At 58.9% G+C, this 115343-nt stretch carries 82 protein-coding genes, 1 tRNA gene, 2 rRNA genes, 1 other RNA gene and 4 pseudogenes (1 of these 90 running past the window's edge); 40 read left to right on the top strand and 50 right to left on the bottom strand.

From position 1 onward, the window contains the following. The 7 genes from AD659_RS03200 to AD659_RS03175 all read left to right on the top strand — a co-directional run. Positions 1–90 carry the 3' portion of a (Fe-S)-binding protein gene (locus AD659_RS03200; protein ID WP_053118324.1) on the top strand. 735 nt of this gene lie to the left of the window's left edge, so 90 of the gene's 825 nt are visible here — the last part of the coding sequence; the start codon falls outside the window, past its left edge; its stop codon occupies positions 88–90. Beyond that, positions 87–1544 carry a LutB/LldF family L-lactate oxidation iron-sulfur protein gene (locus AD659_RS03195; protein ID WP_053118321.1) on the top strand — a complete coding sequence of 486 codons (1458 nt, stop codon included), beginning with the start codon at positions 87–89 and terminating at the stop codon, positions 1542–1544. Before AD659_RS03200 ends, AD659_RS03195 begins: the two co-directional genes overlap by 4 nt. Continuing rightward, complete coding sequence (locus AD659_RS03190) at positions 1541–2212, top strand: LutC/YkgG family protein (protein WP_053118319.1); 672 nt, start codon at positions 1541–1543, stop codon at positions 2210–2212. Before AD659_RS03195 ends, AD659_RS03190 begins: the two co-directional genes overlap by 4 nt. Continuing rightward, positions 2209–5076, top strand: a complete 2868-nt coding sequence (locus AD659_RS03185) for an FAD-binding and (Fe-S)-binding domain-containing protein (protein ID WP_053118318.1) — start codon at positions 2209–2211, stop codon at positions 5074–5076. Before AD659_RS03190 ends, AD659_RS03185 begins: the two co-directional genes overlap by 4 nt. Before the next feature lie 99 nt (positions 5077–5175). Further along, positions 5176–5463: a hypothetical protein gene (locus AD659_RS03180; RefSeq protein ID WP_053118315.1), complete on the top strand. Its 288-nt coding sequence runs from the start codon at positions 5176–5178 to the stop codon at positions 5461–5463. A gap of 96 nt (positions 5464–5559) precedes the next feature. After that, positions 5560–5956: a transfer-messenger RNA gene (gene ssrA, locus AD659_RS28980) on the top strand. A 187-nt stretch (positions 5957–6143) separates the two neighbouring features. Beyond that, positions 6144–7400: an integrase domain-containing protein gene (locus AD659_RS03175; protein ID WP_053118313.1), complete on the top strand. Its 1257-nt coding sequence runs from the start codon at positions 6144–6146 to the stop codon at positions 7398–7400. A gap of 155 nt (positions 7401–7555) precedes the next feature. Here AD659_RS03175 and AD659_RS03170 read toward each other — a convergent pair whose 3' ends face one another. The 4 genes from AD659_RS03170 to AD659_RS03160 form a co-directional block, all read right to left on the bottom strand. Continuing rightward, positions 7556–11032 carry a DEAD/DEAH box helicase family protein gene (locus AD659_RS03170; RefSeq protein WP_053118311.1) on the bottom strand — a complete coding sequence of 1159 codons (3477 nt, stop codon included), beginning with the start codon at positions 11030–11032 and terminating at the stop codon, positions 7556–7558. Between the two features lies 1 nt (position 11033). Next, the gene (locus AD659_RS03165; RefSeq protein ID WP_053118310.1) at positions 11034–11666 is read right to left on the bottom strand and encodes a 3'-5' exonuclease; all 633 of its coding nucleotides are present in this window, start codon (positions 11664–11666) and stop codon (positions 11034–11036) included. Positions 11667–11806: 140 nt separating this feature from the next. Further along, positions 11807–13000: a restriction endonuclease subunit S gene (locus tag AD659_RS28975; protein WP_082343508.1), complete on the bottom strand. Its 1194-nt coding sequence runs from the start codon at positions 12998–13000 to the stop codon at positions 11807–11809. After that, positions 12993–14480: a type I restriction-modification system subunit M gene (locus AD659_RS03160; protein ID WP_053118308.1), complete on the bottom strand. Its 1488-nt coding sequence runs from the start codon at positions 14478–14480 to the stop codon at positions 12993–12995. Before AD659_RS03160 ends, AD659_RS28975 begins: the two co-directional genes overlap by 8 nt. A gap of 132 nt (positions 14481–14612) precedes the next feature. On the opposite strand from AD659_RS03160, the pseudogene AD659_RS30120 reads away from it, so the two are divergent. From AD659_RS30120 to AD659_RS03130, 7 genes and pseudogenes are all read left to right on the top strand, one after another. Continuing rightward, positions 14613–14753 (top strand): annotated as a pseudogene (locus tag AD659_RS30120) (integrase); the annotation flags it as partial. 984 nt (positions 14754–15737) lie between these two features. Then, positions 15738–17138: a YfjI family protein gene (locus AD659_RS03150; protein ID WP_053118306.1), complete on the top strand. Its 1401-nt coding sequence runs from the start codon at positions 15738–15740 to the stop codon at positions 17136–17138. Next, positions 17122–17481, top strand: a complete 360-nt coding sequence (locus tag AD659_RS03145; protein ID WP_053118304.1) for a hypothetical protein — start codon at positions 17122–17124, stop codon at positions 17479–17481. The genes AD659_RS03150 and AD659_RS03145 overlap by 17 nt, the downstream gene beginning before the upstream one ends. Next, positions 17459–18439, top strand: a complete 981-nt coding sequence (locus tag AD659_RS03140) for an integrase domain-containing protein (protein WP_053118758.1) — start codon at positions 17459–17461, stop codon at positions 18437–18439. Before AD659_RS03145 ends, AD659_RS03140 begins: the two co-directional genes overlap by 23 nt. After that, entirely contained in the window at positions 18436–18711 is a 276-nt protein-coding gene (locus tag AD659_RS03135; RefSeq protein ID WP_053118302.1) for a hypothetical protein, read from the top strand. The genes AD659_RS03140 and AD659_RS03135 overlap by 4 nt, the downstream gene beginning before the upstream one ends. Before the next feature lie 382 nt (positions 18712–19093). After that, positions 19094–20206 carry a hypothetical protein gene (locus AD659_RS29715; protein ID WP_153043938.1) on the top strand — a complete coding sequence of 371 codons (1113 nt, stop codon included), beginning with the start codon at positions 19094–19096 and terminating at the stop codon, positions 20204–20206. Positions 20207–20281: 75 nt separating this feature from the next. After that, positions 20282–21403, top strand: a complete 1122-nt coding sequence (locus tag AD659_RS03130) for a hypothetical protein (RefSeq protein WP_053118296.1) — start codon at positions 20282–20284, stop codon at positions 21401–21403. Between the two features lie 172 nt (positions 21404–21575). Here the strand turns inward: AD659_RS03130 and AD659_RS29710 are convergent. The 6 genes from AD659_RS29710 to AD659_RS03115 form a co-directional block, all read right to left on the bottom strand. Next, positions 21576–21679, bottom strand: a tRNA-OTHER gene (locus AD659_RS29710). Further along, positions 21658–22455 (bottom strand): hypothetical protein, encoded by a 798-nt coding sequence (locus AD659_RS29705; protein WP_153043937.1) that lies wholly within the window; start codon positions 22453–22455, stop codon positions 21658–21660. The genes AD659_RS29710 and AD659_RS29705 overlap by 22 nt, the downstream gene beginning before the upstream one ends. Before the next feature lie 34 nt (positions 22456–22489). Next, positions 22490–22702 carry a hypothetical protein gene (locus tag AD659_RS03125; RefSeq protein ID WP_153043936.1) on the bottom strand — a complete coding sequence of 71 codons (213 nt, stop codon included), beginning with the start codon at positions 22700–22702 and terminating at the stop codon, positions 22490–22492. Positions 22703–23288: 586 nt separating this feature from the next. Further along, positions 23289–24461, bottom strand: a complete 1173-nt coding sequence (locus AD659_RS28970; protein ID WP_082343507.1) for a reverse transcriptase family protein — start codon at positions 24459–24461, stop codon at positions 23289–23291. A 187-nt stretch (positions 24462–24648) separates the two neighbouring features. Then, entirely contained in the window at positions 24649–25953 is a 1305-nt protein-coding gene (locus AD659_RS28965; protein ID WP_082343506.1) for a phosphoribosyltransferase-like protein, read from the bottom strand. Further along, positions 25950–26531, bottom strand: a complete 582-nt coding sequence (locus AD659_RS03115) for a hypothetical protein (RefSeq protein ID WP_053118293.1) — start codon at positions 26529–26531, stop codon at positions 25950–25952. The genes AD659_RS28965 and AD659_RS03115 overlap by 4 nt, the downstream gene beginning before the upstream one ends. A 166-nt stretch (positions 26532–26697) precedes the next feature. Here AD659_RS03115 and AD659_RS03110 point away from each other — a divergent pair, with 166 nt between their 5' ends. Continuing rightward, positions 26698–27882 (top strand): DUF5710 domain-containing protein, encoded by a 1185-nt coding sequence (locus tag AD659_RS03110; protein WP_053118292.1) that lies wholly within the window; start codon positions 26698–26700, stop codon positions 27880–27882. A gap of 423 nt (positions 27883–28305) precedes the next feature. Here AD659_RS03110 and AD659_RS03105 read toward each other — a convergent pair whose 3' ends face one another. The 7 genes from AD659_RS03105 to AD659_RS03075 all read right to left on the bottom strand — a co-directional run bounded on the left by AD659_RS03105 (position 28306) and on the right by AD659_RS03075 (position 34437). Further along, positions 28306–28674, bottom strand: coding sequence for a RidA family protein (locus AD659_RS03105; RefSeq protein WP_053118291.1), 369 nt, complete (start codon positions 28672–28674; stop codon positions 28306–28308). Positions 28675–28700: 26 nt separating this feature from the next. Further along, a complete protein-coding gene (locus tag AD659_RS03100; protein WP_053118290.1) occupies positions 28701–29933 on the bottom strand; it encodes a D-amino acid dehydrogenase in 1233 nt (410 codons plus the stop codon). Further along, positions 29933–31360, bottom strand: a complete 1428-nt coding sequence (locus tag AD659_RS03095) for an amidase (RefSeq protein WP_053118289.1) — start codon at positions 31358–31360, stop codon at positions 29933–29935. The genes AD659_RS03100 and AD659_RS03095 overlap by 1 nt, the downstream gene beginning before the upstream one ends. Positions 31361–31364: 4 nt before the next feature. Continuing rightward, complete coding sequence (locus AD659_RS03090; protein ID WP_053118287.1) at positions 31365–32048, bottom strand: amino acid ABC transporter permease; 684 nt, start codon at positions 32046–32048, stop codon at positions 31365–31367. Continuing rightward, on the bottom strand, positions 32045–32701 hold the full coding sequence (locus AD659_RS03085) for an amino acid ABC transporter permease (RefSeq protein WP_053118285.1): 657 nt from the start codon (positions 32699–32701) through the stop codon (positions 32045–32047). Before AD659_RS03085 ends, AD659_RS03090 begins: the two co-directional genes overlap by 4 nt. After that, positions 32701–33489 (bottom strand): amino acid ABC transporter ATP-binding protein, encoded by a 789-nt coding sequence (locus AD659_RS03080; RefSeq protein ID WP_053118283.1) that lies wholly within the window; start codon positions 33487–33489, stop codon positions 32701–32703. Before AD659_RS03080 ends, AD659_RS03085 begins: the two co-directional genes overlap by 1 nt. Before the next feature lie 78 nt (positions 33490–33567). After that, positions 33568–34437, bottom strand: a complete 870-nt coding sequence (locus AD659_RS03075) for a substrate-binding periplasmic protein (protein WP_053118282.1) — start codon at positions 34435–34437, stop codon at positions 33568–33570. Positions 34438–34595: 158 nt separating this feature from the next. Between AD659_RS03075 and AD659_RS03070 the strand changes: the two genes are divergently transcribed. Beyond that, positions 34596–35624, top strand: coding sequence for a GlxA family transcriptional regulator (locus tag AD659_RS03070; protein ID WP_231987627.1), 1029 nt, complete (start codon positions 34596–34598; stop codon positions 35622–35624). A 209-nt stretch (positions 35625–35833) separates the two neighbouring features. Here AD659_RS03070 and dctA read toward each other — a convergent pair whose 3' ends face one another. Both dctA and AD659_RS03060 read right to left on the bottom strand, forming a co-directional pair. Further along, positions 35834–37141: a C4-dicarboxylate transporter DctA gene (gene dctA / locus AD659_RS03065; RefSeq protein WP_053118280.1), complete on the bottom strand. Its 1308-nt coding sequence runs from the start codon at positions 37139–37141 to the stop codon at positions 35834–35836. 103 nt (positions 37142–37244) lie between these two features. After that, complete coding sequence (locus AD659_RS03060; protein ID WP_053118278.1) at positions 37245–38414, bottom strand: mandelate racemase/muconate lactonizing enzyme family protein; 1170 nt, start codon at positions 38412–38414, stop codon at positions 37245–37247. Between the two features lie 99 nt (positions 38415–38513). On the opposite strand from AD659_RS03060, the gene AD659_RS03055 reads away from it, so the two are divergent. The 3 genes and pseudogenes from AD659_RS03055 to AD659_RS03050 all read left to right on the top strand — a co-directional run bounded on the left by AD659_RS03055 (position 38514) and on the right by AD659_RS03050 (position 39861). Further along, entirely contained in the window at positions 38514–39392 is an 879-nt protein-coding gene (locus AD659_RS03055) for a LysR family transcriptional regulator (protein WP_053118276.1), read from the top strand. 17 nt (positions 39393–39409) lie between these two features. Next, a pseudogene (locus AD659_RS28960) lies at positions 39410–39547 on the top strand (type II toxin-antitoxin system RelE/ParE family toxin); the annotation flags it as partial. Between the two features lie 8 nt (positions 39548–39555). After that, entirely contained in the window at positions 39556–39861 is a 306-nt protein-coding gene (locus AD659_RS03050) for a HigA family addiction module antitoxin (protein WP_053118274.1), read from the top strand. A 64-nt stretch (positions 39862–39925) separates the two neighbouring features. On the opposite strand, the gene AD659_RS03045 is transcribed toward AD659_RS03050, so the two are convergent. From AD659_RS03045 to AD659_RS03030, 4 genes are all read right to left on the bottom strand, one after another. Continuing rightward, the gene (locus tag AD659_RS03045; protein WP_053118272.1) at positions 39926–40855 is read right to left on the bottom strand and encodes an AraC family transcriptional regulator; all 930 of its coding nucleotides are present in this window, start codon (positions 40853–40855) and stop codon (positions 39926–39928) included. A gap of 23 nt (positions 40856–40878) precedes the next feature. Continuing rightward, on the bottom strand, positions 40879–41712 hold the full coding sequence (locus tag AD659_RS03040) for an oxidoreductase (RefSeq protein WP_053118269.1): 834 nt from the start codon (positions 41710–41712) through the stop codon (positions 40879–40881). A gap of 99 nt (positions 41713–41811) precedes the next feature. After that, positions 41812–43293, bottom strand: a complete 1482-nt coding sequence (locus tag AD659_RS03035) for a hypothetical protein (RefSeq protein WP_053118268.1) — start codon at positions 43291–43293, stop codon at positions 41812–41814. Positions 43294–43343: 50 nt separating this feature from the next. Beyond that, entirely contained in the window at positions 43344–44207 is an 864-nt protein-coding gene (locus AD659_RS03030; RefSeq protein WP_003197615.1) for an NYN domain-containing protein, read from the bottom strand. Between the two features lie 298 nt (positions 44208–44505). On the opposite strand from AD659_RS03030, the gene AD659_RS03025 reads away from it, so the two are divergent. Both AD659_RS03025 and AD659_RS03020 read left to right on the top strand, forming a co-directional pair. Further along, positions 44506–44778, top strand: a complete 273-nt coding sequence (locus tag AD659_RS03025) for a hypothetical protein (RefSeq protein ID WP_053118267.1) — start codon at positions 44506–44508, stop codon at positions 44776–44778. A 183-nt stretch (positions 44779–44961) separates the two neighbouring features. Then, positions 44962–46323 carry a Fic family protein gene (locus tag AD659_RS03020; protein WP_053118266.1) on the top strand — a complete coding sequence of 454 codons (1362 nt, stop codon included), beginning with the start codon at positions 44962–44964 and terminating at the stop codon, positions 46321–46323. Positions 46324–46501: 178 nt separating this feature from the next. Here AD659_RS03020 and AD659_RS03015 read toward each other — a convergent pair whose 3' ends face one another. The 7 genes from AD659_RS03015 to AD659_RS02985 all read right to left on the bottom strand — a co-directional run bounded on the left by AD659_RS03015 (position 46502) and on the right by AD659_RS02985 (position 59663). Then, positions 46502–46945 (bottom strand): hypothetical protein, encoded by a 444-nt coding sequence (locus tag AD659_RS03015; protein ID WP_053118265.1) that lies wholly within the window; start codon positions 46943–46945, stop codon positions 46502–46504. 189 nt (positions 46946–47134) lie between these two features. After that, positions 47135–47770, bottom strand: coding sequence for a hypothetical protein (locus AD659_RS03010; protein WP_053118262.1), 636 nt, complete (start codon positions 47768–47770; stop codon positions 47135–47137). Between the two features lie 160 nt (positions 47771–47930). Beyond that, on the bottom strand, positions 47931–48446 hold the full coding sequence (locus AD659_RS03005; protein ID WP_053118260.1) for a hypothetical protein: 516 nt from the start codon (positions 48444–48446) through the stop codon (positions 47931–47933). A 3-nt stretch (positions 48447–48449) separates the two neighbouring features. Continuing rightward, on the bottom strand, positions 48450–55994 hold the full coding sequence (locus AD659_RS03000) for a two-partner secretion domain-containing protein (RefSeq protein ID WP_053118253.1): 7545 nt from the start codon (positions 55992–55994) through the stop codon (positions 48450–48452). Between the two features lie 24 nt (positions 55995–56018). Beyond that, entirely contained in the window at positions 56019–57725 is a 1707-nt protein-coding gene (locus AD659_RS02995; protein ID WP_053118251.1) for a ShlB/FhaC/HecB family hemolysin secretion/activation protein, read from the bottom strand. 187 nt (positions 57726–57912) lie between these two features. After that, positions 57913–58812, bottom strand: coding sequence for a proline iminopeptidase-family hydrolase (locus AD659_RS02990; protein WP_053118249.1), 900 nt, complete (start codon positions 58810–58812; stop codon positions 57913–57915). Between the two features lie 89 nt (positions 58813–58901). Then, positions 58902–59663 (bottom strand): LuxR family transcriptional regulator, encoded by a 762-nt coding sequence (locus AD659_RS02985; RefSeq protein ID WP_003197595.1) that lies wholly within the window; start codon positions 59661–59663, stop codon positions 58902–58904. A 164-nt stretch (positions 59664–59827) separates the two neighbouring features. Here AD659_RS02985 and AD659_RS02980 point away from each other — a divergent pair, with 164 nt between their 5' ends. The 7 genes from AD659_RS02980 (at position 59828) to katG (ending at position 68673) form a co-directional block, all read left to right on the top strand. Continuing rightward, positions 59828–60715: a proline iminopeptidase-family hydrolase gene (locus AD659_RS02980; RefSeq protein ID WP_053118247.1), complete on the top strand. Its 888-nt coding sequence runs from the start codon at positions 59828–59830 to the stop codon at positions 60713–60715. A 3-nt stretch (positions 60716–60718) separates the two neighbouring features. Next, complete coding sequence (locus AD659_RS02975; protein ID WP_053118245.1) at positions 60719–61666, top strand: ABC transporter permease; 948 nt, start codon at positions 60719–60721, stop codon at positions 61664–61666. Further along, the gene (locus tag AD659_RS02970) at positions 61663–62520 is read left to right on the top strand and encodes an ABC transporter permease (protein ID WP_053118244.1); all 858 of its coding nucleotides are present in this window, start codon (positions 61663–61665) and stop codon (positions 62518–62520) included. The genes AD659_RS02975 and AD659_RS02970 overlap by 4 nt, the downstream gene beginning before the upstream one ends. Beyond that, complete coding sequence (locus tag AD659_RS02965) at positions 62517–63503, top strand: ABC transporter ATP-binding protein (RefSeq protein WP_053118243.1); 987 nt, start codon at positions 62517–62519, stop codon at positions 63501–63503. The genes AD659_RS02970 and AD659_RS02965 overlap by 4 nt, the downstream gene beginning before the upstream one ends. After that, positions 63500–64471, top strand: a complete 972-nt coding sequence (locus tag AD659_RS02960; protein WP_053118241.1) for an ABC transporter ATP-binding protein — start codon at positions 63500–63502, stop codon at positions 64469–64471. Before AD659_RS02965 ends, AD659_RS02960 begins: the two co-directional genes overlap by 4 nt. A 28-nt stretch (positions 64472–64499) precedes the next feature. Beyond that, on the top strand, positions 64500–66014 hold the full coding sequence (locus AD659_RS02955; protein ID WP_053118239.1) for an ABC transporter substrate-binding protein: 1515 nt from the start codon (positions 64500–64502) through the stop codon (positions 66012–66014). A 394-nt stretch (positions 66015–66408) separates the two neighbouring features. Further along, positions 66409–68673, top strand: a complete 2265-nt coding sequence (gene katG, locus AD659_RS02950) for a catalase/peroxidase HPI (RefSeq protein ID WP_053118237.1) — start codon at positions 66409–66411, stop codon at positions 68671–68673. A 276-nt stretch (positions 68674–68949) separates the two neighbouring features. Here katG and AD659_RS02945 read toward each other — a convergent pair whose 3' ends face one another. Then, the gene (locus AD659_RS02945; RefSeq protein ID WP_053118235.1) at positions 68950–69810 is read right to left on the bottom strand and encodes a phosphatase PAP2 family protein; all 861 of its coding nucleotides are present in this window, start codon (positions 69808–69810) and stop codon (positions 68950–68952) included. 24 nt (positions 69811–69834) lie between these two features. Then, complete coding sequence (gene pmrG, locus AD659_RS02940) at positions 69835–70506, bottom strand: lipopolysaccharide core heptose(II)-phosphate phosphatase PmrG (protein WP_153043935.1); 672 nt, start codon at positions 70504–70506, stop codon at positions 69835–69837. 212 nt (positions 70507–70718) lie between these two features. Here pmrG and AD659_RS30440 point away from each other — a divergent pair. From AD659_RS30440 to AD659_RS02915, 6 genes and pseudogenes are all read left to right on the top strand, one after another. Next, positions 70719–71732, top strand: a pseudogene (locus AD659_RS30440) (methyl-accepting chemotaxis protein); the annotation flags it as partial. Between the two features lie 42 nt (positions 71733–71774). Beyond that, the gene (locus AD659_RS30435) at positions 71775–72638 is read left to right on the top strand and encodes a methyl-accepting chemotaxis protein (RefSeq protein WP_413795590.1); all 864 of its coding nucleotides are present in this window, start codon (positions 71775–71777) and stop codon (positions 72636–72638) included. 387 nt (positions 72639–73025) lie between these two features. Next, entirely contained in the window at positions 73026–75560 is a 2535-nt protein-coding gene (locus AD659_RS02930; protein ID WP_053118229.1) for a Tc toxin subunit A, read from the top strand. 33 nt (positions 75561–75593) lie between these two features. After that, complete coding sequence (locus AD659_RS02925) at positions 75594–80132, top strand: Tc toxin subunit A-related protein (RefSeq protein WP_053118227.1); 4539 nt, start codon at positions 75594–75596, stop codon at positions 80130–80132. Beyond that, positions 80129–84616 (top strand): SpvB/TcaC N-terminal domain-containing protein, encoded by a 4488-nt coding sequence (locus tag AD659_RS02920; protein WP_053118226.1) that lies wholly within the window; start codon positions 80129–80131, stop codon positions 84614–84616. The genes AD659_RS02925 and AD659_RS02920 overlap by 4 nt, the downstream gene beginning before the upstream one ends. Next, complete coding sequence (locus AD659_RS02915) at positions 84613–87420, top strand: RHS repeat-associated core domain-containing protein (protein ID WP_053118224.1); 2808 nt, start codon at positions 84613–84615, stop codon at positions 87418–87420. The genes AD659_RS02920 and AD659_RS02915 overlap by 4 nt, the downstream gene beginning before the upstream one ends. Positions 87421–87464: 44 nt before the next feature. Here AD659_RS02915 and AD659_RS02910 read toward each other — a convergent pair whose 3' ends face one another. From AD659_RS02910 to AD659_RS02895, 4 genes are all read right to left on the bottom strand, one after another. After that, positions 87465–87833 (bottom strand): glyoxalase superfamily protein, encoded by a 369-nt coding sequence (locus tag AD659_RS02910; RefSeq protein WP_053118222.1) that lies wholly within the window; start codon positions 87831–87833, stop codon positions 87465–87467. A gap of 124 nt (positions 87834–87957) precedes the next feature. Continuing rightward, complete coding sequence (locus AD659_RS02905; protein WP_053118220.1) at positions 87958–89430, bottom strand: N-acyl-D-amino-acid deacylase family protein; 1473 nt, start codon at positions 89428–89430, stop codon at positions 87958–87960. Between the two features lies 1 nt (position 89431). Next, positions 89432–90292, bottom strand: coding sequence for a MurR/RpiR family transcriptional regulator (locus AD659_RS02900; RefSeq protein ID WP_053118218.1), 861 nt, complete (start codon positions 90290–90292; stop codon positions 89432–89434). 21 nt (positions 90293–90313) lie between these two features. Next, on the bottom strand, positions 90314–91663 hold the full coding sequence (locus AD659_RS02895) for a GntT/GntP/DsdX family permease (protein ID WP_053118215.1): 1350 nt from the start codon (positions 91661–91663) through the stop codon (positions 90314–90316). On the opposite strand from AD659_RS02895, the gene AD659_RS29700 reads away from it, so the two are divergent. Then, the gene (locus AD659_RS29700; protein WP_153043934.1) at positions 91662–92003 is read left to right on the top strand and encodes a hypothetical protein; all 342 of its coding nucleotides are present in this window, start codon (positions 91662–91664) and stop codon (positions 92001–92003) included. The genes AD659_RS02895 and AD659_RS29700 overlap by 2 nt on opposite strands. Further along, positions 92000–93445 carry a SulP family inorganic anion transporter gene (locus AD659_RS02890; protein WP_053118213.1) on the top strand — a complete coding sequence of 482 codons (1446 nt, stop codon included), beginning with the start codon at positions 92000–92002 and terminating at the stop codon, positions 93443–93445. The genes AD659_RS29700 and AD659_RS02890 overlap by 4 nt, the downstream gene beginning before the upstream one ends. Before the next feature lie 141 nt (positions 93446–93586). Here the strand turns inward: AD659_RS02890 and AD659_RS02885 are convergent. The 3 genes and pseudogenes from AD659_RS02885 to mdaB form a co-directional block, all read right to left on the bottom strand. Continuing rightward, positions 93587–94033: pseudogene (locus AD659_RS02885) on the bottom strand (Rossmann-fold NAD(P)-binding domain-containing protein); the annotation flags it as partial. 95 nt (positions 94034–94128) lie between these two features. Then, the gene (locus AD659_RS02880; RefSeq protein WP_053118211.1) at positions 94129–95040 is read right to left on the bottom strand and encodes a LysR family transcriptional regulator; all 912 of its coding nucleotides are present in this window, start codon (positions 95038–95040) and stop codon (positions 94129–94131) included. A gap of 197 nt (positions 95041–95237) precedes the next feature. After that, entirely contained in the window at positions 95238–95828 is a 591-nt protein-coding gene (gene mdaB, locus AD659_RS02875; RefSeq protein WP_053118209.1) for an NADPH:quinone oxidoreductase MdaB, read from the bottom strand. A 201-nt stretch (positions 95829–96029) separates the two neighbouring features. On the opposite strand from mdaB, the gene AD659_RS02870 reads away from it, so the two are divergent. Beyond that, positions 96030–96344: a putative quinol monooxygenase gene (locus tag AD659_RS02870; protein ID WP_053118207.1), complete on the top strand. Its 315-nt coding sequence runs from the start codon at positions 96030–96032 to the stop codon at positions 96342–96344. Here the strand turns inward: AD659_RS02870 and AD659_RS02865 are convergent. Continuing rightward, positions 96334–97098, bottom strand: coding sequence for a sulfite exporter TauE/SafE family protein (locus tag AD659_RS02865; RefSeq protein ID WP_053118205.1), 765 nt, complete (start codon positions 97096–97098; stop codon positions 96334–96336). The genes AD659_RS02870 and AD659_RS02865 overlap by 11 nt on opposite strands. A gap of 213 nt (positions 97099–97311) precedes the next feature. Here AD659_RS02865 and AD659_RS02860 point away from each other — a divergent pair, with 213 nt between their 5' ends. Together AD659_RS02860 and AD659_RS02855 are read left to right on the top strand one after the other, a co-directional pair. Further along, positions 97312–98193 (top strand): LysR family transcriptional regulator, encoded by an 882-nt coding sequence (locus AD659_RS02860; RefSeq protein ID WP_053118203.1) that lies wholly within the window; start codon positions 97312–97314, stop codon positions 98191–98193. Positions 98194–98290: 97 nt separating this feature from the next. Beyond that, entirely contained in the window at positions 98291–98635 is a 345-nt protein-coding gene (locus AD659_RS02855) for a cupin domain-containing protein (RefSeq protein ID WP_024781087.1), read from the top strand. Between the two features lie 76 nt (positions 98636–98711). On the opposite strand, the gene mmsB is transcribed toward AD659_RS02855, so the two are convergent. Next, the gene (gene mmsB / locus AD659_RS02850; RefSeq protein WP_053118202.1) at positions 98712–99599 is read right to left on the bottom strand and encodes a 3-hydroxyisobutyrate dehydrogenase; all 888 of its coding nucleotides are present in this window, start codon (positions 99597–99599) and stop codon (positions 98712–98714) included. 10 nt (positions 99600–99609) lie between these two features. Further along, positions 99610–101136 carry a CoA-acylating methylmalonate-semialdehyde dehydrogenase gene (locus AD659_RS02845; protein ID WP_053118200.1) on the bottom strand — a complete coding sequence of 509 codons (1527 nt, stop codon included), beginning with the start codon at positions 101134–101136 and terminating at the stop codon, positions 99610–99612. Positions 101137–101275: 139 nt separating this feature from the next. On the opposite strand from AD659_RS02845, the gene AD659_RS02840 reads away from it, so the two are divergent. Then, the gene (locus AD659_RS02840) at positions 101276–102223 is read left to right on the top strand and encodes a LysR family transcriptional regulator (RefSeq protein ID WP_053118198.1); all 948 of its coding nucleotides are present in this window, start codon (positions 101276–101278) and stop codon (positions 102221–102223) included. Here the strand turns inward: AD659_RS02840 and yfiB are convergent. From yfiB to AD659_RS02800, 8 genes are all read right to left on the bottom strand, one after another. Next, on the bottom strand, positions 102220–102723 hold the full coding sequence (gene yfiB, locus AD659_RS02835) for an outer membrane lipoprotein YfiB (protein ID WP_053118197.1): 504 nt from the start codon (positions 102721–102723) through the stop codon (positions 102220–102222). The genes AD659_RS02840 and yfiB overlap by 4 nt on opposite strands. Before the next feature lie 3 nt (positions 102724–102726). Beyond that, positions 102727–103995: a diguanylate cyclase DgcN/YfiN gene (gene dgcN, locus AD659_RS02830; protein WP_053118195.1), complete on the bottom strand. Its 1269-nt coding sequence runs from the start codon at positions 103993–103995 to the stop codon at positions 102727–102729. Further along, positions 103992–104567 (bottom strand): regulatory sequestration protein YfiR, encoded by a 576-nt coding sequence (gene yfiR, locus AD659_RS02825; RefSeq protein WP_053118193.1) that lies wholly within the window; start codon positions 104565–104567, stop codon positions 103992–103994. Before yfiR ends, dgcN begins: the two co-directional genes overlap by 4 nt. A 149-nt stretch (positions 104568–104716) precedes the next feature. Further along, positions 104717–106804 carry an exodeoxyribonuclease V subunit alpha gene (recD, locus tag AD659_RS02820; protein WP_053118191.1) on the bottom strand — a complete coding sequence of 696 codons (2088 nt, stop codon included), beginning with the start codon at positions 106802–106804 and terminating at the stop codon, positions 104717–104719. After that, positions 106801–110490 carry an exodeoxyribonuclease V subunit beta gene (gene recB / locus AD659_RS02815; protein WP_053118189.1) on the bottom strand — a complete coding sequence of 1230 codons (3690 nt, stop codon included), beginning with the start codon at positions 110488–110490 and terminating at the stop codon, positions 106801–106803. The genes recD and recB overlap by 4 nt, the downstream gene beginning before the upstream one ends. Further along, positions 110487–113939 carry an exodeoxyribonuclease V subunit gamma gene (gene recC, locus AD659_RS02810; protein ID WP_053118187.1) on the bottom strand — a complete coding sequence of 1151 codons (3453 nt, stop codon included), beginning with the start codon at positions 113937–113939 and terminating at the stop codon, positions 110487–110489. Before recC ends, recB begins: the two co-directional genes overlap by 4 nt. A 154-nt stretch (positions 113940–114093) precedes the next feature. Beyond that, a 5S ribosomal RNA gene (gene rrf / locus AD659_RS02805) occupies positions 114094–114209 on the bottom strand. 153 nt (positions 114210–114362) lie between these two features. Continuing rightward, positions 114363–115343, bottom strand: a 23S ribosomal RNA gene (locus AD659_RS02800); the annotation flags it as partial.

The raw sequence follows: 115343 nt of genomic DNA, 5'->3' as shown, positions 1-115343 counted from the left end.
ATCAACGGCGCGCTGGAGAAGCAGCAAGAGGCGTTACGCGGCCAGCATCTGGCGAGTTTCCTCCGGCATCGCATCGGAGGTGTCGCATGAGCACGCCGACACTGATTCCGACCGTTGAGGTGCAGGAAGATTTTCGCGCCCGAGCCCACAAGGCCCTGGACGACACGCAACTGCGAAACAACTTTCGCAGCGCGATGGATTCACTGATGACCAAGCGGGCAACGTCCTTCAGCGATGCCCACGAAAGAGAACACCTGCGGGTGCTGGGCAATGCTGTCCGCGCCCGTGCGTTATCCAAGCTGCCCGACCTGCTCGAGCAACTTGAAACCAACCTGACCCGCAACGGTGTGAACGTGCACTGGGCGGAAACGGTGGACGAAGCCAATGGCATCGTCCTCTCGATCATCCGCGCTCACGAGGCGCGGCAAGTGATCAAGGGCAAATCGATGGTCAGCGAAGAGATGGAGATGAACCATTTCCTCGAGGCTCGGGACATTGAATGTCTTGAGTCCGACATGGGGGAATACATTGTCCAACTCGACCACGAGAAGCCTTCACACATCATTATGCCGGCGATCCACAAGAATGCCGGTCAGGTCGCGTCCTTGTTCCACGACAAACTCGGCGTGGAATACACCAAGGACGTTGACCAACTCATTCAGATCGGTCGCCGGGTCTTGCGACAGAAATTCTTCGAGGCCGATGTAGGCGTCTCCGGCGTCAACTTCGCCGTCGCCGAAACCGGCACGCTGCTCCTGGTGGAAAACGAAGGCAATGGACGGATGTCCACCACCGTGCCACCGGTGCACATTGCCGTGACCGGCATCGAAAAAGTCGTCGAGAACCTGCGCGACGTCGTGCCGCTGCTGTCGCTGCTGACCCGTTCGGCCCTCGGCCAACCCATCACTACCTATGTCAACATGATCTCCGGGCCACGCAAGGCCGATGAACGGGACGGTCCCCAGGAAGTCCATCTGGTCCTGCTCGACAATGGTCGCAGCCAGGCGTTTGCCGACAGTGAATTGCGCCAGACCCTGAACTGCATCCGCTGCGGCGCCTGTATGAATCATTGCCCGGTCTATACCCGAATCGGCGGCCATGCCTACGGCGAGGTTTATCCGGGGCCTATCGGAAAAATCATCACGCCGCACATGGTCGGCCTGGCCAAGGTGCCGGACCACCCGAGCGCCTCTTCCCTGTGCGGCGCCTGCGGTGAAGTCTGCCCGGTGAAGATTCCGATCCCGGCGTTGCTGCGGCGGCTACGGGAAGAAAACGTCAAGGCACCGGACAGCCCTAACCAAGTGATGCGCGGCCAGGGCAGCAAATATTCGTCCAAGGAACGGTTCATCTGGAATGCCTGGGCCTGGCTCAACAGTTCGCCGCGGCTGTACCGGCTGTTCGGTTTCCTCGCCACGCGCCTGCGTGCCCTGACGCCAAAAAATGTCGGCCCATGGACCCAGAACCACAGCGCCCCCAAACCCGCCGCCCGCTCATTGCATGACCTGGCCCGCGAACACCTGAACCAGCGGGGAGACCGCCGATGAGCGCCAAGGACAATATCCTCGCCAAGCTGCGTAAAAGCCTGACGGGCACCACGCCGGTTGCCGACAACTTCGACGTCGAGCTGGTGACGCAAACCTATCGCTATGCACCCGAGGAACGTATCGCGCAATTGCGCAAGCTGATGGAAGCGGTGCACACCGAAATCCACCTGACCTCCGAAGAAGGCTGGCCGGCCCTCCTCGCGCAGTTGCTGCGCGACCGTCAACTGCCGAGCCTGCTCATCGCCCCGACCACCACGCACGGGGAAAAAATCACACAGTTCTGGGCGAACCATCCGGACCTACCAACCCTCAAGGCCTACGACCGCCCGATAGAAGACTGGAAAGCCGAGCTGTTCAACGACACCCCGGCCAGCCTCACCGGAACCCTCGGCGCCATCGCCGCCACCGGCAGCCTGATTCTCTGGCCGACACGGGAAGAACCGCGGCTGATGAGCCTGGTCCCCCCGGTGCATTTCGCCCTGCTCAAGGCCAGCGAGATCCGCGACAATTTCTATGAGGTGCAACAGGAATTCGAGTGGGCCCAAGGCATGCCCACCAACGCCCTGCTGGTATCCGGCCCGTCGAAAACCGCCGACATCGAACAAGTCCTGGCCTATGGCGCCCATGGTCCTAAGGATCTGGTGGTCTTGATTCTGGAGGACCAATGACCCTTCCGGCCCCTTTCCTGCACGATGTCCAACAACTGATCCCGAAGCAGCGACGTTTCGACGATCCCTTGTCGACCCTGGCCTTCGGCACCGACGCCAGTTTCTATCGGCTGATTCCGAAACTGGTGGTACGCGTCGAATCCGAAGATGAAGTGATTGCCCTGCTGAAACTGGCCCAACGTGACCAGGTCCCGGTCACGTTCCGCGCCGCCGGCACCAGTCTGTCCGGCCAAGCCATCAGCGACTCGGTGCTGATTGTACTTGGAGATAACTGGAACGGGCGCGAGATTCGCGACCAAGGCAAGCAGATCCGTTTGCAGCCCGGCGTGATCGGCGCCCAGGCCAACGCCTGGCTGGTCCCGTTCGGACGCAAGATCGGCCCTGACCCGGCCTCGATCAACGCCTGCAAGATCGGCGGCATTGTCGCCAACAACGCCAGCGGCATGTGCTGCGGCACCGCGCAGAACACCTATCACACCCTGGCCGGCATCCGCTTGGTCCTGGCCGATGGCACGCACCTGGATACAGAAGACGACAGCAGCGTGGCGGCTTTTCGTACAAGCCATGGCGAACTGCTGGAGCGCCTGGCCACCCTGGGGCGCGAGGCCCGTGCTGACACCGAACTGGCTGCGCGAATCCGACATAAATACCGTCTGAAAAATACCACCGGCCTGTCGCTCAATGCCCTGGTGGATTTCGACGAGCCTGTGGATATCTTGAGCCACCTGTTGGTCGGCTCCGAAGGCACCCTCGGCTTCATCAGTGCGGTGACCTACAACACCGTCATCGACCATCCGAACAAGGCTTCGGCCCTGATCGTCTTCCCGGATGTGGAAACCTGCTGCAACGCCGTCACCGTGTTGAAAAACCAACCCGTCTCAGCCGTGGAGCTGCTGGACCGCCGCAGCCTGCGCTCGGTGCAGGACAAACCGGGCATGCCGGATTTCGTACAGCACCTGTCGATCAATGCCTGCGCCTTGCTGATCGAGTCCCGCGCCGCTTCTTCGTCTTTACTGCAAGAGCAGTTGGGTCGGATCATGGCCTCCCTGGCCGGTTTCCCGGTGGAAAAACAGGTCGACTTTACCGAAGACCCACGGGAAAACGCCCGGCTCTGGGCGATCCGCAAAGACACCTTCCCCGCCGTGGGCGCGGTGCGCAAGACCGGGACCACGGTGATCATTGAAGACGTGACCTTTCCGGTGGAGCAACTGGCCATCGGCGTGAATCGCCTGATCGAGTTGTTCGACAAACATCACTACGACGAAGCGATCCTTTTCGGACACGCGCTGGAAGGCAATCTGCACTTCGTCTTCACCCAAGGCTTCAACAGCGCCGAAGAAGTCGCCCGCTACCAGGCGTTCATGGATGACGTGGCGCAATTGGTGGCGGTGGAATTCGGCGGCTCGCTGAAAGCCGAACACGGCACCGGGCGCAACATGGCGCCGTTCGTCGAGCTGGAATGGGGCAGCGATGCCTACCAATTGATGTGGCAGCTCAAACGCCTGCTCGACCCCAACGGCATCCTCAACCCCGACGTGGTGCTCAGTGAAGATCCGCAAATCCACCTCAAGCACCTGAAACCGCTGCCGGCCGCTGATGAAATCGTGGACAAGTGCATCGAATGCGGGTTTTGCGAGCCGGTGTGTCCCTCCAAGGACCTGACCTTGAGCCCGCGCCAGCGCATCGTGATCTGGCGCGATATTCAAGCCAAGAAACGCGCCGGCACCGACACCACCGAACTGGAACGTGCCTACCAATACCAGGGCATCGATACCTGCGCCGCCACGGGGCTGTGTGCACAACGGTGCCCGGTAGGCATCAATACCGGCGAGCTGGTGAAAAAACTGCGCAGCCGCGACGCGACGAAGACGAAAACCGCCAACTGGATTGAAGGAAATTTCGCCACCACCCTGCAAGGCGCACGCTTCGCCCTGCACGTCGCCAACGGTGCGCGCATGTTGCTGGGCGCCCCCCGCCTGGCGAAACTGTCGGCCTCGTTGACACGCCTATCCAAGGGCCAGGTGCCGCAGTGGACCAACGCCATGCCTCAGCCGGAAAAGGCCATACGCTTCAGCCCCACCGTGCCGGACGAACGTCCGAGGGTGGTGTACCTGGCGGCGTGTGTATCGCGGGTCATGGGCCCGGCGGCGGGCGACGACGAGCAGATGTCACTGTACGAAAAGACCCGCTCCCTGCTGGAAAAGGCCGGTTATCAGGTGGTCTTTCCCGACAATGTGAACAAACTCTGCTGCGGCCAGCCCTTTGCTTCCAAAGGCTACACCGAGCAGGCCGAACACAAGCGCCAGGAACTGATCGGCGCCTTGCTGCACGCCAGTCGCGGCGGGCTTGACCCCATCTACTGCGACACCAGCCCCTGCACGCTGCGGCTGGTCCAGGACCTTGGCGAGGTGCGCCTGGATCTGTATGACCCGGTGCGTTTCATCCGTACCCATCTGATGGATCGCCTCGACTTCATTCCCCAGGAGGCGCCCATCGCCGTGCACGTCACGTGCAGCACGCAGCACCTCGGCGAAAGCCAGGCGCTGATCGACCTGGCGCGCAAGTGCAGTAAGCAGGTGGTGATTCCGGAAGGTATCCATTGCTGTGGTTTTGCCGGCGACAAGGGCTTCACCGCCCCCGAACTCAACGCCCATTCACTGCGAAGCCTCAAGGACGCGGTTCAATATTGCACCGAGGGCATTTCCACCAGCCGCACGTGTGAGATCGGTCTGACGCACCATGGGGAAATCGACTACCACGGATTGGTGTATCTGGTGGACCGCGTCACCCGGCCCAAACCCGACAAGGGCGAGGGCGTCGCGACGGGCCCCGAAGAAAAATCGAATTCCTGCGCTTCGCTGTAGTCACTTGAATAGGCCCGGCTCCGCTGGGTCCTCCCTTATGCTCGGCCCTGTCTGTGACCCTACGGCCAGCACCGAGACCAGACGTTAAAGGAGATTCACATGAAGCACACCGCACTTGCTGGCTTGTTCATTTCCGCTGCGATGTTGGCCTCTCCGGTGTTTGCAGGAAGCCAGGATGACCTTTGCAAAATCAACCTGCAAAAGATCAGCGACGCCAAAGTCAGCACCGAGCAAATGAGCGAAGGTCTAAAGACCGACATCGACGCCACCGTCGGACAAGCCAAGGCTGAGCACGCCAAAGGCACCAAAGAAGGCACCGAAAATTGCATCTCGTTGACCAATCAGGCCATCCAGAAGCTGCAGAACAACGCCAAAGGCGACCAGTAGCATTACCGCAGGCCAACCTTCGGGTTGGCCTCGGACATGGATTGGCGTACACTGCACATGCCTGCCGCTCCAACAGACTCACGGAGCGACAGGTTCGGGGCCGTTTAGGATTCGACGCCGGTTGCGAAACTCTAGGTGCATGCCGAGTTGGTAACAGAACTCGTAAATCCACTGTTGCAACTTCTATAGTTGCCAATGACGAAAACTACGGCCAGGAATTCGCTATCGCTGCGTAAGCAGCCTTAGATCCTGAGCTTCTGGTACCTTCGGGTCCAGCAATCATGAGGGGATGTCCGTAAACCCAAAGTGATTGTCATATAGAACGGAATCGCCGTGCAGTACGTTGTGGACGAATCGGCTAAAACTTACACAACTCGCCCAAAGCACCCTGCCCGTCGGGTCGCTGAGGGTTAACTTAATAGACACGGCTACGCATGTAGTACCGACAGCGGAGTACTGGCGGACGGGGGTTCAAATCCCCCCGGCTCCACCACTTCATCATCTAAAGACGTCCACGGACGTCTTTTTTTGTGCCTGAAATCCAGTGAATACGGGGGTTTCAGGACTACCGGAGGCTTTCCAGGTTTTTTGAGTTCCAGGCGGTTTGGTATTCCCAATGGTATTCCCGGCTATCCGGCGCTAATCTTGGGAATACCAAAAGGTGTCATGGAGTACTTCTCATGTGCGCTCAAACCACCCGCCTCTCCGACCGCCAGCTCAAGGCGGTCAAACCGAAAGACAAGGATTACGTCCTCACCGATGGCGACGGGCTCCAGCTGCGAGTCAGGGTCAATCGCTCGATGCAATGGAATTTCAACTACCGACATCCCGTCACCAAAAATCGAATCAACATGGCGCTCGGCTCTTATCCCGAGGTTTCTCTTGCACAAGCCAGAAAGAAAACCGTTGAGGCCAGAGAGCTGCTTGCACAGGGCATCGACCCAAAAGCTCAGCGCAATGAGCTTCAGGAAGCCAAACGAGCGGAAACGGAACACACCTTCGAGAACGTCGCCACCGCCTGGTTCGAGCTGAAGAAGGACTCGGTCACGCCGGCGTATGCTGAAGACATCTGGCGCTCACTCACACTGCACGTTTTTCCGAGCATGAAATCGACACCAATCTCGGAAGTCAGCGCCCCGATGGTGATCAAGCTCCTTCGCCCAATCGAAGCCAAAGGTAGTCTGGAAACAGTGAAACGGCTGAGCCAACGGCTCAACGAGATCATGACCTACGGGGTCAACTCAGGAATGATCTTCGCGAATCCCCTCAGCGGTATCCGGGCGGTTTTCAAGAAGCCGAAGAAAGAGAACATGGCTGCGCTTGCACCTGATGAGCTTCCGGAGCTCATGCTGGAAATCGCGAATGCCAGCATCAAGCGGATCACTCGCTGTCTGATCGAATGGCAACTGCACACGATGACCCGTCCTGCCGAAGCGGCTACCACTCGATGGGCAGACATCGACTTTGACAAACGCATCTGGACCATCCCGCCGGAGCGCATGAAAAAGCGTCGCCCCCACACCATCCCGCTGACCGAACAGGCACTCGCGTTACTGGAGGCGCTTCAGCCCCTCAGCGGCCACAGGGAATACGTGTTCCCAGCTGATAGAAATCCGCGCACCCACGCCAACAGCCAGACCGCCAACATGGCGTTGAAACGCATGGGCTTCCAGGACCGCTTGGTCAGCCACGGCATGCGCTCCATGGCCAGCACTATCCTGAACGAGCATGGGTGGGATCCGGAGCTCATCGAAGTCGCGCTGGCGCATGTCGACAAGGACGAAGTACGAAGCGCTTATAACCGAGCGGACTACATCGAACGCCGGCGTCCGATGATGGCTTGGTGGAGTGAGCACATCCAGAAGGCGGCCACCGGCAACCTGTCGGCATCTGCGATCAATCAAACCAGGGAGCACAACGTCGTGCCGATACGGTGAGTGCTCACCTGTTGGCGACAGCGGCGACAACCTGCGTGATCCGTGGCGTGCAGCATGGCGACAGAAATGGCGACTGTCGCCACTCGCTTAGTCAAATGCTACAGGCCCCGACGCCAGTGCAAACCAGGCAGTGCCCATTATTGAGTCAGTCGCCATCAAGCGGCCGCACTGCGTTTGATTGCGGTGATCACCGAAATGATCGCGTTGGCATCAGCGTCGCCAAACGCACCGTCTAATCCCTCATGATGCAGTGCGGTAAACGGCGGCTCGTAGAGTTGGCCCGGCTCCATTACGCCCTGCCGAGTGAGACGCTCAATAATCATTTCAACAAAACGAATCTGCTGACTGCTGTAGCGGTTCTCGTCGAGGAATTGACCGAAAGCCTCTTTTGCGGCGTTACGGTCCAAGCCTACCAATGAGCGGATCAACAGAGTCAGCGGCTGGTCAGCGCCATAGCACTGTTCGAATTGCTCGCGACTCTGAACCGGTTCCGACTCGTAGACAAAATGCTCCAGCTCGCTCAGGTCGCTCGGTGTCAGCGGCCGGTTGAATTTGAGCTTGGCGATTGCCACGTGATTCTCGTTGCCACGGATATAGGCTTCGACCTTTTTCTTGTACTGCTCCAGATTGATGCCAGTGTTGAAATCCTTCAGGTTGACCACCGTCGCTTCGCCAATTTCGTCGCTCAGCACGCTATAAACGGGGTTGCTCGGGCGGCGTTCGATAAACTTGATCAGCTCGCGCATCTTGCGCCGCAGTTGCTCAAGCATCGGCAAGCGGATGTCCTGCCAGTACTCGTCGGTTTGCACGTCCTGAAGCAACGCCAGCTCAGCATGCACTGCCGGAATGCTGTCCATCACTTCTAGCTGGCTGGCCAGCTCGACCACCTTATCGCGATACGTCACGAAGTCGCTGGTCGAGCGCACTAACGCCAGCTGTAAATTCAGGCACAGGAGATCGAACAACTTGGCGGTGATGTGCTCAGGAGCGCGCTCACTCGGCAAGCCGGCGACGTGACTGCGCAGATCACCCAGCGCCGCATCATCCAGCGTATTCCAAACTTCACGCTCGGCAAAGCGGGTTACGTGCTCAAGTTCGGTACGCACGATGAAGTTGTCCTTATTCATCGCCGCGACTTCGTCGTGCAGCTCGTCGGTCAACTCCGTGCGCAGCTCGACAAAGGCATCGTACCGGCCTCTGGTTTCCGCCAGATCACCAGGCTCGCGAACGTCCTTCGGCGCTAACAACGACAGCAGATCCAGCCGCGCTTTGAACAACCGCTTGCCTAGCGGTTCGGCCGTACCGCCCAAAGCGCCTTTAGGATTTTCGTTGAAGTATTCGAAGTTGGCGCAGAAATCGAAGATGGCGAACTCGCGCTTGTGCACACCCGGCGCAAACAGGTCCGGGCATAGGCGCGTGCCGCGGCCGATCATCTGCAAGAACTTCACCTTTGAGCGAACGGCCTTGAAGAACACTAAATTCAGCACCTGTGGCACGTCGATGCCGGTATCGAGCATATCCACGGAAATGGCGATCTGCGGCTGCTTGTTCAGCTTGCTGCTGAAGTCATCGATCAGAGTCTGCGCATAACTCACCGCATGGGTGATAACCCGGGCAAACTCACCCTTAAAGTGCGGGTAATGATGATTGAAGCGCCGGGCGATAAAATCGGCGTGCTTTTGATTCACTGCAAAAATAATGGTCTTGCCAAGCTTGTCCCCACCCTCCACTGTCAGGCCATTTTGCATCAAGTGCTTTAGCATCAGGTCAACGGTTGGCTCGTTGAATAACTGCTTGTTGATCTCAGACGCTAGCACCTCGGTAGGTGCATCACCTTCGGCACTGTAATCGCCCCAATCCAGCGACTCCCAGTGCTCTTTCTCATCATCGCTGAGCTGGTCGTAACGGATGCCTTCGCGAACAAACTTGATCGGCACCGAATAAGCCTTGGGCGGCACCAGATAACCATCATCCACCGCTTCATTCAGGCCGTAGGCATCGGTCGGCACACCGGTCTCCAGACCGAACAGGTGATAGGTATCGCGATCCACTTCGTCACGCGGGGTAGCGGTCAGGCCCACTAAATAACTGTCGAAGTAACGGAAAATCGCGCCGTACTTCTGGTAAACACTCCGGTGCGCCTCGTCGATCACGATCAGGTCGAAATGGCCTACGCCGTACTTGCGACGGTCGCCCTCCATCTGGTCGATCAGACCCATCATGGTCGGATAGGTGCACAGATACACCCGACCTTGGCCATTTTTGTCGGTGACCAGATTGACTGGACTGGAGTTCGGCAGGAACTCCTTGAAGGCACTGGCGGCTTGATTGACCAAGGCCACCCGGTCCGCCAGAAACAGCACGCGTTTGACCCAGTTGCCACGCATCAGTAGTTCGATCAGGGCAATCGACATCCGCGTCTTGCCGGTGCCGGTGGCCATGGTTAGCAAACCGGCGCGCCGGCCCTGACTGAGTGACTCAGTCATCGCCCGAATCGCCCGGTGTTGATAAGTCCGCTCGACAATCTCGCTATTGATCGGCAGCTCGCTCAGCTTGTTTTGCAGGCTGCGCCGCTGAATCGCCAGTTCCAGCTCATCGCGGGTATAAAACCCCTGTACCTCACGTGGCGGCGCACGGCGGTCATCCCACAGCCAGGTGTGGTTGCCGTTGCTGTAGAAAATCAGCGGCCGCTGGCCTTTCTCGGCCTCCAGGCAATCGGCATACAGCTTGGCTTGTTGCTGGCCCACGTCCGGGTCTTTCAGGCTGCGTTTGGCTTCCACCACCGCCAGCGGTTTGCCGTTCGCACCCCACAGCACGTAATCGACAACCCCCTCGCTCTGCGCGTTAGGCATGCCGCTGACTGGTACTTCGGCGTCGGCGTTTTTGCCCAATTCCCAACCGGCCTCGCGCAACAGCACGTCGATAAACAACCGGCGGGTATCGGCCTCGTCGTAATCGTGGCTATCGGGTACAGCAATATTGTTGGCCTTGGCCTGGGCCAGTGCCGCACGGGTGGCGACCAGTTCGGCATCCAGCTTCGCCAGCAAGGCTTCGCGTTCGCTCAGGCTTGCAGCCTGTTCGGCAATCGCTGCCTCGCGGGCTTCCAGAGTGCCGTGCTGGGCAGCGATCTGTTGCTGGAACTTGGCTTCCTGCTTCTTCAATTCATCGCGGGTAAAGGCCGCCGCATCGCTAACACTGACCAACTGCGGCACGCGCTTTTCGTCGAACGCCGCATCGATGCTCTTTGGGTCGCTTTTTCGGGTATAAGTCCGAGCCAGCCAGAACAGCAGATGAAACAGCTCTCGCACCAGCTTCATCGCATCGCTGTAGCTAATCGGCTGATTGGCGTGCACCGCCTGATTGCCGAACTTCTGAATCAGCCGCGCCTTTTGATGAATTTGCGGCGGCAGCAGTCGCACAAATTCGACCTGAGTCAGCAGCAGGTTAAGGCCATTGTCGTAAGGCATGCGCAGGTCGCGGTCATGCTCGTACAGCCAATGCACAGCCTGTTCCAAGGCATGGCGGGTGCGCATGCAGCAGGCACGCGGGTCGGAATACACCAGCTGTTCCGCGCCCCTGGCCGGCTCAAACAGTGTTTTAAATTCGGGGATGAGAAATTCAAAGTTGCTCATATCAGCCAGCTGCCTTCTGTGAGTCAATTTCGCATAGGTGATGGCGCAAGCTACCGGTTAAATTATGAATCCTGCGGATAAAATTAGACGGCTCGCGATAGGTCATTACCAGCCGATTAATCGCGCGTGTCATGGCCACGTAGAGCAGGCGCGTCTCGTCGGCTTGGTCTTCACCTTTTTTCGGTATTTTCCCCAAGTTAGGGATCAGCACCGGGCAGAACTCCGGGCCCTTGCTCGAATGCATGCTGACGACCTTGACCGCATCCTCGCAGCCATACAACGTGCCGTGGCACTTGCCGCTGGCCTCGCTCAAGGTCCGCTCAATGCGTTGGGCCTCAGCGGTGCTGCGATCGATCACCGCAATATCATCCAACGCGCGGCCTTGGCCTTGCTCGTTGCGAATGCGCTCCAAGGTGCAGTTTTGTTCCTGCCGTTCGGACTCACAACCCAGCAGCTCCAGCACGCCGCTCGGCGGATGCATCAGCACAGAATTCGGCCGCAAAGCTTTAGGCCCCTCCGGAACATTGAACCAGCACAGATAATCGTCTTCGAGCTTCTTCAAACGCTCGTCCAGCCGGCGCTCGACAGGGGTGTCGAAGCGGCAAGTGGTACGTGCGGGGAACAATTGATTCATTTGGGTTGCCTGTTCCTTGGCGTGCCGGGGCACTGTACTGGTGCCGGTAAAGCCTGCGGGATGGGTTGAGCAACGCGATACGCATTCGATTGGACTATGTTAGTTGATGGGTATCGCTACGCTCACCCCATCCAAACGGGCTAGAGTTGCGAGCTAAATCCCGCTTGCTGCAACGAACTAAATAAGCGGTCTGCTGCGGATACCTGCTGTTCTGCTACATCCTTTTGTTGCCAAACCAGCCTCATCAACTCCCCAAATTTCGCCTGCTCTGAAAGAGGCGGAAGATATACATGGAACCGCTTTGCTACGGGGAAGTAGATCGTTTTGTGCGTTGAGCCTGTGCTTTTAGCGACCAAATATTGCTTTGACGCTCTAAATGCTGCAAGCAAGTAAAGTGGGTTAATTCTTTCGCCACATACCCAGTTTACAAAGTCTTGTGATGTAGCCATCTGCCGTCCCAAAATCGTTGCAAAACCTACAGATGCGGTTCTTGAGAAACACACTGTGTCTTTTGGCAAGATAACGGCGGAAGAATTAGATATCCCTTTAGCGGTTGCTTGCTGTTCCGTATTCAATGCTATTTTCCCATCTAGGCGCCTGATGTCCGAAAGACTGATCCACGGAATGTCACCGTCCCAATACTCAGCGATACCCCGACTTGGTGTATGGCCTGTGGCGAGACGTGCAACACTCACAAGAGGAACGTATTGGCCAGCATCCGGTTGAGATGGTTGGTCGATGGAAACCGGTGGGCCATAAGGTGAGCCGCAAAACTCTCGGAATCCTGAGTCGATCAACTGATCGAGCTTGGCGATGGCTTCGCGGCGCTTGGCGCGCAGCGCTTCGGCCTTATCCAAAATCGCCGCGATACGGCGTTGTTCGGGGAGTGATGGGAGCGGGATCATTGCCGCACGAACAATTTTGTCGCTGACGGCTGGATAGCTTGCCCCTGTAGCAAGGCGCACCATTTCTCCAACGAACTTAGGGTGCTTTACCCAGTGAAAAAGATACGAACCATCGACCCTATCCGAGCGCGGCCGTAAAACGGTGTAGCCAGTCGACGCAGTGGCACCATCAAGCTCAATTGGCACAGCAGCCACACCGTTTAGATTAGGCCGTACAGTGGAGACAAGGATGTCTCCAGCCTTAACAATTTGTCGCGCACGAGATGGTGCAGCCGAGCAAGCAATAGGGCTAATACCTTCGATGCGCTTTGTATCTTTATCGACTGATGACAAATCAATGTAGTCAAACTCACCATCGGGATCGTCTGCTGCCGGATTCCAAGTCAGACATCGATCAGTGCACTCGCCTAGCGCAACCAGATTACTCACCGATCATCCCCTCCAACTCATCCATCCCCCGCATAATCTCCGCCTCCAGCACCTTTAACTCAGCCAGAATTTTCTGAGGCGACTCGTGCTGCACCTCCTCGTAAACCACTTGCTTGTAGCGGTTGATCGACAGGTCGTAGTCGTTGCCGACGATTTCTGCCTTGGGCACCAAAAAGCTCTGTTCGGTACGTGCACGGTCAGCGTCACCGGCGCGGTTATGCCAGCGGGTGATGATGTCGGGCAGGTTGTTGCTGTCGTGTTTGTCGCTGGCCAGTTCGTTGCGTTTGTCGTCCAGCGAATAGCCATCGGCTTGCATGTTGTAGAACCAGACGTTATCAGTACCGCCAGAGTTGGTTTTGGTAAACAGCAAAATGGCAGTGGACACCCCAGCATAGGGGCGGAACACACCCGACGGCATTGAAACAATGCCGTCCAGTTTGTGCTCTTCCACCAGCATCTGACGCAGCGCCTTGTGCGCGTTGCTGGATCCGAATAAAACGCCGTCCGGGACGATCACCGCCGCGCGGCCGCCGGCCTTCATCAGGCGCAGAAATAGGGCGAGAAACAGCAGCTCGGTCTTTTTTGTTTTGACGATTTGTTGCAGGTCTTTAGCGCAGCTTTCGTAATCCAGGCTGCCGGCAAACGGCGGGTTGGCCAGAATCAAACTGAACTGCCCTTCAACGCCGGCATGGCCTTCGCTGAGCGAGTCACGGTTTTCAATCGCCGGGTTTTCCACGCCGTGCAGCAGCATGTTCATCGAGCCAACGCGCAGCATGGTGCTGTCGAAATCGAAGCCGTGGAAGGTGTCGTGGTTAAAGCGCTTGGCGCTGGCAGCATCCTGGTACAGCTCGTGGCTGTGGTGGGTGTTGAGGTATTCGGCAGCCGCCACCAGAAAACCTGCGGTGCCGCAGGCCGGGTCGCAAATGGTGTCCGATGGTTTTGGCGCCATCATCTCGACCATCAGTTTGATGATGTGCCGAGGTGTGCGGAACTGACCATTCTGCCCAGCGCTGGCGATTTTGCCGAGCATGTATTCGTAGAGGTCGCCCTTGGTGTCGCGGTCTTCCATGGGGATGGCGTCGAGCATATCCACCACCCTGGCCAGCAACGCCGGGCTGGGAATGGTGAAACGCGCATCCTTCATATGCCCGGCGTAAGTGGACTCTCCATCCTCACCGCCCAGCGACTTGATAAAAGGGAATACCTTGTCGGCAATCAACGCGTACAAACTGGAAGGATCACCCAGCGCCTTGAACGCCGCCCAACGCAAATGCGCCTGGTAGGGACTGAAAATCGGATTATCAATCGGCTGCCCGGTGCGCGCAGCCTTGCGCTCTTTAACCGTCTGCAACTCGTCGAGGCGTTTGATAAAGAGCAGGTAGGTCATCTGCTCGATGACTTCCATGGGGTTGGAAATACCGCCGCTCCAGAACGCATTCCAGATCTGGTCAACTTGGGATTTGATGGCGCCTGTGATCACTACTGATAACTACCTGGATTGACTGATGGGTTTACTGCCCAGCGCAGCAACACTGCGAGCAATAAGTCAAACCGGGAACGCCGGCCTGATGGGGTGCGCGCAGTGTAACGATTAGCGGGTGAGGCTGTCAGGTACAACCGCGCGGACTACATTGAACGACGGCGTCCAATCATGGGTTGGGGGAGTGAGCATATCCATAAGGCGGCTCCGAGCAACCTGTCGGCATCTGCGATCAATCAAACCAGGGACCGAAACGTCGTGCCTATGCGCTGAGCGTTCAGGTGTTGGCGACAGCGGCGACACCGGCGACAACCCGCGTAATACCTGGCCTGCAGCACGGCGACAGAGGTGGCGACTGTCGCCATTGCAAGTCTAGCTCTTTGGGCCTTTCCGGCTAAGCCCATTCGGGCGAGAAGGCTCCGCATTCTCACCCGCATGGGCTCACATTTAAAACCGACCAACGACCACTAGGCCATGGAAAGCCACCGACCTCCAAGGTCTTCCAGCGCTACCGATTGGCGCAAGAATCTCCCCAAAAATGCTATTGACCGCGAGCAAAATGAGCGCTAAACCAGAACCGTACCAGCGCTGTCCTCGACAGCACCCAGGTAGCCAGAACCTTTGAGGCTACGCCACACCGTGGTGGTTCTCCCCCAAATGCGATTAGCGTCCGGCGGCTCGCACGGTCACTACCCATGTGATGGATGCCTACTTCTTCCAGAGCGCCCACTGCGGCAACTCATACTCCGTCCTGGCGGCCCTGCAGCAACTTATCCGCTTGGCCAGTTCTTGCGCCAACCTGTTGCCCGTCTCTTTCCCCCCGAAAGAGACGGGCGCCTCTCACACTGCTGCAGCCCAACTCGCATGGGGCTTTGCGGCTTTCCCCCTCGTGACAATCGGCGTGACAAATACCGAATGCTCACTCGCCACAGCGATGCCGATGATGGTGCCGCAGCCCTCGGAATGGACTGCACCTGACTGACAGTCAGGCATGCCCCGGTCATCGCTTCACTGCCTTCACCCGACTCAGGATCTCGCGGCGCCGGTCTCGTCAGCCAGTGCAGCCTCCACCCGCCCACTTTTGCGGAAGTGTTCAGGAGGCCAGATCATGAGATGCCCAAGCTCCCGGCCGTAAGGAGCCGTCAGTCCCGCGTAGTGGACAAACCTCACAGGTCGCAGGGGCCTTGATCCCTGATAACACTCAACAACCGTGGCGGGATGAGTGAGGACGAAGTCGACAATTTCAGGAGAATAGCGATGCAACTGTGCGAAGCGTTCGAGCCACCACAACCCTTGCTGGAGTACCAGCAGGCGCCACTGCCCTACCCGGTCGAAGCACTCGGGGATTTGTTGGGCCCTGCGGTCGAACGACTGGCCGAGGTGATCGGCGTACCCTGCGCCATGGCTGCACAATCGGTGCTGGCTACCACGGCCTTGGTGAGCCAGGGCCATGCCAATGCCCAACTCGACGGCCGAACTTATCCGCTGTCCCTTTACCTACTGACGGTGGCGTCCTCGGGTGATCGCAAAAGCGCGGTGGATCACCTGGCACTGAAGGCGGCGCGCGACTGGGAACGACAGCAGTGGACCCTCTATGCGGAAAAGCTAAAAACCTATCGCGCCGCTACCAACATCATGGCCAAACCCAAAACCTCAAATAAACACGCGGAGGCGGAAGGCGGTGAGCTATCCGAGCCGGTACCGCCGAGACTGATCATTGCCGAACCCACCATTGAGGCTCTGGTCAAAAGCCTGTGCCATGGTTTGCCCAGCATGGGCTTGTTCAATGATGAAGGTGGCCAGTTCTTGGGCAGCAGCACCATGAGCAAAGAGAACCTGCTCAAGGCGATCACCACCTTGTCGACACTGTGGGATGGTAGCCCGATCGACCGGGCGCGTTCCATGGCCGGAGAAAGCCTGCGCGCCTATGACCGCCGCCTCAGTCTGCATCTGATGCTGCAGCCCTACCTGGCCAACCAACTGTTCAAAGACCCGGTGATCAATGGCCAAGGCATCCTCGGCCGTTGCCTGATCAGTTGGCCCGAGCGCCTGGCTGGCCAGCGACTCTACAAGGCAATCGACCTGACCCGAGATGCCAAAGTCCAGGACTACCAACAGCGGATCACCGCCCTGCTACAAAAGCCCTGGTCGCTTCACAAGGATGGCTCACTCAATCCCGCCACGCTCGAACTGACCGCCCGTGCCCGTCGTGCCTGGATTGATATTCACGACACCATCGAGTGCCAGTCTGGTGAGTTCGGCGAGCTGGCCGCCGTCCAGTCTGTCGCGGGTAAGGCGGCGGCGAATGTACTGCGTATCGCGGGCGTGCTGGCCATGGTTGAAGAGGCCAGTGCATTGGAGGAAGCACACATCCAGCGCGCCTCCACGCTGATGGATTACTACTTGGCCGAGATTCAGCGCCTGACCGAACAGGAGCCGGTCAATAGCCGATGCGAAGAGGCTGATCGGCTGCTGCGTTGGTTGATGCAGAAAGGCTGGACCCACTTCACCATCCGCGACGTCAATCGCAACGGCCCTCGTTTTGCCCGCAAGAGCGCTGACCATACCGCCTCTTTATTGGTCGTGCTGATCACTCATCGCTGGCTGAGCAGCCGCGACGGAAAAACCTTCGAGGTCCGCCATGTTTCGCCTCAATGACGCGGTGCGTCGCTACCAGGCGCAACAACAACCACAACCCGAAGCGCGGCGTGTCGCCGCTGTTGTCGCCACCCTGTCGCCACGCGCCAGGCCAGAAGCGACGCGGGTTGTCGCCGCTGTCGCCGCTGTCGCCACACCACACCTGGAGCCTGCCCACCTCGCCCTGCTGATCGAGCAACTGCGTGAGGAAGGGGCACTGCTGCAACACCACGAGAACGCCCTCCTGATCCGCCCGACACACTGGCAGCAGGTGGACAGGCTCAGCCCTCACTGGAAAGCCCTGCTGCTCTTTCTGCAAACAAACGAACACGGTGATGACGATGGCTCTGGTCGGTCGGCGTGATGGGCGCAACTTTGGCTATGGCCGCCAGCTGAGCTACGCCGGCCCGCAAGCGCTCAAGGATTTGTTTGCCGGTGGCCACTTCGCCACGGTTAAAGCGCATAGCGATCGCTGGCAAGCGTTCGTGCGTTGGTGTCGGTCAGAGGACGGCCCCGGCTACAACGATGCGCACCAGATCGATCGATTAACGCTGCAGGACTACGCAGCTTACCTGCGCCAGCAGATCCAGCAAGGCGAACTCTGCATCGCCACCGCGCAGAACCGCCTGAGCAGCGTCAACCGCACCCTCGCTGCGCTGCGCGGTGATCAGGACGTGAGGATCGCCAGCCCGAGCCAGGCGTTAGGACTGCAGCGCTCGAGCGTACGCACCCGCGCGCCGGATGGCCAAGACCACCAACAGATGCGGCGAGTACTCGAGGCGCTAGGCAAACAGCAACACGAACGGGTGGCGGCGATTGTCCTGTTGGCCCGAACAACCGGTATGCGCCTGCGCGAAGCGATCCTGGCTGACCTGCCACGACTGCACCGCGAAGCCGAACACTTAGGCCGCATCAACATCCAGGACGGCACCAAAGGCGGCCGCTCAGGGGCTTCAGCGCCGCGATGGATTGCAGTTAATGCAGAGGTGAAAGCGGCGCTGCAGCTCGCCCGAAATGCGTCGCCAACCGGCAGCCGCAACTTGCTGACCCGAGACGAAAGCTACGCCGCGTTCCTGCAACAGACCGTGCTCCCCGCCCGCGAAACGCTGCATGCACACGGGTTGAAAGGCTTTCATGAACTGCGAGCAGCCTACGCCTGCGAACGTTACGAACAACTCACGGGCCACGCGGCACCAGTCAATGGTGGCCACTGCTATCGCATTGACCGCGACCTTGATCAACAGGCGCGGCAACAGATCAGCCTTGAGCTCGGGCATAACCGGATCGATGTGGTTTCGGCCTACATTGGAGGGAGAGCGTGAGCAAGCCCTTCGATATGGCACTGTTCCTGAGCGGCGTACTGACCGGCTCGAAGGTCACGCAGCAACGCCACCTACGCCAAGCCCGAATCATGCAAGCAGCCATTCAACAGCGATGGCAACGCGATAATCCCTGGACCTGGCAGCTCAAGCATGTGCGCTGGTTTTTGACACAGCACCTGAAAGACCATTCCGACGTCACCCGGGATTACTATCGCCTCACTACCCTATTGATCTGGAAACGATTAGGGAATGAGCGAGAAATGCTGATTTAATTCTCGAATCGTGAATAGGCAACCCTCCAGACTCACTTACCATCCTTCATCTCTCAGCGTGGATATCTCTTGCGAATAAACCTACTCGAAAAACACCGCCGCAATGGCAAAACCCACAGCGGCCAGTCGTGCGTCTACGAATACAAGGGCGATTCAGTTGCGCAGGTGCGGCACGTCGCGAGCATCGTCGCGGCTGGAGGTGTTGGCCATCCTTGCTCAGAGTTCATAAAACACAATCCATTGATACTTCTGGCGGATAAGTTCTGACTTATGAGCGTGCCTACGGCTTCTGACTAGTGAAACAATGTCCATTAGAAGGTTGACGATATCTCGAACACCGCTTGAGGGCGTAGCGGAGGAGATCTATAGTGCCTTGTGAAGCATGAGCCCTAATAGTGTCATCGCCTGGTTTGTCGACCTCATTGATTTTGGTAGTACTACTAATATGGAAAAAATAGCGTTATCGGGAATTTCGCTCGGCATCCTTGAAGCAGATGATTTATGGCAAGGAGTACTTTCAGAATTCTCAAAGGATTCGCGATCCAGCTCGGTTTATGAGTGTTATGCAAAGCACCCCAAATTGGCTGAATACACTTTAACGGCTCTGAAGCGTTCATTTGGCATTGCTGCGGACGCCGGGAAAGTTACTTTGATGTACCTAAATCATGATGAGGCCGAATTCCCCTGTTACCACAAGAGATACTTAACTTGTCCTGTTTCATTCTCTTCATTTGAGGTCTGGGCGCTAATTCAAGTTGCGCAAGAGGCGGAACTGGAATTCCTAGAGACATGTTCGCGCCCTAACAATGAAGTTCAACTTACTGGACACCTGATTCAATTATTGAGTTCAAAATCAAAACTTGTACAAGGTCGATACAGTCAATATCTATCAAAGTTGGGAGCTCAGCTCAACGTAAAAAAGCTAGAGCTTCAAGTCCAAAAAAGGGAAAAAATTACCGGCGGCGATTTTGCTTTGCTTTTCGAGTGGAAAGATAGCGATGGAAAACTGAAAGTCTGTCCAGTGGTATTTCAAGCTAAAAGATCGGTGGGCATAGATGTTGACATCAGCCAGAGAAACCACAGTTCGGGGCTGCAGTTGACTGTGCTATCAAAGTCGAAATGCAATCCGTCATATATTTTTTACAATTGTGACTCCCAAGGAGTTATACCCGCACCGCGACTTCCTACCGTAAAACGCGTCAGAGATATACTTAGCGCAGGGGTTACACCTAAAACGGACTCAACTCAAAAGTCACTGAGCCTGTCGATGTTTATGCTGGATATTATGGCTGACAATGCCTACTTCGTAACTAGTTCTAGGAAGGAAGCCCTAAATGCCATTTTGCCGGGGGTAGAAGAGTTAGAGTTGGTCAGCATTACTACTTTCAGCTCTGACCCTGCAGCTTTGCCTGCATATAAATCTGTATATGAGACATACTTATCGGCAAAATCAAAACTTGCCCGAGACGCCGCAGATGATGGCCCCGGCAGATGAGTCGATTTTCGAATGATAGCCATTGCCATTGCCCAATCTTTTTAAGTGCCCCCATAGTTTTAATGGATGAATATAATGGCTTTAGATTTGCAAAAAGTGACGCAAGCTATAGGCAAAACAGGGTTCAAGCTTGAATTTGAAATTGGTAATATCTTAAGATTGAATGGCTGGCACTTAATTAGCAATAGATGCTATATTGACGACTTAGAAGGCACCGTTCGTGAAATCGACCTATTGGCATATAAAGTCAACATTGTCGAAGGGATATCTATATACACAGTGATCATCGTTAGTTGCAAAAAAAGTGAAGCGAACGCTTGGGCGCTACTATCTCGGCCTATCGAGCAGAATGACCCAAACGCTAACTGGAGGCCATTTAAAGGGTGGAGCAATCATCCAGCAATAGATTATTATTTGTCGAAAATGACTTGGGCAGCAGCCTATCATGAAAAACTTTCTAATATATGTCCCAGCCTTTTTTCTCCACCTAGCGTCGATGTCTTCGCGTTTCAAGAAATCAGCAAGGCTAATCATACGTGTCAAAATGATAAAAATATATTCTCATCTATCACTTCACTGATGAAAGCTCAAGCATATGAAATGAGTATCTTGGATAAGAGACAGGCAAATACAAAGAGATACTATCAGTTCAATTTGGTTTCAGTCATAGATAGCGAAATCGCCAGGGTCTACTTTAATGGTGATTCAATCGAGACTAGTAGCATAAAATCTGAAGACTATCTGTGTCGTTATATTTTGAACGAGAGAGAGGAGGTCGCCAGAATAAAATTCGTTACCGCCGAGGCTTTTTCTGGCGCCTTGGAAGAGTATTCAACGCTACATCAGGGGAACTGTAAAATAGTAGCTGAGCACTATCAGGACTTCTATGCGGACGCTTATAAGCAAGGTCCCAAAGCGCGCATGCTTTTGGGTGATTTTAATAAGTTAGTCAAGCCTGCAATAATAAGCTCTCTTCTGCGAAATCGTCGGTCTTTGGACGGCTTTGGCGACGTGAGTTTGTTTTGGTTTGGGAGCAGAAATTTATTGCAAATTGAGATCGACTATAAGTTTTCTGATTTTGAAACTCTAGAGCTTCTGAATTCTGATAAGCAGCTAAGCAAGAGGCTGGAAACGATCCTTGCTGATGTTTATCAATATCATGGGGATTTTGAAATTGACGAACACATACCATTTTAGTGCGCAGCATGGTATATCCTGCACAGCTTCTAGTTATAGAAAGCGCCTTGGGTAAAATATTGTTCGCGCCTCCCGACTGCCTCAGGCAGCACTACACTTGAAATCAGTGAGGGCGTACAGAAGGGATTGAAGCCTGTATTAAACCCTAAGCTTCTTATACTTCTGAAGGATATGGAGACTCATTCCAGATTCGAACTGGATCCTTCCCCTTCACAAGCGAACTGCATTTCCAATTCGCTTGTGAAGGGGGACGCTCAACCACTAAGCTTATGAGTCATAGAAATGATACGTTCCGCGCGATCGGAGTTTATTCCAAACTTTTCTGAAAGCCAACCTTTTTTTGCGTTATGACGGCGAGCCTCAGACTTCGGTAATTTTGCAAATTTTTCTGGAATCAATCTGGAAAGTACTACATCTCCAGGGTCAAAATCCTTGTCTATAGCCACAGCCAAATCAAGGGAAACTCTAGCCATGTATTTTATGTCATGAAAGCTAAGCCCTGCAACCTCGCTAGGAGTTGACTTCATACCATAATCTGAGGCTGTCTGGATGAGTTGTTGGCTATTGCTCTGGTAAAATTGTTCCGCTATAGCTACGGCTTCGTTACTTGGATGTGCGATTGCGTTTCGAGCAAGCCTATAATAATCCATCGTTAAAATACGGCCTGGGCCAAGTCTATTTTCATGCGCCTGCTTTCCAGATGGAGTATTTCTCAGCAGCGCTTGGAAAGGCGTGTCCCCATCGTTTTGCGTCCAGCTTTTCCCATGGATTGCATAAAACTGCCCCCGAATATCTGAGATAAAAAGATCGAAGCCACTATAGAGACTCACAATATTGAGTCGAATTGCGCCGCTTGAAACCTTTTCGGAACGTAGGCCACTAACACGGATTCCGTGACGCTGCGCTGCGAACTCCCAAGGATCAGACTGATCGAGTTTACTAACATGAGAGATGGTTTCTTGAATCCCGACGTGGATCCCTGCCGCAACAGCTGTTAGCTCTCCTATGAATACTTTGAATGAGCGAAACGCAGGAGTTGAGTATGTATTCAAGATAGCTTCTAAGTTAACTATTGGGTTTGGCAATTTAAGCCAAGCTAATCAGCTGGCCTATATAAATCAGCTTGGATTTTAGAAGAATATCCAAAGATGTCACTTCGTCATTTTCAATCCAGAGCCCATTGAATGAAACGAATGAAACTGAGTTGTTCGCTTTCTGTTCAAAGGTCAACGCTGTTGGTTTTCCTAAGTCATCGAATAGCGCGTAAGCTTTGCCTTCGGTAGGTACAATGACTTTCACGAGGAAGCAGTACTCCCGCCCTAGATCGTCTCGAACTACCGCCCTAAGGGTAGGATGAGCTTCCAAACCGTGCATAAAATTCCCCTATCGGCTATCCATTAGTCATATAGGTCCTTACAAAGCGACGCTGTATCAAGCGTACTGGTCTAGGCTTAAGACCGCAACTGCATCGCCCACAAACACTGCGGTCGGATACCAGCAATCAAGGGGTTCAAGCCCGTAGGTTATTGAAACGACTGATCTGGTCAAATCAAATATACCTCATAGAGCTCGCCACCACCCACCACGCGGTGCTTATCCCAAGCGGATGGAGCCCCCCCCATTTCGCGCACATTGTGAACGGCAGGAACCGTCGGTTTGTACAGCTCGATAATTTGATTGCACGCTAAAAGCGAAATGTTAGCTTTTTGGTGGCAAAATTTGCTCTGACCGACCGCTGTTGGCCGATTCCTGCCAGTCATGACAGGCAAAGATCGGCCGCAATCGGTCATTGCGCCATCCACCTTTTCAGCGCAATCGATAACCAAAAGATGCGGCGTCTCTGATTACCAAGAGAGCTTCCTGCATCGAGAGCCAGTCGCCATGCTCAGTAGATGATCGGCCAGTGCACAGCCATCAATCTTGCCTTCACTGCATAGCCATACTCAGGCTCAATTTGAATAGCATAGGCGGCTAACCCTAGGAGATGATTGCGTAGACCAGCAACCGCCGAGAAGCCACGGCGCTGTGCATGCTTGATGGGGCCAACGTCGACATGCTCCAAGTAGTGAAGGTGCATGCGCAGCTTGCCTTTAAACTCCCTCGTCAGCCGCGGAGAAACTCCATCGGCCAACAACCCCAAGACAACTTTCCGCGCACGAGGTGACACTACCTGTGTCTTAGCAAGGTTCGGCTGGAGGCCGAACCGCCCAAGCGTTTGATAGACCTTCCGAATGAGTGCACTCGCTGTGGTTCTGTCAAAATGGGCGCTGTTAGTCGAGAACGTTAGATCGTCTGCATAGCGTGTGTAGGTGATGCCGAAGGGTTCACTGAGCGCGGAAATTTCCGCGTCTGCCGCGCGCATTACTAGGTTGGCAATCATTGGACTTGTGGGCGCCCCTTGGGCCAAATAACCTAGCTGCTTTGCCGAGTAGTTCCGAATTGCGGCAACATGCAAAGGTGCCTTTCGACGCCACCGACGTGTCTTGCTCAGCCACGTTTTGTCGGACCCAATACGTGTGCAGATTCTAGCCAGCTCAAATGAGACAAGGGGCTGGTAGCCGAGACTCCTAAAAACGTTGTAAACAGATATCTCTGAGATCGACTCAAAGAATCTCCGGACGTCGAGTTTGATTATCCAGCGACTGCCACAATGCGGTTGAACCGCGTCGATCAATTTTGCGCCTGGTGCGAAGGCCGTGCTGGCCGAATGCGGTCGACCGTGGACCAAAATATGTCTGACTATCCACTGCTGAACGTCGCAAAGACTGTGCTCGGGAACGCAAATTTCCCTGAAGCGAATACGACCATCAGGTTGAGGGCGCTTACGAATGCAGAACACTTTGTAGGTATGCGGATCCTCGCGACTCACATAACGCCGCAAATCCATATACCCAACGCCGCTTAGCCGAGACAGGTGCTTTAACGTCAATACTGGAGGAAGCTTTGGATGAACTGCGACCACGGCCTCGCTAGCTGCGAGTGCCGATCGAAGAACCGCATCTGATACGCCCAACTCTTGAGCGATACGACGGTAGGGTTGAGGCTTCCAGTCCTTCATCTACTTTGACACCCGTAGGGTGAGGGCTCCCGCCGCAGGCAGAAGACCTCGCCACGTCGCGTGTGGCGGGAGCGCTTGGCCGTAAGCAAGGGCTATATCATAGAGCGGCAGTAGTCTGCGCCCGGTTGATGAGCCGAAGCGCATCAATGGTGGTTGCGTTCTGTTCAACGCGCACCGAATCTAGATTTCAGACTGGTCGTCTCAACGATTGCGGATAGTACGGCTTTTGTTCTAATTCGCCAATGTCAGGCAGGGATTCTATAAATGCACTCATCTGCTTTCTGGCATGCCGAAGCTGGCCCGCTCCTGCGTCGGTCAATCGACGCTGGGAGTCGATCCATCCATAAGTGACCATTAGATGGCAGAGTCGAGCGACCCTATAGGTGGGTAAACCAGTTCGGCGTGACAGAACGCTGTCATTGAGCCTTGGAGGGCGGGAGAGCGCGCAGAGGATGAGAAACACCTCGCCCGTTGGAATATCGGACTGTACCACTGCATTAGACCTAGCCAACGATGCGTGCCCGAAGCGCTCCAATCGAAGCTGTATCTTTTCGCTGGTCAAGCTCACACCAAAGGACTCACTGTCGATACCGGCAGTCACTCTAGAAGGAAAAAGCGGGATCCACTGGGGATCTTTGCGCTTTGAGGCCTTGTGAAACATCAGAGGCACATTGTTAGGCGCGCCATGAGCGAAAATAAGAAGCGCTCCAGTGCTGAGATACCCAAGGCTAGCGCTGCCCTGTGACCAAGGCGATATGCCGGGATCACCAATCGTAGGATCGTATGTTTCACATAGCAGCTTCATTTTGCTGACGCCTGCTTTCGACAGCGTGGTGTCAATCGTAGGACATGGCATCACGTGGATGACGTCTGGCCGGCATGGATGGCTTCGAACATATTGCTCGCCTTTGCCAGTGCTGGCATATGCGACAACTGCGAATCTCAGAAACTTGCCGGACCACCAACTGCGCACAGATCTGACAAGCCAGGCCGCCTCAAGATACCGACGAGCGCGGTGACCGCTACCTACAAGATCGGTCATAACCCAAAACGCCCGAACCCGCTTTCGGCGGATTTGCTCTGGCCCGGGATGACTAATGAACTTCTTGGGAAACTCACGGCACAGGTCTGTAATCAAACGAGCAACGACGCCTTCGCTTCCAACAGACGGATCGTACCCTTTCGTGGACTTCACTGCTGGTGGGCCAGCGGCCCCTAGTGCACGTCGATGCTTTCCCGGCGACTCTTTAAAAAGCCTGTGAGGCACCCCAAATCGGTGTCCAAGTTCACGCTCGGCATAGAGAGCAACAACCCCCTTAACCCTGTCAGCATGCTCAAGTGTGAGTGCTCGCAAGTGATCGTTGAAATCGTCCCGGGACACTAGGAGAAAAGATTCGAGCAACTCTTGCGCCAGAGGACGATCACCCATCGAAAACTGGTCAAGCCACTTTTGTGCTTGTTGTGTACCGGAAATGGGATGGGTTTTGATCATGTCGAATTCCGAGAGGGCGATTCTGTGCATTGACGACGGTATGATGCTGCAAGTTCTGCCCCACCTTCTCTGATGCCGTTCAGTTCCTCGTTGGCGTTGAACCCGCCTTCAGCAATTGGAACTCGCATTTCTGCGGGCACTGTGCTCGTACGCATGCGCGTTACAACGTAGTGATGCAGCGTAACTCGACTTAAGATTTTAGCCTCATCTTCGGACAGCATGGGAACCAACGCGGACGCACGCTTCTCATACGCCAGTTGTTCACTCGCAAGCGTCAAATTTTGTTTCCCTTGCGCGCCGACCGCGTCCGAGAGCAAATCAGCGAGCCTCAGCGCATCCGGATAGCCTCTGTCGGCGCTGAACTCTATCTCTGCGGCTAGCGAAGCACCCTCCCGAAGTTTTTCGCAATGCAGTTCAGCGCCCTTCGCTCTTCTGGCAATCTCAGACCTGTCTGACTCCTCCTGATTTTTCACGGACAGGAGCAGGTAGGAAGATCCCAGGTTGCCGATGCCCGTGGCGAATGCCATTACGACAGTCAGCAACGCGGCGACATGCCATCGCTTATTTTCAAACTCCAAATCTACAGCTCCTGGTAATGGGCAAGAAATTGCTATCCGCCCTGGACTCAAATCTGATCATGGCAATGCACGCCGGATAGTGGTTCCCCGAAAGCACAAAGGTAAAATACCGTTATATAGCCCTCGTCACTCATTTGGGGGGGTACAACCTAGCAGGATCATGGAAATGTCCAAGCGTATAGATTTAGCGGTCCCCTTCGAAGAAAAGGATGAGGCAAAGCAGTTCTATGTTGAGTGGGACGATGAAAAGCGCGTCTGGTGGACCACTGAAGAGTTCATGTGCGAAGGCCTTGAGCGCTGGCTACCGTTCCGGCCAACACCCGAGGATGTTGTTGAATCGTTACCTCCCTTCACATCGACGGATGCCGATAGGAAGTACGTGGAGCTGGTGTCACAGACTTGCGAGTTCCGAGAGTGGATGCTGTTAATGCTTCCAAGCGGCCTGTGGGGCGCTTTTCTGCGGGCTGACCTAGAGGGCCGTGCTGCCTCGGCCGTTGTAGAGGGTAACTACACGGAGGGATGTCGCTACGTATCAAGTAAGCCCGCCGATACCCTTGCCTTCATGCGCGAAAACCGTATCTATCAGGGCGCGCTCCGGGAGGAAGAGAACAGCTGGCCCACTGGATCCGCTAGTCATGATGACGTCGATGATACGATTCCCTTGTACTGTGTCGGCCAACTCATCGTAGGTAACCAGACCCTCGAAATCCAGCTCCCTCTGGGCTGCGAAAGGCTAATGGCTCATCTGGCCGACAACGCCCCGGTGCCTGCAAAAAATAGCGAGCTGTCCCTGGAAGTGTTTGCTTACCTGGATAGGTACACCCCCGACTCGGTGAAGTATCCCCTCAGGAAGCAGCTGGACTTGGCACGCGAAATTTCACAAAAGTTACGCATCCCGATGTCCACGCTCCAGCGTGAGAACCGCGCTGCTTGCTTGACCTTCATTGACCAGCACAAAGCAGACCTCACCATGTACCGCGCGATCTTCAAAGAGCTGGACGTAGGATCATGGCCCTTGGCGAAGCGCATCAACAACTACGTTAAGTGGTCCACGGCCAAGACGTTGCTTTCCAACGGTGTACCGTGGGAGTCCATCGCAGAATCGCTTGGGGTAAAAACAAAGGCGACCATCGAAAAATATGCGGTTCTGGCCACTGAAGCAGAGGATGAGATGCCCGAACTACTAACTGTGCCTTTTTTCCAAGACTTGATTCGACTGGGGAGGAATGGCGGAAGCGTAGATCTGACGTTGCGGGAAATGGCAGAAGCCCAGGCATGGGAGAGCTTCAGTCGGGAGCGCTTGGTTAGGACTGCACTGCGAAAGCAATCGACCTCCGAAGTGGTTATCTAAACTGAGAGACTTGGGCCGGCCGGCTCCATAATCGTGTTCTAGGAAGGTCTTTAATACGACTGCTATTAGGTGATTTCTGCCTATCGCCACCGGCAGCTATGGGCAGTTTCACTAGCAATCACGGTGACGAAGCGTGCCGATCTACTCTGATGCAATCTGTGGTCAGATCGAATGCAAACGGGTGGTAAAGTGGAGTGCAATTTCGCACGGCATTCCAATTGGTATTCCAACTAAAAATAAAAACAGATATTAATACTATAAATCAATGTCTTGCTGAGCCAATTCAAATTACCCCGGCTCTACCACTTCAACAAAAAAAAAGACGTCCAAGAACGTCTTTTTTTGTACCTCAAATCCAGTAAACCTGAGCTCTCAGCGCTACTTCTCTCCTACCCAGACCTCCAGCGCCCTACCACGCTCGACTCAAACACCAGGAGCAGATCTCACGGCTATGACCATGATCTCGACCAGCACTTCAGGCCGCGCCAGACTTGCCTGAACAGTGGCCCGCGCCGGAGCGCTATCGGTGGGTAGCCAGGCGTCCCACACCGAATTCATCAGGGCGAAATCACGGTCAATATCCTTGAGCCAGATCTGTGCGCTCAAAAGCTGGCCCTTGTCGCTGCCCGCCAATGCCAACAAGGCTTCGATCTTGGCCAGTACCTGCTGCGTCTGCTCTTCGATGCCAACCTGTAGATCAGTGGGCACCTGGCCGGAGAGGTAAAGCAGATCGCCGTGACTGACCACACCGGACATACGCGCGCTGCTCTGAAAACGTTGAATCGTTGCCATCGGGTTTGCTCCATGAATTGAGAAGGTTAAGGCGCTGTGCCGCCGATCAACCGGACCAGACGTTGGGCGCTACCAAATGCCAACGTCATGCCCAGCGCACCCTGGCCGCAATTGACGTACAGGTTGTCACAACCACTGACGGCCAGAATCGGCCGCCCGGTGGGGGTCGCCGGACGCCAACCAGTCCAGGGCTGACAATCATCGGCGTTCCAGCCAAAACCGAACAATGCCTGCGTCGAGGCCTTCAGTTGCTCGATACGCTTAACGGGAATCGACGCATCCAGCCCACACAACTCCACCATCCCCGCGACGCGTAAGCGATCACCGATCCGGGCGAACACCGTTTTACGCCGCATGTCAGTCACGCTGACCGTCGGTGCATTCATCGAATCAGTGATCGGCAAGGTAATGCTGTATCCCTTGAGCGGGTAGACCGGCATGCGCACACCGAACGCTGATAATAGCCCCGCACTGTAAGCACCCGCCGTCAGCACGACCGCTTGCGTCCCTAAAAGACCAGGGCCTTCGATGGCGTGGTGAACCTCCAACGCGGTGATACGCCCGCGTTCACGTCGGAAAGCGGCAACCTCACTGTCGAACAGAAAACGCACACCCTGCTTGCTCAACAACCTCGCAAGCTCCTGACAAAGCTTGCGCCCATCGACCGCGCATTCGCTGTCGGTATGGATCGCGCCGTGAAACGCCTCCTTATAACCCTCAAGTGCAGGTTCGATCGACAAGGCTTCGGCGGGGCTGACGATTTTTTGTTGCTTGGAGCCTTGGGCGGCCTGGAACCTCACCTGATCGCTGGCCTTGCGCAGGCTTTCAGCATCGGGGTACAGAACCAGTTTTCCGGTACGGGCGAAATCGCAGTGCACCTTTTCCTGACGGATGAATGCGTCCAGCGCCAGCCGACTTTCATGTGCCAGTTCCAGCAACTCGACGGTGGTCTGACGCGAGATGGACGTACGACAGGCCGCGAGAAATGCCGCGCACCAGCGCCATTGTTCCAGGCTCCATTGCGGCGAAAACTTCAGCGGGCCATTGCGCTCCAGCAGCATCTTTGGAATGCCCGGCAATAGAGAGGGATCGGCCAGCGGTTGCACATAGCTGTAGCTCAATTGCGCCCCATTGGCAGCACTGGCCCCCATGCCGGCCTCCCCCGCCCGATCGATAACGGAGACGTGATGACCGGCCTTGTGTAAAAACCAGGCACTGCTCAAGCCAACGATTCCGGCGCCGACGACACAGATTTCCATTACGCCACCACCCTGTCCGACAAATCCCATCCCGCAGGCCGCAGTTGGTGCCAATCACTGACTTGCTGGTAGGCGTGGGCGATCCGCAGGACCAAGGTTTCGGCGAAAGCACGCCCGACAATTTGCATCGAGACCGGCATACGTTGCTCATCGAAGCCCACCGGCAGCGCCACTGAACAGAGATTGAGCAGGTTGGCGAAGCGGCCGAGCAAGGCCAGCGGCGTGCCGTATTCATCGACCTGACTCAACGGCACACTGCCAATGGCGTTGGTCGGAAACGCACAGGCATCGACATTGGACATAGCCTCGTCCATGGCTTGACGGGCAACACGTCGCTGGTTGTGCAAATGGATATATGCCGCCGCGTCGATGGCGCGCCCGCTCAGCACCCGACGCTGCACATGAGGATCGAAGCGCAGATCATCGCGTTCGAACAGGCTACCAAGGCTGGCGTAGCCTTCGGCACTCATGAGGCCACCGGCAACGCGCATGCACTGCTCCAGCGAAGTCGGTAGCGGCTGTTCGACTAAATGCATGCCCAGTGCGGCCAATTGCTCAAGCCCCTGGTCATAGGCTGCCAATACGCCAGGCGCGATGTGTACACGTTCAGTCTGTGGCAGCACCCAGATGCGCAGGCCGGCCACCGGAAGATTCAAACCTGCCGCGGCGCTGAACACGGGTGACTTGGTCGAAACCGGATCCAGCGGGTCCGGCCCCAGCAGCGCGTCAAGCATCCACGCGGCGTCTTCGACGGTGTGCGTAATCGGCCCCACCGAATCCAGCGATGGACACAATTCAATCAAACCGTGACGGCTAATCAACCCTCGCGTGGTTTTCAAGCCAACCAGACCACACATGCCCGCGGGAATCCGCACCGAGCCGCCGGTGTCGGTGCCCAATGCCGCGCTTGCCAACCCGCCAGCCACGGCCACCGCTGAACCACTGCTGGAACCCCCTGGAGCACGATGCACGTCGGCGTCCCATGGGTTCCACGGCGTGCCCATCACGGCATTTGTGCCCCATCCTCCGAAAGCGAACTCAACGGTGTGGGTCTTGCCCATGATGATTGCCCCGGCGCGCTCCAGTCGCTGGACTGCCGTGGCGGTGAGCCGCGAGATACGCGGCTTCTGTGCCAGCGAACCACCGGTTATGGCCTTGCCGTCGATCTCGAACAAATCCTTGATCGCAATTGGAATGCCATGCAATGGCCCCAGGTTGATACCGGCAGCCCGCTGCCGATCGGCAGCGATGGCGGCACCGAGCGCGCGCTGGGGATAAGCCTCGACATAAGCATTGAGTTGACCGTTGAAGCGCTCGATCCGCTCCAGTTGCGCGCAAACCAGGGACTCGCTCGTGAGCGCTCCGGACGCCAGCGCTTGCCGCAACTGGCCAATGCTGTGGGAAGCGGTTCGATCCATGATGTTCATGTGTTCAACCTCGAATGGTTTTGCGCCCGCGAGAAAATCGTACTTCCAGCACTCGCGACAACAGAGAAAGAGGGAAAGCGATGACGAAATAGAACACCCCCACCAGCAGGAAAATATGCATCGGCAAAAACGATTCGGACGCGATGGCCCGGGCCGCCAGCATCAACTCATCGGTGGCGATCAGGGCGCACAGGGAGCTGTCCTTCAGAATCGACACGTAGGCATTGAGCAACGGCGGCAACATGCCGCGAATGGCTTGCGGAAAGACCACGGCGGTGAAGGCTTGCAAGGGCGTCAGGCCGGTGGCAATGGCCGCCTCACGCTGGCCTCGATGCAAGGAATCCAATCCACCGCGCAGGATTTCCGCGACGTAGGCCGAGCCCTGTAAACCCAGACCGATAGCGCCGGCCCAATAACCGGACAGCGTCAGCCCGAGGCTGGGCAAGGCGAAATACAGCGCCAGCAGCAACGCCAGAAGCGGCACCGCACGCATCCCCTGGATGAAGAACACGGCCAGACGCTTGAGCAATACGCTGGGACTCTTCATCGCCCAGGCCAGTAGCGCGCCCAACATCGCCGCCAGGGCGAAGCCTGTCAGGGACAACTCGGCGCTGACCCGTGCGCCAAGTAGCAGGCGAGCGATCCAGTCGCTCCAATATTCCGGGTATTGCTGGAAAAAACTGATCATCGCGCCGCCCCCAGATGACGTTCAAGTCGGATGAATCCCACGCCAATGGGCAGGATCATCGCCGCATAGATGCACATCACCGCCAGATAAATCAGCGAGGTCTGGAACGTGGATGTCACAAGATTGCGTGCCAGGAACATGATTTCCGGCACGGCAATGGCCGAGGCGATGGACGTGTCCTTGATCAATTGCGTGACATAGTTGGCATAAGCCGGCAACGCAACGCGCAGGGCCTGGGGCACGAGGATGTAGCGCAGAATTTGCATACGGTGCAGGCCGATGGCCTGCCCGGCTTCATGCTGGCCGACGTGCAGCGATTGCAAGCCGGCTCGGAAAGTGTCGGCCAGCACTGCGCTGCCTACCAGGCTCAAACCGACGATGGCCGCCAACCACGCGGGCAGATTGATTCCCAGATAAGACAGCCCAAAATAGATCAGGAACAGGTGCGCCAGCGCAGGCACGTTGCGCATCCATTCGATGAAACAGGCGATGGCGCCGTGTACCAGTCGCGATCGGCTGAACGTCAGTAAAACCGCCAGCACCAGACCGCCCGTGCTGGCCAGCACCAAGGTGCAGAGGGCGATTTCCAGCGCATTCATTGCGCCTTTGAACAGCAAGGGCAACAGCCCGAGGAAAGCTTGCAGATTCGCCATCAAGCGCTCTCCACCGCCATGCGCCCAAGAAAACTGCGGGTACGTTCGTGACAAGGGTTGTCGATCACTTGCGCCGACGGCCCCTGTTCGACAATGCGCCCGCCGTCCATGAAGATCACCCGATCCGCCACATCGCGGGCAAACCTCACTTCGTGGGTGACCATGATCATGCTGCGCCCCTCCTCCGCCAGCTCGCGAATCACGGCCAACACTTCGCCGACCAACTCGGGATCCAACGCCGAGGTCGGTTCGTCGAACAGAATCACTTTCGGTTGCTGGGCCAAAGCCCGGGCGATGGCGACCCGCTGCTGCTGACCACCCGACAATTGCTCGGGATAAGACTCGGCCTTGTGCCGCAGATGGACTTTTTCCAACATCGCGTCGGCCAACTCATACGCCTGCTTGCGCGGCATACCTTGGGCCTTGATGGGACCGAGCGCGACGTTATCGCGCACGTTCAAGTGCGGCCAGAGATAGAACAACTGAAACACCATGGCGATCTCGCGGCGCTGCGGAGCCATCTCCCGGTCACTCATCAGGCGTAAACGCTTACCGTCCTTGACCTGCCCGATCAGCTCGTTCCCCAGCCAGATCTCGCCACTAGTAGGTTTTTCCAGGTAATTGATGCAACGCAGGCAGGTGGACTTTCCAGACCCGCTTGGGCCAATCAGCGACAAGGTCTCACCGGGTTTCAACTCCAGACTGATGCCCTTGAGCACTTCCAGATCGCCATAGTTCTTGTGTAGTTCGTGCACGCGCAGCAACGCGGTGTCAGACGGGCTCGACATCTTGGCTAACCTCTTTTTGTTATAGGCATGGCGATGAGTCGGTGCATCGGCATGCATCCGTCCCATCGCCTCACACACTTATTTGCAGCCCGGTAGCGTCCAGTCCGCGGGGCGATCGACGCCCAGGCGCAGGTCCTTGCCTTCGGGCATGAACCAGACATCCTGAGTCAGTCCATAGCGAGCGCCGATCTTGCGCATCTCACAGTTTTTCCAAAGTGTTTGAATCTGCGCGTTGACCGCCGTCACCAGTTCCGGACTGGCCTTGTTGAAGCCGAACACCACCTGCCCCAAGCCAGTCAGCAGTGGGAAATTTGGATCGTTGTCGACAAAGGCGTTGAAATGCAGGTGCCATTGCTCATTGCGAGAAATGGCGTATTGCATGACCGGTGGATCGCCGATCACCGCATCGATGCGTCCGGCGAGCAGATCGCGAACGGCCGCATCGGACGTGTCATACAGGGCGACTTGCAGGCCATCGATCTTGCGCATCTCAGGGATGAACGAAAAACCGGTGATGGTGCCGACTTTCTTGCCTTGCAAATCCTTGAGGCTGTTCCAGTGGGTCTTGTCTGTCTGGGTAATACCGTTCTTGAAGTAGTGAATAGGATCGCTCAAGGTCATGATTTTCGAGCGCTGCTCGGTCCAGCCCATGGTGCCCGCCATGATATCCACTCGCTTGGACTGCACCGATGCAATCGTCCCTGACCACTCCATTAATGCCGGTTTGACCTTAAGACCCAGTTTTTCGGAAATTTGTTGAAGGATTTCACCGTCATAGCCGACCATCCGACTATCTTGATACCCTGTTCCTGGCATATCACCACTGAAGGCGATGGTCAGGCTTCCCGGCTCTACTGTCTCCAATGCGAACACCGGTGCCGCAGCCAACACGGACACCAGAAATCCGGCACAAATACCAGAAAAACGCTTAACTTTGGACGTCTTCATCGGATGCTCCTCGATAGTTTTCATGGTGGCAGCAGAACGTTTCGCATAGGCCCATCGTAGTGGGACTGGCGGTATAATTTGTTGGATGCTTTGCACGAATGATTGAATATTTGCGACATTCTGGCGGCACAGAGCCCGTGGCACCTCAGGAAAGCCTCGTGGACGGGCTCGATCATGGGCAGGCGCGTCATCCACCCATGCGCCGCGGCACCGCCGAGTTGTCTATTGGCATAATGTTGTGGCCACGCTTCCCCTTGCTGTCACTGTCAGGGCTGACCGATGCTTTGCGGCATGCCGCCGATACGGGTGATCAAAGCCGCCCCATACGCTGCCAATGGAAGGTACTCGGCACGCCCGGGCAAAGAGTCATTTCCAGTAGCGGATTGGACGTACCGATCGACAGTGAACTCGCTGACCCGGAGCGTTTCGACTACATCGTGGTCATTGGTGGATTGCTCGACTCCATCGAGGCGGTGCCGAAGACCTATCCCGCGTTCCTCCACCAGGCCGCGGCTGCACAGGTGCCGTTGATCGGCCTGTGCACCGGCAGCTTCGTGCTCGCGCGACATGGCTTGATGGAGGGGCGGACGGCGTGTGTCCACGCCTATCATGGCGACGACTGGAAACACCGGTTTCCCACGTTGCGCTTTGTCATCAACAGAGACTTTCTGATCGACCGGGATCGGATTACCTGCGCTGGCGGTGTTTCAGTTATCGAGTTAGCGCTTCATCTGATCGGCATGCATTGCGGGCCGGATCGTGCCGGCAAGGTTGTGCATCAGATGACAGTGGCAAAGAACACGTCCAACAGTTTCGTCGACCGACGCAAGGCGCTCGGGTACGCCAGCTCATCGAATCGTCGGCTGCACGAAGCCGTGATGCTGATGGAAAAACACATGGCCCACCCCCTGGATATCGAGGCCATTGCGCATCTGGTCGGCACCAGTAAACGGCAATTGGAACGTCTGTTTGTCGCTGAAACCAACAACAGCCCAGCCCAGTTCTACCGCCAGGTTCGACTCAGGTTCGGCAGATGGCTGCTGGTGAGTTCCGACCGCCAGATCGGCGAGATCGCCTTTGAATGTGGCTTCGCGGATGCGCCTCATTTTATTCGGCACTTTCAGAGCATGTTTGGCATGTCACCTGGGAAGTTACGCAAAGCCCTGATGCAACAAGATGGGAAATAACGCGGCAACCACCCAGCTCATCTCTCATGCGACGAAACACGGTATTCCAAGTGCATTCGATAAAAAACAGAGACTTGAAATCAAAGGGATACACATCCAATTCAACTTACCCGATTGCATTAAAAAAGACGTCCTAGGACGTCTTTTTTAATGCCTGCCTGAAACTCAGTGAAGCCAAGGCCCCAGCCTGACCAGGCAAGCGATGCCGATCATTTCTGCGCGGCTAACACTCTACGCGCCGCCTTTTCGTTTTTCATGGCCGTGATTTCACGCTCGCAAGCTTCCACGTCGAAAGAGTTGTCCCACTTGGCAATGGCGATCGTGCCGATACCGTTGCCGATCAGGTTGGTCACGGCGCGTGCTTCGTTCAGGAAACGGTCGATGCCCAAGAGCAGGACAAGGCCCACCAGCGGAATGGAATGTATGGTGGTGAGCGTTGCCGCAAGGGTGATGAACCCGGCCCCTGCCACGCCAGCCGAACCTTTCGAGGTCAGCAGGAAAACGCCCAACAGAATCATCTGATCCATAAACGTCAGCGGCGTGTTAGTCGCCTGGGCAATGAAGATCGCGGCCATGGTCAGATAGATGCAGGTGCCATCGGCATTGAAGGTGTAGCCCGTCGGCAGCACCATTCCTACCACTGATTTTTTGCAGCCCAGCTTCTCCAGCTTGACCATCATTCGAGGCAGCACCGCCTCAGTCGAGCAAGTCCCGAGCGTAATCAGAATCTCATCCTTGAAGTAACGGAGAAACTGCAGCAGGGGCATGCCTGACCATCGAGCAACCGTGCCCAGCACGACCACAACGAAGACCAGGGTGGTGACGTAGAGCGCTACCAACAACTGGCCGAGGGACAGTAGCGTACCGATACCATACTTGCCGATCGTGAACGCCATACCCGCGCCAGCGCCAATCGGAGCCAGCCGCATGACCATGGCAACAATCTTGAACAGCCCTTGCAGAAACAGATCGATGGTATTGATCAGCGGTTTGCTGGTCTCCCCCATTTGAACCAGGGCCACACCCATCAAGACAGAAAGCAGGATGACTTGCAGCATGACGCCATTGGAGAACGCCCCCACAAAAGTTTGCGGGATGATGTTCATGAAGAAATCAACGGTGCCGCCCTGCGCAGAGGCGGCCTGGCTGTACTTGGCGATCGCACTGCCATCGAGGGTCTCGACATGGATGTTCATCCCAACGCCTGGCTTGGCGATGTTGACCACGACAAGGCCGATGACCAGCGCGATGGTTGAAAGAATCTCGAAATAGATCAGCGATTTCACGCCAATTCTTCCGACCTCTTTGATGCTGCCCATCTTGGCAATTCCGACCACCACGGTGCCAAAAATAATCGGGGCCAACAGCATTTTGATCAGTCGGATAAAGCCATCTGCAAAGGGCTGAAGCTTGGCGCCGAACTGCGGTTCAAAATGACCGATTGCGGCACCGACCACGATGCCGATCAGCACCTGCACATACAGCTGGCTGTACCAGCGGGACTTGGAGATTTCCACGGGAGCACCTCATTTTATTGTTGTGATGGGCGTGTGGTGTGGCGTCAGTGGGCGACGCCTGATAACGGCGGCCTTGAGCGAAGAGGCCGCCGTTCGGGAGCTATCAGCCCTCGCCCAATTCGCGCATGACGGCGTACAAGGCGGATTTGGCTTCGAAGCCGACACCTGGAATATCCGGCAGGCCCACATAGCCATTTTCCACGCGAATCCCGTCAGCAAACCCGCCGAACGGCTGGAACACATCCGGGTAGGATTCGTTACCACCCAGGTGCAGGCCCGCGGCGATGTTCAGGGACATCTGGTGGCCCCCGTGCGGAACGACGCGACGCGAAGACCAGCCCATGTCTTCCATCACTTTCAGGGTGCGCATGTACTCGACCAGACCGTAGGACAGCGCGCAATCGAACTGGACGTAGTCACGATCGGAACGCATGCCGCCATGGCGCAGCAGGTTGCGGGCATCCTGATGGGAAAACAGGTTTTCGCCGGTGGCCATCGGCAGGTCGTAGTGCTTGGCCAGCTCAGCCTGCAAGGCGTAGTCGAGAGGATCGCCTGCCTCTTCGTACCAGAACAGGTTGTAGGGCTTCAAAGCCTCCGCATAAGCGATGGCGGTGTCTTGGTCAAAGCGACCGTTGGCATCCACTGCCAGGCGACGCCCGTCGCCGACGACCTTGAGTACCGATTCGATGCGACGAATATCGTCAGCCAGAGGCGCCGCGCCGATCTTCATTTTGACCACGTCGTAGCCGCGATCCAGGTAGCTGCGCATCTCGTCCTGAAGCTTGGCGTCGTCCTTGCCTGGGTAGTAGTAGCCTCCAGCGGCATAGACCCAGACCTTGTCGTCGGCCACGCCGTTGCGGTAACGGTCAGCCAGCAGGCGATACAACGGCTTGCCTTCGATCTTGGCGACGGCGTCCCAGACGGCCATGTCGATGGTGCCCACGGCCACCGAGCGCTCACCATGGCCGCCTGGTTTCTCGTTGGTCATCAGGGCTTTCCAGATGGCGAACGGATCGAGGTTATTGTGCTCTTTATCGATCAGCGACTCAGGGTCGGCTTCGGTGATGCGCGCCAGGAAGCGGTCACGCATCAAAGCGCCTTGACCATAACGACCGTTGGAGTTGAAACCGTAGCCGATGACAGGTTTACCATCGCGAATCACATCCGTGACGACAGCGACGACCGAGCAGGTCATTTTGGAAAAATCGATGTAGGCATTGGCAATTGGCGAGGCAATGGAAACGGTTTTTTCACGGATGTCGACGATACGCATGGCGGGGTCCTCTTGTTGTTGGTGACCCCACGTTATGCTTTGCGATGACACCCGCCCAATGCTAATAATGCCGCGCCCCATGCACAGGAGGCATTGCCCTTGGAACTCGTTTGGCTAGAAGACTTTTCCGCGCTGGCAGAGTACGGCAGCTTTGTTCGGGCCGCTGAGGCGCGCCACGTGACTCAACCGGCCTTCAGTCGCAGAGTTCGCGCATTGGAAAATTGGATGGGTGTCGAACTGTTCGTTCGCACGCCACAAGGCGCCACGCTGACCGAGGCTGGGAAGCAGATTTTGCCAAGCGCCCAAGAGACCGCCAGGCGCCTGTACCGAATGCGCAGCGAAGCCCAGGAAGTGGCGGGCATGGCGATCAAGACGCTGCAATTCGCGGCCACCCATTCGCTGTCGTTCACCTTTTTCCCGAGGTGGCTGAGAGACACGGAAAACGGCGCCCCCATCGAGGCGGTGCGACTGCATTCCGATAGCATGGCGGCCTGTGAGCAGATGCTGATTCAGGGCCACGTGCAGTTCCTGCTTTGCCATCGTCACCCGGATGTTCCACCACTGTTGGCCCCCGATCAGTTCATGGGCAAAAAGGTTGGCGAGGATGTGCTCGTTCCGCTGGCGAGCGCTTCCGCGAACTTTGGAAGTGCCCCCGCATCGCTGCCCTACTTGGCGTATACCCAAGAATCCGGGCTGGGGCGCATCGTCGCTCATCGACTCCAGGGCAAGGAAGAATTCCTGCACCTCAAGCCGCTGTTCAGCAGTCACCTCGCAGCGGTGCTCATGTCCATGGCACTGGAAAACAAAGGCGTGGCCTGGCTGCCAAGAAGCCTGACCGAGCAGGAAGTCGCCGATGGACGTCTTGTGCGGGCGCTCGATGAAAGCTGGGATATCCCGTTGGACATTCATCTCACTCGGCCAACGGGTGCCATTAGCCAATCAGCGGAGGAGTTTTGGACGAAGTTGAGGGATTGCTGAAACCGTCTCTCCGACATAAGGCTCCAAACAGGCTGGAGCAGTTGTACGGCGACAGGGAAGGCCAACACAGTATCCGGATCAACGGTCAGTACCGCATCTGTTTTGTCTGGGGCGCCAACGGCCCCGAAAATGTAGAAATTGTAGATTATCACTGAGGTGAGTCATGTTTAAAAATGGCATGAGGCCCATACACCCTGGAGAAATTCTCAAGGAAGAGTACCTGGAGCCGCTTGGCCTGACGGCCGCTGCGCTTGCAAGGGCTTTGCACGTGTCCGCCCCCACCGTAAATGACATCGTATTGATGCGCCGTAGCGTCAGCGCGGATGTGGCTCTGCGCCTGGCAGCGGCATTGGACACGTCAGCACAGTTTTGGCTGAATTTGCAGATTGCATATGATTTACGTACAGCTGAAATTGCGAAAGGGGAGCAAATTTATAAAGAAGTAGAAAGAATTCCTCACTGCGCATAGCTTTTAAAAAAGCACTTAGCGATTATCGCAAGTGCCTTTTTTGTGCCTGGAAGATTGATTTCCCCTAATGCGACGAAACATAAACAGACGGCGCAACAGGCGCCGGCAACGCATAAGTCGCCTTCATCCATTCGATCTCCGCTTGGGGCGTTCGCCCGAACATCCGCTTGAACTCGCGACTGAACTGCGAGGCACTTTCGTAGCCGACGCTGAACGCCGCCGTCGAGGCGCTCATGGTGTTGCGCAGCATCAATAATCGGGCCTGGTGCAGGCGTGTCGATTTCAAGTACTGCATGGGCGAGGAATCCGTCACGCTGCGAAAGTGCAGGTGAAAGTTGGGGATGCTCATGTTGGCTTCGTGGGCGAGCGTTTCGACGTCCAGATGCTCGTGGTAGCAACTGTGGATCTTGCGGATCGCCCGGGTGATCTTGCCGAAGTGCCCCTGGCGACTGAGCGCGGCGCGCATCGAGCCGCCCTGCTCGCCGGTGAGGATTCGGTAGTAGATTTCTCGTATCAGCGACGGTCCCAGTATCTGCGCTTCGCCCGGGCGGCTCATGGCGTCCAGCAAACGCAGCGTCGAACCGCGCAGCAAATCGTCCATGGGCGAGGCGTACATGCCTTTGGGTTGGGCATCGCTGGGGCCGAGGGTCTCGTCCACTTGCAACATCAACTCGCTGGCCAGCTGCAAGTCGAGGCGCATGTACACCGCCAGCATCGGCTCTGCTTCGCTGGCATCGGTCTCCATGGTGAACGGAACCGGGACAGACACCACCAGGTAATGCTGGGCGTCGTACACGTAGACGTCCTCCCCCAGATAACCGCGCTTGCGCCCCTGGCACAGGATCACGATACCGGGCTCATACAACACCGGTGTGCGCGTCAGCGGTCGGTTCGAACGCAGGAAACGAATGTCGTCCAGTGCGCTGAGGTTGTAGCCCTCCACCGGTGCGAGCTGTTCCATCAACTGCACCATGCGCGCAGCGGCCTGAGTCATCGGCGTCCCCTTTTGCTGGCTGTTCAACCGTCGGTCGAACGACTCAGCGCTTCCCATTGATCGATCTCACTGGCCGCACGACTGAGTTTGTCGTGCACCAGGTTCAGTGCATCGCTGCCCAGCAGCAAGTGCGCAGGCGGCGTCGGGCTGGCAATGATCTGCAACATCGCCTGCGCCGCTTTCCGAGGATCGCCCAGTTGCTTGCCGCTTTTCTCCACGCGCGCTTTACGTATCGGATCGAAACTGGCGTCGTAATCGGCAATGCTCCGCGCCGTGCGCTGCATCGAACGACCTGCCCAGTCGGTGCGGAACGAGCCCGGCGCGACCGCGGTCACGAAGATGTTGAACGGTAGCAGCTCCTTGCTCAGCGTATCGGAGAGACCTTCGAGGGCAAACTTGCTCGCGCAGTAATAGGAGATGCCCGGCATGGTAATCGTGCCGCCCATGGAGGTGATGTTGAGGATATGACCGGCACGGCGCTGGCGAAAATACGGCACGAAGGCCTTGGTCACCGCTACCGCGCCAAACACGTTGACGTCGAACTGGCGCCGCATCTCTTCCAACGGCGATTCTTCGAAGATGCCCTCGTGGCCGTAGCCGGCATTGTTGACCAGGACATCGACCGGGCCGTAAGTGGTTTCTATCTGCGCCACTGCGCTATTGATTCGGTCGAACTCGGTGACGTCCAGGATCACGCCATGGGCACGCTCCGTGGAAAGTGCTTCGAAGGCTTGCAACGCCGCCTCACTGCGCACGGTGCCGATGACACAGTGGCCTGCTGCGAGCGCTTCTTGCGCCAGGGCGTTGCCCAAGCCGCTGCTCACGCCGGTGATGAAGAGGGTTTTTCTGCTGTGCATGGTGAACTCCACTGGATAAACAGGAGGCCATGGTAGCGATCGAAAAATGGCCCACCTATGCCGGTTTACCTTGAGGCATTGCCTATTCCTATCAGCGCGTCAGATTCCCGGACCTGTCACGTAGGCTGGCAACCTGGCCAAGCGATCCCAACCGTTTTCATCGATCCCGGCGCAGTTAGGCAACCACAGTGTTTGCAGCGGCAGTTGCTCCAACACAGGCACCACGGCTGACGTGATCCGCGATTCCCCTGGATCAGCCCCAAGCGTCAGGTCCTGCAGCGGCATATGCGCGAGGTGGGCCACTCCCGCGTCAGTCAGCCATGGACTGTCAAGCAAGCCCAAGCGCTGTAGCGGCAGGTCCCGCAAACAAGCCAGGTCGGCGTCGCGCAGGTTCAGACCACTTATTTCAAGTTGCTCCAACGGCAATCCCAGCTCGGCGAGCTTGCACAAAACCTTGCCGTCGATGCCCTGGCAATAACTCAGATCGAGCCGTTTCAGCGGCAGCCCGGCCAGTTGTTTCAGCGCCTTCGACGTGATGTCGTTCAAGGACAGGTCCAGGGACTCCAACTGCAACCCGCGCAGATCACTCAACGTACTGGCGCAGACGCCCTGCACATCGGAGAGTCCCAAGCGCTTCAGGGGAAACTCGTGCAGCAAATCGAGCCGCTCGATCACTTGCCGTAGACACTTGAGGTCCAGGTCTGTGAGCGGCATTCCCTCCAGCACTTCAAGATCGTCTTCGCAGATGAACGCAGAGTGCAGCGAGAGCTTTTCCAAGGGCAGATTTTGAATAGCCTGCAACACACTCTCGCCTACATAACAGTCGTCCAGACTCAACGAGCGCAACCCCGTCAGGTCGCCAAGCCAGGACGGATCGTCGAGGATCGCGCCGCTGCCACTGAGGGACAACTGTTCAAGGGGATGACTTGCCAAGTGCGCCATGCCACGGGACGTCAGCTCGCCCACGCGTTGCAAGGTCAGGGAGCGCAGCTTGAGGCGTGACAGTGCGCGAAGGCCGTCGTCGGTCATCTCATCGCAACGGTTCAACGACAGTTCCTGCAACGGGCTGTCGCTCAGTTGACGGAGGAAACTGTCATCGAAGTCCTCGCCGTAGGTTTGCAACTTCAGCCGACGCAAGCGTGCGGGCGACGGGAGGCAATTGGCGTTATCGTCGCGGGAAAAATTACTGACTTCCAAGGTTTCGAGAGCATTGGCGGGCAAACGCTGCCACGTCTCTGGCCCACAGATAAACCTCGGGCTGTTGAGCACCAACGTGCGCAAGGGCAGCCCGGCCAGGGCGTCACACCACTGTGGCTCGGCGTTGTTCAACTCCAGATGGTCGACCGGCAGGCCACGCAGTTGCGACAGCCATGGCCCGGGGCGATTTGTATGGGCGGTGGTGTTCAGTTGAGTCATCACCACCTTAGCCGCCGGATCGCCCAGGCCCGCCGCAATGCGTAAACCTTCCAGTGAGGCCTCACCGGTATCGAGCAAATCGCGATAGAGCGATGCGCGTGCGGCGATGTCATCGGGGTTGGCCGCGAGTTGGGCGATAAGAGCGTTGCGGTTGGGGGTTGCCACGGTTTACTAGTCCGAATTGAGCGGGCGCAGGGTGTGCTGCGAAACGGGGTTCATCTGCCTGTTGTTTGTGGGTGCACAGCGCCCTGAGATATCAATCCAGGATCAGGCTCCAGATCACCAGCAACGGCAATCTCAACATTCTCATATAGCTGCGCCGCACTCTTCGTCCGAGCATCCCACCAGTCGGGCCGAGTGGTAACCGATTGGCCGGTGACATCTCTAATGAGACGGACGATATCGAAAGAGCGAAGGCCATCTACGTGCTCGCTTAAGCTCCCAGTCGTATTGGCCCACATCGGATCAAGTACGAAATCGATTCCCTTCATCCTCGCCAGTTTCGCAGCCGGCACAAAATCTGAATCACCAGCGACCAAAACGATGACATCAGTGAGCTTTTCAAGAGCGAGAGTCGTGATGTCCATGCCTAACTTGGTATCGACAGTCTTCTGTTCGACTTTGTAATGGAAATCGTCATTCGTGAGCTCGGCCCAGACCTTCTCACCACGCAACAGGGCCTTAAGGGAATGAGAATTGAGTTGCCAGTCACCGCTTTTGGCCAGTTCGCCCAGTCGAAGCGCCGTTTTTCGGCTCGATCGAAGCTGATCGTGAAGGTCTCTTCGCAATCTATAGGGAGGATGAGCTTTGAAATCCATATGCCCTGCAGATTTATGACCGTCAGGGATTATGGGTAATCGAACCTGATTGGAGGGGGGCGGGCAGTCGTAGTAGTAGATTCGATAAAGCTCGCGACTCGCTGAGCGTTCGTCTTCGATGTGAAGCTTCACGAGCTTTTTTATGATTTGGGATATCTGGTCGGCGGATAACAGCAGTTCCTTGCTGAAATATTTGCGGCCGAAAAACATAACCCTCTGGAAGAAAAATCCTCCATCAATGAGAACGGCGGTTCGCTTCACTGGCTTTTCCTTGGGCAAAAAAAAGCCCAGGACTGCTGGGCAGGTTCTAACAATTGCCTGCGCGCTGTACTGAGCTGCTGGGCGAAAATCTATTCGCCTATGCGGCCTATGTCAAGGTCGAAAGTGACGCAGAAAAATACAACCACTGATGTGCCAAAAATCCTACATGAAGCTCGGAAAGTGACGTCTTGTAGCGCTCGGACGGAGGGGGGCTATAGTCCCTCGTCGCTCCAATGGCGACTCGGGTTTGGCGACTCGACAACGAGGTAGCTCCTTTCAACTGAATGAGGTCCTACCGATGAACCGATACATGCCCATCACCGGCATCGACTGCGTCCCCGCTACCCTGCTGATCGACACCGAAGCCCCGCTTGATGTCCTCTTCGAAACTGCCGATTACCGCATCCGCACGGTGACTCAACTGCTGGAAAACATCGCGTTCCGTTCGGAGAGCAGCTCCGACACGCTGGTGCTTTCCGATTTTTGCAAAATGCTGACGATAGCGCTGCGCGACGGGTGTGATGTGATGGATGTGATTGGCAGGCGATTGCGGGCGCAGGCGGCGGAGTAAGTGAAGACGGGCGAATATGGCCATAACGTGGCCCCCATCGTCGGGAGCAACTACATCTATCTACTCCGATGAGCTGTGGCGCAGTTCGTCAAGAACTGCGCCACATTTTCGATCCAAAATGGCGCGATACTAAGAACTGCGCCATAATCGCGCCAAATCTTCTCTAACAGCGCCAACATAACCATGCCTTCGACCACCGACATACTGAACAGTATCCAGGCAGCCAGGAGCGGGGCGAGCCTCTCAGAGCTTTTGACCAAGCACCCGGAAATCGCCCGGCGAACGGCGCAGCGCATCCTTGCAAACCTGGTCGAAAGCAGCCAAATCACTGCACAGGGAGAAGGCAGGGCACGGCGTTATTTTGCAATAGAACACCAGGCCGAAACCCACGCGCTGAATGCTGACACCGATGCCTTCCCTGCCTTCATTCCATTATCTGCAGACAGCCGGGACATACTCGCCTATATCAACCAGCCCACAGAAGCGCGCAAGCCGGTGGGCTACCAACGTGACTTTCTGGACGCCTATCGTCCTAACGAGACAGGGTACCTACCTGAGTCGTTGCGGCGCCAGTTGCACAGGATGGGCAAAACCGCAGATGCGACGGAGCCAGCAGGCACTTACAGCCGGGCGGTCCTGAATCGCTTGTTGATTGATCTGTCATGGGCATCAAGCCATCTGGAAGGAAACACCTACTCACGGCTCGACACGCGACAACTCATCGAGCAAGGTAAGGCAGCACAGGGCAAGGCCGCTATAGAAACGCAGATGATCTTGAACCATAAGACAGCTATCGAGCTTTTGGTCGAGAACATCGAGAGTGCCGAGTTCAACCGTTACACATTGATGAACCTGCATAGCGCCTTGGCCGAAAACCTGCTGCCCAACCCAGCAGACGAGGGCCGAATTCGCCAGCACGCCGTCGACATAGGGAAAAGTACCTATCGCCCGCTCTCAACGCCGCAGCAAATTGAAGATGCATTGGACGTCCTGCTTGGCAAAGCCAATCAGATCCTTGATCCGTTCGAGCAGTCTTTCTTCATGATGGTGCACCTGCCCTACTTACAGCCCTTTGCCGACATCAATAAACGCACATCCCGACTGGCAGCGAATATCCCCTTGTTCCGAGCCAACCTTTGTCCGCTGACTTTTCTGGACGTACCGGAGCAGGCCTACAGCCGAGCCACATTGGGCGTGTACGAAATGACTCGGGTAGAGCTGCTTCGCGACCTGTATATCTGGGCCTACGAACGCTCGACACAGGAATATCTGGCAATCAAGCAAGACCTTGCGGAGCCGGATCCTTTACGCCTGGCATGGCGAGACTTCATCAAGAAGACCATTCGGGAAATCATCACTCACCCAGAACTTGACCCATTGTCATGTATTCAACGCTCGGTAGCGGAATATGTTTCGGAAAGAGAGCAGCCGGAGGTGCAAGCACTGATCGTCGAAGAACTCCGTCGACTGCACGAAGGGGTGCTCGCACGCTACGGGTTACGACCATCGGAGTTCATGTCCTGGAAGTCGCGCCATGGCCACTGATGGATGATCACAAAAATGGGGACCAAAAATGGGGACAGATTTATTTATAAACCGAGCAAAACCAACAAGTCCGCTCTCTCTGCGTTTAGAAAATAAATCTGTTCCTTTTTTGCTTGAGTTGCCTGATTTTGGGCTGCTGCGCAGCCGAGCGGGGATAAATCCACTCGCCACAATGAAATTATTGGACCGCCTGCCCGGCTGATTCAGAAGGCGTCGTTGTGACCGCCGGCTCTATAATTTTCGCGGAACGCCCTGTATCGACATCACGAACTTCGTAATACCACCATTTCATCGAAGAAACGCCATAAAGCCCATAGGTACGGCCACCGACCAAATCCACGGTCATTTCAATTGGACGTGAGTATCCGGTTCCAATAGCGTACTTAACGGAAAGTTTATGCCTTCCTGCTCCGAGTCGATACTCGGTTTGGCGGGCTAGCCAATATAGCGACGTATCGTCATCGATCTTGTCTATCGACAAATGCTTGTCGAACTGCCGAATGGTCGAGACCTCAGCCCAGGATTTTCCTTCTGCGCTTTTATGTTCGTAATGAATGCAGCCCGTCAGTGTGAAGCAGAAAAAAATCATCGTTACAAAGCGTAAAACAACATCGTGTCGCATCAATAGCCCTCCAAGGCACTTTTTCATCTCGACTCAGCAAAACAATGGGAAAAGCGGACAGCTTATTTATAAGCAGAGCAAAACCAACAAGCTGCCCTCTGCGCTCACAAAATAAATCTACCCCTTCCCCCCCCCTTTCACCAAGCAGTTCGTTCGCTTTATGGCCCACAGCAATTATAAAGAACCTTTTTAATGCAACAACACACTTATTTGCTCCGACAAACCAACAGATATGAATCCCCCCTCACCGTCATCAAACTCGCCCACTTTTTTAAACAGCAGACCTTGCTTTTCAGATAGCAAATAATGAAAACTCAAATCTTCTTCTACATCCCCCGACCACCCCTTATCAAGAGCAATTTGAACATCAAAACCCTTAGGGAGCGCAGCCACATATGAACAACGCTCTGCCTCAAGCACACTGGCGACGGTTTCAATAGACAGTTTCGACAGGCGCAACGCACCAAAAAACTTAATCTTTCCTTCCGCCTCGACAACGTACTCTTGCGAATGACTGCCGCCTACAACCTCATACCCCCTAGACTTCAATGCCCCCCACAACTTCCGATGGCGGACAATCCGTGTATCTGGCTGCCAAGCCGAACTACCCATAAAAAACCACAGATCATAATCAGGAAACTTTTTTTCAATCAACTCATACAAATAATTCAATACTGAGGATACGGAATCGCTTGACGCCCCAGCAGTCAAAAAGCTTGCTGCCGAAAGCAACCCGCCCTCCCGCTTTCTCGCACAGCGAATGTTAAACACCTCATTACTTACTAACAGATCAGGCGCGCTCGTAACTTTAATGTCAGTAGTCATAATGATTCCCGATTTCATCATTAAAGTGGGAGCCGCGATTTTAAGGAAAGGGGACAGATCTATTTATAAACCAAGAAAAGCAATGAGTCGACGCCCTGCGCCTCACAAAATAAATCTGCCCCCTTTTCACTCCTTTTCACTTCTCGTTTCCCTTTTCGTTTTATCGCAGAGACCAGTCATGTATTGATATAAACTTGATAACCTGTTCCGGCGCATCTTCCAAGGAAGCTCTGTAGTCTGTAACAAAACTAATCCCCGTCAATATGCCTCCATTTTTCTCAAGAAGAAAGTCATCATCCGCATCATTAAACAATATACTAAACCCCCTTTCCAAGCTCCGAAGATCATCACCCACGCTGACACTATTAAATTTCCCAAGATATCCGTCGCCCACGGCAACTCTATAAAGCCTTCCGCTCGTTTCAAAGTATAGCGAGACCATCTCATTCATATATCGATAAGACAATAAAAGCTCATCACCAAAACCGATCCTTCTCTCAACTCCGACCCAAGATGTATTCTTAAGGAGAATATCACGCACAGGTACCTCCGGACCGTACCACTCGACCCTCCCAATTTTTTCGCTAACATCGGAGAACGACTCACCTAGAGAAAACCCTGCTGCTGCCACACCTGGAACAAGGTCAGAGTACAAATTAGGGAATAAACTTCTCATAGATCACTTCCACCCCTTCCACTCACCGCCCTCATATTTCAGACGATTTCCTTGGGTATCATAGTATTGTTGGTAGCGAGTAATAGTGCCCGGACTAAAGTCAGGCGACGGACTAATCACTCGAATTTCTACATTTTTATTGCCAACCTTCTCAGTACTAACAAGCTTATAGTATGGGCTATCACCGTGGGTTCCACCGCCCGGATGGAACTCTACCTCTTTTATTTTCGAGTGTCCTTCAACGTTAAAGACCTGTGCTTTACCTGAAGTACCAGCCAATGGTGCTTTCGGCGTAAGACTCGCTCCATCAAGCGTTAGCGACTGCTTGATATCATCGATCGATTTACCCCACATGCTCGACGGCGATTCAGCAATATTTCGAGGAATCCCTGCTTGCGCGGCCAGATCGTCTCTCAACCCAACACGTGCACTTGCCGAAGTAGCCGGCACTTCAGCGGCACCAGTTGCTTTTGCACCATCGGCCCCCACAACCCCAACCTTAACCCCGGTTGTACCACCCTTACCCCCAGCCGTCGACGAGAACAAGTCCTGCCCCGGATTCAACGCATCCAACGCAAGCTCCGCCAAAAACGCCTCACCATCGCCACTTTCGACGCGGGACTTCTCCACGATGCTGGTGTTGACAGCCTGCGAATTACTCTGATTAGACAACCAGAGTGATATCGAACGTGCAAAACTGTCTTTAGCCCCGGATACCCTGACGTCCTGCAACAACTGTTCATTAGCAGGAATCTCATCCACCAGTTGCTTTGTAACTTGCGCACAACTCGCCGGATTCCGCTGACAGTACTGGCCGAACTCACTGTTCCGAGTCGCATCTAGGTTGTTGTAATAGTCCCTGACGGATTGGCAATCCGCCGGGGAGGCGCACGTATTGAGCTTCTGTTCTCTTTCGACCAGTTCGGCATGGAACAGATAGTTGAATTCCGTCGCTTTCTTGGCGATTGTCGAACCTGTATTCAGGTCGCCATCGACCGCAGCCGCTGCCAGAAGCCCCGTCAGTTGCGACAGCATCAGTTGCAGATCTTTGTTTTCACCCGCCACCTTGGCCATGCCGGGAATCAGCGCTTCATTCAAACCGGCGGCAACCGCACCGGTCTTGAAGTCGCTGCCCGTCAGCTCAGCCAGCAGGCCACCCATGATCGCGTGGGCAACAATTTTCTGTGGGCCGCCATCGGGGAACTTGATGGTATCGCCCACCCAGTTGAAGCCGGTCGCCATCGCCACATTGCCGGCCTCTCCCAACAGGGCAGCATTGAAATTGCTGCCAAAGCTGCCACCACCGATCGCGGTGGAGATACCGCTGGAGATCACTGCTTGCCCGGTTGTGCGGATTGCAGTGTCAGTCGCGGTGTTCCAACGGAAGATATCCTTGGAGGAGTTACTCGCGCTCGATGCCGAACCCGCCGAACCCGTCGACGGCTCGACGCCTTGAGTGGTCGTGCTGGAGCTGTCGGTACTACTAAACCATTCTTGGTCCGCGTATGCGGATGCATAGGCAGTAAAACCGGCAATCGCCGCACTCTTCAAACTATCGGCGCTGACTGTTTCCTTCAGCGCAAGTCCCAGGTTGCCTTTGTTCTCAATGGTGCTGGTGACCGCCGTGGTGCTCAGGCTGGTGGCGACCGCAAGATTGGTGCCCGACAGTCCGAAACCTGCCGGCCCCATGATGAAAGACATCAAAATCGCGATGGCGATCTTGGCCCCGGCTCCCAGGCCGGAGTTGTCATACTTGAAGCTGTCGTGGATTTCCTTCACCCGGCGCCAGTCAATGTCGCCCCGGGCCTGGGCCTCTTTCATCCAGGCCAGGTCCGGTTCAGCCTTCACCATCGCATCGATGGTTTGGTTGACGCTCTGCTGATCCACTTGTTTGACATCGATGCGCAGCCCATCGACGGCCTTGATCACCAACTTTCCTTGAGCAACCAGAGCGCTCTGGCGCAAGGTTTCATCGGTTCGCCCCTCGCCTTTCATCTTGTACCAGGCCAGGTCGCTTTTACTCTTGGTATGGCTCTCGTCGTGGAAGTCCTTGACCCCTTCGAAGGTGATGCGCCCGCCGCTGTCGATGATCAGGTCGTTGCCGCTTTGCAGCTTCGCTACTTGATAGGTCTGATCGCCACCGCTGACCAACATCAGGTCGCCCCCGGTGTTGATCTCGCTTCCGATATGGGTGAGTTGCGTCACCTCATCGCGCCGTGCGGCTTTACTGCCCCAGTTGCCCTTTTTCTTCATGTCATACAGCGAGTAATCACGATTTTGCTCAGCCAGCAGACTCAGCTGCTTACCCGCCACCAGATACGCCTCGTTACCCGCCGCAATCTTGCTCGCGACCATCAACAGATCATTGCGCGCAGCAACCCTTACATCCCCCCCGGCATCGAGGGTGGTCGCCTGCTGCGAGACATGGTCTTCTTCCTTGTTGATCTTCTTGCCGCTGCGCTTGTAGCGGTACTCGCTGGAATTCTCGTTCGCCGCCGAGATCAGGGCGACATCCTTACCGCTCAGGTTGATATCGCCTTTGGCTTGGAGATGGCTGGCGACTACGGTCAGGTTGTTGCCGGCGGTGACGTTCAGGTCGCCGCCCGCCTTGACTTCACTGGCGTGCTGAACGGTCTGGCTCTGCTCCCAGAAGTGGCGTTTGTCCTGACGCATAGAGCCGCTTTCTTCGCGAGCTGCGGAGATGACAACGTCTTTGCCCGCACTCAGGTCCGCGTTGTTGCCCGCGGTGATCGCGCCGCCCACGTTGAGCAGATCGCCCGCTGCACGCATGGTGAGGTTGTTGCCGGCCTCGATGCGCGCGGCGTTGTCGACAACGGAGGTTTTCGAACTGAAGCCCTTGCCGCTGTTCTCGAGGGTGGTGATGGTCCGGTCGTTGCGGATGTCGCCGGTCAAGGTCGAGAGCTCGACGTCCTGGCCTTTGAGGATGCCGCCTTGCATGTTGACCAGGTCTTTGCCCGCGACCAACTTGAGCCGCTCGCCAGCCTCGGCCAGGCGCGTGTTGATCAGGTTGTTCCCGGCCGCCGCCGAGAGGTTCTCGCTGGCACGCAGCGTCCCGGCGTTCTTCAGGTCGGTGCCCGCGATCAGGGTGAGGTTCTTGCCCTGGATCAACGCGCCATCGGCCATCAGCCGGTTGTTGGCCTGTGCCAGGTAAAGCACCGGCACCAGGACATGTTGGCCGCTGACGACCTGGTCTTCCATCCAGACGATATCGTGGGTCAGCGCGGCGACTTGTTGCGAAGTCAGGGTCACGCCAAGGGCCAGGTTCAGTTGTTCCTTGCTGGCGATGGCATTGTTCATCAGGTACTTGAACATGCCCTCGTCGGAGGTCTGGCCATCGAGGAAGCGTTGGCCGGTACGGGCGATCACGGCTTGCTGGATCAGGCGTTGTTCATACAAACCATCGCCCAGGCGCTTCCAACTGGTGGCGGGGTCATAACCCAGGTTGCCCAACAGGTAGTCCGAGCTCATGAACTGCCTGAGGTCGGTCAACGCGGGGTTGGTTTCAATCAGGTATTTGGGGCCGGTGATGACCCGGCTGGCGTCCGAGCCCTGGACAGTGGCCCGGCTCTGGTCGTGGCTGTCTTGCGCTGCGGCCGCGCTGTCGACGACACGGAACAAACCATTTTCGCCAGTCGGCAAGGTGAACCCGGGCATGGTGGTCGGGTTGACTTGTTGTTGGGCCAGATCCGGCGGCAACTGCGGGTTGAGCACCACGACCGCCGGCTGTGCGGCGCTGGTCACCTCCGTGGCCGCTGACTTGGCTGTACCCGCCAGCGGTGCCTGGAACTGCACGATGCTGCTGTTCTCCAGGCGCTGCGTAGCCTGGATGCTGATGTTACCGCCCGCTTGAACCACTGCCGGCGCCAGCGATTGCCCTGGCGTCACGGTCGTGATGTCACCCACCTGACGGAAACGGTTCAACGCATCGACCGGCAGTTGCTTCGGGTTGGCCTGGGCGTTGTAGGGGACGATGACCCTGGCGCGGAAACGCTCGTCGGTACCGTCCGTGACCCGGCCGGTGTTCCAGGTACGCGTCCTGACGCTGGTGCCCGAAGCAGCGCCAACGTTGGCGAAGTTGTCTGCGGTAATCAGCAGGTCGGAAGCCGAGGCCATCACGCTGTATTGGTTGGTCACCGCGGAGCCATCAACGGTCAGCTTGGCCCCACTCATCAGCATGGCACTGGCCGAGTCTTCAAGCACGGCGCTTTGGTAGGTCTCCTGGGCTATATAGTCGACGTTGTGGTGGTCACCACCGCAGTCATAGCATTTGACGCCGATGGAGCCCGACACCAGCTCATCGGTGGTGGAGAAGACGTCCTTGCGATTGATCAGGGTGTCGCTGCGCAGCGACATATCCTTTACCGACTCAAGGGTGCCGGAGATGTTCTCCAGCAACACGCTGCGAGCGACGCCATCTCGAGCCGCGACATTCAGTGCCCCCAGGCTGTAGACGTCCGCACGATAGTTGGTAAAGCGGTTGAAACGCAGGGCCATGTCCGCGCCGCTGAAGATCAGGCCGCGATCGTTACGGGCCTCGTTGGCAACCAGTTCGACGGTGTCGGCGCCACCCAGCGTGCCCGTATTGACCAGGCTCGTGGCGGCCAGGGAGAACTTGCCACCGCCGGTGATCCGTCCGGTATTATTCAGCGCACCGAGACTGGTGATGGTGGTCATGCCACCGCCAGCCAGGCGCGAGCCGCTGGAGAGATCGAGGCTGGCGGCGCTCAGATCGAATTGATCGACACTGCTGAGGCGGCTGTTTTCGGCGCCGATATAAGCGCCGGTCAGCTTCAGATCCAAATCAACGTCGCTGCTGATAGTACCGGCGTTATTCCAGGTGCCGCCCGTGGCCAGCAGGCTTTGCACCGCGACCAACTTGCCGCTACTGCTCTGATTGAGCTGACCCACCTTCAGGTTCAGGACATTGGCCTGGATATCCGAGCTGTTGTCCCAACGCGCCGCGTCGACGGTCAGGGTGCCTGAGGTCATCAGGCTGCCGCCGATGTTGCTGAACCTGGCGAGGTCCACGCCTAACGTGCCGGTGCCCACATGACGAACATTGCCGCCAGCATTTTTGAAGCCTGCCATCTGCAAGGACAGGTCCTGGGTGGCCGCTTCAATGACGCCGCCCTGGTTGTCCAGCAGTTGATCAACCGTTAGCGTCGCGGTCCCCAGCTTGCCCACCGAGCGCAACTTGCCGCCCTGGTTATCAACTGACGCAGCACGGATCAGCAGGCCATTGGAGCCTTCCACCAGACCGTGCTGGTTGTTCAGAGCCCCGGTCAAACCGAAATCAATGGCGTTTGCCGCTGCGCGTCCGTCGCTGTTGTCCAGATTCTGAGCACGGACAGTCAGGGCCTGTTTGGCGAGCACTGCGCCGTCGCGGTTTTCGAGCGTGGCGGTGGTGAGCTCAACGGCGCCGGACAAGGCCGAGACCTGCCCGCCATTGTTGCGCAGCGCCTGTTTCGCATCGAGGTCGACGGACTGTGCCTGGATCAACCCAGCTGCGTCGGCGGAGGTGGGCGACTCGCCGTTATCCAACACTTTGTCCAACGTGGCTTTCAGCCAACCGCCGACACTGGCAAGGACACCTCCACGGTTATCGAGGTTGCTCGCCTCGATATCCACGTTCCCGGCCTGGGTGATGGCGCTGCCATCCTGGTTGAGGAAATCCCCGGCGATATCGACCTTCAGGTCACCTTGGCTGAGCAGGCTGCCTTTGGTGTTATCGAGACCACCGCCGCTGATCGTCAGCCCCTGCTCAGTGCTGATGATCGCCTCGCCGTTATTGAGCAGTTGCTGGTAGGCGGTCAGGCTCATCGCCTTGACCGAGGCGATATAACCATCGTCGCTGTTGTTGATGTGGTCTGCGGTCAGGGTCAGTTTCCCCTGGCTGACCAACTTGCCATTCTGTTGATTGAAGCTTTTCAGCGTGGCAACGAGATCACCCTGGCTGGTGATTTGTCCTGCGCTATTTTCAACATTGCCGCCCCTAAGGGTCAGTGCCGCGTCGGAGGCAATCTTGCCACCGCTGTTATCCAGGGTTTTCGCTTCGAGCTTCAGGAGGCTGTTACTGCTGATGACGCCTGCGCTGTTCTTCAGCGCCCCGGCGACCAGGGTCTGCTCGCCGTTGCTGGCGATGATCCCTTTATCACGGTTGTCCAACGCGCCAGTGGCCGATGCTTGAATTTTGCCTTGGCTGACCAGCGTGCCGGCGCGGTTATCGATGTCCTTGCTGTCGAGCGTCAGGGTCTTGCCGGCGGAAAAAGTGCCGCCGCGATTGTCGAGGGTCTGCGTGGTCGTGGCTTTCAAGTCGCGACTGGCGATGACGCTCTGCCCGCGGTTGTCGATATTCGCCGCGGTCAGCACGACATCGCCAATCTGGTTGCGGGTGTTATCGACGTTGACGCCCGCTTCGATGATGCCGAGGTTGTTGAGCTGGCCGTCGGTGGTCAGCGTGACCTTCTCGCGCGCCGCGATGGCGCGCTGGTTGCTGAGAGTGCCCTTGGTCGTCGCCTGAACATGGCTGCCGGCATAGACCGTCCCTTGGGCGTCCAGGCTTTGAGCCTTGATCTCGACCGCGCCCGCCGCCGTGGTTTGCGCCAAACTCAAATGCCCATTGGCGTCGAGTTGGATATCCCCGCCACTGGCAACCATCTTGCCGTCCAGCTTCACCCCAACCCCGGCCTCGGTGCCTACCAGCTTGATCGCGCCTGCGTACATGCCGCCCAGGGCCGAGGAGTCGATGGCCAGCTCGGGTTTGGCGCTGCCGTCATCGGCACGGGCGGTGGCGTTGAGGGTATTGGCGTTGACGTCATTGCGCCCGGCCACGATGGTCAAGTTCTTGGCCTGGATCTCGGCGTTGATCTTGGCGCTGCGGGTGATGATTTCGAAACGGTCGACGTTGTTCGCGTTCAGACCCGCGCCTTCAATGGCGACGCTGCCCTGGTCCACCTGATAGCGACCCACCTGGCCGTTTTCGATGATCGCCTTACCCGTGGTCAGGGTCGCCTTCGGGGTATTGATAAAACCGCAGCCATTACAGCTGATGCCATAGGGGTTGGCGACGATGACATGGGCCGACTGCCCCGCCACTTCGGTGTAGCCACGCAGTTGGCTGGGGTTGCCACCGTTGACTTCGTTGAGGATGGTGGTGGCGGCCGTGCCCTGGAGGTTCGGGTTGCCGATAATGATCCCGCCCAGTTGTGTGGACTGGGCGGGGTTGGTGGCGTTGTTGAGGATCACGCCGTTGCTGCCGACGTTGTAGTCCTTGAACTGGTTATGGGACAGCCCACTGCCGTTGGGCTTGGCGATGTTGACCACCGGCACGCCGTTGCCGGCCTGGCCGAGGCTGGTGCCCGGGGCGCTGACCACGATGCCGCCCGCCTGGGCCCACATCGGCTGCCAGAACATGACGTTGGCCAATAGGAACGCCAGGCCGCGCTTGGGCATGCCCCAGAAGGCGTCGCGGGTTTTCAGGGCAGCAGAAGGCTGGCGGGCCAGGAAGGCGTATTGGCGGTCGTCCATGATCAGGTCTCGTTACAGCAGAAATTAGATGGATACATCCACACGGAAGTAGATCGGCGCTTCGCGCTCGGTCAGGGCATCCGGACGTTCCAGGGAATGGGCGAAGGTGACGCTGGCGTTCAGGTGCTCACCACGGGCGAACAACTCCAGCGAGTTGCTCGACATGCGCCCGTGCTCGCCACCGTTGTAGCGATTACCGCTAATTACGCCTTGGTCATAACCGAGGCTGGTGCCGTATTCGGCGAACACCGGGCGTAGCCACTCCAACGTCACCGGGCGGCTCCATCGCAAGTCGTTGCGCCAGTAGCCGCCGCTGTCGCCGGACAGCGTCTGGTCCTTGTAGCCACGAATCGACGACAGGCCGCCCAGGCTCATGCGCTGCGGGCTGAACAGCACGTCTTCGCTGCGCTGGCCGGTCATCAGGCTGCTGAAGCTGAAGGACTCGCCGCCCAGCATGAAGGGCTGCAAATAGCTGAGGGTCGCGGTGTATTTGCGATAGCGCGCATCCGGCACGCCAGGATCCGGCTCATGATCGCCCTGGGCATCGAGGGCGCCGATACCTTGTTGCAGGCCCAGGTCGAGGTTGACGAAGGCATTGCCCACTCGCCGGCCATGGTTGATGCCGAACTGCGCCTCGCTGATGCGATTGCTGCTCTCGGCGAGTTTGCTGTCTTCGATGAAGTTGTTGGTGCGCAGGTACGAAATGCCCGTGTTGAGTGAGGTCTTGCTCACCGCGTCGCGATGGACCACACGTTCCAGGCGCACCTGATGGTTCTGGCTGTCGCCGCTCTGCTTGAAATTGAAGCCGTTGGCCTGGCCAAGCGCGCGGTACTCACTCTGGCTGTAGGTGTAGCTCAGGTTCCACCAGCCAAACGGCAGGTTGTAATAGAGCATGCCGTTGCGCGAGGTTTTCTGGTGATCGCTGACGGCATCGTGGCCGCCGCGCAAGGCCAATTGGTCAGCCAGGCCCAAGGGGCTGTCCCAGTCCAGGGAGGCGCCCCATTGCTGCTCGCCTGTGCTTTTCTGCCCATCGTTATGCCGTGACAGGCCGGCGCGCCAGGGTTTTTGCGCAGTGTTATTGACCCGCACTTCGCTGCCGCCGATGTTCTGCCCCGGGGTCAGTTCCATTTGTGCACGGTTGGACGGCAAACGGTTCAGTTGATCGACCATCTGCTCGATCTCGCGCAGGTTGAGCAGTTCACCGGTCTTGCCCGGAAACGCCATCGCCAACTCACGATCCGATAGCTTGCTGTTCTCGGCACCTTTGAGGCCTTCCAGGCGACCCTCGACGACCAGCACTTGCAAGTGACCGCTGGACAGGTCCTGTTGCGGTAAGTAGGCGCGACTGGTGACCAGGCCTTTTTCCAGGTAGTCATCGGTGATGACCTTGAGCAACTGGTTAAGCTGCGGCACGCCCAGGCATTGGTTGAGGAAGGGCTTGAGCAGGCGCTGGCGCTCGCTTTCGGACAGGACGTCGGCGCCCTTGAGCTCAATGGTCTTGATCGGGAAACAACGGGTATCGGCCGGCGCTGTCGGCTGGGCCGGTTTCGCCTCCTTGCCGGGCAGGTCCTTGAGTTCTTCAACGCGTCGGCGCTGCTCTTCGAGCAACCGGTCCTGACGCTCACGGATCAGGTCCGTGTCGCCGGGCGTTGGCGCGGCGACGGCAATGTTCATCGCTAGAAAACACAGCGACGCAACGATTAGCCTAGTCCCTAAGGCAAATACGGACATGTTCGATCCCTCGATACAGAAATGACAGCAGGCGTGCGACCAGGCGTGCATAGCACTGCGCGCACACCAGACCCTGCATATCGCTTCCGGTTCAAGAGAGCGGGAATTTTCTACTGAAAAAAGAGACGCGTCTCACAGGACGCGTCGAGAAACACAACAAAAACGACAGCTCGGATTGCGCGGACGCCTACAAACACTCATCCAGGAAACTCACCACCGTTCCCATGCAAGCCATCCGCTCCTCGACATGGGGCATATGGCTGGAATGTTCGAACAACGCCCAGCGAATGTCGGGGACATGATCCACATAGGGTTTGACCACCAACGGCGTCGCTTCATCGTATCGGCCTGAAATCAACAGGGTCGGCACCTTGATCCGAGGCAAGCGATCGGTGATGGTCCAGTCCTTCATGCTGCCGATCACATGGAACTCGGTGGGGCCATTCATGGCGTGATAAACGGTAGGATCGGCATCGATCTGGGCAAAGGTACGGGCGACTTCGTCGGGCCAGGGCGTGACACGGCAGACATGGCGGTCGTAGAAAACCCGAGCGGCCTCGAAATACTCCGTAGACGTCAAGGTTCCAGCCCGCTCGTGCTTGAGCAACGTTTGCTGCACGTCAATGGGTAGCAGTTGGCGCAAGCGATTGACTTCAAGGAGCCAAGTGGACATGGCCGCCGGGGAGTTGGCGACAATCAACCCACGCAAGCCCGCAGGTTGGAGCACCGCATGCTCGCTGGCCAACATGCCGCCCCAGGACTGCCCCAACAGTGCGTAATTGTCGCGAATGCCCAGATGATCCAGCAAGTTCTCCAACTCATCGAGAAAGAGCGCCACGTTCCAGAACGAGGGGGCTTTTTCCGGCAGATGGGTGGAACGCCCATTGCCCAGTTGGTCGTAATGAACCACCGGATAGCCACTGTTGGCAACATCCTTGAAGGCATCGACATAATCGTGTGTGCAACCCGGGCCGCCATGCAGGACCAGCAGCGGCGTACGGCCACTGCTGAAATCGCCAGTGATGCGATACCAGGTCTGATACGGACCAAAAGGCGCAAAGCCTTCGTGCGTGACGGGAAGATCCATTTCGTGCCGCTCCCAAGAAATCCAGCGGCAACGATACCGGGGACCGGCCGGCGGAATAACTAGAGAAACAGATAGGTTTTTGCCCGATTTCAGCTATCGAGCAACCGATAATGCACCGCCCTGACCACGGCCTGGACCCGATTCCTGGCGCCGAGCTTGTGCATTGCAGAAGTCAGGTGGAGGGTGATGGTGGCCAAGGAACGATTCAGTTGCCTGGCGATGTCCGCCGCCGTCAACCCTTCAGCGGCCAATCTCAAGCACTCACGCTCGCGCTTGGTCAGGCGAACCGGGCATGCGCGGGCTTCCTTGCCGAGCAGCGGAAAAGCCGCCTCTTGCAGGGCATGGGAAATCAGGCTGAAGTCGCCCAGCGTTTGCCGGACATCCTGCAGGGTGCTCCCCTTCGTATCGGCGCGCAGCCCGGTCAATGTCGCAAAGCCGCCCTTGGGCAAATGCATCGGCACAGTCACGCCGCAGGTCATGCGCGAATCCTGCAGGTAGCTCACGACCGGCGCATGACTCTGGCCGATGAACGGCTGCAGCACCGTGTCGGCCTCCGGTCGATAGGACCAGACAAAAGGAGAGATCGCGTTGATCGCCAGATGCTGGACAGGGTCGATCTGGTAATAACCTTCTTCACACCAGAGCGAGTGCCAATCGCGGGGGGTATTGCGCAGCTTCAGCACAGTCGGGGTGATCAGTGCACCATCATGATCCAGCGGCACCGGACTGTAGTCGTACACCAAAGCCTCAAAGCCTAACGCCTGGACCATCCCCAAGGTGTTATCCATCTGTTCGTCCAGGCTCCTGCCAGACAAAAGACGGGTATTGAAGTCAGACAGCTTGGCCTGCATCCATTCAGCTCCCTTATTAATTTCAATCCTGAAATCGTGCAAGTAGAATGCCACGCCTGAGCGAGGGAGTGCCAGATCAAACCTATAAGAATTGCTAGCTTATGGGCGCGTAGCTTCCTCGGTAAGGTTTAGCCAACGGGCGGTACCTGAGCAGGAGAGCAATGATGTGGCGTGAGATCGAGCCAGACCAGCGGTACGACGTGGAAGTCGATGGTCATCATCTGGTGGCCTACGGCTTTGGCGACGGCGACGAGGTGCTGTTGTGCCTCAATGGCGGCCCGGGATTGCCTTGCGATTATCTGCGTGACAGCCATGGCTGGCTCAAGGAAAAGGGCTTGCGGGTCATCGCTTTCGATCAGTTGGGTACCGGCGCCTCGGCCAGGCCTACTGACGAAGCCCTGTGGGACATCACCCGCTATGTGGCGGAGGTAGAGACCGTCCGCCAAGCCCTCGACCTGGGCAAAGTGCACCTGCTTGGGCACTCCTGGGGTGGCTGGTTGGCGATCGAGTACGCCATTCATCACCCCCAATCGCTGAAAACCCTGATCCTGGAAAATACCGCCGGCGATATCCCTCACCTGTCCCTGGAGCTCGAGCGTCTGCGGGCGGCCCTGGGCAGTGAGACCGTCGCGATGATGCAGCGCCATGAAGCCATGGGCACCCTGGATCATCCGCAATACCAGGCGGCCATCACCCTGCTCAACTATCGCCATGTCTGCCGTCTGGACGAGTGGCCTGCGCCGGTGACACGTTCCCTGGGCGACTGGAACATGGGGCCCTACATGACCATGCAGGGCCCCAACGAATTTCTCTATACCGGCAATCTCAAGGACTGGAATCGCATCGAGCAGATGGCCGGCTTCGAAATGCCCGTTCTGATCACCACCGGTCAACATGATGAACTGACGCCAGCCTGTGCAATGCGCATGAAAATGGCGCTCAAGGATGTACAACTGAATGTGTTCCCCAACAGCAGCCACATGCCGTTCTACGAAGAGCCCCAAGCCTATTTCCCAGTGCTGCTGGATTTCCTGCTTCGCCATCGGAACTGACCCATGAACCTGGCGCGCTACCGTTTCATACTGTCGCGCCCGCTACAGCTATTGCCGGTGCTGTTTGGCATCAGCATGATCACCTTTGTGCTCGTGCGCTCAATCCCCGGGGACCCCGCCCGGGCACTGCTGGGCTCGCGCAGTACGCCGGAGGCGCTGATCAGGATTCGTGCCCAGTACGGTCTCGACCAGCCGTTGTGGATGCAATACTTCTACTTCCTCAAGAACCTGCTCAAAGGCGATCTCGGCCAATCGCTGCTCTACAAAGTCGATGCCTTGAAGCTGATCAGTACCCGCATCGAGCCAACCCTGTTCCTGGTGCTCGGCAGCGTACTGCTGGCGCTGCTGATTGCCGTGCCGCTGGCAACGGTGGCGGCGCGCAACAAGGGCGGCTGGCAAGATCATCTGATTCGCCTGTTTACCACCGCAGGGCTCGGCATGCCGGCGTTCTGGCTAGGCATCATGTTGATCCTGCTGCTCAGTGTGCAGTTGGGGCTGTTCCCGGTCTCAGGCTATGGGCGTACAGGGTGGGACAAACTGCATCACATGGTTTTGCCGTGCCTGACCATTGCCTTGGCGCTCTCCGCCGTTCTGGTGCGCAATCTGCGCGCCAGCATGCTCATGGAGCTACAAGCCGATCATGCCACCGCCGCACGGGCCCGGGGTTTGTCAGAGCGGGCGATATTTCACCGGCACGTGCTGCCCAATTCCCTGGTACCGGCGGTCAACCTGCTGGCGGTGAACATCGGCTGGTTGATCAGCGGCACGGTGGTCATCGAAAGTCTGTTTGCCATTCCCGGCATCGGTCAATTGTTGGTACGCGGCATCTTTACCCGCGACTACATGGTGGTCCAAGGCGTGGCCATGGTGCTGGCCCTCGCCACCGTCATGGTCAATTTCCTCGCCGATGTGCTGACCGTGATGATTGATCCGCGGGTGAACATGCGATGAGCGGCCAGACCCTCAGTCCCGCCTGGCGTCTTGCGCTGCGTTTCGGCTTGCGCAACAGTCGCCTGGCCACCGTGCTAGGCCTGGCGATTCTGTTTGGCTGGCTGTTGCTCGCACTCTTCGCCCCCTGGGTCGCGCCTTTCGATCCGATTGCCCAGAACACCGATATCCGTCTGCTGGGGCCGAGCCTGGCCCATCCGTTCGGCACGGATAATTTTGGCCGAGACGTTCTGTCCCGAGTGATCTGGGGCGCGCGCATCGACTTGCAGATTTCCGTGATCGGGGTGGTTTTCCCGTTCTTGATCGGCACGTGTGTCGGCGCCTTGGCCGGCTATATCGGCGGCCGGTTCGACACGATCTGCATGCGCCTGATCGATATTATCCTGGCCTTTCCCTTCCTGGTGCTGATGCTGGCAATCATGGCCATCCTCGGCCCCGGCCTGGGCAGCTTTTATATGGCGATGGCCCTGGTGGGTTGGGTGTCCTATGCACGGCTGATCCGTTCGCAGATTCTGGTGCTCAAGGAGAGCGATTTCGCCCTGGCAGCGAAAAGCCTGGGCTTCGGTCATGGACGCATTCTGTTTCGGCACCTGTTGCCCAATGCCATGTTCGGTTCGATCGTGTTTTCGATGTCCGACGCGGTGCTGGTGCTGCTCAATGGGGCGGCAGTCAGCTACCTCGGCCTGGGCGTTCAGCCCCCCACCGCCGAGTGGGGCACGATGGTCGCCGAAGGCCAGAGTTTTATCACCAATGCCTGGTGGATCTGCACCTTCCCGGGACTGGCGATCGTTACCCTGGCCATGGGCTTCAGTCTGCTGGCCGACGGTGTCGCCGAGCACCTCGGAGAACGCCCATGAGCACACCCGTGCTGCACGTCGAGGACCTCAGCGTGATTGCCGGCCACGGTGAGTCTGAAGTCACGCTGGTGGATCGTGTGTCATTTGACCTGGCCGAAGGCGAAATCCTCGGTCTGGTGGGTGAAAGCGGCTCAGGCAAGACGATGGCCTGCCGGGCCTTGATGCGCTTGTTGCCCTCCTCGAACCTTCGGGTCCAGGGCAAGGCCGTTCGCCTCGCCGGTGAAGACCTGCTGTCGCTGGATGAAGCCGACATGCGGCGCATACGGGGTCGGCGGCTGGGGATGATTTTTCAGAATCCCGGCAGTCATCTTGACCCGTTGATGCGTATCGGCGAACAGATCGGCGAGGGCATACGCCTGCATCAGGGGGCGTCCAAACGTGAAGCACGGGCGAAGGCCATTGATGTGTTACGCCAGGTGGGCATTCCCGATCCGCTGCGGCGGGTCGACAGTTATCCCCATGAGTTTTCCGGTGGCATGCGCCAACGCGCCATGATCGCCGTGGCATTAGGTTGCAACCCCCAGGTGCTGATCGCCGATGAGCCGACCACGGCCCTGGATGTCACCGTACAGGCACAGATCCTGCGCCTGCTCCTGGATCTGCGCGACCAACGTGGGCTGTCAATCATCATGATCACCCACGACCTGGGGGTCGTCGCCCAGACCTGTGATTCCATCGCGGTGATGTACGCCGGTCGGCTCTGCGAGCACGGCAACAAGCTTGATCTGCTGGCTCACCCACGACATCCCTATACGGCGGCCCTGATTGACTGCCAACCGGCTACCAGCGCCGGCCATGCCATGCTCAAGACCATCGCCGGCCAGCCTCCTCTGCTCGATGCGCTGCCCACCGGATGCCGCTTCAATCCACGCTGCCTTCAGCAGGGCGGCCAGTGCACGCAGCTGTTGCCAGAGATGCAAGCCACGGCAGGGGCACACCGGGTGGCCTGCCATTACCCGCTGCCGATGGGAGCTTCGTCATGACCCTGTTGCAAGTGAAGGGTCTACAGGTGCGCTTCGCCGCCCCTGGCAGTGGTCCGTTCGGGATCAACAGGCAATGGGTGAAAGCCGTCAACGGTGTGTCGCTGAGCCTGACCACCGGGGAAGTGCTCGGGCTGGTGGGTGAGTCGGGCAGCGGCAAGAGCACCCTGGGCCGGGCCATCTTGCGCCTCACCGAGGTCAGCGCCGGACAGATCCTGTTCGATGGCGTGGATATGGCTCAAGGCAAGCGGATCGACATCGAGCGACTGCGCCACGAAACCGCGATGATTTTCCAGGACCCTTATACCGCCCTCAATCCGCGCATGAGCATTGGCGACACCCTGGCTGAAGTGCTGCGAGTGCGATGTGCGATCCCTGCATCACTGATTCGCCAGCGGGTCGATGAATTGCTGACCCTGGTCGGCTTGCGGCCGGAGCTGGCCGACCGCAAGCCGGGTTCGTTGAGTGGCGGTCAATGCCAGCGCGTGGGGATCGCTCGGGCACTGGCCATCGAGCCACGGTTGATCATTGCCGATGAATGCGTGGCCGCGCTGGACGTTTCCATCCAGGGACAGATCATCAACCTGCTGCTGGAGCTGCGACAGCGCATGAACCTGGCGATCCTGTTCATTGCCCACGACCTGGCGATCGTTCGGCGGTTATGTGACCGGGTGGCCGTGATGTACCTCGGCGAAATCGTCGAAGAGGGCCCCACGGAGGCCGTGTTCAGCAGCCCGCGGCATCCTTATACCGTCGCGCTGATCCAGTCCATTCCACACATCGACCCGACTCGACCGTTGCTGGACGCCACCCTGCCTGGCGAGCCACCCAGCCCCCTGAACCTTCCATCCGGCTGCGCTTTTCACCCGCGCTGCCGGTATGCACAACCCATCTGCGCGAAAACGCCGCCGCCCATCCGTGACATCAATGGACATCGTTATAGCTGTGTGCTCGGAGAGCCGTTGTTCTAAAAAACATTCATCAATAGGGAGTTTGACCATGCGATCGAAACATTTGAAGTTGCTGACCGCCGCGACGCTGACCGTTTGCACACTGGCGGCCGGTGTCGCCCAGGCTGCCGGCGTGCTGACCATCGGTTGCCGTGAGGAAAGTACGACGTTCGACCCGATCAAAAGCGCGCAGAACCGTGATAACTGGGTGTTCTCCAATGTCTATGACGTATTGGTGCGCGTCGACAACACCGGCACCAAGCTCGTACCCGGGCTGGCCGAGAGCTGGCAGGTTTCGGACGATGGCCTGACCTACACCTTCAAGCTCCGCTCGGCCAAGTTCTCCGACGGCTCACCGATTACCGCCAGCGATGCAGCGTTCAGTCTGTTGCGCATTCGCGACAACAAGGGGTCGCTGTGGAGCGACTCCTACAAGATTATCGACAAGGCCCAGGCACCCGACCCGCAGACTCTGGTGGTGACACTCACGGGCCCTTCAGTGCCCTTCCTCGCGCAGTTGGCGCTGCCCAACGTTTCCATCCTGTCGCAAAAGGCCATGGAAAAAATGGGTGAGGAAGCCTATGCCCAGGACCCCGTTGCTTCTGGCGCCTTTATCGTCAAGGAGTGGCTACGCGGTGATCGCGTGGTGCTGGAGAAGAACCCCAACTTCTGGCAAGCCGACAAGGTGAGCCTGGATGGCGTGGAATGGATCTCCATCCCGGATGACAATACGCGGATGTTGAAAGTACAGGCCGGTGAACTGGATTCGGCAATCTTCGTGCCCTTCTCGCGCGTCGAAACCCTGAAGAAAGATCCCAACCTGGTCGTACACATGGATCCCTCCACCCGTGAGGATCATCTGCTGATCAACCATGAGCACGGACTGCTGGGCAAGCCTGAAGTACGTCAGGCCCTGGACCTTGCGATCAACAAGAAATCCCTGGTCGATACCGTGACGTTCGGCCATGGCCAGGTGGCTTATTCCTACATTCCTAAAGGCGCGCTTTATCACAATGCCGATAATCTGCAGCGCCCGTACGACCCGGCAAAAGCCAAGAAGATGCTGGCGGATGCAGGCGCGTCAGGCCTGAAGCTCAACTATGTGGTCAATGCGGGCAATGAAGCCGACGAGCAGATCGCCGTGCTGGTCCAGCAACAGCTCGCAGCGGTCGGCGTGACAGCCACCTTGCAGAAAGTCGACCCGACCCAGAGTTGGCAAATGCTGATCGACGGCGATTACGATCTGTCCGTGATGTACTGGACCAACGACATCCTCGACCCGGACCAGAAGACCACCTTCGTGCTGGGGCACGACACCAACATGAATTACATGACCCGCTACAAGAACGACAAGGTCAAGGATCTGGTCGCGGCCGCGCGGGTAGAAGTGGACCCGACCAAGCGCAAGCAGATGTATACCGACCTTCAGGCAATCGCCAAGCAGGACGTCAACTGGATCGATCTCTACTACAGCCCGTACATCAATATTTCGCGCAAGAACATCGAGCACTTCCAACAAAACCCACTGGGACGCTTCTCGCTTGAGGAAACGGTGAAGCGCTAGCCAGTGGTGGGTTTCATCCGAGTCGGATAGAGCCAGTGGCAACGCCTTGACCACAAGTCGAGGCTTGCCACTGCCTCAACGCCGGGCCTCGATAAAAGTCTATCCCTATCGACCGTTAATACTGCGCCTATTAGCTATCTGGCAAAGGGGGACTAGCCTGAATTCAGGCTGGTGCAATCCGGCCCGTGAAACCTGACAAGAGACACGAAGCGTTCAGAAACGTACTGGGCTTGCCGTGGGCCACCGCACTGGTAACTAGCCGTTGCCGTGTGGCCAAACATGATCAGTTGAGTGAACTGTGAGCCCTGCGCCCTGAGTCATTTATTTCGCCTGTCGCTATTCGAAGCCCCACCGGGCTGGATAGCTGGATGAATACGACCAAAGGTAGCTTCTCATGGGAAACGAATCGAAATGCCCGTTCAACCACGCCGCTGGCGGTGGCACGACGAACCGCGACTGGTGGCCGAACCAACTGAATCTGAAGATCCTGCACCAGCACGCCCCGCTGTCCGACCCCATGGGCGAGGATTTCAACTATGCCGAAGCGTTCAAGCGCCTGGACTTCCAGGCCTTGAAACAAGACCTCAATGCACTGATGACCGACTCGCAAGACTGGTGGCCGGCGGACTTCGGCCACTATGGTCCGCTGTTTGTCCGCATGGCCTGGCATAGCGCCGGTACCTACCGCACCGGTGATGGGCGCGGTGGCGCGGGTTCCGGCCAGCAGCGGTTTGCGCCGCTCAACAGCTGGCCCGACAACGTCAGCCTTGACAAGGCGCGTCGGCTGCTGTGGCCGATCAAGCAGAAGTATGGTCGCAACATCTCCTGGGCCGACCTGATCGTCCTCACCGGCAACGTCGCGCTGGAGTCCATGGGCTTCAAGACCTTCGGCTTTTCCGGTGGTCGCGCCGATGTCTGGGAGCCGGATGAAGACGTCTACTGGGGTTCCGAAAACAAATGGCTGGGGGGCGATGTTCGCTACGGCAAGCCCGACAAAGCCGCCATGCAGGATCCCGGCGAAGGCCAATTGGTCGCCGAGCCTGGCAACGAAGAAAGCCGCACTGATGAAGGACGCAACCTGGAGAACCCGCTGGCCGCCGTGCAGATGGGGCTGATCTATGTCAACCCGGAAGGCCCCGAGGGCCAGCCGGACCCGGTCGCCGCCGGCCTCGATATACGCGAAACCTTCGGCCGCATGGCGATGAACGACGAAGAAACCGTGGCACTGATTGCCGGCGGCCACGCCTTCGGCAAGACCCACGGCGCCGGGCCTGCGGACAATGTCGGTGCCGAGCCCGAGGCCGCTGGCCTGGAGCTGCAAGGCTTGGGCTGGAAGAGCACCTTCGGCACCGGCAAGGGCGCCGACACCATCACCAGTGGCCTGGAAGTCACCTGGACCACCACGCCCACCCGTTGGAGCAATAACTATCTGGAGAACCTGTTCGGCTTCGAGTGGGAACTGACCAAGAGCCCAGCCGGCGCACATCAATGGACGCCGAAAGACGGCGCAGGCGCGGGCATCATCCCCGATGCCCACGACCCGGCCAAACGGCGCAACCCAACGATGCTGACCACCGACCTGGCGCTGCGCTTCGACCCGATCTACGAAAAAATCTCCCGGCGTTTCCTGGAAAACCCGGAGCAATTGTCCGACGCCTTTGCCCGCGCCTGGTTCAAGCTGATCCACCGCGACATGGGCCCGCTCTCACGCTACCTCGGCCCGGAACTGCCCACCGAAGAACTGCTGTGGCAAGACCCTATACCAGCGGTCGACCATCCGCTGGTCAACGACAGCGACATCGCTGCCCTCAAAGGCAAGCTGCTGGCCTCGGGACTCACGGTTTCACAGCTGGTGTCTACGGCGTGGGCCGCGGCTTCCACCTTCCGTGGCTCCGACAAACGCGGCGGTGCCAACGGTGGCCGCCTGCGCCTGGCCCCGCAGAAGGATTGGCCGGCCAACCAGCCCGAGCAACTGGCCCAAGTGCTGGCGACCCTGGACAAGATCCGGAGCGAGTTCAACGCCGCCCAATCCGACGGCAAGAAAATCTCCCTGGCGGACCTGATCGTGCTGGCCGGCAGCGCCGGTATTGAACAAGCGGCAAAAAATGCCGGGCTCAGCGTGACGGTACCGTTCGCGCCGGGACGCACGGACGCGAGCCAGGCACAGACAGACGTCGAGTCGTTCGGTTTTCTCGAACCCATCGCCGATGGTTTCCGCAACTACCTCAAGGGCCGGTACCGCGTGTCCGCCGAGGCGCTGCTGATCGACAAGGCACAACTGCTGACCCTTAGCGCCCCACAAATGACAGCCCTGATCGGCGGTCTACGGGTATTGGATACCAACGTCGGCCACACGGCGCACGGTGTCTTGACCCAACGGCCAGGGACGTTGAGCAACGACTTTTTCGTCAACCTGCTGGACATGGGCGTGGAATGGAAACCGCTTTCCGACACCCAGGAAACGTTCGAAGCCCGCGACCGCAAGACTGGCCAGGTCAAATGGACCGGCACCCGTGTCGACCTGGTCTTCGGTTCCAACGCCCAACTGCGGGCCTTGGCCGAAGTCTATGCCAGCGCAGACGCGCAAGAGCAGTTCGTCGAGGACTTCATCGCGGCGTGGGTCAAGGTGATGAACCTGGATCGGTTTGATCTCAGGTGATCCATGAAGCCTTGAAGCAGGCCCCTCGACCTGATTGTTCAGTTTGGGGGCCCCTACGGGGAAACACACAAACCGTGGCGAGGGAGCTTGCTCCCGCTGGGTCGCGAAGCGGCCCTGTTTTGGGGCTGCTGCGCAGCCCAGCGGGAGCAAGCTCCCTCGCCACAGGGTGATGCTCGGTTTTATTTCACTGAACTGAATGGCATAAAGAAAACCGACCCACATAAACTTTTCTTCACCCCACGTCCCCGCGTGATTGGGTACAGTCGCCTCGCTCATTCAAGAAACTAAGGTTTTAGCCCGCGCTCCCAGCGGGCTTTTTTTTGCCTGGCCTTCAGGCTGACGACGTGCGTCGCCCGACATAGGCCGCTCCAAGGCCGCCCGCCCATAAAACAGCAACGCCATCAGCCAACAACTCAACCAAACGAAAACCCCCGCCCAGAAGGTATGAGACATGTAGTGCCAGCCCTGCAGGACCCGCGTCGTCCCGTAGACAACTCCCAAGGCCAGCGCCCCATACATCACGGCTTTGGAATATCGCCAGCGGTAACGGCGGGCGACGAAATACAGCGCCAGCAGCGTGAAGCCGCCAGACGCATGACCGCCGGGCCAGCAGCGACCGTCACCGGCAACCTTCAGCAGGTCGAAATTCTGAAACCATTCCTTGTGCTCGATCTTGCCGGCGTATTGGGTGGTTTCCACCGGGCAATACACGCTGGTGTGGCCCTTGAGGTAATGGATGACCCCAGTGCTGAGGGAAAAGGCGAAGACCACGTAGAGAAAATCACGACGATGTTTGTGGGCGAAACGTAGCGGTTTGGTGAGCCTGGCCTTATCCAGCAGTCGAAGCAGTCCAGGGCGTTTCTCCGGTTTGAACAGCGGCCAGCAAAACGACAACAGCGCACCAACAATGGCCACCTCGCCGGTCCAGTTCGGAATGATCCTCGCCCACTTGTGGGTGATTTCCTCGAACAACCGCACATGCCCCAACGGAAATACCTGGTGCAGCGGATCGTAGAAAAGATCGCTGATAGCGATGTCAATGTGGGTCAAGTCGAACAGCAGAAACACCACGGCGGCACAGACCAGTGGAATTCCAAGGTTGAGCCCGTAGAAACGGGCGCGAGCAGACGTCAGCATGAGCGGTCCTAATCGTGGGAAAAGTTACTGAAACGCCACCGAGCGCCAGTCAGAGGCTTCGATAAAACCGAGCAACCGTGGCGCCAGTGGCTGGGCGGTGGAAACGAACAACGAAGCGCCATAGCCGAACGCCGAGGTCGGACGCTGGAGCGCGGTTTCCATCGCCTGCATGCATTCGCTGTGGGTGACCAGGATCAGGTTGCGCCCGGCCACCTTGTGAGCCAGGGCATTGCGCAGCAGGTCATGCCGGCAATTGAACAGCCAATCGTCACCGGCACCCACCTTGTTGAACATGTACCCCGCCGTCTGCGCCGCGCGCACCCGTGGGCTGTTGTAGAGGTCAGCGTTGTCCAGGCCCAGTTGCTCGAACCGGGCACCGAGGCCCACCGCAACGGCACGGGCGCGGTCCGTGATGCCTTCGCGATCATTCAGGCAAGGGGCCTTGGAATGATCGCAGCGCTCGACATGACGCACCAGCACGATCATCTCGCCCTTGGCCCAGCCATCGGCCAAGGCCCGGGCGCCGGCGATGTTGCCATGGGCCAGATCCGGCACCGTCGCCGGGCCGAGAAGCCAGAGGACCAATGGGACGGCCAGCAGTGCCGAAGCCAGCACGACCACGGCGTTTTGGTGACGGACCAAGCGGCTCATATCGATCGAGCGCGTCAGGCCGAAAAGACTCAGTCTCAGTTCCACATCAAGCCGCCCCGACGGCATCCACCCAGTGATTCGATGGCGCGACAGTAGAGAGGCCGACGTAGGCAGGCAGTGAAAGCGATGTGAAAAAAAACTTCAGATCCAGGGGCCGTCGCCGATACAGCCCTGTTACATGTTCTTGCTGGCTCTTAACAACAACAATCTTCCAGCCAATCGATGATCAAGCAGCACAACGTTCCTGGAGGAATTTGATGAACAGCTGGTTCGGCAACATTAGCGTCAACATGAAATTGGGTCTGGGCTTTGGCCTGGTGCTGGTACTGACCTGCCTACTGGCCCTGACCAGTTGGACCAGCCTCGGCGGGCTGATCGACCGCAGCAACTGGATGAGCGATATCACCCAGCTCAACGCCGGCCTGACCAAGCTGCGCGTTGTTCGCCTGCAATACATGCTGGCCAACGGTGACGAGACCGTCGCACAAAATGTGCAGACCACCCTCGATGGCTTCGTCGCGCAGCAGAACGCTCTGCTCAGCAGCTTCAAGAGCCCGGCAAACGTCAAGTTGCTCAAGGAGCAGAGCGCAGTCATCGGCGCCTATCAGGTGTCCCTGAACAAAATGCGCAGCGCCTACCGCACCGGCAACAGCGCCCGCGATGTCATGGGCGCGAACGCCGAGATCGCCTACAAACTGATCGAGACCATCGACGCCGACGTGCGCCAAATGGCCCTCAGCGATGAACGTTTCGCCCAGTTCCAGGCCATCACCGAGGCCAAGCAGGCCTTCATGCTGGCCCGCTATGAAGTGCGCGGCTACACCGCCAACAGCAACGCCGACACCGAACGCAAGGCCATCGCCCAACTGGACGCCGCCATCGCTTCGCTCAAGCCATTGAACGAACTTTTTTCCAGCACCCGCCAGGATGAACTGCGCCAGCTGGAAAACGCCCTGACCCAATACCGCAGCGCCGTGCAGGCGTTCAAGCTGGCCACCGCCGATGTGGTGCAGGCCCGCAAGGAAATGACCGACCAAGGCGCGACCATCGTGACCCTGAGCGAGCAGCTGTACCAGATCCAACTCGACCGTCGTGATGCTGAAAGCGCCGAGGCCCGCACCCTGCAATTGATCAGCACCCTCCTGGCGTTGCTGGTCGGCGTCATCGCAGCCGTGATCATCACGCGCCAGATCACCGGCCCGCTGCGTGAAACCCTGGCCGTGGTCGAACGCATTGCCGGCGGCGACCTGTCGCAGAACGTCAACGTCACCCGCCGCGATGAACTGGGTGTGCTGCAACAAGGCATCGCCCGCATGGGCGTGACCCTGCGTGACTTGATCAGCGGCATCCGCGACGGCGTGACCCAGATCGCCAGTGCCGCCGAAGAACTGTCCGCCGTGACCGAGCAGACCAGCGCCGGGGTCAACAGCCAGAAAGTCGAGACCGATCAGGTCGCGACCGCCATGCACGAGATGACCGCCACGGTCCAGGAAGTGGCCCGCAATGCCGAAGAGGCCTCCCAGGCCGCGGCCGCCGCCGACGGCGAAGCCCGTGCCGGTGACAAGGTAGTCAGCGAAGCCATCGCCCAGATCGAACGCCTGGCCAGCGAAGTGGTGCGCTCCACCGACGCCATGACCGTGCTGCAACAGGAAAGCGACAAGATTGGTAGCGTCATGGACGTGATCAAGGCCGTGGCCGAGCAGACCAACCTGCTGGCGCTCAACGCCGCGATCGAAGCGGCACGGGCCGGTGAAGCCGGGCGTGGTTTCGCCGTGGTGGCCGATGAAGTCCGTGGCCTGGCCCAGCGTACGCAGAAATCCACCGAGGAAATCGAAGGCCTGGTGGCCGGCCTGCAGAACGGTACCCAGCAAGTGGCCGCGGTGATGAACAACAGCCGCAGCCTCACCGACAGCAGCGTGGCCCTGACTCGCAAGGCCGGTGCGTCGCTGGAAAACATCACCCGCACGGTGTCCAACATCCAGTCGATGAACCAGCAGATCGCAGCCGCCGCCGAGCAGCAAAGCGCCGTGGCCGAGGAGATCAGCCGCAGCATCATCAACGTGCGCGACGTGTCCGAACAGACCGCCGCCGCCAGCGAAGAAACCGCCGCTTCCAGTGTTGAACTGGCACGGTTGGGGAATCAGTTGCAGATGATGGTCAGCCACTTCCGCGTCTGACACCCACCCCGATTTTGCCTGACCCACTGTGGGAGCGAGCCTGCTCGCGAAAGCGCTGGGTCAGTCAACATCAATGCCAGCAGACCCACCGCTATCGCGAGCAAGCTCGCTCCCACCCTGGGTCTGCTGTGTCCTGCAACTGCGCGCCAGGCACAAACCCTGTGGGAGCGAGCTTGCTCGCGAAAGCGGTGGGTCAGTCAACATCAATGCTGGCTGATCCGACGCCTTCGCGAGTAAGCCCGCTCCCACAGGACTTGCATCCGCGCCACCCACGAATCGCTCTTTCGTACAAAACTCCCGCCCCCTGTCCTACCGCCTTTCTTTGCCCGCTCCTGTACGGTTTTCGCTTGAACAAGCACATTCCGTTCGCACAGGAGATGGCAACACATGGACGTACGCAACGACTCGCTGCTGCACAGGCTCGTTGGCTCCCCAGACGGAGCGGACGCCACAAAAGCCGATCTGCAAACCGCCCTGCAACATATGGAGGTGACGTCGGTCTTCGACATCGCGCGCATGAGCAAGACGCAGTTCACCCAGGCACTCGCCAGGCATAGCGACGCGGACGGTGCACAGGTCTACGACAACGCGACGAACCATGCCCGGCAAATCAGCCGCCTGTATCAGGAGCATCGAGTATCCTCCGGCGCCAACCCGCCACGGAGCAAGCGCGGCCTGAAGGCAGGCTCGACGTCAGAGCCGACCGGCTATCAGGCGCTGTTCGAAGAGAATTGGGATCAGTTCTGCAGCGAGGGTGATATCGCGGCAATCGACTCGCCCGTGGCGTATCTGCGGGCGTTGTATCTGTTTGCCGGGGAGCTGGAAAACCGCTCGCCCCACGCCGACAGAATCACCTTGGCGCAACGGCGCCCGGACCTCAAGGCACTGATGCTCGATCGCCAGAGTGCCTTCGTGACCCGCCCGATGCTCGACATCATCAACGACACCCTGCGCAGCAATATCGAGGCGCACCTGGCAAACACCCACGAGAACAGGACCGTTCACCAGGTACTGGCCAGCGCACCCTACCCCTTCTCGCTGCCCTACGATCTGCACCATCACCAATGTGTGCTTGGGCTGGGCACGGGCACGCCGACGCTGGGCGAGCTGAATTATCGGGTGAGCCTGAACCTGCCATTTTCAGAGCGCCGACATTTTTATGGGAACGTATTCGTCGATTCTGCACAAGCGCAAAAACTCCTGTCCGGGTTGAGCCCCGCGCAGCAGGCGCTGCTCATTGCACCGACCGCCTCGCAGGGCAACCTCAGCACATTGAAAACATACTACGGCACGGATAACCTCCTACGCTTGAGTGAGCTTGAGTTCTTCAAGGAGCGCACCGGGCTCACGACGGAACAGGTTGAGGAACTGCTGGCGCAAGGCAAATGCAGGCCACGAACGTCAAACGACAGCCCCCTTTCCACCCGGACACATTACGGCGCCAGCTACATCAACGGCGGCGCAACCCCTGCCCTGGCGATCGAGACCCAAGCAGAGCAGAAGGTCTTCACCCACAACTCCCCTGAACGTTTCGACCGTTTGCAGCGCATGATCCGCCTGCATCGCTGGACCGGTATTCCCGTTGCCGAACTGGACACGTTGGTCTTCAATGTCCAACGCTCGGAAATGCTCGAAACGCTCAGCGCCAACACCTTGCGCACGCTGGGCGTCTATCGGTACCTGAACCGGCGCCATGGCATCGCCCCTGAAGAATTCGCTGCGTTCCTGCACGACATGCCCACCCACGCTTGCGGGGATCGGGTGTCGCTGTTCGATCAGGTGTTCAATCGCACCCAACTGCTCAAAAGCCCCATGTGGGGCGCCCCCAGGCGGAGCCTGACCGCCAGGGACGAGCAGACCTTCAGTTACCTCAGCGCCGGCCTTGGCCTTCCCGTTGCGCCAGATTCGCTGTTGCTGCTGACGGAACAGGCCAGTCGGTACTTGTCACTGGAATACGATTTGCCCACGGTTTCGGCCCTGTATCGCCAAGCCCGTATCGCCCGGATGTTCCGGCTCTCCCCTCTTGAATGTACCGAGCTGGCCCGATTGCTCGGCGGGGAGGATTTCTGCAAGGCATTGGTGAAAGGGGAGCTGAGAACCGTCGATTCCACAAAGTCGGACATTCTCGATGTCCTGATGGCCATGGATTGGGCCGTTGACTGGCTCAGGCAAAACAATCGGGACGTGTTGCAATGGTGTCGCCTGTTCAACGTCAGCAGCAATGACTGGCCGCTGAATCAAAACCTGGAAAAACGCTTGGCCAAATTCCAGGCAGACACCAACGCCTCCCAAGATCATCCGCATCAGGTGGAGCTCCTGCTGCATGACATTGCGGACCTGCCAGCCGAATACGTCCCTGGCGTATTACAAATGGCCGGCACCGACGCAAGGGCGATCGTCGCGGCCATCAAGCAAGCCCCGGGAGCAATGCCCCCGTTATTGGCGACGGTATTGCGCACGGCCGAGGCTTGCCAACGTTTGCACCTGAGCAGCAGCACGCTGAAGGCCCTGATGGAAAATCCGACATGGCTGGCCCCGCGCCTATCCGCAACCCTGAGGCCTCACACACTGTATCTGCTCGAATGCTTCAGTCATTGCGCCCGCCATCAGGCCCAGTCGGAAGAGAACCTGTTGCACTACCTGCAAGTGGCCAACCAGGAACATTCGGAAAAAGAAGCCAATGGCCTGCTGGCCAAGCTGTTGAACTGGAGTGTCGAAGAAGTGAGTTCCCTGACGGCGTCACTGGACACAAGACGCGCAAACTCAATGGAAGCAGTGGATTGGATCATGCGCTGCCAGGCGTGCAGCCAGCAAACGGGACTGTCGGCAAACCTGCTGATCAAGGCGCTCCGACTGAAAGCCACCAGCCCTGCATCGGATTGGAAAATAGTCGGTGAAGCGCTGATCGCCGCCTGCCATTGACGGGTGTACCCACGTTAAATTCAAGGATTGAATATGACCGATGCCATAAAAAAGCAGCTCGATGAAAGCCTGCGCGACGCACTGTTGGCGCTCTATCTGAACGACGTCGCCCCCGCTAATGCCACGCCGCTCAAGAACGCCCATGATCTCTATGAGTACTGGCTGCTCGATGTGCTGGTCAGCCAGGATGTGCCCACCACGCCGGTCGCCTGTGCCATTGCCAGTCTGCAGCAATACATCAACCGTATCTTGATGAACCTGGAGCCCGGATACGACCCGGAGGACTTCACCGCCGAACACCGGCAGACGTGGCGCAACGAACTGCATCAGTACCCCACCTGGGCCGCCCACCAACAGTTGCTTTACTTCCCCGCGACGTATCTGGACCCGACCCTGAGGGCCAACAAGAGCGATAACTTCCAGCAACTGGAAAACACCCTCAACCAGAACCGGATTCAACCCGACGCGGTTCAATCGGCGGTCCTGGCCTACCTGGCCCGATTCGAAGAAGTGGCCAACCTGACGGTGCTCAACGGCTATATCGATGGCGAGGACTTTGCCAACAGCACCTACTACTTCATCGCCAAGTCCCGCACCGAAAACACCTACTTCTGGCGCTCGCTGAACATGGCGCAACGTCCGCTGGACAGTACGTTACCGCCCCCTTCCAAACAGGATCAGCCGGATCCATACGCCTGGTCGGATTGGGAAAAAGCCGATGTGCCGATCCCCGATAGCGCGGTCGAACACTCGATTCGTCCTGTCTGGTTCAACAATCGCCTGTTCGTTGTCTGGGCAGAATGCATCCATCAGGATCAGTCGGCCTCCAGCGCGCCGTCGGACGCTGATGCCATTGCACCCCGTGTGAGTCATCCGCTACTGCGCTTGAGCTATTGCTTCAAAAAACAGGATGGCATGTGGAGTACGCCACGAGTGGGCCTGCAAGGCTATTGCGAGGACAAAACGCTTGCCAGCCAGAGCCTGGAGGCGATCAGGCCGTTGATAGGTTCCGTTGCGATGCAGCACCGCAAGGGCTCGCAAGACTCACTGTATCTGGCCTTATGTGCACAAAAGCCCAGAGCCGGCTCGGAGTCCGCGCCGACCAGTGCCTTTAGTTTTATCAGAACAACCTACATCGACAAAAATCTTTCCCATGAGCCTGACAGTTCAACGACGATCAAACAGGCGGAAGACGAACAACCAAAAAAACGGGAACACACCCTCCTTGATACGACGTTCATCGAACCTTACACCCAGCGCTTTCAAACAAGATTGGCCTTCCAGGAAATTGAGGGTTCTCCAACTCCACGGCCCAAAAACATTATCAATACACTTTCGAATTTCGATGATCATCTGGCTGGGACTGTTTTCAAATCCATCGACTCGCCCCCCACACTGTTCGTTCATGCCGACGATACGTTTCTCCCCCCTGCGGTGAGTGAAATTCGCATCTCGTTTCCAAGTCGACTTAAGCTAATTCTGCCTCCGCTCGACGAAAACCTGCCCTCCTCGTCCTATCTAACACTTCGCGACGGGTCCGAAATTTTCTATCTGGATGTCGCAGATCCCAGCGATCTGGTTTTCCAGTACTCCATCGATAACCTGAACAACGTGATCCGGGACAGTAAGGATTCACCTGGTTTCACGACTTCAGCCGCAGCAAGTCTGGCTGGAAAGCTGATCTCAGTGGAGGCTGTGCGCCACTTGATCAACACCTACAATGAGCGCGACTCCAGTACCTCCCGCGGAAAGGTTACTTTGTTGCTTCTGAGCAATATCCAACGCAGCGAGTCCCGGGCTGCCTTTTCCTACAAAGAACAATTGCTCCACCGAAAATATGTCATTTTTCGCCAACCCGCCGGATTAGAGGACGAGTCGTTATCGTTTAGCAAGCTGCAGACTGTAGACGCATCCCCCTTGGTAAAACAGTTGCCCAGCAGCTATGGGCACCTCTTGCGGGTTGAAGACATTTATGACGGCGAGGCTTTGTTGTATGGAGTTGTGCTGGTCAACCCTGACAGACCGTATCAAACAATTTCCTTCGCCCTCAAAGCGATCAAACTGAGCCTGGCACCTACGGTCCTCCAACCGCCGACGATCACCGCCACACCGACACCCAACCTGGGCACCACCCAATTCATCGACTTCGCCAATTCCACCATCAAGTACAGCGACGGCAAAAGCCAAAAACGCCCCCCCATCAGACTGAACACCGTATTCGCCGCCGAACTGATCCGGCGCACCGAAAACAGCCTGGATGAATTGTTTGACTGGACCACTCAACACCTGCCGGAACCTGCCCTGCCCGGTGATCCAAGCAACCGGATGGACTTTCATGGCCCCTACGGCCGTTACTTCACCGAACTGTTTCTCTACGTGCCCTGGCTGGTCGCCCATCGCTTGAACGCCGAGCATCGCTACGAGGAAGCGGAGCGCTGGCTGCGCTATGTCTTCGACCCGGGCCGCGAGAAGGCCGAATGCTGGCGAAGCGTCCCTTTGCTCGACGGTGACACGCCGTCGTATGCCCACCAGGCACCCCATGATCCCCATCAGATTGCCCGCAGTCATCCCGTGCACTTTCGCAAGGCGCTGTACTTCCTGTACCTCGACATCCTGACCAACCGAGGCGACGCCGCGTACCGCGCGCTGACGCCCGACAGCCTCAGCGAAGCCAAGCTCTGGTACGTCCGGACACTGGACTTGCTGGGGCCACGCCCAGTTGTTCAACCGACCGATCACTGGACGGCCGTCAGCCTTCACGGCTTGAGCACCACCAACAATGACGACCTGCGCCGCTTTGAAAACCGGCTGGCCCTGCCCACCGTCAGCCCGCCGTCGCTTGCACAGGAAGGCCGTTCGCAAGCGGCCCTGGCGGCGATCGATAACCCGTATCTGCGCGTGCCGTTCAATCCGCAACTGCTCAAATGCTGGGACGTCGCCGAAAGTCGCCTGTACAACCTGCGGCATAACCTCGATATCGCCGGCAAGCCGCTGCATTTGCCGGTATTCGCCGCTCCGCTGGACCCTCGCGCCCTGGCCAGCGCCAGTGCCCCGACCACCTCGGCCGGTGCCACGGCCCACTTGCCGGCGGTACACATTCCTCACTATCGCTTCAGCGTCATGCACAGCCAGGCTCAGAACGCCGTTGAAAGCATCATCCAGTTCGGTGCCACGTTGCTGTCGCTGATCGAGCGCAAGGAGCAGGCGCAGTTGCAGGAGCTGCAACAACAGAACGCCTGGGACCTGGCGAAAATCGCGCTGGACCTGCAACGCCAGGCCTTGAACGTCGACCGACAAAACCGCCAGGCGCTGCTGGCCAGCAAGGCCACCGTTCAAAACCGCGTCACCCATTACAAAAAACTGCTGGACGATGATCTGAGTAGCACCGAAACAGCGGTCAATTACTTATACGTGGCCAGCGGCACCGCGGAGGCCGCTGCAATGGCCTTCCAAGTCGCGGCCGGCGTGCTGATGGTGACTCCGAACGTTGCAGGGTTCTGCATTGGCGGCAGCCGTTGGGAGGGCCCGGCGCTCGCAGCCTCTGCGGCCGCCCATAGCGCCGCGATCATAGACCGCACGATAGCGGCCCAACTTGACCGTCAAGCCGTATTCAATCGCCGCCGGGACGAATGGCATCATGCATGGGATCAGGCACAACTCGAACTGACCCAGATCGACGCACAACTGGCGCAATTCACCGAACAGGAAACCGCCACGCGCCTGCAACTGCGCCTGGCCGAATCCACCCTGAGCCAAGCCAAGGCCAGCTATGAGTTTCTCAGCAAACGCTTTACCAAGGCACAACTGTACCAATGGCTGAACAGCCAGTTTGCCGCGCTCTATCGCCAGGCCTACGACGCCACGCTGGCGCTGTGCCTGGCGGCCGAAGCCTGTTGGCAGTATGAAATCGCCGACTTCGACACGCGCTTCATCCAACCCGGTGCCTGGCATGCGACCTATCGCGGGCTGGGCGCTGGCGAGCTGCTGAAGATGAACCTGTTGAAGATGCACGCCGAATACCTGCGACGCCACGAGCGGGAACTGGAGATACGCAAGACCGTGTCGCTGCGTGAGCTCAAGCGCCAAACCCCAACCAGCCCCCTCAACAAGGCGTGGCCGCAGATCCACGCCGACTTGAAGAATGGCACCTGCGAATTCGAGCTGCCCCACTCATTGTTCGAAGACGACTACAAGGATCAGCAACACTACCTGCGGCGGATCAAGACCATCAGCGTGTCCCTGCCGGCCCTCATCGGTCCTTATGAAAACATTCGAGCCACGCTGACCCAGACCGCCAGCAAGGTGTTTCTCTCGCCGGGTGACGGTGGCAAAACCCTGGAGAGCCGACGCGCCAACCAGCAGATTGCCCTGTCGACGGGCGTCGACGACAACGGCCTGTTCACGCTGAATTTCAACGATGACCGCTACCTGCCGTTCGAACACACTGGCGCCATCTCCAGGTGGCAACTGACCTTCCCGAACCCCGAAGCGCAAAAAGACCTGCTTGACTCACTGACCGACGTCATCATCCATGTCAGCTACACGGCCAGGGTCGGCGGAGGTGCGCCATGACCGAGCAACCGCTACTGCCCGTCACCGCGCCGTCATTGCCCAAGGGCGGTGGCGCCATTCAAAGTATTGGCAAAGGCTGGGCCGCCATCGGCGCCCACGGTAAGGCGTCCTACGAACTTGCACTGCCGATCTCACCGGGGCGCGGCTTTGCTCCGCCCTTGTCCTTGAGCTATGCCAGCTCGCTCGGCAACGGCGTGTTCGGCATCGGTTGGGGACTGTCGCTGCCCTGCGTGGCGCGACGCACCAGCAAGGGCGTGCCGGCCTATACCGAGGAGGACGACATCATCGGCCCCAACGGGGTGGTCTGGCTGCCCGAGCGTGACCGGCAAGGCGCCATCGCCACAACCCGCATCGATCGATACAACGATCTGGACCTGGGGACGCGCTACAGCGTCACACGGTATTTCCCCCGAATCGAAAGCAGCTTCGACCGCATCGAACATTGGTCCTCGTCCGACGACACACCGGGCTTCTGGCTGGTGCACAGTGCCGATGGCAGCCTGCACCTGTTCGGAAAGAACCCCACCTCCCGCCGAGCCGATCCTCTGGACAAAAACCGTGTCGGCGAATGGCTGCTGGAGGAAAGCCTGAACGCTTACGGCGAACACATCCTCTACCAGTACAAGGCCGACACAACGGCCCAGCGCTATTTGAGACAAGTGTGCTATGGCAATTTCAAGGCCGATCCGCACCTGTACTCATGGAAAACAGACCGGCTCGCCGCTGTGCAATGGCACTTCGAACTGGTCTTCGACTATGGCGAACGGACCATGGCCTACGCACAGAAACCGCCGTACGAAGGCCAGCAGTGGGCAACCCGCAGCGACGGTTTTTCCAGCTTCGCCTACGGTTTTGAACTGCGCACCGAACGCCTGTGCCGCCAGGTCCTGATGTTTCACCGTTTTCCCGAGGAATTGGGCGCCGCCCCGGTCCTGGTGCGTCGCCTGTTGCTTGATTATCGCCAGGCATCCCTGGGGTATCACCAGTTGAGCGCCGCCCATGACCAGGCCTTCGGCGACTCAGCCACCGTCGATAGCCGGCCGCCCATCGAATTCAGCTACAGCGCATTCAAGCTCCGGCCGGAGACCCGCGCCTGGCAGCGTTTTGCAGACATGCCGGGGCTCAATGATGGTCAGCGTTATCAACTGGTGGACTTGTACGGCGAGGGCCTGCCGGGCGTGCTCTACCAAGGTGACGGGGGCTGGCATTACCGCGAACCCGTGCGGGCCAAGGCCAAAGGCGACAACGTGGCTTACGCGCCGTGGCGAACACTGCCCGTCATCCCGGTTGTCGACCTTACAAAACCGGTACGCCAGTCATTGAGCGACCTCACCGGAGACGGCCGCTTGGACTGGCTCGTGGCCCAACCGGGGCTGAGCGGTTTTTTCTCCCTTGGCGCCGATCGAAGCTGGTCGAACTTCGCCACGTTCAACGCGCTTCCGACAGAGTTTTTCAACCCCCAAGGGCAATTGGCCGACCTGTCGGGAGAAGGGCTTGCTGACCTGGTATTGATCGGCCCGCGCAGCGTTCGCCTGTACGTCAACCAGCGAGAGCACGGTTTTGCCGCCCCGCTGGAAGTCGCTCGCGACGAGCATGAAGATGCCCTGGCGGTATTGCGCGCAGCGCCCGGCGAACTGGTGGCGTTCAGCGATGTGCTGGGCAGCGGCCAGCAACACTTGGTGCGCATTCGTCACAACGAAGTGCGGTGCTGGCCAAACCTGGGCCATGGGAGCTTCGGCAAGGGCATCGTGTTGGACTTTCCCGGGTTGGCCTACGAAACCTTCGATGCCTCGCGCATCCGCCTGGCGGATCTGGATGGCTCCGGCGCCGTCGACCTGATCTATCTGCAAGCCGACCAGGCACTGATCTTCATGAACCGCTGTGGCCAGGGTTTCCGCCCTGCGGTCGCCCTGCCCTGGCCTCCCGGGCTGCGTTACGACCATTTATGCCAGGTGAGCATCGCCGACCTGCAGGGGCTCGGCTGCTCCAGCCTGATCCTGAGCGTGCCGCACATCACACCGCAACACTGGCGCTACGATTTCGTCGAGGCGAAACCGTATCTGCTCACCGGCACCCACAACAACATGGGCGCCAGCGAAACCGTCCGCTACCGCAGCTCGGCGCAGGAGTGGCTGGATGAAAAAGCCGCCCATGACAAGGCCGGCACGCCTGCGGTCTGTCATGTGCCCCTGGCGTTGCATCTGGTGTCGAGCCAGACCCGGGTGGATGAAATCACCGACAATCGATTGACCTGCAAATTCGCCTACCGCCAAGGCTACTACGACGGTGTCGAGCGCGAGTTTCGCGGCTTCGGCCTGGTGCTGGAAACCGACAATGAAACCATCCCCGACGATGCCGATTCCCAGGGTTTTACGATGCCCAGCCTGAAAAAGACCTGGTTTCACACCGGACAAACGGTGGACATGCCCCGTATCGGCTACAACCACGACGACCCGCAAGCCATGGCGCTGGGCAACGCGCTGCTTTGCCAATACCAAGAGGAGACCGGGCGCGACATCCCCATGTCCGCGCCAGCCGCAGCCACCCACATTGAAATGGCCCGCGCCCTGAGTGGCCAGGTGCTGCGAAGCGAGACATTCGGGGTCGACAGGCGCCGGAAAACCCGGACCCTGTACTCGGTCCAGGAACACCGCTATCGCGTACGCCTGCTGCAAGCGCCCGACAGCCATCGGTCCTACACTCGAATGCTACCGCTGCCGCTGGAGTCCATCACGTATCAATACGAAGGCATCGCCGATGACCCGCAGTGCCTGCACACCTTGAACCTGCAACACGACCTGTACGGCGCCCTCACTCACCGCCTGGACATCCATTACGCCCGCAGGAAAACCGCCGACGATGCCCCACCGTTCAGCGATGCTGATCAGCAACGGTGGTGGCGCGATGCCCATGATCCGGCGCAGCAGTTTTACTACCTGAACGAGACTCGGGCCGAGTTCATCCACCTGCCAGCGCCCCAAGGGTGGCGGTTGGGCCTGCCTTATCGCCAGCGCACCCAGGCGTTGCGCTGCCCCAAGGCTCCCGAGCCTGGTGGGCTGGCGCCGCAGGCGTTGACTTTCGAAACCCTCAGCGAACGCGCGGAGCAAACGACCTGGACGGACCAGAGCGTGCTCACCGGCCTGACCGTGCAGCGCTACAAGGACGCTTCGAGCGCAGCCACCCTGGCGGATGGCGTCGCGGACTTCCAGGCCCTGGCCGACCATCTGGAAAGCGCCGAGCTGGACGAAACCGCCCTCAAGGCCTTCCGGCTGCTGCCCCAGGAAACACGCCCCAAGGGAAAAATGCTCGAACGCAATCATTATCACCGCATGGCCGATTTTCTTCCCGCGAGCAGCCGCCCCGTACGACTCTGGTCAGTCAAAAGCGGCTTCGCGACTTATGCCCCATGGGACGGTTTCTACAAAATCCGCACCCTACAGCCGAGCGAAAGCCATGGCGTAATCGAGATCAGCCACGACACCCACCACTGCGTTATCACCCGGCTCCAACAGCCTGATGGTTGTACCACCGAAGCGATCTACGATTACCGCTCACTCCAGCCGCAGCACATCAACGACCCCAACGGCAATGTCCAGGAAGGCCTGATCGATGCTTTCGGCCAAGTATTGGCCACTTCTTTTTATGGCGGCGAGCACCACGCACGCGCAGGTTTCAAGCCGCTCGCACAGTTCAAACAGCCACCGTTCAGCAGCCCCACAGAGGCCATCAGCCAAAGCCGGGACGCGTTGCAAGACGCGGCCACGGCGCTTTATTACGCGCCCTTCAGTTGGATGGGTTGCGTATCGAAGGCAGCCCTGGCGGACACCGACTGGCTGGCGCGCTGCGTGAGCAACGGCGACCTGCTCCCCGCCGGGCATATCTGCGCGTCGGCTCGAGTCCGGCTAGCGGAGCTTCAGGTGCTCTCCGCCGATGACCTCAAGCTGAAGAACGAACTCGACGCCGCGTCGCGTGAACCGATGCACATCGCCACACTGGTCGCCGACCGCTACCCCGATGACGACCAAAAACAGATCCGCATCGCTGTCACCTGCTTCGATGGCTTCGGGCGAACCCTGCAAAGCAAGCAACTGGTCGAACCGGGCCTGGCTTATGTCGTCGACGCCAAGGGCGACCTGACGCTGACGGATGGAACGCCCATGGAGCAGATCGCCGCAAGGCGCTGGCGGGTCAGCGAACGGGTGGAATACAACAGCAAGGGTCTGGCGGTGCGCATCTACCGCCCTTATTTCGCCGATCAACATCGCTGCATCAACGATGTGTCCTTGCGGCAATTCGGCCATTGCGACCGGCAGTTCTACGATGCCCTCGGGCGCCCCACCCTCACGCGCCTGGCCCCGCAAGCCGGCCTCTCCTACATGCGGCGCCACACCCGTCATCCCTGGTACACCGTGGACGAGGACGAAAATGACACGCTGCAAGAAGTCCAGTCCGAACACGCCGCCACGGCCGGAGGTGGCGCATGAACGCACGCCTTCATCACAAGACACCGACGATCAACGTCGTCGACGGCCGAGGCCTGCCCGTGCGGCAAGTCGCTTACTACCGGCGCGACGCCGAGGAAGCCGCCCAGGCGCGCATTGCCCAGCAAGACTACGACGTGGCGGGACGACAGGTGGCGCAGCGCGATCCTCGGCTGTTTGCCAAGGCGACGGGCGGGGCGAACCTGCAGACTGTCTACAGCTTGTCCGGCAAGACCCTGTTGCTCGACAGCATCGATGCCGGCTGGCGCTTGTTCCTGCCAGGCGATGCCGGACAGATACTGCACAGCTGGGATCAGCGAGGCACCTGTTGGCGAACCACCTACGACACGCAACTGCGCATGACCGCCGTCCATGAACAAGCGGCAAACGACGTGCCGCGCAAAGTCGAATGCCTGCAATACGGCGACAGCTCGCCGAAGTCCGCGGTGCGCAACCGGTGCGGTGCGTTGATCCGTCACGATGACAGCGCCGGTACCCTGCTGATCCATGACTATGGGCTTTGCGCCAAACCCCTGAGCCAGACCCGACATCTGCTGGCCGTGACCGAACGACCCGACTGGCCAGAGGATGAAAAAGACCGCGACCGCCTGCTGGAACCGGGCGACGGCTACACCACGAGCTGGTCCTACGACGCCCTCGCCGAGCTTATCCAGCAGACCGATGCCGCCCAGCACCAGCAGCGCTACGCGTTCGATGTCGCGGGTCAGCTCAAATCCATGGGCCTGCTGATAAGAAATACGGCGACCGAAAAAGTCATCGTGAGCGATCTCGTCTACAACGCGTCCGGCCAGATCGAGTCCCAGACGGCCGGCAACGGTGTCGTCAGTCGCGCCGTGTACGATCCGGCCAACGGCAGACTGACCGCGCTGCGCACATCGCTGGCGGCCAGGATCTTGCAGGATCTGCACTACACTTGCGACCCGGTGGGGAATGTGACGCACCTGGAGGACAAGGCCCAACCGGTGCAGTTCGGCAACAACCAACGGGTCGACGCCTCCAGCACATTCACCTACGACAGCCTGTATCAATTGACCGGCGCGACGGGCCGCGAGGCGGCCGGATTGTCCAGCCCCCCGGACCTTCCAGCCCTCGGCAAACTACCCATCGACCCCGGGCAGCTGTTCAATTTCACCGAACACTACGAATACGATGCTGGCGGCAACCTGATCGAACTGCGCCATCGTCGCGACGGCAATCACTACACCCGAACACTGAACGTGGCCGCCGCGAGCAATCGCCTGCGCGCCTGGAACAAAGGCCACTCGACGCCCGACCAGGCAGTGGACTTCGATGCCAACGGTAATCAGCAGGCGCTAGCCCCGGGCCAGGCGCTGACCTGGAACCTGCGCAATCAGCTCGACAGTGTGGTGTTGGTGCGGCGTGAAAACGCGTCCGATGACATCGAGCGCTATCGCTACGACAGCGGCGGTCAACGCATCCGCAAGATCCAGACGACCCTGGGCGCGACGCGGGTCCACACCCGGGAGGTCCGTTATCTGCCGGGCCTGGAAATTCGCACGCGAGATAACGAACGCCTGGAAGTCATTACCCTGCAAGCGGGTCGCTGCAGCGTGCGCTACCTGCACTGGACTCAAGGCCGACCGTCCGCCATCGCCGCCAATCCATTGCGCTACAGCTTCGGCGACCATCTGGGTTCAAGCGCACTGGAACTGGACGATCAGGGCGACCTGATCAGCCAGGAAAGCTACCTGCCTTATGGAGCCACCGCTTGGGCGGCGTCCCGTTCGGCCGTGGAAGCCGACTACCGGACCCTTCGCTACTCCGGCAAGGAGCGCGATGCCAGCGGCCTGTATTACTACGGGCAACGCTATTACGCGCCGTGGCTGCAGCGCTGGATCAGCCCCGACCCGGCGGGGGCGGTCGATGGGTTGAACCTGTATGGCATGGTGGGGAACAACCCCCTCAGGTTCGTCGACCACCAGGGATGGGTGAAGGACGATGTCATCCAATGGATGAAAGCTGATGGCCACGCCCGTTCCCAGAGGATGATGGAGCCAACGACAATACCGGCCAACAGACGTGCCAGGGTTCATCGAGCCCCCCCTTCCGAGCCCGGCGCCAGCCCCAACTTCAGCAAAACCCAACGCAAGGGACTGGTCGTTCACTCCTATGGCGTAGTCCTGGATCGCAAGGGGGACAACGATGTGGGCCTCAACGAGTACTACAATCTCACTGGACCCAAATCCGGCCCGCAGGAATACCGCGGCGTGGACAAAAGTTATGACGGCTCCGCCACAAGCGAGAGGTTCTACCTGACTTTCGGCAGCTACAAGATCGGCAATACCGCTGAATACCTGGCCGACCTCGCCGAACGATACAGCGCTACGAAAGCCAATGAGACCCATCGACTCGAGATGGATCCTGATGTGTTGAAGCTCGAACCGACGCTGAGCAGGACGGTCGAGACCCTGCACGAACTCCAGCAACCCACCCAGCACCTCATCGCCACGCACATCGAGAAATCCAACAGCATCATTCCCGTGCATGCCGGAGGGCCAGGGGCTCATGGAGAAGTCCGCGTGCTCAACTCAATCGTGGCGCTCTACCCGGGACAAGCTGAAAGGGTGCTGTCAGATACACATCTGTTCACTGAAAAACTGGCCGGCGTGGACCAACCGGAGCCTTTCATTGCCTGCTTCAACTGCAGCGGCATCATCCCCGAAGAGGTCAACATCCCGACGGGCCGTAACCTTAGAAACTATGGGCTGTACAACTTTCATGTATCGGAAATAAATCGACTCGGGCTTTCTGGCCATTCGTCTTGACCGAGTGTATTGATGTAAACCTTGATCGGTTCATCAGTTGCGGCTCAGACATTAATCGCATTGGTAAACACCAACCGATTCCCGAACGGATCACTGATCGTCATGTCCTGGCTACCCCAGGGCATGGCCTGGATCTGTGGGTGGGCGTAGCGGTATTGCTTGGCGAGCAATTGCTGCTGGAAGACTTCCAGCTCATCGGTCTCGATCCGCAATGCCGAGCCCGGTGTGCAATCGCCATGGTGCTCGGACAGGTGCAGCACGCAGTCGCCGCGGGAGACTTGCAGGTACAGCGGGAAGTTGTCACCGAAGCGATGTTGCCAGTCGACGGTAAAACCCAGGAAGTCGACATAGAACGCCAACGCCTTGGCTTCATCGAAGATGCGCAGGATCGGGGTGGTTTTACCGAAGCTCATGGGTTGCTCCCTGGCTGAAAAGACCCAGTTTAGATGGGTTGAACCCAATGCTTCGGCTTTAAGCCCGGCTTCTTTAGTGGCGCAGTGCCATTATTGTGGCGTCAATTAACACAATATCGGCCGCTTATACGCCATTCGATAGACCAAACCCCCGACCCAGATCGCCTTCGCGCGCCAGGAAACGCCCTTCCCGGCGTCCATTCGCCTGGCCGTCGCGATAACTCAGCACACCGTTGACCCACACACCGTCGATGCCTTCGGCCGCCCGTTGCGGTTCATTGAAGTCCGCGACGTCGCGAATGGTCTGTGGATTGAACAACACCAGGTCTGCCCAATGGCCTTCACGAATGTCACCTCGGTCTTTCAGGCCGAAGCGTACCGCCGAAAGTCCCGTCATTTTGTGCACGGCGGTGTGCAAAGGAAAAAGCCCAATGTCTCGACTGAAATGTCCGAGCACTCGTGGGAAAGCGCCCCACAAACGCGGATGGGGAAACGGGTCTTCGGGCAGCCCGTCGGAGCCGACCATCGATAACGGGTGCGCGAGGATTCGTCTTACGTCGGTTTCATCCATGCCGTAGTACACCGCGCCCGCCGGCTGTAGGTGACGAGCTGCGTCCATGAGCGACACCCCCCATTCAGCGGCGATGTCCGTCAGGTCTCTGCCGCCCATTTGCGGATGCGGTGTCGACCAGGTAATGGTGATGCGATGGGCATCGGTCACTTGTTTGAGATCCAGGGTCGAGGAGCTGGCCGCGTAGGGATAGCAGTCGCAACCGACCGGATGGGTCCGCGCCGCGTTTTCCAGCGCCGCGAGCACCTGCGGGCTTCGCCCCCAATTCCCGGCACCCGCACATTTGAGGTGGGAAATGATCACCGGACTCTGCGCATGACGGCCGATCTGGAACGCCTCGTCCATGGCCTCGAGCACCGGTTCGAATTCGCTGCGCAGGTGGGTGGTGTAGACAGCGCCGAACGCACTCAACTCTTCGGTCAGTTGCATGACTTCATCGGTGGACGCCGAAAACGCGTTGGCGTAGGCCAGGCCGGTGGACAACCCCAGCGCACCGGCCTCCAGGCTTTCGCGCAATTGCCGACGCATGGCAGCGATTTCTCCCACCGAGGCCGTGCGCAACAAATCGTCCATGTGATTGCTGCGCAACGCCGTGTGCCCGACCAGCGCGGCCACGTTGACCGCTGGCGTCGCCGCTTCTACCGCCCCGCGATAATCGGCAAAGCGTGGGTAGGCAAATGCCTGGGCGGTGCCGAGCAGGTTCATCGGGTCCGGCGGATCGCCCCGCAGGCTCACCGGCGAAGCGCTGATGCCGCAATTGCCGACGATGACCGTGGTCACGCCCTGGCTGAGCTTGGGCAGCATCTGCGGTTGGCGAATGACCACCGTGTCGTCGTGGGTGTGCACATCGATGAAGCCCGGCGCCAGCACGCGGCCGGCGGCGTCGATGTCTTCCGCTGCCCGGGCGTCGCGCAGCTCACCGATGCGTTCGATGCGACCGCCGTGGATCGCTACGTCGGCGTGGTAACCGGGGGTGTCGCGGCCATCGATGACCAGCGCATTGCGGATAAGCGTGTCGTACAGCATGTCAGTCTCCCAGCGGCAAGTGATCGTCGCCGCCGCGGTAATCGTCCAGGGCGAGTTTGACTCGCCGCAGGCGCTCTTGATTGTCTTCGGGATGGGCCAGCGCCAGCTCGGTGGCGAGCACGTCGATGGCCAGCAGCATGCCGTAGCGCGCTGCCGTGGGTTTGTAGATGAACGAGGTTTCGGCGCCTTGCAGGGGCAGCACGCAGTCGGCCAGTCGGGCCAGTGGCGAGTCGACACGGGTAATGGCCAGGATCGCGGCGCCGTAGCCGCGGGCCAGTTCCACCGCACTCAACAGTTCCGGCGTGATACCGGTCAGTGAACAGGCGATGACCAGATGCTGGTCGCTCAAGGAGGTGCCCGTGATGCGCATCATCACCGGGTCGCGGCAGGCGGCAATCGGGTAGCCGAAACGCACCAGCCGCACTTGCAGTTCCTCGCCGCACAGCGCCGACCAGCCACCAAGGCCGAACGCATGGATCATCCGTGCCTTGCCGATCATCCGCACGGCATCGCCGAATCGCGACTCTTCGAAGCCCGACAGATGCTGGCGCAGGGTCGCTTCGATATCACCGACGATCTGTCCATAAAACGCCGATTGCTCCGGCGCGCCGGCCGGGTCGAGGAAACGGCTGCCGACACCGCTGGCCTGGGCCAGTTGCAGGCGCAAATCCCGCAGGTCGCGGCAACCGACGGTGCGGGCGAAGCGCGACAGGGTGGCGCTGCTGACTTCGGCACGCAGGGCCAATTCTTCCAGGCTGGCGGAGGCGGCAAAGCCTACGTCGTCAAGCATCAGCCGGGCGATTCTTCCTTCGCCGGCGCTGAAGGACTCCTGGCGGGAGCGGATCTGGTAGAGGATGTCCATGACGGCTCCTTGCAGTGGCGGTCAAAGCACGCGCGCAAGCCCAAGGGTCAGGGCAAACGCGACCAGGGAGATCAACGTTTCAAGGACCGTCCAGGTCTTGAAGGTTTGCGTGACGGTCATATTGAAGTATTCCTTGATCAGCCAGAAGCCGCCGTCGTTGACGTGGGAAAAGATAACCGACCCGGCCCCGGTCGCCAGCACCAGCAGTTCGGGGTGGGGATAACCCAGGCCAATCGCCACCGGCGCGACGATGCCCGAGGCCGTGGTCATCGCCACCGTGGCCGATCCCGTGGCGATGCGCATCAGCGCGGCGAACAGCCAGCCCATGACCAGCGGTGACAACTGGAATTCCTGGGCCAGGCCGACGATCTGTTGCGTGACCCCGGCGTCCACCAGGATCCGGTTCAAACCACCGCCAGCGCCCACCAGCAAGGTGATGCTGGCGGTCGGTGCCAGGCATTCGTTGGTGAACTTGAGGATCGCTTCGCGGTTGAAGCCTTGGGCCAGGCCAAGGGTCCAGAAACTGAGGATGGTCGCCAGCAGCAAGGCGATCACCGAGTTGCCGATGAACAGCAGGAACTGGTTGAAGCCGCTGCCCGGCGTGGAGATCAGGTTGGCCCAGCCGCCGATCAGCATCAGGATCACCGGCAACAGGATGGTCCCCAGGGTTACGCCGAAGCCCGGCAGGTTGGCGCGTGGTTCGCGGTCGAGAAACTGTCGCTCCAGCGGGTTCTCGGCCGGTAGCTGGATGCGCGGCACGATGAATTTGGCGTACAAGGGGCCGGCAATGATCGCGGTGGGAATGCCAATCAGGATCGCGTACAGCAATGTTTGCCCCACCGAGGCCTGGAACGCCTGCACCGCCAGCATCGCCGCCGGGTGCGGCGGCACCAGCGCATGGACCACCGAAAGCCCAGCGACCATCGGCAGCCCCACCATCAGGATGGACACACCCACGCGCCGGGCGATGGTGAACGCGATGGGCACCAGCAGCACAAAACCGACTTCGAAGAACAACGGCAGCCCCACCAGGAAGGCAATGCACACCATCGCCCAGTGGGCGTTGCGCTCGCCGAAGCGTTCGATCAGCGTCTGCGCCATCCGCTCCGCCCCGCCGGACTCGGCCATCATCTTGCCGAGCATCGTGCCCAGGGCCACCACCAGCGCGATGTGCCCCAACGTCTTGCCGACCCCCGCCTCGTAAGCCCCCACCACACCCGAGGGCGGCATCCCGGCCAACAGCGCCAGACCAATGGAGACCAGAGTAATCACGATAAACGGGTTGAGCCGGTAACGTGCGATCAGGACAATCAGCGCAATGATGGCGATGGCCGCGTAGACCAATAGCCAATAACCGAAAGCAGGTGCCATGCGTTACTCCTCGAATGGGGTCACGTCGATGTGTTGTGAAACTCATAAATCATTTCGGCGAAAAATCTTCAAACCCACTGAAAGTAATTTTCGCGCACAGGTAAAACTTGTCGCTGACGGACATCGCGACACGGCCTCGATGAAAATCCAGCGCAAGACTTTCATCGTTCCGGTGGCGAGGGAGCTTGCTCCCGCTGGGCTGCGCAGCAGCCCCAAATTCATCAGCACAATCGACCAACGGCTGGCCGCCCCGCACTCAATTCCGTACCATCCGCACCTGTTTTTTGCACCACTCCCCGGCAGCCGACTCTCAACCGGCGCCCAGTCAGGTAAATCATGAAATCAGCACGTCTTCGCGCCGACGCCCTCGCCGGCCTCACCACCTCTTTCGCCTTGCTCCCCGAGTGCATCGCCTTCGCCCTGGTGGCCCACCTCAACCCGTTGATGGGGCTGTACGGCGCGTTCATCCTCTGTACGTTGACCGCGTTGTTCGGCGGGCGGCCCGGGATGGTCTCAGGCGCGGCAGGGTCGATGGCGGTGGTGATCGTCGCGCTGGTGGTGCAACACGGCGTGCAGTACCTGTTGGCGACCGTGTTGCTGGGAGGGCTGATCATGATGGCGTTCGGGCTGTTGCGGCTGGGCAAGCTGGTGCGCATGGTGCCGCACCCGGTGATGCTCGGCTTCGTCAATGGCTTGGCCATTGTGATTGCGCTGGCGCAACTGGAACACTTCAAGAATGACGGCACCTGGCTGAGCGGCACCCCGCTCTACTTGATGGCAGGCCTGGTAGCGCTGACCATGGCCATCGTCTACCTGTTGCCGCGCCTGACCCGCAGCGTACCGCCGGCCCTGGTGGCGATCCTCGGCGTTGGCCTGGCGGTCTATCTGCTCGGCCTGCCGACCCGGACCCTGGGCGACATGGCCCACATCGCTGGCGGCTTGCCGACCTTTACCCTGCCGGACATTCCCTGGAACCTGGAAACCCTGCAAATCGTCGCACCCTATGCGGTGATCATGGCGATGGTCGGTTTGCTGGAAACCCTGCTGACCCTGAACCTGACCGACGAAATCACCGAGAGCCGCGGCTATCCGGACCGTGAGTGCGTGGCATTGGGCGCGGCCAACATGGCCTCCGGTCTGCTGGGCGGCATGGGCGGTTGCGCCATGATCGGCCAGACCATGATCAACCTCAGCTCGGGCGGACGCGGACGGCTATCGGGCGTGGTGGCCGGGGTGATGGTGTTGCTGTTCGTGTTGTTCCTGTCGCCGCTGATCGAGCGCATTCCGCTGGCGGCGCTGGTGGGCGTGATGTTCGTGGTGTCCCAGCAGACGTTTGCCTGGGCCTCGTTGCGAGTGGTCAATAAAGTGCCGGCCAATGATGTGCTGGTCATTATCGCGGTGACGGTCATCACGGTGTTCACCGACCTGGCCGTGGCCGTGCTCTGCGGGATCATCATCGCGGCGCTCAACTTCGCTTGGCAACAGGCCCGGGAACTCTACGCCGACGCCCACGAGGAAGCCGACGGCAGCAAACTGTATCGCCTGCACGGCACGCTGTTTTTCGCCTCGTCGACGCCGTTCCTCAACCAGTTCGACCCGGCCAACGACCCGGCCCTGGTGACCCTCGATTGCCGTCATTTGCGCTTCGTCGACTACTCGGCCGTCGCCGCGCTCAAGACCCTGCGCGAACGCTACAGCAAGGCAGGCAAGCACTTGCGCGTGTTCCATCTGTCCGAGCGTTGCAAACAAATGCTCAAGCGTGCGGGCGTGCAACACGACTGAGCAGCACCAAACACAAACCTGTGGGAGCGAGCTTGCTCGCGATAGCAGTGGGTCAGCCAACTTCACTGCTGACTGACCCGGCGCCATCGCGAGCAAGTTCGCTCCCACAAGGGTGCCTATCCTGCTGGCACTACCGGCCACTCACACCATCTCATCAAGGATCCACGCCACCACCGACGTCCGCTTCGGTGCCCAACCCAGCAGTTCACGAGCGCTCTTACCTCGCACACGGCTGTTGGAACCCAGGCCATAGCTGGCCATTTCGTAACCCCATTCGGCCTCGGCCTCGGCCAGTGGCCAATCTTGCGGCTCACCCAACTTCAGCGCACGGGCCATGGCAGTGGTCATGTCGATAAATGAAGCCTCGCCGCTTTCAACAAAATAGAACGTGCCGGGTACGTTGCGGGCCAGAGCCAGCTTGTACAGCTCGACCACATCCTCGATGTGCACGTTGGACCAGATGTTCCGCCCCGTGCCGACATGCCGCACCACGCCACTTTTACGTGCCTGCTTGAGCAGACGCGGCAGTTGCACACTGTCACGCTTCACGCCCAGGCTGTGGCCGTAGATCAAGGTTTCATGAATGACTCCTTGGCGACATAAGTGATGGGACAAGTATCGAAGACCGGTCCTTGCCGAAACAGTCCACATTGGCCAAATCACTCTTGCGTTGAAGTCACGAATCAGCCTTTGAAGTCCCGCGAGGCGTAGTCGGCGAGCTTGCCCTGGATGAAGTCCAGGAAGCACTGGATCCGCAGGGCCAGTTGCGAGTTGCGGTAGTACACCGCGTTGATTGGCTGGCGATAGCCGCTGTTGGCATCGGCCAGCAGCACCTTCAGCCGGCCGGCCTGGATGTCTTCGCGGGTCATGAAGTCTGACAGGCAGGCAATGCCCTGCCCTTGCAGCGCCAAGTGACGCACGGTCTCGCCGCTGGACGCGCTGATGGCGGGCTGGATCGCCCAACGATCACCGTGCACATGACGCAGCGGCCACTGGTTGAGGCCGTCGTTCTGGGCAAAACCCAGCAGCGCATGGTCCGCCAGTTCGGCGACGCTTGTGGGTGTGCCGTGCTGTTTTAAATAGGCCGGGCTGGCCAGGATGTGCAGCGGGCTGCAGCCCAGGGAGCGGGCGTGGAGCGTCGAGTCGGTGAGGGTGCCGATGCGAATGGCGATGTCGGTGCTCTGCTCCAGCAGGTCGATGATCAGGTCGTTGCTGTTGAGTTCGAGTTGAATGTCCGGGTAGAGCCGGCGGAACTCTTCGATGTGGGGGACGATGGCATGCAGCATGAACGGCGAGGCCGCGTTGATCCGCAAGCGTCCTGCGGGATTTTTCTGGCGAGACGACAGACGTTCTTCCAGCTCATCCATCTGGTCGAGGATGCCTTTGGCCTGTTCGAAGAAATACTTGCCCTCTTCAGTCAGGTCCATGCGCCGTGTGGTGCGGTTGATCAGCGTGGTGTCGAGCTTGGCCTCCAGTCGCGACAACGTACGGCTGACCGCCGACGGTGTCTGCCCGACCTGCTCGGCGGCGGCGGAGATCGATCCGCACTCGATCACGCAGACGAAGATCTGCAACTCGTCGGATCTGGCTTTCACAGACAGCCTCTCGTGGAATGCGCACTCAATATGATGAAGATGCTTGTGTGGCGAGGGAGCTTGCTCCCGCTCGGGCGCGCAGCGGCCGCTTTTTGGGGGGCTGCTACGCAGCCCAGCGGGAGCAAGCTCCCTCGCCACAAAAGCGCGCTCGCCTTGGGTGCGGGATTGCTTTCGGGTAAGTCCCGATAGTAGCCGGATTACCGCGAAAGGCCGAACACCTCGATCAAATGCCGCTCATACCGCGCCACATCTTCTTCGATGTTCGGGCGCTTCATCACGTCCACGCACAGGAAGGTCGGCAGGCCGGTCATGCCGAGGAACTGATTGGCCTTGTGGAACGGGAAGTACACCGCGTCCACACCCTTTGCTTCGAAGAAGTCGGTCGGGTCGTCGAAGGCTTGCTGCGGGGCGTTCCAGGTCAGGGACAACATGTATTGCTTGCCCTGCACCAGGCCACCGCTGCCGTATTTCTGCGAGGCATCGGAACGGGTCCGACCGTCGCTGGCGTAGAGGCTGCCGTGGCCTTCGGTGAAGACCTCGTCGATGTATTTCTTCACGGTCCATGGCGCGCCCATCCACCAACCTGGCATCTGGTAAATGATCACGTCGGCCCAGAGGAACTTGGCGACTTCCTCCTGGATGTCGTAACCGCCGTCGATGAAGGTGGTTTTCACATCAAAACCGCCACGGTCCAGCACGCTGAGCGCCGTCTCGTGAAGGGTGGCGTTGTAGCGACCATCGGAATGGGCGAATTGTTTACCGCCGTTGAGCAACAGGACTTTTTTCATGAGGAGCCTCATCGGGTTCCACGGCATGGGCCGTTGGCTGGCCGTCGCATGGAAAGGTTGAAAATGATGGCGGCAGACTACCGATGAGCTTCGCGCGGAATAAGCACCGCAACGGCAAAACTGATTTGACCTATACGCAAGAATGGGTGGCCGATTGTTGCCGTAAACTCCGACACCTCTTTTATTTCAGGAGCCATCTTGATGAGCGAACTGCACGGTTTCATCCTGCACGCAAAGACCCGCCCGGAAAAAGCCGAGGCCTTCGAGGCGCTGTTCCGCGCCTACGTCGAACCAAGCCGTGCCGAGCCCGGCTGCATCGAATACCACATGCTGCGGGACCAGCAGGATCCAACGCTGTTTATCTTCTATGAAATCTGGGCGTCCCAGGCGCACCTGGAAGTGCATTCGAACCTGCCGCATATGAAGCAATTTTTCGAGCAACGCATGGATTATCTGGAGCGCGACTTCGACATCCGCCGCGTCGATATGCTCAGCCCGTCCTCGGCTAGCCGCTGACCAGCAGATGGCCGCCGAGCACGCCGAGGCCGATAAAAAATACCCGCTTGAACAACACGGCGCTGATGCGCTGACGCAGCCATTGCCCCAGCCACATCCCCAGCAGCGCCGGGACCAGCGCCAGCAACGAAGCGCTCAATTCGCCCCCGCCCAGCTCGCCGCGCCATAACAGGCCGGCGGCCAGGGCCAGGGTCGAAACGGTGAATGACAGGCCCAGCGCCTGCACCAGTTCATCCTTGCTCAAGCCCAGCGCTTGCAGATAGGGCACCGCCGGGATGACGAACACACCGGTGGCGGAAGTGATGAGGCCGGTCAGCAATCCACAGAACGGGGCGATCCACGGTTCGGCATCGGGACCGACCCGCAGCGTTGGCAGCAACAGCCCACTCAGCGCATACAGCAACAACGCCCCGCCCAAGGCTCGCACCACCCACGCCCCGCCTGCCATGCCGAGCCACAGCGTACCGAGCCCGGTGCCGATGAAAATCGCCAGCAACAGTGGCCACAAGCGCCGGATCAGGGCTTGCAGATGGCCGCCGAACGCCAGTTGCCAGAGATTGGTCAGGGTTGCCGGGATGATGAGCAATGCCGCAGCCTGCGCCGGGGCCATAGCCAGCCCGAGCAAGCCCATGGAGATGGTCGGCAGGCCGAGGCCGATCACCCCCTTGATGGTTCCGGCCAGCAGGAAGGTGCCGATGACCAGCAGGGACAGGGCCAGGCCGAGATTCTGATAGAAAGCGATGAGTGTGTTCATGGGGGTATCGTGCGCCCCGGGGCTTGGCTTGAAAATCTGCCATATACTGAGAGTGCCTCTCTTCCAGCAAGAGGCTGGAAACTTTGTGGATGCTACCGGCGCCATCGCGAGCAAGCTCGCTCCCACAGGGGATTGCATTTCAAATTGTGGGAGCGAGCTTGCTCGCGAAGGCGGCATACCAAACACCGCAGAATTTGAGACAGGACCCCACCCATGCACTTCGACCTCACCGACCTGCGCCTCTACCTGAACATCCTCCACACCGGCAACATCACCGCCGGTGCGGCCCGCAGCCATTTATCCCTGGCTGCGGCCAGTGCGCGAGTCCGGGCCATGGAAGCCTCCCTGGGCATCGACCTGCTTGAGCGCGGACGGCGAGGCGTATCGCCCACGCCGGCTGGCAGGGCCCTGGCCGAGCACGCCCGGGTCCTGCTGCAACAGGCCGAACGCCTGCAACAAGACTTGGCCGAATACGCCAAAGGCGTCAAAGGCCGGGTGCGACTGCTGTGCAACACCAGCGCCATGACCGAATACCTGCCCGAACTGCTGGCCGGTTTCCTGAGCACCCATCCCAACCTTGACATCGACCTGCAGGAATTGCCCAGCTCACGGATCACCCATGCGCTGCGCCAGGGCGCGGCGGACCTCGGGATCGTTTCCGACGCGGTGGACACCGATGGCCTTCAGGCCTGGCCATTTCGCGACGATCCGCTGGTATTGATCCTACCGATTGGACACCCCTTGGCTGACGGTCGAGCCGTGCGTTTCAGCGAGACCCTCAGCCACGATTATGTCGGCCTGAACGCCTCCAGCGCTCTGGCGATCCACCTGGAAGAACAAGCCCTGCACATCGGCTCGCGCATGCAAATCCGCATCCGCGCCGAGGGTTTCGACGGGATGATTCGCATGGTGGCCCATGGCGCAGGCATTGCTATCGTGCCGAAGGCGGCCATCGACCGGCGCCCACCCGAGCCTGCGTATCACTGTATCCCGCTGCAAGAGGCCTGGACCCACCGGGCGTTGCTGCTCTGCGCTCGCAACTTTGAGGGTTTGCCCGCCTACGCCAAGGCCCTGGCCCGGCATCTGGCCGAGTGATGCGCGCTTCTGGATAGCCCGGTGTCGACCACAGACATCTATCCGCCCATGCCACGCGTTAGGGTGCCTGTTCTCTTCTGCCCCTTTCGGAGTTCACATGACCGCCCCCATCACCGTCCTGCGCGATACCCATCCGCTGCCCGTACTCGATGCCTGCAAATGGGAAAAACTCGAAGGCGACCCGCACACCGTCAACCTCAACGCCTACACCAGCGAAGACGGCAGCAAGATCATGGGCACCTGGATCTGCACACCCGGCAAATGGTATGTGGAATACGTGAAGTGGGAGTACTGCCATTTCCAGGAAGGCTACTGCATCATCACCCCAGAGGGCATGGAGCCGATCCATCTGCGCGCTGGTGATATTTTCGTCATCGAGCCAGGCATGAAAGGCACGTGGGAAGTGGTCGAGACCGTGCGCAAGTATTTCGTATTCGCCTGAAACGAACAAACCGAGAGACCACTTGTGGCGAGGGAGCTTGCTCCCTCGCCACAAAAACTTCGCAGCACCGCAGGTTTTACTGCGGCTTGCGATAGCTGTTAACAATCGCCGAAAAGTCCTTGCCGCCCTCGCCCCGCTGGCTCATCGCCTGGTACAACTGCTGCGCCACGGCCCCCAGCACCACCGGCTGATGGGCCTGCCGCGCGGCTTCGGTCGCCAGGCCCAGGTCCTTGAGCATCAGGTCAGCGCCAAAGCCCCCCGTGTAGCCACGGGACGCCGGCGCCGTTTCGATCACGCCCGGCCAAGGGTTGTAGGTATCCGAACTCCAGCAACGGCCCGTCGAGCTGTTGATGATCCCGGCCAGCACCTGGGTGTCGATCCCCAAGGCATCGCCCAAGGCCATGGCTTCGCTGACACCGACCATGGAAATGCCCAACAGCAGGTTGTTGCAGATCTTGGCGATCTGCCCGGTACCGACTTCGCCACAGTGCACGATGTTACGGCCCATTTGCGCCAGCACCGGTTGCAAGGTGGCGAACAATTCGGCCGTGGCGCCGACCATGAAGGTCAACGTGCCCGCCGCCGCACCGCCGGTGCCGCCCGAGACCGGCGCATCGGCCATCGCCACGCCTTGTTTCGCCGCGGCAGCCGCCACGTCACGGGCGGTTTGCGGATCGATGGTGCTGCAATCCACAGCCGGTGTGCCGGCGGCGATACCGGCCAGCACACCGTCTTCACCCAGCCAGACACTGCGCACATGGGCGGCGGCCGGCAGCATGGTGATCACCAATGCAGCACCTTGGGCCGCGTCGCGCGGCGAGGCGCTGATCGTACCGCCCAATGCCGCCAGTTCAGCCAGCACCGCCTGGTTCAGGTCGAACAGGTTCAGCGAATGGCCGGCTTTGAGCAAGTTGCGCGCCATGGGCGCGCCCATGTTGCCCAGGCCGATAAATGCGATGTTCATGTCCGGCTCCTTAACGCAAATTGATGGTGGTGTTCACACCGTCATTGACGCTGTCATCATCGAACCAGCGCGCGGTCACGGTCTTGGTCTGAGTGTAGAACTGCACCACTTGTTTGCCGTACGGGCCGAGGTCGCCTAGTTTCGAACCGCGGGAACCGGTGAAGCTGAAAAACGGCACCGGCACCGGGATCGGGATATTGATGCCCACCTGGCCGACGTCGATTTCGCTCTGGAATTTGCGCGCCGCCGCACCACTTTGGGTGAACAGGCCAGTGCCGTTGCCGAATGGGTTGGCGTTGACCAAGGCAATCGCCTGGTCCAGGGTGTCGACTTCCAGCACCACCAGCACCGGGCCGAAGATTTCTTCGGTGTAGATACGCATCTTGGTGGTCACGCCGGAAAACAGCGTCGGGCCGACGAAGTTGCCTTGCTCGAAACCCGGCACGCTGATGCCACGGCCGTCGAGTTCCAGCTTCGCTCCTTCCTTCACGCCACTCTCGATCAATTCGAGAATCCGCGCCTTGGCCCGCTTGGAAATCACCGGGCCGACATCCGTGCCCGGCTCACTGCCGGCGTTGACCTTGAGCTTCTGCGCCAAAGCCTTGAGCTCCGGCAACCACTGTTTGGCCGCGCCCACCAGCACCACCACGGAGGTGGCCATGCAACGTTGGCCCGCCGCGCCGAAACCGGCGCCGACCAAGGCGTTGAGGGTTTGTTCACGATTGGCATCGGGCAGCACCACCGCGTGGTTCTTGGCGCCCATCATTGACTGCACGCGTTTGCCGTGGCGACCCGCCAGGTCATACACGTGGGTACCGACCGCCGTCGAGCCGACGAACGAAACCGCCTTGATGTCCTTGTGGGTGCAGAGCGCATCCACCACGTCCTTGCCGCCGTGCACCACGTTGAGCACGCCCGCCGGTACGCCGGCCTCGATGGCCAACTCCACCAGGAGCATGGTCGACAGCGGATCCTGTTCCGACGGCTTGAGCACGAAGGTGTTGCCGCAGGCGATGGCCATCGGGAACATCCACAGCGGAATCATCGCCGGGAAGTTGAACGGCGTAATGCCTGCGCACACACCGATCGGCTGGCGCAACGTATAGGTGTCCACGCCACCGGCGACGTTCTCGGCGAACTCGCCCATCTGCAGGGTACCGATGGAGCAGGCGTGCTCGACCACTTCCAGGCCCCGGAAAATATCGCCCTCGGCGTCAGCGATGGTCTTGCCCTGCTCGGCGCTGAGCACCGCGGCGATGCGCTTGGAGTGCTCGCGGATCAACGCCTGGAGCTTGAGCATGATGCGCATCCGCGCACCGATAGGCGTCAGTTTCCAGGTCTGGAACGCACGCTGGGCAGCGGCGATAGCGGCGTCGACTTCCGCGGCCGTGGCGAACGGAACCTTCGCCAATACCTGCTGGGTGGCCGGGTTGACGATGTCGTGCCATTCGCTGGATTGGGATTCGACCCACTCGCCATCGATCAGCAGTCTGACGGTTTGCAGGGCAGTGTCGCTGGGCGTAAGGGAAACGTTCATGCTGGCCTCCGGGATTGTTCTTATAGGGCGCGCTGGTTCAGCAAAGACCAAGGTGCACGAGCACGCTTGGTGATGAGACGGTTTTTGGAGTATAGATGTGCAAACTTCTAATAAGAACGCACATAAAAACCGGTCCATCATGCAAAAAAACATTACCTCCCTGGGGTCGCTGAATTGGGACGACCTCAAGTTTTTTCTCGAAGTGGCCCGCACCCGCAAGGCCAGCACGGCCGCCAAGCGCCTGGCCGTCGACTACACCACGGTGTCGCGACGCATCAGCTCGCTGGAAGCCTCGTTGGGCACGCTGCTGTTCGAAAAATCCCGGACCAACGGTTTTGTCCTGACGGCCGAAGGCCAGCGCCTGCTGGGTTACGCCGAATCGATCGAAAGCACCCTGCACATGGCCTGCGAGCAGGTTTCAGGCTCTGGCGTCGCGTTGTCCGGCCATGTGCGCATGGGCTGTACCGAAGGCTTCGGCAGCTTCTTCATCACCCCGCAGTTGAGCCATTTCGTCGATGCCTACCCGGCCATTTCGGTGGACATCCTGCCGCTGCCGCACTTCATCAGCCTGTCCAAGCGCGAAGCCGACATCGTCATCGCCCTCGAACGTCCCGAACATGGCCCTTATGTGTGCTGCAAATTGTGCGACTACCGGCTGCAGCTCTATGCCACCCAGCCCTACCTGGACAATCACCCACCGATCCAGCGCCCGGCCGACTTGGCCAAGCACTCATTCATCAGCTACGTGGATGACCTGGCGTTCAGTTCCGAGTTGCTCTACCTGGCCAATGTCCTGCCCGGCGCCAATGCCCACCTGCGCAGCACCAGCGTGATCGCGCAATTCGTGGCCGCGCAGCAAGGCCGCTCGCTGGCGATCCTGCCGTGTTTCCTCGCCGCCCAGGATCCACGGCTGTTGCCGGTGCTGCCTGAGGAGATCAACGTCACCCGACAATTTTGGATGTACTGCCGGGAAGATTTGCGCAAGCTCAAGCGGATTACGCTGTTGTGGGATTACATTCGCGAGGTGACTGAACAGAACCGGCCATTGCTGATGGGCGACAGCCGGGAGATGGTGTTTGCCGATTAGTCGGCGATAACCACGATGGCGACGCGGCGATTTTCGGTGCGGCCGCTGGCCGTGTCGTTGGAGGCGACCGGGTTGCTGCTGCCCAGGCCACGCAGTTGGACGTTTTCTTCACGCATGCCAACGCCCGTCAACACCTTGCCCACACTGGCGGCTCGGCGCATCGACAGTTGTTCGTTATAGGCCTGGGAACCCGATGCGTCGGTATGACCATCGACGCGCACCCGCTCGATACCCGTCCCCAGCAGTGCCTTGCCGATGCGCTCGACGATTTCGGTGCTGGCCGGGTTGAGGTGTTCCACGTCGCTGCCGAACAGGACTTTGCCCGACAGGCCGAAGGCCCAGCCATCGTCAGTCAATTCGAAACCTTGTTGCTTGAGTACGGCGATTTGCGCCGGGGTCAGGCCTTTCGGCGGGGCCGTCTGGCAACCGCTCAGGGCCACGACGGCAAGCAGGAAAAGCGCCGCGAACCAGCGCAGGGAAAAACGAGGGTTTGAACGCACGAGTCAGCTCCTGGTTTGAAGATCAGCGACGGAGTGATCCGACCCCGCCGTATGTTGACCGCCTCGGGCGAGGCGTTTGGCTTGGTACATGGCCGCATCGGCGGCGTGAAGCAGGGTGCCCGGTGTGGCCCCATGATCCGGGTAGACGGCAATGCCAATACTGAGGGAGGTCAACACGGAAGCGTTACCGGGCAATTGAATCGGCATTTCCATGCTGGCGATGATTTTTTCAGCGATGCGCTCGGCGTCCTCGGCCTTGTGCAGAGGCGCCAGCAGCACGGCGAATTCATCGCCCCCCAGGCGCGCGACCAAGTCGTCCTCGCGCAACTGGGCCCGGACCCGGGTCGCCACCGCTGTCAGCACCGCGTCACCGGCGGCGTGACCGAAGTTGTCATTGATGCCCTTGAACCGGTCGCTGTCCAGGTACAGCACGGCGACCTGCTCGTTGAGCTTGCTGGCATTACGCAAGGCGCGAATCAGCCGGCCTTCGAACAGCGCCCGGTTCGGCAAGCCGGTCAAGCTGTCATGACTGGCCTGGTGGGCCAGGGTTTCGTTTTCGCTTTGCAGGTGGGTCTGCCAGGATTCCAGTTCATCGAGCAGTGCATTGAAGTCATTGGCCAGGTTATCCAGTTCGGCGATGGCGGCCGGCGGCACACGGCGGTCCAGGGCTCGTTCGCTACGGGCCGCGTGGGCCACCTCGGCCAGGCTGCGCAGCGGCCCCGTGATCGCCCGCAACTGGCGCCGCGCCAGATAAAGCGCCACCCAGGCACTTACTGCCGTGCACAGGATGATCCCCGCGAGGCCGCTGAGCAAAAAGCGCAACAGGCTGCCGCCATGCCCCGCCAACACGATACGGCCGATGTTCTGTCCTTGATGAACGATCGGCAGGCTGATGGGCTTTTCCAGGAATGCCTTGGCAATGTGCACCTCCAGTTCCGACAACAGGCCGGTTTGCGGTCGCTGCCAGCGCGCCAGGAGGCGGCCATGTTCATTGAAGACCTGGGCATCGGCGACTTCCTCGGTGGAGGCGATCAAGGCCAGTGCTTCGGTGGCTGCGGCCGAGTCATCGAACACCACGGCAGCTTCCACGGTGTAGTTGATCGAACGGGCAATCAGGTGCAGGTTGTGATCGGCGTAGACCCGCAACGCCAACAGGCCGAGCAAGGTCAGGGACACACTGGCCATGGTGATAGCCACCAAGGCGACAATCAGATGACCGCGACCGATGACCGAGCCCAGGGTGGGACGGACCTTTGGTTTGCGCTGTTTCATGGCACTGCGGACCTGCGGCGCGAAAGCTGCAGCACACTCGGATGGATGCGCACGCCACTGCGTGCCACGGAATCGAGGTTGACCTCGAAAGACACCTGTTCATCACCGACCCGCAGGCAGAACAGGCTCCCCACGGTGCACTGGTCGCCGCCTTCGCTGATGCTCAGCACCGGCTTGCCGATCAAGGACGCAAACAGACGGGTGTGCTCATCGTTGGTCAGCCTGCCGACGTAGACCGCGTTGCACTCAGTGGCGATATTGGGATGATCGGCCAGCAATCGCTGCACCGTCACCGGCCGCCCCGTGGCTTGGGTGGTGCCCTTGACCAGATCGTCGGTGTATTGGGTCGGCCCGACGATGCACAGTTGCAATTGAGTTGGCTCCACAGGCCAACGGGCATAACTGAGAATGCCCAATACCACCTGGGTCACCGCTTCGGCCCGCTGCTCGGCCTGAGTCGTGGCGACTAGCTCCTCGGCCACCGCGACAGGCAGCAGCAGACACAAAAGGCCGGCAAGCAGAAAACGCCCCCAGCCCTTGCTGCGCACTGCCTCCCGTACAGGCACGTTCATGGAAAGTCTCTTGATCCTAGCGATAAGTGCCGGAACGATAGCACAGTGCCCAAAAGCCAGCGAGGCAGCGTGTTACGCAGGCTTCGGAACGAAACAGGCCAAATTGCCACAGGGGGCATGAATCATTAAAAGCTGATGATTCAGTCAGGCTACTCCAACGCCAGCATCAACCCGCTCAAGCGCTTGACCTTGCGCTGGACCGCCTCCTCGAAGATGCCCGCTCGCGGTTCGATCAGGCTGAACCATTGCTTGCCCCGGGTAATGGCGGTGTATACCAATTCCTTGGTCAAGACCGGGTTGAGCGCATCCGGAAGGATCAACGCGGTATGGGTGAATTCCGAACCCTGGGATTTGTGCACCGTCATGGCATACACGGTTTCCACGTCATTCAGGCGGCTGGGCAGGACGAAACGCACGCCGCCCTGGCCGTCATTGCGCGGGAACGCGACCCGCAGGACCTGTTTGCCGGCATCCGGCCCGTCACGCTCGGGCAGCTTGAGGGCTATGCCGATATCGCCGTTCATCAATCCCAGCCCATAGTCGTTACGGGTCATCAGCACCGGACGGCCTTCGTACCACTGATGATCACTATCGATCAGACGGGCCTTGAGCAATGCGGCGGTGATTCGCTGGTTCAATCCTTCGACGCCCCACGGGCCTCTGCGCACCGCGCAAAGCAATTGGAATTCATCGAAGGCTGACAGGACTTCCCGAGCCCAATCGGCCCAGCAATGGTCTTCCAACGGGTGAGGAATAGCCGGGCGGCGCTGGCGTAGCAGGCTCAGGTAATGCCGATAACCCTGGGGCCCTTCTGGCTTGCCGTCGAGTAAGAGCTTTTCCAGCTTCGTATCGTGTTCACTTGTCAGCTTCAGGGAAGACAGGTCGGCATATTGCCCTTCCTCCAGCAACCGACGGGCTTTTTCAGGCTGCTGTTGATTGACCCAGCGAGCCAACTGACCGATTCCGCTGCCTTCGCCGAAGCGTCGGGAATGCCTGAGCATGACCACTTGCTGTGCCAGGGGATGAGTGCCGTCGAGGTCTTGCTGCAAGCCACTGGTCGCCAGGTTTTCTCCACTGACCGACTCAAGCCAGGCATGGGTCTGGGGGCTGTACCAGCCGTCCTCGGCGTCTCGACACAAATCCCCCAACACCGCACCGGCCTCTACGGAAGCCAACTGGTCCTTGTCCCCCAGCAACACCAACCGTGCGTGGACCGGCAGTGCATCCAACAGATTGGCCATCATCTCCAGGTCAATCATCGATGCTTCATCAACCACCAACACATCCAGTGGCAAGCGATTGCCTGCATGGTGACGAAAGTGCCGGGTGCCGGGACGACTGCCCAGCAATCGATGGACGGTCGTGACGTCGCAGGGAATGCGCTCGCGAACGGCCTCATCCACATCCAGGGTCCGGACCTGCTGGCTGATGGATTCGGTCAGGCGCGCCGCTGCCTTGCCCGTGGGCGCAGCCAGGCGAATCCGCAGCGGCTTCACGGCCTCGACGGCCGGTGCCTGCAACAGCGCCAGCAAGCGCACGACGGTGGTGGTCTTGCCGGTGCCCGGGCCGCCGGTCACGATGCTGAAGGCCCCGCGGGTCGCCAGCGCGCAGGCCAGTTTCTGCCAGTCGATCGGAGCGCTGGCATTGGCCGGCCCGAACAGCCCGTCCAAACGCTCGCGCAGGTCGCCGGGCGCCGCTTCCTGATCGATCAGCCGTTGGCGCAACGCCTCGTCGATCCGCCGTTCATAGCTCCAGTAACGGCGTAGATAAAGACGCTTGCCAGACAGTACCAATGGACGTTGCTGCGCCTCTTCGCTCTCATCCGCAGCCAGGGCTACCAGCCGGCTGGACGCCAGGGCCTTGCACCAATGGGCGCCGTCCAATGTCTGCAATATTTGCGAGGGCAACAGCATCGCGCCGGTCTGCAGATCACCCTCGGGGGGCAGCGACAGGGCGAAATCCGGTTCCTTGAGGGTTTCGAACACATCCAGGCAAACATGCCCGTGGCCCAACTGATGGCTGGTCAGCGCAGCGGCGAGCAGGACCAATGGATCGTCATCAGGTGACAGTTCATGGAGGAACGCAACGAAGGCCTTGTCCAGGGCGCGCAACCAGCCGCGCTCGACCCAGCGCGTCAGCAATAACAGCAGGTCCTGCGCACGGCTCAAAGGAGCGAGGTCAACCAGACTCTCGTCGTCGGACGCCTTGGGCAGCAGGTCGGCAAAGGAACGACTCATAGCAATTCTCCCTGCACCCATGCCGGCTCGGCCTTGGGTTCGGGCGCCCCCTGGAACAGGCGATCCAGTTGTTCGATCAATGCCCGTGGCGGCTTGGTGAAATACACGCCCTGGCTGGTTGAACGGGTTCCACGAAGGAACAGGTACAGCGCGCCGCCGACGTGCCGGTCGTAGTCATAATCGGGAAGCCGGGCCTTGAGCTGGCGATGCAGGGCCAACAGGTAAAGCACGTATTGCAGGTCGTAGCGATGGTCCAGGATCGACTGTTCCATGGCCTGTACGGTGTAGGCCATGTCGTCGACACCCAGCCAGTTGGACTTGTAATCGGCCACGTAATACCGGCCGTCGTGTTCGAACGTCAAATCGATGAAGCCCTTGAACATGCCGTTGAGCAGCACCGGTTCCGCCGCAACTCGGGCGACACCGCCATGGGTGAACCGGCAAACCAATTGGTCAAGCTTTTGCACATCGACCTTGTGGCTGGCGAACCAGAACTCCATCTCGACCTGGAACCGGCTCAGTTGTTCGAGCACCACCGGCGCCTGGTCGCTGCCGACGTGCATGGGCATCTTGATCAGGTGCTGCAGCCAGTCGCTCAGCGTGTTGATCCAGCCTTTCCAGCCTCGGCGATTGCAGCGTCGGGCAATGGCGTCCTCGATATCCGCTGGCGCAGATAAGAACCCTTCCCCGGCCGCCCACTCCAGCAAGCCATGGAGGAACGTGCCGGGGCCGGGGCCACGGGGAAAGCGGTGGATATCGCCGCCGACGGCGATGGTTTCCCTGGGAGCGTCCGGGTCCAGTCGCTCATCGTCAAACAGTTTCTGGGCCTGCGGACTCTCTGGCGCGGTATCGCTGCCTTCGCTCAGGCTTTCGCCAATACGCAACGCACTGTAGGACGCGATCCACCAGTTTTCGCTGGCTTTACGCAAGGGCACCAAGGGTTCGAGCAACATCGCTTCGCTGCGCGGGGGGCGGTAGTGCTCGTCGGTGGCTTCGGGCATGGACTGGCAACTCACCGCGACGCTGCCGTGTTGCAGGTCTTCCAGCCAACGCCTCAGCTCCACCGACTCGGCCAGCGGCGCACCACCGCCCAACAGATAACCCAGCGCGGACAGATGCAGGATCGAGCCGTTGTTGTTGCCCCGCTTGAGGTCGGCGACACCCAGCCAGCAGGCATGTTGTGCACGGGTCAGTGCCACGTAGAGCAGTCGCAGATCCTCGGCCAGACGCTCGTCATCGGCCTTGGCGATCAATTCAGGAGTGGGCGTGAGGCTGATCTGCGCCTTGTTGGCCTCATCGTGGTAATGCAACGGCAGTCGACTGCCATCCACCGGTTTCGTCGAACAGATGAAGGGCAGGAAGACCAACGGATATTCAAGCCCTTTGGACTTGTGGATCGTGACCACCTTGACCAACTGCTCATCGCTTTCCAGGCGCAGGATCTGCTCTTCCCCAGCCTGCCCGGACAAGGCCAGGTGCTCGGACAAATGCCGGATCAGGGCTTGTTCGCCATCCAGTTCACCAGCGGCCTGCTGCAACAGTTCGCAAAGGTGCAGCAGGTTGGTCAGCACCCGCTCGCCATCGCTGCGCGTCATCAGGGCCTGGGGCAGTTCGAAATCATGCAGCAGGCGTCGCAACATCGGCAGCACGCCCTGGCTGCGCCAAATCGTGCGATAACCGCGGAACTGCATGACCCGCGCTTCCCAGGCCAGTTCATCCTGATTGAGACGTTCCAGCTCCGTCAGCGGCAGGTTCAATGTGATGCTGGCCAACGCTGCCCGTAGCGGTCGTTCCACATCCGGCTCGGCGCAGGCCCTGAGCCAGGTCAACAAATCCCGCGCCTCTTGCGATGCGAAGACCGAATCCTTGTCGGACAGATAGACGCTGCGCACGCCCCGCGCGGACAACTCGTCTCGCACGGCCTGCGCCTCTTTACCGTCGCGCACCAGAATGGCGATATCCGCCGGGCGCAACCCGCGCAGCGTTTCGCCATCGACCGTGAAGCCGTCGCGTCCCGACTGCCCACCGTTGAGCAACGCCGTGATCTCACTGGCGCAGGCGGCCGCCATGGATTGCCGATACACCGCTCCAGAAAGAGGTTGGTCCGACGACAGGTGCCAGATATTCAGTGCCGCAACGGCGTGTCCTGCCACCCGCAAGGACTCCTTGCGGCCCTGGGACTCAACGGACAGGAACGGCACCGGGTTCTCACCCGAAGACTCACGGAACAGGAAGGCCCCACGCCCCTTCGGGCGGGATTCGGCACTCTGGAAAATATGGTTTACCGCCCCCACCATGGCATGGCTGGAACGGAAATTCGTGCCCAGCGTATGCAACCTGCCGACCGTGGCCTCGCGAGCACGCAGGTAGGTGTAGATGTCGGCACCGCGAAAGGCGTAGATCGCCTGCTTCGGATCGCCGATCAGGAAAAGCCCGGTCTCTGGGTCGTTGTCTTCGATGCGGTAGATGCTTTCGAAGATCCGGTACTGAACCGGGTCGGTGTCCTGGAACTCATCGATCAGCGCCACCGGAAACTGCTCACGGATCAGGCTCGCCAGACGCTCGCCCCCGTCGGCCTGCAGCGCCGCGTCGAGACGCAGCAGCATGTCGTCGAAGCCCATCTCGGCGCGGCGACGTTTTTCCGCCTCGAAGCGCGCCCCGACCCATTGCGCGGCATGCTGCAACACAGCGGCATCTGGCGTGGGCAACGCCTCCAGGCTGGCCTTGAGGCCGGCCATGGCGTCCAACCCTGGATGGTTGGGCACTTCGCCTTTCCAGGCTTCGGCCATGCCTTCGGGCGTCAGTCGGGTGAACCCGGTGCCGATGTCCAGCAGCTCGTGGCTTTCGTCATCGACCCAGGCGGTGATTTTCTGGAACCACGGCTCGAAGTAACGCGCCTGCATCTTGCGTCCATCGACAGACTTGCTGGCAACGCCTTGCTGGCAGATCTCCAGCAGCTCAACGGCCCATTGCCGCCACGGCGCCTTGAGATCGAGCAAGGCGGTACTGCGCTCCTGCAAGGAGGCGGCAATCAGCTCGGCCGGCTCAAGCCCGTCACCGTCGCCACGCTCGCTGGAAAACAAACCTCTCACCCGTGGCAAGAGCGCGGCAGGCCCTCCCCAATGGGTACGCACCCAGTTCAGCGCCTCGCCTTGCATCGAATAGCAGAACAGTCGCCAGTAATCGCGCAACACCTCGCCCAGCAATTCGCTGTGGTCGGTTTCCAAGGTCTGGGTAAACAGGCTGCCGCTGTCGAAGGCATGTTCACGCAGCATGCGCTGGCACCAGCTATGGATGGTCGAGACGGCGGCTTCGTCCATCCATTGCGCGGCGATGTCCAGCCGGTTCGCGCAACCAGGCCATTGCTCAGCATTGAATTCATCGCGCAACGCGGCGATCAGTGAATCAGGGGCAGGAATCTCGTCGCGAAAGAAACGTGCGGCTTCGGCCAGACGAGTGCGAATTCGTTCACGCAACTCCTTGGTGGCAGCGTCCGTAAAGGTCACCACCAGGATTTGCGGCGGAAGCAGTTCGCGGCCGAAACCGGACGCCGAACCGCCGTGCCCCAGCACCAGGCGCAGGTACAGCGCCGAAATGGTGAAGGTCTTGCCGGTACCGGCGCTGGCCTCGATCAGTTGGCTGCCCCGCAACGGGAACGCCAGGGCCAATGGTGTCTGCCGACTCATGAACGGGCATCCTCGCTGACCAATGAACGCCATGGGGCTTCGAGCAATGGTCGGTAAAGCGCATCGCACCAATCGGGGAATGTTTCGTCAGCCATCAAGGCAGCGAAATCAGCAAACTGTCGAGCCAGGGCTGGGCTTTCTCGCCGTTCGCCTTCAAACGTCTGTCCATCGCCTTCATAGGCTTTGCGGGCTGCCGCTTCGGCCTTGAGTGGATCACTTTGGCCGAGCCAGGCGAAAGCCGTTTTCACCGCGATCGGTAGCGGCTGGCGCATACCGGTCTGCCAGGCCTGCAGCATATCGCCCAGCAATCTTTGTGCGACAGACTCTTCAAAAGGTGCCAGCAGCAAGCTGTCATCACTGGCCACCAGCGCCGTCGTCAACGACAAACCGTTAGCGCAGGCCACGAGATGATTGACCCAGGGCCGTATCAGGCGATGCCACTTGCGGGTCTTGGTGGAACCGATGCTATTGGGTATGGCCGTGATAGCGAGGACCGCACCGTCGGAGCGCTGGTGCAGGCCACTGAGCCACCCTTCGACACTCACGCCCTGCAAGTGCAGGCTGACGGGTACAGCACTGGTCAGCGGTGTGGGCCATAACGCCAGAAGCTGTTGGTAGCGCTGGAGCAGATCCGGCAAGGGCTCGATCAATTCACGCTGCATGCACTCACCGAACCCGGCCATCGGTAACAGTCCGCTGTTCTGGAGTCTCTGGGCGTGGGCGGCCAGGGCCAGATCCGGCTGGTCCAGGCGCACCAGGGCGGCCTCGAGCAGGCTGTCACTCAAGGTGTAGCGTTGCAGCGCGTCGAGCACGAAAGGTTCGTCATCGGCCAGAGGCGCCTCGATGGCTTCGAAGAACACTTTCAGCCGCTGGCTGAAGAAATGGCGGACGGGATTGCGCAGGAAGTCCTGCAACTGACCGAGGCCCAAGGGCTCCTCCTGGACGTAAGGCTCCAGCACCTGGGTTGTGTCGGTGTGATCGGTGATGTCGTGGAGCATTCGCCATTCGCTCGCATAACTGAACAGCTCGTCACCTTGATGGAAATAACGCGCACTGAACGGTTGCAGCGGATGCTCCTGTGTCAGGGCATCGAGAAGAGGCTTGCTGTCATCGGCCAAGCGCCACCCAGTGGCGAGATGATCTCTCAGTTGACCAATCAACACCGATGCCGGTCGCTCGCTATTGTCGCGGATACTGCGTCCCACCCAACTGATATAGAGCTTTTCACGGGCCGAAAGCAGCGCTTCCAACAACAGGTAACGGTCATCCTCACGGCGCGAACGATCACCCGGGCGATAGTCGCCGCCCATCAGATCGAAGTCCAAGGGTGGCTGGGCTCGCGGGTAATCACCGTCATTCATCCCCAGCAGGCACACCAGCTTGAAGGGGATCGCCCGCATTGGCATCAAGGTACAGAAGTTGACGGCTCCGGCCAGGAAGCGTTGGGACAGTCGTCCCTGATCCAGCCCGGCCAACCACGCTTCACGCACCACCGTCAGCGGCAATTCGTCGTGCAGCCCTACCGACTCACAGGTTTCCAGCCAGGTCTCACGCAAGTCTTCGAGTTGGGCCAGCAGATAGTCGTCATGCTCGTTGCTCGCCTGGAAAAACAGCTGCATCAGATCCTGCAGGCGCGAACCCCATTGCTGCGGCGATGCTGGCTGGGTGAGTTCCTGATGGGCGACTTCCAAGGCATCCAGCAAAGCAACCAGCGGACCGATCAATGCCGCATCCAGGCCACCGATCTCGTCATAGGGTTCGATACCGTCATAGGCCTGCGCACTGCCGACGGCATATCCCAACAACATGCGACGCAAGCCGAAACGCCAGCTGTTCTGCTCAAGTTCAGCGGGCAAGCCCAACCCGGCACGGTGTTCGGCGCTCATCCCCCAGCGAATCCCCGCGCCTTCGATCCAGCGGTGCAGCGTCGGCAGATCGGCCTCATCGATGCCAAACCGCTCGCGCAATGCCGGGACATCCAGCAAATCGAGGATTTCACTGACCGGGAAACGACTGTCCGGCAGCTTGAGCAAATGCTCGACGGCGATCAGCAGTGGATCGCGTCCACGCTGCCCCTGGTCGGTCAGCGTGAATGGAATGAAGCGAGGGTCACTCCGGTCGAGCTGGCCGAACACCGCGCGTATATGTGGCGCATAACTGTCGATGTCCGGGACCATGACGATGATATCCCGTGGGCGCAGGGTCGGATCCGCGCTGAAGTGAGCCAGCAACTGGTCATGGAGAATTTCCACTTCACGCTGGGCGCCGTGGGCCACATGAAAGCGGATCGAGCCGTCTCGCTCCGTATCGACGGCAGGCCAGTGTTCCCGGGTTTCGTTCAGGGGCCGCAGCTCGAGGATGTCATCCTGCAACTGGCTGAGAAGGGTCGTGGGGGTCCCATCCGTGAACAGGTCGATTCGCCCATCGCGAAATACCGAGCGATAGCTGTTGGGGTCATCGTAGCTGTCGAGCAGGTTGATATAGTCGCGCCCCTGCTTGCCCCAGGCGGCCAATAACGGATGGGCATGTTGATGCAGGGTTTGCGGATCGAGGACGGCGGGCATGCCGATCTTGCGGGCCTGGCGCTTGTACTGATGACGCAGCAAATCCTTGTCGGCGACGATGTCCGCCCAATGATGGCGACACGGGTTATGTACGCAGAGCAGAACCTGGCTGAACCGGGAAAGACCGGCGAGCGCCTCCAGGACTTGGGCAGGCAACGAAGAAATACCGAACACGATGACTCGCGCCGGCAAACCTTTCGGAGCGACTTGCAGGTTGTTGATATGTTCGATGTAGCGCTGGTGGACGCCCGCACGGCTTTGCGCCATGCCTTGTTCCCCCACATCCAGTAACAAGGCGCGCCACAGTTCCGCTTGCCAGCAATTCGCCGGCGCGAGCGGCTTGATTTCGCCTCGGACATTTCGTGTCTGGTGTCGACCTTCCGCCCAATCCTCAAGCCAGTCGGCCCGGTACACCTGGTACTGGTCGAACAGATCGGCAAGGCGCTCGGACAGTTGATAGCGCTTGCGCAAGTCGGTGTCGTGGGTCAGGAATCGTCGCAGAGGTTCGAAATGAGGCTGCTCGATCAACTGCGGCAGCAGGCGCATCAGGCGCCAGGTTAGCGGAGCCTTGTCCAGCAGGGACTTGGCCGGAATCTCATCACGCCCCAGGACTGTTCGATAAAGCTGCCACATGAAGCTGCCCGGCAGTTGCACATCAATGGCAGCTGCAATACCGCAGCCACCGGAGTCATCATCTTCCGGGTCTTCAGCCAGTGCGAGCTTGAGCCATTGGGCAATGCCGTTGCTCTGTACCAGCGCGATTTCATTTTCAAGGGGAGCCAGCGGATAGCGCCGCATCAAGCTGATCACCAGGCTGCGCAATTCATCAAGGCGATTCCCGTGAACCACCATGAAAGCTGGGCTAAGGGACGTTGCGTCCGGCATGAAAGGCATCCTTGAAAATGCAAAAGCTAGGGCAGAACCTTAGCACTGTCGGAGGGCTGTGACAGCGGGAGCTGTCCGTGCTTGTCGTAAGAACTTTCCTGCAGGCAAAACAAAACCCCTACCTGCGTCAGCAGATAGGGGTTTCGGAATTTAATCTTGACGATGACCTACTCTCACATGGGGAAACCCCACACTACCATCGGCGATGCATCGTTTCACTGCTGAGTTCGGGATGGGATCAGGTGGTTCCAATGCTCTATGGTCGTCAAGAAATTCGGTAGCCGGTGCGTGCCTTGCGGTCACGTGCCAGCGAATGGGTATGCGATAGTTTGGTGCTTGTGAGTATCTCGAACTTTCGGTTCGTTTCGTCTTCACACACCGCAATCTGGTCTCTTTCGAGTTCACAAATTGCTTGGGTGTTATATGGTCAAGCCTCACGGGCAATTAGTACAGGTTAGCTCAACGCCTCACAGCGCTTACACACCCTGCCTATCAACGTCGTAGTCTTCGACGGCCCTTCAGGGGACTCAAGGTCCCAGTGAGATCTCATCTTGAGGCAAGTTTCCCGCTTAGATGCTTTCAGCGGTTATCTTTTCCGAACATAGCTACCCGGCAATGCCACTGGCGTGACAACCGGAACACCAGAGGTTCGTCCACTCCGGTCCTCTCGTACTAGGAGCAGCCCCTCTCAAATCTCAAACGTCCACGGCAGATAGGGACCGAACTGTCTCACGACGTTCTAAACCCAGCTCGCGTACCACTTTAAATGGCGAACAGCCATACCCTTGGGACCGGCTTCAGCCCCAGGATGTGATGAGCCGACATCGAGGTGCCAAACACCGCCGTCGATATGAACTCTTGGGCGGTATCAGCCTGTTATCCCCGGAGTACCTTTTATCCGTTGAGCGATGGCCCTTCCATACAGAACCACCGGATCACTAAGACCTACTTTCGTACCTGCTCGACGTGTCTGTCTCGCAGTCAAGCGCGCTTTTGCCTTTATACTCTACGACCGATTTCCGACCGGTCTGAGCGCACCTTCGTACTCCTCCGTTACTCTTTAGGAGGAGACCGCCCCAGTCAAACTACCCACCATACACTGTCCTCGATCCGGATAACGGACCTGAGTTAGAACCTCAAAGTTGCCAGGGTGGTATTTCAAGGATGGCTCCACGCAGACTGGCGTCCACGCTTCAAAGCCTCCCACCTATCCTACACAAGCAAATTCAAAGTCCAGTGCAAAGCTATAGTAAAGGTTCACGGGGTCTTTCCGTCTAGCCGCGGATACACTGCATCTTCACAGCGATTTCAATTTCACTGAGTCTCGGGTGGAGACAGCGCCGCCATCGTTACGCCATTCGTGCAGGTCGGAACTTACCCGACAAGGAATTTCGCTACCTTAGG

It is taken from the genome of Pseudomonas thivervalensis (assembly GCF_001269655.1).
In the GTDB taxonomy this organism is placed as follows: domain Bacteria; phylum Pseudomonadota; class Gammaproteobacteria; order Pseudomonadales; family Pseudomonadaceae; genus Aquipseudomonas; species Aquipseudomonas thivervalensis.
Note: the sequence above shows the minus strand (reverse complement) of the source record. Positions and strands in the feature narration are given on the sequence as shown.

Bases quoted from the DNA above. Each gene is read 5' to 3' on its own strand.
- recC (WP_053118187.1), bottom strand. From the start codon at position 113,939: ATGCCGGACGCAACGTCCCTTAGCCCAGCTTTCATGGTGGTTCACGGG.
- AD659_RS03095 (WP_053118289.1), bottom strand. From the start codon at position 31,360: ATGAACATCATGGATCGAACCGCTTCCCACAGCATTGGCCAGTTGCGG.
- AD659_RS02915 (WP_053118224.1), top strand. From the start codon at position 84,613: ATGAACGCACGCCTTCATCACAAGACACCGACGATCAACGTCGTCGAC.
- AD659_RS29700 (WP_153043934.1), top strand. From the start codon at position 91,662: ATGCGTTACTCCTCGAATGGGGTCACGTCGATGTGTTGTGAAACTCAT.
- AD659_RS02920 (WP_053118226.1), top strand. From the start codon at position 80,129: ATGACCGAGCAACCGCTACTGCCCGTCACCGCGCCGTCATTGCCCAAG.
- AD659_RS03060 (WP_053118278.1), bottom strand. From the start codon at position 38,414: ATGCGTATCGTCGACATCCGTGAAAAAACCGTTTCCATTGCCTCGCCA.
- dgcN (WP_053118195.1), bottom strand. From the start codon at position 103,995: ATGAAACAGCGCAAACCAAAGGTCCGTCCCACCCTGGGCTCGGTCATC.
- AD659_RS02895 (WP_053118215.1), bottom strand. From the start codon at position 91,663: ATGGCACCTGCTTTCGGTTATTGGCTATTGGTCTACGCGGCCATCGCC.
- AD659_RS02860 (WP_053118203.1), top strand. From the start codon at position 97,312: ATGCACTTCGACCTCACCGACCTGCGCCTCTACCTGAACATCCTCCAC.
- AD659_RS02970 (WP_053118244.1), top strand. From the start codon at position 61,663: ATGAGCGGCCAGACCCTCAGTCCCGCCTGGCGTCTTGCGCTGCGTTTC.
- AD659_RS02840 (WP_053118198.1), top strand. From the start codon at position 101,276: ATGCAAAAAAACATTACCTCCCTGGGGTCGCTGAATTGGGACGACCTC.
- AD659_RS02890 (WP_053118213.1), top strand. From the start codon at position 92,000: ATGAAATCAGCACGTCTTCGCGCCGACGCCCTCGCCGGCCTCACCACC.
- AD659_RS03020 (WP_053118266.1), top strand. From the start codon at position 44,962: ATGCCTTCGACCACCGACATACTGAACAGTATCCAGGCAGCCAGGAGC.
- AD659_RS03050 (WP_053118274.1), top strand. From the start codon at position 39,556: ATGTTTAAAAATGGCATGAGGCCCATACACCCTGGAGAAATTCTCAAG.
- AD659_RS03170 (WP_053118311.1), bottom strand. From the start codon at position 11,032: ATGAGCAACTTTGAATTTCTCATCCCCGAATTTAAAACACTGTTTGAG.
- AD659_RS03130 (WP_053118296.1), top strand. From the start codon at position 20,282: ATGGCTTTAGATTTGCAAAAAGTGACGCAAGCTATAGGCAAAACAGGG.
- AD659_RS03180 (WP_053118315.1), top strand. From the start codon at position 5,176: ATGAAGCACACCGCACTTGCTGGCTTGTTCATTTCCGCTGCGATGTTG.
- AD659_RS03145 (WP_053118304.1), top strand. From the start codon at position 17,122: ATGTTTCGCCTCAATGACGCGGTGCGTCGCTACCAGGCGCAACAACAA.
- AD659_RS02995 (WP_053118251.1), bottom strand. From the start codon at position 57,725: ATGTCCGTATTTGCCTTAGGGACTAGGCTAATCGTTGCGTCGCTGTGT.
- AD659_RS03045 (WP_053118272.1), bottom strand. From the start codon at position 40,855: ATGACTCAGGCCGCTGCGCGCATGGTGCAGTTGATGGAACAGCTCGCA.
- AD659_RS03025 (WP_053118267.1), top strand. From the start codon at position 44,506: ATGAACCGATACATGCCCATCACCGGCATCGACTGCGTCCCCGCTACC.
- AD659_RS28965 (WP_082343506.1), bottom strand. From the start codon at position 25,953: ATGATCAAAACCCATCCCATTTCCGGTACACAACAAGCACAAAAGTGG.
- AD659_RS03085 (WP_053118285.1), bottom strand. From the start codon at position 32,701: ATGGCGAATCTGCAAGCTTTCCTCGGGCTGTTGCCCTTGCTGTTCAAA.
- AD659_RS03000 (WP_053118253.1), bottom strand. From the start codon at position 55,994: ATGGACGACCGCCAATACGCCTTCCTGGCCCGCCAGCCTTCTGCTGCC.
- AD659_RS03105 (WP_053118291.1), bottom strand. From the start codon at position 28,674: ATGGCAACGATTCAACGTTTTCAGAGCAGCGCGCGTATGTCCGGTGTG.
- AD659_RS02930 (WP_053118229.1), top strand. From the start codon at position 73,026: ATGGACGTACGCAACGACTCGCTGCTGCACAGGCTCGTTGGCTCCCCA.
- AD659_RS02945 (WP_053118235.1), bottom strand. From the start codon at position 69,810: ATGCTGACGTCTGCTCGCGCCCGTTTCTACGGGCTCAACCTTGGAATT.
- AD659_RS29715 (WP_153043938.1), top strand. From the start codon at position 19,094: ATGAGCCCTAATAGTGTCATCGCCTGGTTTGTCGACCTCATTGATTTT.
- AD659_RS03175 (WP_053118313.1), top strand. From the start codon at position 6,144: ATGTGCGCTCAAACCACCCGCCTCTCCGACCGCCAGCTCAAGGCGGTC.
- AD659_RS02960 (WP_053118241.1), top strand. From the start codon at position 63,500: ATGACCCTGTTGCAAGTGAAGGGTCTACAGGTGCGCTTCGCCGCCCCT.
- AD659_RS03140 (WP_053118758.1), top strand. From the start codon at position 17,459: ATGGCTCTGGTCGGTCGGCGTGATGGGCGCAACTTTGGCTATGGCCGC.
- AD659_RS30435 (WP_413795590.1), top strand. From the start codon at position 71,775: ATGGGCGTGACCCTGCGTGACTTGATCAGCGGCATCCGCGACGGCGTG.
- AD659_RS02925 (WP_053118227.1), top strand. From the start codon at position 75,594: ATGACCGATGCCATAAAAAAGCAGCTCGATGAAAGCCTGCGCGACGCA.
- AD659_RS03040 (WP_053118269.1), bottom strand. From the start codon at position 41,712: ATGCACAGCAGAAAAACCCTCTTCATCACCGGCGTGAGCAGCGGCTTG.
- AD659_RS03010 (WP_053118262.1), bottom strand. From the start codon at position 47,770: ATGACTACTGACATTAAAGTTACGAGCGCGCCTGATCTGTTAGTAAGT.
- AD659_RS02985 (WP_003197595.1), bottom strand. From the start codon at position 59,663: ATGCAGGCCAAGCTGTCTGACTTCAATACCCGTCTTTTGTCTGGCAGG.
- AD659_RS02910 (WP_053118222.1), bottom strand. From the start codon at position 87,833: ATGAGCTTCGGTAAAACCACCCCGATCCTGCGCATCTTCGATGAAGCC.
- AD659_RS03165 (WP_053118310.1), bottom strand. From the start codon at position 11,666: ATGAATCAATTGTTCCCCGCACGTACCACTTGCCGCTTCGACACCCCT.
- AD659_RS02955 (WP_053118239.1), top strand. From the start codon at position 64,500: ATGCGATCGAAACATTTGAAGTTGCTGACCGCCGCGACGCTGACCGTT.
- yfiR (WP_053118193.1), bottom strand. From the start codon at position 104,567: ATGAACGTGCCTGTACGGGAGGCAGTGCGCAGCAAGGGCTGGGGGCGT.
- AD659_RS02965 (WP_053118243.1), top strand. From the start codon at position 62,517: ATGAGCACACCCGTGCTGCACGTCGAGGACCTCAGCGTGATTGCCGGC.
- AD659_RS03110 (WP_053118292.1), top strand. From the start codon at position 26,698: ATGTCCAAGCGTATAGATTTAGCGGTCCCCTTCGAAGAAAAGGATGAG.
- katG (WP_053118237.1), top strand. From the start codon at position 66,409: ATGGGAAACGAATCGAAATGCCCGTTCAACCACGCCGCTGGCGGTGGC.
- AD659_RS03190 (WP_053118319.1), top strand. From the start codon at position 1,541: ATGAGCGCCAAGGACAATATCCTCGCCAAGCTGCGTAAAAGCCTGACG.
- AD659_RS02900 (WP_053118218.1), bottom strand. From the start codon at position 90,292: ATGGACATCCTCTACCAGATCCGCTCCCGCCAGGAGTCCTTCAGCGCC.
- AD659_RS02990 (WP_053118249.1), bottom strand. From the start codon at position 58,812: ATGGATCTTCCCGTCACGCACGAAGGCTTTGCGCCTTTTGGTCCGTAT.
- recD (WP_053118191.1), bottom strand. From the start codon at position 106,804: ATGAGTCGTTCCTTTGCCGACCTGCTGCCCAAGGCGTCCGACGACGAG.
- AD659_RS02980 (WP_053118247.1), top strand. From the start codon at position 59,828: ATGTGGCGTGAGATCGAGCCAGACCAGCGGTACGACGTGGAAGTCGAT.
- AD659_RS02905 (WP_053118220.1), bottom strand. From the start codon at position 89,430: ATGCTGTACGACACGCTTATCCGCAATGCGCTGGTCATCGATGGCCGC.
- AD659_RS03075 (WP_053118282.1), bottom strand. From the start codon at position 34,437: ATGAAGACGTCCAAAGTTAAGCGTTTTTCTGGTATTTGTGCCGGATTT.
- AD659_RS28970 (WP_082343507.1), bottom strand. From the start codon at position 24,461: ATGAAGGACTGGAAGCCTCAACCCTACCGTCGTATCGCTCAAGAGTTG.
- AD659_RS03150 (WP_053118306.1), top strand. From the start codon at position 15,738: ATGCAACTGTGCGAAGCGTTCGAGCCACCACAACCCTTGCTGGAGTAC.
- AD659_RS02870 (WP_053118207.1), top strand. From the start codon at position 96,030: ATGAGCGAACTGCACGGTTTCATCCTGCACGCAAAGACCCGCCCGGAA.
- AD659_RS03090 (WP_053118287.1), bottom strand. From the start codon at position 32,048: ATGATCAGTTTTTTCCAGCAATACCCGGAATATTGGAGCGACTGGATC.
- AD659_RS03015 (WP_053118265.1), bottom strand. From the start codon at position 46,945: ATGCGACACGATGTTGTTTTACGCTTTGTAACGATGATTTTTTTCTGC.
- AD659_RS03185 (WP_053118318.1), top strand. From the start codon at position 2,209: ATGACCCTTCCGGCCCCTTTCCTGCACGATGTCCAACAACTGATCCCG.
- AD659_RS03195 (WP_053118321.1), top strand. From the start codon at position 87: ATGAGCACGCCGACACTGATTCCGACCGTTGAGGTGCAGGAAGATTTT.
- AD659_RS02975 (WP_053118245.1), top strand. From the start codon at position 60,719: ATGAACCTGGCGCGCTACCGTTTCATACTGTCGCGCCCGCTACAGCTA.
- mmsB (WP_053118202.1), bottom strand. From the start codon at position 99,599: ATGAACATCGCATTTATCGGCCTGGGCAACATGGGCGCGCCCATGGCG.
- AD659_RS02865 (WP_053118205.1), bottom strand. From the start codon at position 97,098: ATGAACACACTCATCGCTTTCTATCAGAATCTCGGCCTGGCCCTGTCC.
- AD659_RS03005 (WP_053118260.1), bottom strand. From the start codon at position 48,446: ATGAGAAGTTTATTCCCTAATTTGTACTCTGACCTTGTTCCAGGTGTG.
- AD659_RS02845 (WP_053118200.1), bottom strand. From the start codon at position 101,136: ATGAACGTTTCCCTTACGCCCAGCGACACTGCCCTGCAAACCGTCAGA.
- recB (WP_053118189.1), bottom strand. From the start codon at position 110,490: ATGAGTCGGCAGACACCATTGGCCCTGGCGTTCCCGTTGCGGGGCAGC.
- mdaB (WP_053118209.1), bottom strand. From the start codon at position 95,828: ATGAAAAAAGTCCTGTTGCTCAACGGCGGTAAACAATTCGCCCATTCC.
- AD659_RS02855 (WP_024781087.1), top strand. From the start codon at position 98,291: ATGACCGCCCCCATCACCGTCCTGCGCGATACCCATCCGCTGCCCGTA.
- AD659_RS03100 (WP_053118290.1), bottom strand. From the start codon at position 29,933: ATGGAAATCTGTGTCGTCGGCGCCGGAATCGTTGGCTTGAGCAGTGCC.
- AD659_RS03080 (WP_053118283.1), bottom strand. From the start codon at position 33,489: ATGTCGAGCCCGTCTGACACCGCGTTGCTGCGCGTGCACGAACTACAC.